The sequence below is a fragment of the Telluria aromaticivorans genome (assembly GCF_013003915.1).
GTDB classification, from domain to species: Bacteria; Pseudomonadota; Gammaproteobacteria; order Burkholderiales; family Burkholderiaceae_D; genus Telluria; species Telluria aromaticivorans.
In genome coordinates, this window is the sequence record NZ_JABAIV010000001.1 from 853650 (window position 1) to 966915 (window position 113266).

The 113266-nt window shown below is 65.0% G+C and carries 106 protein-coding genes, 1 tRNA gene and 1 pseudogene (1 of these 108 running past the window's edge); 27 read left to right on the forward strand and 81 right to left on the reverse strand.

The features are described 5' to 3' along the window. The 6 genes and pseudogenes from HGB41_RS03920 to HGB41_RS03945 all read right to left on the reverse strand — a co-directional run. Nucleotides 1-3035: pseudogene (locus HGB41_RS03920) on the reverse strand (efflux RND transporter permease subunit); it reaches 64 nt to the left of the window's first position. Nucleotides 3036-3192: 157 nt separating this feature from the next. Further along, nucleotides 3193-4557 (reverse strand): efflux RND transporter periplasmic adaptor subunit, encoded by a 1365-nt coding sequence (locus tag HGB41_RS03925; RefSeq protein ID WP_171081242.1) that lies wholly within the window; start codon nucleotides 4555-4557, stop codon nucleotides 3193-3195. A 253-nt stretch (nucleotides 4558-4810) separates the two neighbouring features. After that, on the reverse strand, nucleotides 4811-6667 hold the full coding sequence (sppA, locus tag HGB41_RS03930; RefSeq protein ID WP_171081244.1) for a signal peptide peptidase SppA: 1857 nt from the start codon (nucleotides 6665-6667) through the stop codon (nucleotides 4811-4813). Nucleotides 6668-6699: 32 nt separating this feature from the next. Next, nucleotides 6700-8169 carry a sodium:solute symporter gene (locus HGB41_RS03935; protein WP_171081247.1) on the reverse strand — a complete coding sequence of 490 codons (1470 nt, stop codon included), beginning with the start codon at nucleotides 8167-8169 and terminating at the stop codon, nucleotides 6700-6702. 92 nt (nucleotides 8170-8261) lie between these two features. Next, nucleotides 8262-8696, reverse strand: coding sequence for a hypothetical protein (locus HGB41_RS03940; protein ID WP_171081249.1), 435 nt, complete (start codon nucleotides 8694-8696; stop codon nucleotides 8262-8264). A gap of 376 nt (nucleotides 8697-9072) precedes the next feature. Continuing rightward, nucleotides 9073-10605 carry an NYN domain-containing protein gene (locus HGB41_RS03945; protein WP_171081251.1) on the reverse strand — a complete coding sequence of 511 codons (1533 nt, stop codon included), beginning with the start codon at nucleotides 10603-10605 and terminating at the stop codon, nucleotides 9073-9075. Nucleotides 10606-10809: 204 nt separating this feature from the next. Here HGB41_RS03945 and HGB41_RS03950 point away from each other — a divergent pair, with 204 nt between their 5' ends. Beyond that, nucleotides 10810-12735 (forward strand): PAS domain-containing hybrid sensor histidine kinase/response regulator, encoded by a 1926-nt coding sequence (locus HGB41_RS03950; RefSeq protein WP_171081253.1) that lies wholly within the window; start codon nucleotides 10810-10812, stop codon nucleotides 12733-12735. A 4-nt stretch (nucleotides 12736-12739) separates the two neighbouring features. Here the strand turns inward: HGB41_RS03950 and HGB41_RS03955 are convergent, their stop codons facing one another. Next, nucleotides 12740-13159, reverse strand: a complete 420-nt coding sequence (locus HGB41_RS03955) for a DUF1810 domain-containing protein (RefSeq protein WP_171081255.1) — start codon at nucleotides 13157-13159, stop codon at nucleotides 12740-12742. A gap of 64 nt (nucleotides 13160-13223) precedes the next feature. Here HGB41_RS03955 and HGB41_RS03960 point away from each other — a divergent pair, with 64 nt between their 5' ends. From HGB41_RS03960 to HGB41_RS03990, 7 genes are all read left to right on the forward strand, one after another. Continuing rightward, nucleotides 13224-13439, forward strand: a complete 216-nt coding sequence (locus tag HGB41_RS03960; protein WP_171081257.1) for a DUF3820 family protein — start codon at nucleotides 13224-13226, stop codon at nucleotides 13437-13439. A gap of 128 nt (nucleotides 13440-13567) precedes the next feature. After that, entirely contained in the window at nucleotides 13568-14218 is a 651-nt protein-coding gene (ribA, locus tag HGB41_RS03965; protein WP_212760805.1) for a GTP cyclohydrolase II, read from the forward strand. An 80-nt stretch (nucleotides 14219-14298) separates the two neighbouring features. Then, the gene (locus HGB41_RS03970; protein ID WP_171081259.1) at nucleotides 14299-15762 is read left to right on the forward strand and encodes a S1 family peptidase; all 1464 of its coding nucleotides are present in this window, start codon (nucleotides 14299-14301) and stop codon (nucleotides 15760-15762) included. An 11-nt stretch (nucleotides 15763-15773) separates the two neighbouring features. Next, nucleotides 15774-16745 carry an FHA domain-containing protein gene (locus tag HGB41_RS03975; RefSeq protein WP_171081261.1) on the forward strand — a complete coding sequence of 324 codons (972 nt, stop codon included), beginning with the start codon at nucleotides 15774-15776 and terminating at the stop codon, nucleotides 16743-16745. A gap of 91 nt (nucleotides 16746-16836) precedes the next feature. After that, entirely contained in the window at nucleotides 16837-17889 is a 1053-nt protein-coding gene (locus HGB41_RS03980; RefSeq protein WP_171081263.1) for a sensor histidine kinase, read from the forward strand. Beyond that, nucleotides 17877-18644: a LytR/AlgR family response regulator transcription factor gene (locus tag HGB41_RS03985; protein WP_171081265.1), complete on the forward strand. Its 768-nt coding sequence runs from the start codon at nucleotides 17877-17879 to the stop codon at nucleotides 18642-18644. Before HGB41_RS03980 ends, HGB41_RS03985 begins: the two co-directional genes overlap by 13 nt. Nucleotides 18645-18685: 41 nt before the next feature. Then, nucleotides 18686-19906 carry an acyltransferase family protein gene (locus HGB41_RS03990; protein WP_171081267.1) on the forward strand — a complete coding sequence of 407 codons (1221 nt, stop codon included), beginning with the start codon at nucleotides 18686-18688 and terminating at the stop codon, nucleotides 19904-19906. Between the two features lie 52 nt (nucleotides 19907-19958). Here HGB41_RS03990 and HGB41_RS03995 read toward each other — a convergent pair whose 3' ends face one another. From HGB41_RS03995 to HGB41_RS04165, 35 genes are all read right to left on the reverse strand, one after another. After that, nucleotides 19959-20534: a phasin family protein gene (locus HGB41_RS03995; RefSeq protein WP_171081269.1), complete on the reverse strand. Its 576-nt coding sequence runs from the start codon at nucleotides 20532-20534 to the stop codon at nucleotides 19959-19961. 136 nt (nucleotides 20535-20670) lie between these two features. Further along, the gene (locus HGB41_RS04000) at nucleotides 20671-21567 is read right to left on the reverse strand and encodes an ion transporter (RefSeq protein WP_171081271.1); all 897 of its coding nucleotides are present in this window, start codon (nucleotides 21565-21567) and stop codon (nucleotides 20671-20673) included. A 7-nt stretch (nucleotides 21568-21574) separates the two neighbouring features. Beyond that, the gene (locus HGB41_RS04005; protein ID WP_171081273.1) at nucleotides 21575-21997 is read right to left on the reverse strand and encodes a VOC family protein; all 423 of its coding nucleotides are present in this window, start codon (nucleotides 21995-21997) and stop codon (nucleotides 21575-21577) included. After that, the gene (locus tag HGB41_RS04010) at nucleotides 21987-22541 is read right to left on the reverse strand and encodes an NADPH-dependent FMN reductase (protein WP_171081275.1); all 555 of its coding nucleotides are present in this window, start codon (nucleotides 22539-22541) and stop codon (nucleotides 21987-21989) included. Before HGB41_RS04010 ends, HGB41_RS04005 begins: the two co-directional genes overlap by 11 nt. Before the next feature lie 78 nt (nucleotides 22542-22619). Continuing rightward, the gene (locus HGB41_RS04015; protein ID WP_171081277.1) at nucleotides 22620-22928 is read right to left on the reverse strand and encodes a hypothetical protein; all 309 of its coding nucleotides are present in this window, start codon (nucleotides 22926-22928) and stop codon (nucleotides 22620-22622) included. A gap of 3 nt (nucleotides 22929-22931) precedes the next feature. Beyond that, a complete protein-coding gene (locus HGB41_RS04020) occupies nucleotides 22932-24218 on the reverse strand; it encodes an MFS transporter (protein WP_171081279.1) in 1287 nt (428 codons plus the stop codon). A 184-nt stretch (nucleotides 24219-24402) separates the two neighbouring features. Then, nucleotides 24403-24915: a 2-C-methyl-D-erythritol 2,4-cyclodiphosphate synthase gene (gene ispF, locus HGB41_RS04025; protein WP_171081281.1), complete on the reverse strand. Its 513-nt coding sequence runs from the start codon at nucleotides 24913-24915 to the stop codon at nucleotides 24403-24405. A gap of 16 nt (nucleotides 24916-24931) precedes the next feature. Next, complete coding sequence (ispD, locus tag HGB41_RS04030) at nucleotides 24932-25675, reverse strand: 2-C-methyl-D-erythritol 4-phosphate cytidylyltransferase (protein ID WP_171081283.1); 744 nt, start codon at nucleotides 25673-25675, stop codon at nucleotides 24932-24934. Then, complete coding sequence (locus HGB41_RS04035; RefSeq protein WP_171081285.1) at nucleotides 25672-26379, reverse strand: hypothetical protein; 708 nt, start codon at nucleotides 26377-26379, stop codon at nucleotides 25672-25674. Before HGB41_RS04035 ends, ispD begins: the two co-directional genes overlap by 4 nt. 4 nt (nucleotides 26380-26383) lie before the next feature. Then, the gene (locus HGB41_RS04040) at nucleotides 26384-26941 is read right to left on the reverse strand and encodes an NUDIX domain-containing protein (RefSeq protein ID WP_171081286.1); all 558 of its coding nucleotides are present in this window, start codon (nucleotides 26939-26941) and stop codon (nucleotides 26384-26386) included. Nucleotides 26942-27099: 158 nt separating this feature from the next. Next, a complete protein-coding gene (locus tag HGB41_RS04045) occupies nucleotides 27100-27441 on the reverse strand; it encodes a DUF2818 family protein (RefSeq protein WP_171081288.1) in 342 nt (113 codons plus the stop codon). A gap of 4 nt (nucleotides 27442-27445) precedes the next feature. Further along, entirely contained in the window at nucleotides 27446-28960 is a 1515-nt protein-coding gene (nuoN, locus tag HGB41_RS04050; RefSeq protein WP_229422713.1) for an NADH-quinone oxidoreductase subunit NuoN, read from the reverse strand. Nucleotides 28961-28966: 6 nt separating this feature from the next. Continuing rightward, nucleotides 28967-30466 (reverse strand): NADH-quinone oxidoreductase subunit M, encoded by a 1500-nt coding sequence (locus HGB41_RS04055; RefSeq protein ID WP_171081290.1) that lies wholly within the window; start codon nucleotides 30464-30466, stop codon nucleotides 28967-28969. Between the two features lie 26 nt (nucleotides 30467-30492). Continuing rightward, entirely contained in the window at nucleotides 30493-32586 is a 2094-nt protein-coding gene (gene nuoL / locus HGB41_RS04060; protein WP_171081292.1) for an NADH-quinone oxidoreductase subunit L, read from the reverse strand. A 36-nt stretch (nucleotides 32587-32622) separates the two neighbouring features. Further along, the gene (nuoK, locus tag HGB41_RS04065) at nucleotides 32623-32931 is read right to left on the reverse strand and encodes an NADH-quinone oxidoreductase subunit NuoK (protein ID WP_171081295.1); all 309 of its coding nucleotides are present in this window, start codon (nucleotides 32929-32931) and stop codon (nucleotides 32623-32625) included. Continuing rightward, nucleotides 32928-33617: an NADH-quinone oxidoreductase subunit J gene (locus tag HGB41_RS04070; RefSeq protein ID WP_171081297.1), complete on the reverse strand. Its 690-nt coding sequence runs from the start codon at nucleotides 33615-33617 to the stop codon at nucleotides 32928-32930. The genes nuoK and HGB41_RS04070 overlap by 4 nt, the downstream gene beginning before the upstream one ends. A 20-nt stretch (nucleotides 33618-33637) precedes the next feature. Beyond that, complete coding sequence (gene nuoI / locus HGB41_RS04075; RefSeq protein ID WP_171081299.1) at nucleotides 33638-34126, reverse strand: NADH-quinone oxidoreductase subunit NuoI; 489 nt, start codon at nucleotides 34124-34126, stop codon at nucleotides 33638-33640. A gap of 9 nt (nucleotides 34127-34135) precedes the next feature. Then, nucleotides 34136-35218, reverse strand: coding sequence for an NADH-quinone oxidoreductase subunit NuoH (gene nuoH / locus HGB41_RS04080; protein WP_171081301.1), 1083 nt, complete (start codon nucleotides 35216-35218; stop codon nucleotides 34136-34138). Then, nucleotides 35218-37548 carry an NADH-quinone oxidoreductase subunit NuoG gene (nuoG, locus tag HGB41_RS04085; RefSeq protein WP_171081302.1) on the reverse strand — a complete coding sequence of 777 codons (2331 nt, stop codon included), beginning with the start codon at nucleotides 37546-37548 and terminating at the stop codon, nucleotides 35218-35220. The genes nuoH and nuoG overlap by 1 nt, the downstream gene beginning before the upstream one ends. Nucleotides 37549-37569: 21 nt before the next feature. Continuing rightward, nucleotides 37570-38865, reverse strand: a complete 1296-nt coding sequence (gene nuoF, locus HGB41_RS04090) for an NADH-quinone oxidoreductase subunit NuoF (protein ID WP_171081305.1) — start codon at nucleotides 38863-38865, stop codon at nucleotides 37570-37572. Then, nucleotides 38862-39338 (reverse strand): NADH-quinone oxidoreductase subunit NuoE, encoded by a 477-nt coding sequence (nuoE, locus tag HGB41_RS04095; protein ID WP_171081307.1) that lies wholly within the window; start codon nucleotides 39336-39338, stop codon nucleotides 38862-38864. Before nuoE ends, nuoF begins: the two co-directional genes overlap by 4 nt. A 14-nt stretch (nucleotides 39339-39352) precedes the next feature. Beyond that, nucleotides 39353-40606 carry an NADH-quinone oxidoreductase subunit D gene (locus HGB41_RS04100; protein ID WP_171081309.1) on the reverse strand — a complete coding sequence of 418 codons (1254 nt, stop codon included), beginning with the start codon at nucleotides 40604-40606 and terminating at the stop codon, nucleotides 39353-39355. Beyond that, a complete protein-coding gene (locus tag HGB41_RS04105) occupies nucleotides 40606-41199 on the reverse strand; it encodes an NADH-quinone oxidoreductase subunit C (protein WP_171081312.1) in 594 nt (197 codons plus the stop codon). Before HGB41_RS04105 ends, HGB41_RS04100 begins: the two co-directional genes overlap by 1 nt. A gap of 16 nt (nucleotides 41200-41215) precedes the next feature. Then, the gene (locus tag HGB41_RS04110; RefSeq protein ID WP_020654624.1) at nucleotides 41216-41692 is read right to left on the reverse strand and encodes a NuoB/complex I 20 kDa subunit family protein; all 477 of its coding nucleotides are present in this window, start codon (nucleotides 41690-41692) and stop codon (nucleotides 41216-41218) included. A 3-nt stretch (nucleotides 41693-41695) separates the two neighbouring features. Continuing rightward, entirely contained in the window at nucleotides 41696-42055 is a 360-nt protein-coding gene (locus HGB41_RS04115; protein ID WP_026354735.1) for an NADH-quinone oxidoreductase subunit A, read from the reverse strand. A gap of 166 nt (nucleotides 42056-42221) precedes the next feature. Further along, nucleotides 42222-42306: transfer RNA gene (locus HGB41_RS04120), tRNA-Leu, on the reverse strand. 246 nt (nucleotides 42307-42552) lie between these two features. Beyond that, nucleotides 42553-43044, reverse strand: coding sequence for a preprotein translocase subunit SecG (gene secG, locus HGB41_RS04125; RefSeq protein WP_171081314.1), 492 nt, complete (start codon nucleotides 43042-43044; stop codon nucleotides 42553-42555). Between the two features lie 64 nt (nucleotides 43045-43108). Further along, nucleotides 43109-43858, reverse strand: a complete 750-nt coding sequence (gene tpiA / locus HGB41_RS04130) for a triose-phosphate isomerase (protein ID WP_171081316.1) — start codon at nucleotides 43856-43858, stop codon at nucleotides 43109-43111. A gap of 117 nt (nucleotides 43859-43975) precedes the next feature. After that, nucleotides 43976-44956: an NAD(P)H-quinone oxidoreductase gene (locus HGB41_RS04135; protein ID WP_171081318.1), complete on the reverse strand. Its 981-nt coding sequence runs from the start codon at nucleotides 44954-44956 to the stop codon at nucleotides 43976-43978. 73 nt (nucleotides 44957-45029) lie between these two features. Further along, nucleotides 45030-45485, reverse strand: a complete 456-nt coding sequence (locus HGB41_RS04140; protein WP_171081325.1) for a hypothetical protein — start codon at nucleotides 45483-45485, stop codon at nucleotides 45030-45032. A 329-nt stretch (nucleotides 45486-45814) separates the two neighbouring features. Then, the gene (locus HGB41_RS04145; protein ID WP_171081328.1) at nucleotides 45815-48229 is read right to left on the reverse strand and encodes a catalase; all 2415 of its coding nucleotides are present in this window, start codon (nucleotides 48227-48229) and stop codon (nucleotides 45815-45817) included. Nucleotides 48230-48387: 158 nt separating this feature from the next. Continuing rightward, nucleotides 48388-48588 carry a hypothetical protein gene (locus tag HGB41_RS04150; RefSeq protein ID WP_171081330.1) on the reverse strand — a complete coding sequence of 67 codons (201 nt, stop codon included), beginning with the start codon at nucleotides 48586-48588 and terminating at the stop codon, nucleotides 48388-48390. Nucleotides 48589-48654: 66 nt separating this feature from the next. Next, complete coding sequence (locus HGB41_RS04155) at nucleotides 48655-49650, reverse strand: MYG1 family protein (protein WP_171081332.1); 996 nt, start codon at nucleotides 49648-49650, stop codon at nucleotides 48655-48657. A gap of 35 nt (nucleotides 49651-49685) precedes the next feature. Then, nucleotides 49686-50528 carry a formate dehydrogenase accessory sulfurtransferase FdhD gene (gene fdhD, locus HGB41_RS04160; RefSeq protein WP_171081335.1) on the reverse strand — a complete coding sequence of 281 codons (843 nt, stop codon included), beginning with the start codon at nucleotides 50526-50528 and terminating at the stop codon, nucleotides 49686-49688. Continuing rightward, nucleotides 50525-52828: an FdhF/YdeP family oxidoreductase gene (locus HGB41_RS04165; protein ID WP_171081337.1), complete on the reverse strand. Its 2304-nt coding sequence runs from the start codon at nucleotides 52826-52828 to the stop codon at nucleotides 50525-50527. The genes fdhD and HGB41_RS04165 overlap by 4 nt, the downstream gene beginning before the upstream one ends. A gap of 271 nt (nucleotides 52829-53099) precedes the next feature. Between HGB41_RS04165 and HGB41_RS04170 the strand changes: the two genes are divergently transcribed. Next, complete coding sequence (locus tag HGB41_RS04170) at nucleotides 53100-54446, forward strand: SGNH/GDSL hydrolase family protein (protein ID WP_171081338.1); 1347 nt, start codon at nucleotides 53100-53102, stop codon at nucleotides 54444-54446. Between the two features lie 109 nt (nucleotides 54447-54555). Here HGB41_RS04170 and HGB41_RS04175 read toward each other — a convergent pair whose 3' ends face one another. Both HGB41_RS04175 and HGB41_RS04180 read right to left on the reverse strand, forming a co-directional pair. Next, nucleotides 54556-55167 (reverse strand): tetratricopeptide repeat protein, encoded by a 612-nt coding sequence (locus HGB41_RS04175; RefSeq protein ID WP_171081340.1) that lies wholly within the window; start codon nucleotides 55165-55167, stop codon nucleotides 54556-54558. Between the two features lie 127 nt (nucleotides 55168-55294). Beyond that, nucleotides 55295-56080: a GIN domain-containing protein gene (locus tag HGB41_RS04180; protein ID WP_171081341.1), complete on the reverse strand. Its 786-nt coding sequence runs from the start codon at nucleotides 56078-56080 to the stop codon at nucleotides 55295-55297. 391 nt (nucleotides 56081-56471) lie between these two features. On the opposite strand from HGB41_RS04180, the gene HGB41_RS04185 reads away from it, so the two are divergent. Both HGB41_RS04185 and HGB41_RS04190 read left to right on the forward strand, forming a co-directional pair. Beyond that, a complete protein-coding gene (locus HGB41_RS04185) occupies nucleotides 56472-57875 on the forward strand; it encodes a M16 family metallopeptidase (protein ID WP_229422715.1) in 1404 nt (467 codons plus the stop codon). 11 nt (nucleotides 57876-57886) lie between these two features. Beyond that, nucleotides 57887-59299, forward strand: a complete 1413-nt coding sequence (locus tag HGB41_RS04190) for a M16 family metallopeptidase (RefSeq protein ID WP_171081345.1) — start codon at nucleotides 57887-57889, stop codon at nucleotides 59297-59299. Between the two features lie 221 nt (nucleotides 59300-59520). On the opposite strand, the gene HGB41_RS04195 is transcribed toward HGB41_RS04190, so the two are convergent. The 11 genes from HGB41_RS04195 to HGB41_RS04245 all read right to left on the reverse strand — a co-directional run bounded on the left by HGB41_RS04195 (nucleotide 59521) and on the right by HGB41_RS04245 (nucleotide 72124). Further along, entirely contained in the window at nucleotides 59521-59838 is a 318-nt protein-coding gene (locus HGB41_RS04195) for a DMT family transporter (RefSeq protein ID WP_171081347.1), read from the reverse strand. 87 nt (nucleotides 59839-59925) lie between these two features. After that, on the reverse strand, nucleotides 59926-61827 hold the full coding sequence (locus HGB41_RS04200; protein WP_171081349.1) for a hybrid sensor histidine kinase/response regulator: 1902 nt from the start codon (nucleotides 61825-61827) through the stop codon (nucleotides 59926-59928). Next, nucleotides 61824-63197 carry an ATP-binding protein gene (locus HGB41_RS04205; protein WP_171081350.1) on the reverse strand — a complete coding sequence of 458 codons (1374 nt, stop codon included), beginning with the start codon at nucleotides 63195-63197 and terminating at the stop codon, nucleotides 61824-61826. Before HGB41_RS04205 ends, HGB41_RS04200 begins: the two co-directional genes overlap by 4 nt. Next, nucleotides 63194-64240, reverse strand: coding sequence for an ATP-binding SpoIIE family protein phosphatase (locus HGB41_RS04210; protein ID WP_171081353.1), 1047 nt, complete (start codon nucleotides 64238-64240; stop codon nucleotides 63194-63196). Before HGB41_RS04210 ends, HGB41_RS04205 begins: the two co-directional genes overlap by 4 nt. Next, nucleotides 64228-64695: an anti-sigma regulatory factor gene (locus HGB41_RS04215; RefSeq protein ID WP_171081354.1), complete on the reverse strand. Its 468-nt coding sequence runs from the start codon at nucleotides 64693-64695 to the stop codon at nucleotides 64228-64230. The genes HGB41_RS04210 and HGB41_RS04215 overlap by 13 nt, the downstream gene beginning before the upstream one ends. Beyond that, complete coding sequence (locus HGB41_RS04220) at nucleotides 64695-65051, reverse strand: STAS domain-containing protein (protein ID WP_171081356.1); 357 nt, start codon at nucleotides 65049-65051, stop codon at nucleotides 64695-64697. Before HGB41_RS04220 ends, HGB41_RS04215 begins: the two co-directional genes overlap by 1 nt. Before the next feature lie 9 nt (nucleotides 65052-65060). After that, entirely contained in the window at nucleotides 65061-65924 is an 864-nt protein-coding gene (locus HGB41_RS04225) for an STAS domain-containing protein (RefSeq protein WP_171081358.1), read from the reverse strand. Nucleotides 65925-66132: 208 nt separating this feature from the next. Beyond that, nucleotides 66133-69279: an efflux RND transporter permease subunit gene (locus HGB41_RS04230; RefSeq protein WP_171081360.1), complete on the reverse strand. Its 3147-nt coding sequence runs from the start codon at nucleotides 69277-69279 to the stop codon at nucleotides 66133-66135. A gap of 12 nt (nucleotides 69280-69291) precedes the next feature. Then, nucleotides 69292-70473 (reverse strand): efflux RND transporter periplasmic adaptor subunit, encoded by a 1182-nt coding sequence (locus HGB41_RS04235; protein WP_171081361.1) that lies wholly within the window; start codon nucleotides 70471-70473, stop codon nucleotides 69292-69294. Next, the gene (locus tag HGB41_RS04240) at nucleotides 70470-71705 is read right to left on the reverse strand and encodes a TolC family protein (protein WP_171081363.1); all 1236 of its coding nucleotides are present in this window, start codon (nucleotides 71703-71705) and stop codon (nucleotides 70470-70472) included. The genes HGB41_RS04235 and HGB41_RS04240 overlap by 4 nt, the downstream gene beginning before the upstream one ends. Nucleotides 71706-71794: 89 nt before the next feature. Beyond that, a complete protein-coding gene (locus tag HGB41_RS04245; RefSeq protein ID WP_171081365.1) occupies nucleotides 71795-72124 on the reverse strand; it encodes a hypothetical protein in 330 nt (109 codons plus the stop codon). A gap of 90 nt (nucleotides 72125-72214) precedes the next feature. Here HGB41_RS04245 and cadR point away from each other — a divergent pair, with 90 nt between their 5' ends. Next, nucleotides 72215-72622 (forward strand): Cd(II)/Pb(II)-responsive transcriptional regulator, encoded by a 408-nt coding sequence (gene cadR, locus HGB41_RS04250; protein ID WP_171081367.1) that lies wholly within the window; start codon nucleotides 72215-72217, stop codon nucleotides 72620-72622. Nucleotides 72623-72829: 207 nt separating this feature from the next. Here cadR and pnp read toward each other — a convergent pair whose 3' ends face one another. Both pnp and rpsO read right to left on the reverse strand, forming a co-directional pair. Then, a complete protein-coding gene (gene pnp, locus HGB41_RS04255) occupies nucleotides 72830-74932 on the reverse strand; it encodes a polyribonucleotide nucleotidyltransferase (protein WP_171081369.1) in 2103 nt (700 codons plus the stop codon). Between the two features lie 181 nt (nucleotides 74933-75113). Continuing rightward, complete coding sequence (gene rpsO, locus HGB41_RS04260; RefSeq protein ID WP_171081371.1) at nucleotides 75114-75383, reverse strand: 30S ribosomal protein S15; 270 nt, start codon at nucleotides 75381-75383, stop codon at nucleotides 75114-75116. A 173-nt stretch (nucleotides 75384-75556) separates the two neighbouring features. Between rpsO and HGB41_RS04265 the strand changes: the two genes are divergently transcribed. Continuing rightward, nucleotides 75557-76057 (forward strand): hypothetical protein, encoded by a 501-nt coding sequence (locus HGB41_RS04265; protein ID WP_171081373.1) that lies wholly within the window; start codon nucleotides 75557-75559, stop codon nucleotides 76055-76057. Here the strand turns inward: HGB41_RS04265 and HGB41_RS04270 are convergent, their stop codons facing one another. From HGB41_RS04270 to HGB41_RS04295, 6 genes are all read right to left on the reverse strand, one after another. Further along, on the reverse strand, nucleotides 76058-76963 hold the full coding sequence (locus tag HGB41_RS04270; protein ID WP_171081375.1) for an alpha/beta hydrolase: 906 nt from the start codon (nucleotides 76961-76963) through the stop codon (nucleotides 76058-76060). 106 nt (nucleotides 76964-77069) lie between these two features. After that, nucleotides 77070-77933 carry a CDP-diacylglycerol--serine O-phosphatidyltransferase gene (gene pssA, locus HGB41_RS04275; RefSeq protein ID WP_171081377.1) on the reverse strand — a complete coding sequence of 288 codons (864 nt, stop codon included), beginning with the start codon at nucleotides 77931-77933 and terminating at the stop codon, nucleotides 77070-77072. A 73-nt stretch (nucleotides 77934-78006) separates the two neighbouring features. Continuing rightward, nucleotides 78007-78777, reverse strand: coding sequence for an SIMPL domain-containing protein (locus tag HGB41_RS04280; protein WP_171081380.1), 771 nt, complete (start codon nucleotides 78775-78777; stop codon nucleotides 78007-78009). A gap of 325 nt (nucleotides 78778-79102) precedes the next feature. Further along, the gene (gene ilvC, locus HGB41_RS04285; protein ID WP_171081382.1) at nucleotides 79103-80119 is read right to left on the reverse strand and encodes a ketol-acid reductoisomerase; all 1017 of its coding nucleotides are present in this window, start codon (nucleotides 80117-80119) and stop codon (nucleotides 79103-79105) included. A 97-nt stretch (nucleotides 80120-80216) separates the two neighbouring features. Next, nucleotides 80217-80708, reverse strand: a complete 492-nt coding sequence (ilvN, locus tag HGB41_RS04290; RefSeq protein ID WP_171081384.1) for an acetolactate synthase small subunit — start codon at nucleotides 80706-80708, stop codon at nucleotides 80217-80219. Further along, nucleotides 80708-82435 (reverse strand): acetolactate synthase 3 catalytic subunit, encoded by a 1728-nt coding sequence (locus HGB41_RS04295; RefSeq protein WP_171081386.1) that lies wholly within the window; start codon nucleotides 82433-82435, stop codon nucleotides 80708-80710. Before HGB41_RS04295 ends, ilvN begins: the two co-directional genes overlap by 1 nt. 501 nt (nucleotides 82436-82936) lie before the next feature. Here HGB41_RS04295 and HGB41_RS04300 point away from each other — a divergent pair. The 6 genes from HGB41_RS04300 (at nucleotide 82937) to HGB41_RS04325 (ending at nucleotide 86906) form a co-directional block, all read left to right on the forward strand. Beyond that, a complete protein-coding gene (locus HGB41_RS04300) occupies nucleotides 82937-83557 on the forward strand; it encodes a dienelactone hydrolase family protein (RefSeq protein WP_171081388.1) in 621 nt (206 codons plus the stop codon). 9 nt (nucleotides 83558-83566) lie between these two features. Then, a complete protein-coding gene (locus HGB41_RS04305; RefSeq protein WP_171081389.1) occupies nucleotides 83567-84484 on the forward strand; it encodes a tetratricopeptide repeat protein in 918 nt (305 codons plus the stop codon). Nucleotides 84485-84681: 197 nt separating this feature from the next. Next, nucleotides 84682-85251 carry an RNA polymerase sigma factor gene (locus HGB41_RS04310; RefSeq protein WP_171081391.1) on the forward strand — a complete coding sequence of 190 codons (570 nt, stop codon included), beginning with the start codon at nucleotides 84682-84684 and terminating at the stop codon, nucleotides 85249-85251. After that, nucleotides 85248-85649 carry a DUF3619 family protein gene (locus HGB41_RS04315; protein ID WP_171081393.1) on the forward strand — a complete coding sequence of 134 codons (402 nt, stop codon included), beginning with the start codon at nucleotides 85248-85250 and terminating at the stop codon, nucleotides 85647-85649. Before HGB41_RS04310 ends, HGB41_RS04315 begins: the two co-directional genes overlap by 4 nt. After that, nucleotides 85646-86407, forward strand: coding sequence for a DUF3106 domain-containing protein (locus HGB41_RS04320; protein WP_171081395.1), 762 nt, complete (start codon nucleotides 85646-85648; stop codon nucleotides 86405-86407). Before HGB41_RS04315 ends, HGB41_RS04320 begins: the two co-directional genes overlap by 4 nt. Continuing rightward, complete coding sequence (locus tag HGB41_RS04325; RefSeq protein WP_171081397.1) at nucleotides 86394-86906, forward strand: RDD family protein; 513 nt, start codon at nucleotides 86394-86396, stop codon at nucleotides 86904-86906. Before HGB41_RS04320 ends, HGB41_RS04325 begins: the two co-directional genes overlap by 14 nt. A gap of 266 nt (nucleotides 86907-87172) precedes the next feature. Here HGB41_RS04325 and HGB41_RS04330 read toward each other — a convergent pair whose 3' ends face one another. The 12 genes from HGB41_RS04330 to HGB41_RS04385 form a co-directional block, all read right to left on the reverse strand. Beyond that, nucleotides 87173-87925 (reverse strand): rRNA pseudouridine synthase, encoded by a 753-nt coding sequence (locus HGB41_RS04330; RefSeq protein ID WP_171081398.1) that lies wholly within the window; start codon nucleotides 87923-87925, stop codon nucleotides 87173-87175. Further along, nucleotides 87922-88953, reverse strand: a complete 1032-nt coding sequence (ltaE, locus tag HGB41_RS04335) for a low-specificity L-threonine aldolase (RefSeq protein WP_171081401.1) — start codon at nucleotides 88951-88953, stop codon at nucleotides 87922-87924. Before ltaE ends, HGB41_RS04330 begins: the two co-directional genes overlap by 4 nt. 18 nt (nucleotides 88954-88971) lie before the next feature. Further along, nucleotides 88972-89865, reverse strand: coding sequence for a class I SAM-dependent methyltransferase (locus HGB41_RS04340; RefSeq protein ID WP_171081403.1), 894 nt, complete (start codon nucleotides 89863-89865; stop codon nucleotides 88972-88974). Continuing rightward, a complete protein-coding gene (iscX, locus tag HGB41_RS04345) occupies nucleotides 89852-90046 on the reverse strand; it encodes a Fe-S cluster assembly protein IscX (protein ID WP_171081405.1) in 195 nt (64 codons plus the stop codon). The genes HGB41_RS04340 and iscX overlap by 14 nt, the downstream gene beginning before the upstream one ends. A 25-nt stretch (nucleotides 90047-90071) precedes the next feature. Next, on the reverse strand, nucleotides 90072-90413 hold the full coding sequence (gene fdx, locus HGB41_RS04350; RefSeq protein ID WP_171081407.1) for an ISC system 2Fe-2S type ferredoxin: 342 nt from the start codon (nucleotides 90411-90413) through the stop codon (nucleotides 90072-90074). Nucleotides 90414-90560: 147 nt separating this feature from the next. After that, nucleotides 90561-92465: a Fe-S protein assembly chaperone HscA gene (gene hscA, locus HGB41_RS04355; RefSeq protein WP_171081408.1), complete on the reverse strand. Its 1905-nt coding sequence runs from the start codon at nucleotides 92463-92465 to the stop codon at nucleotides 90561-90563. A gap of 171 nt (nucleotides 92466-92636) precedes the next feature. After that, on the reverse strand, nucleotides 92637-93152 hold the full coding sequence (gene hscB / locus HGB41_RS04360) for a Fe-S protein assembly co-chaperone HscB (protein ID WP_171081975.1): 516 nt from the start codon (nucleotides 93150-93152) through the stop codon (nucleotides 92637-92639). A gap of 4 nt (nucleotides 93153-93156) precedes the next feature. After that, on the reverse strand, nucleotides 93157-93480 hold the full coding sequence (gene iscA / locus HGB41_RS04365) for an iron-sulfur cluster assembly protein IscA (protein ID WP_171081410.1): 324 nt from the start codon (nucleotides 93478-93480) through the stop codon (nucleotides 93157-93159). A gap of 30 nt (nucleotides 93481-93510) precedes the next feature. Next, nucleotides 93511-93900, reverse strand: a complete 390-nt coding sequence (gene iscU / locus HGB41_RS04370; protein ID WP_171081412.1) for a Fe-S cluster assembly scaffold IscU — start codon at nucleotides 93898-93900, stop codon at nucleotides 93511-93513. 31 nt (nucleotides 93901-93931) lie between these two features. Next, entirely contained in the window at nucleotides 93932-95188 is a 1257-nt protein-coding gene (locus HGB41_RS04375; protein ID WP_171081414.1) for an IscS subfamily cysteine desulfurase, read from the reverse strand. After that, nucleotides 95188-95691, reverse strand: a complete 504-nt coding sequence (iscR, locus tag HGB41_RS04380) for a Fe-S cluster assembly transcriptional regulator IscR (protein ID WP_171081416.1) — start codon at nucleotides 95689-95691, stop codon at nucleotides 95188-95190. The genes HGB41_RS04375 and iscR overlap by 1 nt, the downstream gene beginning before the upstream one ends. 199 nt (nucleotides 95692-95890) lie before the next feature. Further along, nucleotides 95891-96661, reverse strand: a complete 771-nt coding sequence (locus tag HGB41_RS04385; protein ID WP_171081418.1) for a uracil-DNA glycosylase family protein — start codon at nucleotides 96659-96661, stop codon at nucleotides 95891-95893. A gap of 161 nt (nucleotides 96662-96822) precedes the next feature. Here HGB41_RS04385 and HGB41_RS04390 point away from each other — a divergent pair, with 161 nt between their 5' ends. Next, a complete protein-coding gene (locus HGB41_RS04390; RefSeq protein ID WP_171081420.1) occupies nucleotides 96823-97257 on the forward strand; it encodes a CBS domain-containing protein in 435 nt (144 codons plus the stop codon). Nucleotides 97258-97500: 243 nt separating this feature from the next. On the opposite strand, the gene maiA is transcribed toward HGB41_RS04390, so the two are convergent. Beyond that, nucleotides 97501-98145 carry a maleylacetoacetate isomerase gene (maiA, locus tag HGB41_RS04395; RefSeq protein WP_171081422.1) on the reverse strand — a complete coding sequence of 215 codons (645 nt, stop codon included), beginning with the start codon at nucleotides 98143-98145 and terminating at the stop codon, nucleotides 97501-97503. Nucleotides 98146-98156: 11 nt separating this feature from the next. Then, nucleotides 98157-99176, reverse strand: coding sequence for a fumarylacetoacetate hydrolase family protein (locus HGB41_RS04400; RefSeq protein ID WP_171081424.1), 1020 nt, complete (start codon nucleotides 99174-99176; stop codon nucleotides 98157-98159). Nucleotides 99177-99285: 109 nt separating this feature from the next. Here HGB41_RS04400 and HGB41_RS04405 point away from each other — a divergent pair, with 109 nt between their 5' ends. Beyond that, nucleotides 99286-100185 carry a LysR family transcriptional regulator gene (locus HGB41_RS04405; RefSeq protein ID WP_171081425.1) on the forward strand — a complete coding sequence of 300 codons (900 nt, stop codon included), beginning with the start codon at nucleotides 99286-99288 and terminating at the stop codon, nucleotides 100183-100185. A gap of 45 nt (nucleotides 100186-100230) precedes the next feature. Continuing rightward, a complete protein-coding gene (locus HGB41_RS04410) occupies nucleotides 100231-100806 on the forward strand; it encodes a gamma-glutamylcyclotransferase (RefSeq protein ID WP_171081427.1) in 576 nt (191 codons plus the stop codon). A gap of 3 nt (nucleotides 100807-100809) precedes the next feature. Here the strand turns inward: HGB41_RS04410 and HGB41_RS04415 are convergent, their stop codons facing one another. After that, nucleotides 100810-102225, reverse strand: coding sequence for a cytochrome P450 (locus tag HGB41_RS04415; protein WP_171081429.1), 1416 nt, complete (start codon nucleotides 102223-102225; stop codon nucleotides 100810-100812). 87 nt (nucleotides 102226-102312) lie between these two features. On the opposite strand from HGB41_RS04415, the gene HGB41_RS04420 reads away from it, so the two are divergent. Both HGB41_RS04420 and HGB41_RS04425 read left to right on the forward strand, forming a co-directional pair. After that, the gene (locus HGB41_RS04420) at nucleotides 102313-103242 is read left to right on the forward strand and encodes a helix-turn-helix transcriptional regulator (protein ID WP_171081431.1); all 930 of its coding nucleotides are present in this window, start codon (nucleotides 102313-102315) and stop codon (nucleotides 103240-103242) included. Nucleotides 103243-103395: 153 nt separating this feature from the next. Further along, entirely contained in the window at nucleotides 103396-103875 is a 480-nt protein-coding gene (locus HGB41_RS04425) for a YciI family protein (protein ID WP_171081433.1), read from the forward strand. A 153-nt stretch (nucleotides 103876-104028) separates the two neighbouring features. Here HGB41_RS04425 and HGB41_RS04430 read toward each other — a convergent pair whose 3' ends face one another. Both HGB41_RS04430 and HGB41_RS04435 read right to left on the reverse strand, forming a co-directional pair. Beyond that, on the reverse strand, nucleotides 104029-105150 hold the full coding sequence (locus tag HGB41_RS04430; RefSeq protein WP_171081977.1) for a PA0069 family radical SAM protein: 1122 nt from the start codon (nucleotides 105148-105150) through the stop codon (nucleotides 104029-104031). 108 nt (nucleotides 105151-105258) lie between these two features. Next, on the reverse strand, nucleotides 105259-105903 hold the full coding sequence (locus tag HGB41_RS04435) for a tRNA-uridine aminocarboxypropyltransferase (protein ID WP_171081435.1): 645 nt from the start codon (nucleotides 105901-105903) through the stop codon (nucleotides 105259-105261). A 225-nt stretch (nucleotides 105904-106128) separates the two neighbouring features. Between HGB41_RS04435 and HGB41_RS04440 the strand changes: the two genes are divergently transcribed. After that, nucleotides 106129-107382 (forward strand): dienelactone hydrolase family protein, encoded by a 1254-nt coding sequence (locus HGB41_RS04440; RefSeq protein ID WP_229422717.1) that lies wholly within the window; start codon nucleotides 106129-106131, stop codon nucleotides 107380-107382. Between the two features lie 201 nt (nucleotides 107383-107583). Next, nucleotides 107584-108768 (forward strand): esterase/lipase family protein, encoded by a 1185-nt coding sequence (locus HGB41_RS04445; protein ID WP_171081437.1) that lies wholly within the window; start codon nucleotides 107584-107586, stop codon nucleotides 108766-108768. Nucleotides 108769-108927: 159 nt separating this feature from the next. Here HGB41_RS04445 and HGB41_RS04450 read toward each other — a convergent pair whose 3' ends face one another. Further along, nucleotides 108928-110838, reverse strand: a complete 1911-nt coding sequence (locus tag HGB41_RS04450) for a hybrid sensor histidine kinase/response regulator (protein ID WP_171081439.1) — start codon at nucleotides 110836-110838, stop codon at nucleotides 108928-108930. Nucleotides 110839-111023: 185 nt separating this feature from the next. Between HGB41_RS04450 and HGB41_RS04455 the strand changes: the two genes are divergently transcribed. After that, entirely contained in the window at nucleotides 111024-113261 is a 2238-nt protein-coding gene (locus HGB41_RS04455; protein WP_171081441.1) for an ATP-binding protein, read from the forward strand. The last annotated feature ends 5 nt before the right edge of the window (nucleotides 113262-113266 follow it).

Below are 113266 nucleotides of genomic sequence, written 5' to 3' on the forward strand. Positions count from 1 at the left end.
AAGGCCAGGTAGATCACCGGCGTGGTGAACAGGGTCAGCAACTGGCTGACGATCAGGCCCCCGAAGATGGCCAGGCCCAGCGGCCGGCGCAGCTCGGCGCCCTCACCCCAGCCCAGCATCAGCGGCACCGCCGCGAACAGCGCGGCCAGGGTCGTCATCAGGATCGGGCGGAAGCGCAGCAGCGCTGCCTGGCGGATCGCGTCCAGCGGGCTTTTTCCCCCGTCGCGCTCGGCCTCGATCGCGAAGTCGATCATCATGATCGCGTTCTTCTTGACGATCCCGATCAACAGGATGATGCCGATGATGCCGATCACGCCCAGCCCCTGCCCGGTCACCCACAGCGCCAGCAGCGCACCGACGCCGGCCGAAGGCAGCGTGGACAGGATGGTCAGCGGGTGCACATAGCTTTCGTACAGCACGCCGAGCACGATATAGACGCAGACCACGGCGGCCAAGATCAGCCACAGCTGGTTCGACAGCGAAGCCTGGTAGGCGCCGGAGGCACCGAGGAAGGTCATGGTCACCGATGCCGGCAGCTTGATCGCTTCGGCAGCCTCGCGGATCGCATCCACCGCGGTTCCGAGCGAGGTGCCGCCGGCCGTGTCGAAGCCGATGGTGGTGGACGGATACTGGGCCACGTGGGTGATCTGCAGCGGCGCTTCGCGCTCGGTCACCTTCGCCACCGCCGCCAGCGGCGTCGGCTGGCCGGAACCGGTGCGCAGCTGCAGCCTGCCGAGGGCGTCGAGCGACATTGCCTCGTCCTGCTGGGCTTCGAGGATGACGCGGTACTGGTTGGTCTCGGTGAAGATGGTCGAGACGATGCGCTGGCCGAAAGCGCTGTAGAGCGCGTCGTCGACCGAAGCCGCCGTGATCGACAGGCGCGAGGCGGTGTCGCGGTCGATGTCGATGAAGGCGGCCGCGCCCACCGCGCCGGCATCGGTGGTCACGTTGCGCAGCTCGTCGCGGGTGGCCATTCCAGCAACCAGCTTCCTGGCCCAGCTGTTGACGGTGGCGCTGTCGGCGCCTTCCAGCGACAGGCGGTACTGGGTCGGGCCGCTTTCGGCATCGATGGTCAGGTCCTGGGTCGGCTGCACATACATGGTCACGCCGGCGACCTTCGCCACGCGCTCGCGCAGGCGCGCCATGATTTCGTCCTGGGCACCAATGCGGTCGCGCTTCAGGTTGATCAGCATGGTCCCGGTATGCAGCATGGTGTTGTTGGCGGCGTCCACGCCCACATAGGAGCTGAGCGATTCCACCGCCGGGTCTTGCAGCACTTCGCGGGCGGCTGCCTGCTGCAGCGTGGCCATGTCGGCGTACGAGATCGACTGGCGCGCCTGCAGGCGTGCCTGCAGCTGGCCGGTATCCTGGGTCGGGAACAGGCCTTTCGGGATCGCGGCCCACAACAGCGCGGTCAGCACCAGCGTGCCCACGGCAACAATCAGGGTCAGGCCCTAGCGCGCCAGCACCCAGCCCAGCGCCACGTCATAGCGCTGGATGATGCGGTCGAAAAAGGCCTGGGTCTTCTGGGCCAGCTTGCCCGGATGTTCGTCTTCATGGCTCTTGAGCCAGCGGCCCGCCATCATCGGCACCAGGGTCAGCGAGACCACGGCCGAGATCAGGATGGTCACCGCCAGCGTCACCGCGAATTCGCGGAACAATCGTCCCACCACGTCGCCCATGAACAGCAGCGGGATCAGCACCGCGATCAGGGACACGGTCAGCGAAATAATGGTGAAGCCGATCTGCTTCGCACCCTTGACGGCAGCTGCCATCGGCTTTTCGCCTTCTTCGATATAACGCGCGATGTTCTCGATCATGACGATCGCATCGTCGACCACGAAGCCGGTGGCGATCGTCAGCGCCATCAGCGACAGGTTGTTCAGGCTGTACCCCATCAGGTACATGATGCCGAAGGTGCCGATCAGCGAGATCGGCACCGCCAGGCTGGCAATGATGGTGGCGCGGATGCTGTGCAAAAAGGCGAAGATCACCAGCACCACCAGCACCACGGCCAGCAGCAACTCCAGCTGCACGTGATGGACCGAGGCGCGGATGCCGGCCGTGCGGTCGCTCAGCACATCCATGCGTACCGAGCTTGGCAAGCCCGCCTGCAGTTCGGGCAGGCGCTCCTTGATGGCGTCCACGGTGGCGATCACGTTGGCGCCCGGCTGGCGCTGCACGTTCAGGATGATCGCTGGTTTCAAATTGGCCCAGGCGCCGATGCGCACGTTCTCGGCGCTGTCGACCACCCGCGCCACGTCCTGCAGGCGTACGGGGGCGCCATTGCGGTAGGAGACGATCAGGTTCTTGTAGTCGGGGACGGTCACCAGCTGGTCGTTGGCATTGATCGCGTACGAGCGCGTGGGGCCGTCGAAATTACCCTTGGCGCTGTTGGCGTTGGCCGCCGTGATGGCGCTGCGCAGGGTGTCCAGTCCCAGGCCGTAGGAGGCCAGCGCCTCGGTATCGGCCTGGATGCGCACCGCGGGACGCTGGCCGCCCGACAGCGAGACCAGGCCCACGCCCGAGACCTGGCTGATCTTCAGCGCCAGGCGCGTGTTGACCAGGTTCTGGACTTCGGTGAGCGGCAGCGAGTCTGAGGTGATCGCCAGGGTCAGCACCGGCGCATCGGCCGGATTCACCTTGGCGTAGACCGGTGGCGCCGGCAAATCGGTCGGCAGCAGCGAGCCGCCGGCGTTGATCGCGGCCTGCACTTCCTGCTCGGCCACGTCCAGGGTCTGGCCGAGGCCGAACTGCAGGGTGATCACGGAGACGCCGGAGGCACTGGTGGAACTCATGCGCGTCAGGCCCGACATCTGGCCAAACTGGCGCTCCAGCGGCGCAGTGACCGTGCGCGCCATGACTTCGGGGCTGGCGCCGGGGTAGAGGGTCTGCACCTGGATGGTCGGGAAATCGACTTGCGGCAGTGCGGACATCGGCAGGAAGCGGTAGCCGACCATGCCGGCCAGGACGATGGCCAGCATCAGCAGGGCCGTGGCGACCGGGCGGCGAATAAACGGGGCAGAAGGATTCATTCACTTCCTCCCGAGACTGTCATGCCCGCCACTGGCGGCCATGACTTCCGGCGCAGGCCGGAACCTGAGTTTGCATGAGCAGTGGCATAGGCCGCGTCAAAGTACATGTAATTTGAACGCGCGGGCGGGAGACCCGCCCACCCTACGGTTTCCGCTATCATTGCTGCGCTCCCTGCCTCTGGCGACGGCTTTCGCCCCGCCCTGCTCCCTCGCCCGCGCCGCGCGCACTAGCCGGCCGATCACCCGGCAAGGTCACCTTGGCGCCATCGCGCAAGCGATCCGCGCCTTCCGTGATCACCTGCTCGCCCACCGTCAAGCCGGTCGCGATCTGGATCTTGTCCACGGTCGCCTGCCCGCGCGTCACCGCGCGCTGCGAGACCGTCTTGTCTTTTGCATTGAGCACGTACACGAAGTCGCCGGTGGCGCCATGGCGCAACGCCGTTACCGGCACCACCACCGCGTCGTCGATGGTGTCCAGCTGCAGGCGCAGGTTGACGAACTGGCTCGGGAACAGCTTGTTGTCCGTGTTGGTGAAGCGGGCCTTGGCGCGCACGGTGCCGGTCTGGACGTCGACCTGGTTGTCGAGCGCGATGAAGCTGCCCGACGCCAGGGTGGTGGTGCGGGTGCGGTCCAGTGCGATGGCCGGCAGCTTCACGTTCTGCGCGATGCGGCCCTGCAGCGCCGGCACGCCGTCCTGCGGCACCGCGAATTCGACGTCGATCGGCGCGAGCTGGGTGATCACGGCGATGCCGTTGGCGTCGCCGCTGCCGACCAGGTTGCCGATATCGACCGTGCGCAGGCCGACGCGCCCGGCGATCGGCGATTTCACCTGGGTATAGCTGAGATTAAGCTGGGCCACGCCTTCGGAGGCGCGGTCGGTCATCACGGTACCCTCCAGCTGCTTGACCAGCGCCGCCTGGGTATCGACTTCCTGGCGCGCGATCGAGTCCTGGTCCAGCAAAGTGCGGTAGCGCGACAGCGTCAGGCGTGCGCTTTCCAGCTGGGCTTCGTCGCGCTGGCGCTGGCCGCGCGCCTGCAGCAGGGCCATCTCGAAGGGACGCGGATCGACCGTGGCCAGCACCTGCCCGGCCCGCACCATCTGGCCTTCGGTAAAGTTGATTCTCTGAAGCACGCCCGACACCTGCGGCCGAACGGTGGCCGTCGCGGCAGCCGCCACCGTACCGAGGGCATCGATATTCACCGGGATGTCGAGCAGCTCGGCCGTCGCCACGCCGACCGTGGTGGCCTGGCCGCCGCGCCCACCGCGTCCGCCTCCGCCCCCACCACCGCCCGGCCCGCCGCCACCGGCCGCGCGCTGCCCCGCTGCACCGGGTGGACCGCCGGCGCCGCCGGCAGCACCGCCGGCCGGCCGGTGGGTCAGGTACCAGGCCAGTGCGGCCAGGCCGATCATCGCCAGCACCGCGATGACGGTGCCCAGCAGGCGCTTCTTGCGCTTTTGCTCCGTGGGTGGAACCGGCGGCGGGCTGGTCAGGGCAGACTTGGGGGAAGGGTTGGACTCCATGCTCATCCTTGTTATTTTGGCCAGAATGCAATTCGTACAATACGGATGAGAAAAGGTTAGCACGCTACCCTGCGTTCAAATGTTTCGTAACGTACATTGCGCGACCCCTCTTGTTACAAGAGTGGGGCAGGCTTCACACGGACTTACACCGATGGCCGGACTTCCGGGGCGTAAACGAAAAACGGGTGCGGAATCGCTTCCGCACCCGTCGTCTTTCCTGTATCAACCAGTTACAAACTGACTACATACTGCATCAAGGCGTACTGCACAGGCAGTGCGTCACGGCGGCAAACGGCTTGCGCCCGTCCGCCACCTCTTTCAGGAAGGCCATGTCCTGCATCACCTGGGCAGCCGGACCGGCCGGCAGCGCTGCATCGATCAGGCCGAGTTTCACCTGGATGTTCACCGCCTGCACGGTCGACGCGCCCATCATGTTCAGGAAGCGCTCGACCTTGCTGATCGGGCGCTCGACATAGGCCACGCGGTAGTCCGCGCCCATCTTGGCGCGCTTGGCCGCCGAGTTCAGGGCATCGCGGTAGTTGCCGAGGCGGTCGACCAGGCCACGCTCCTTGGCCTGGGCGCCGGTCCAGACCCGGCCCTGCCCCACTTCGTCGATCTTCGCGACCGTGGTCTTGCGCGCCGCCGCGGCCTTGGTGGTGAACTCGCTGTATACGTGGTTGATGCTGCTCTGGATCAGCTGGGTAAAGCGGGGGTCGATCGGGCGCAGCGGGTTGTAGGCGTCGGCCAGCCAGGTGGTTGTATAGCCGCCGGTGTGGATGCCCAGCTTGTCGCTCACCTTCTCCGCGGTCGGCAGGATGGTGAACACGCCGATCGAGCCGGTGATGGTGGCCGGGTCGGCGATGACTTCGTCGGCCGCCATGGAGATCCAGTAGCCGCCCGAGGCCGCGACGCTGCCCATCGACACCACCACCGGCTTGCCGGCGGCGCGGGTGAGTTCGAGCTCGCGCCGGATCAGTTCCGAGCCATAGGCGCTGCCGCCGGGCGAATCGACGCGCAGCACGATGGCCTTGACCTGTTCGTCCTCGCGCGCCTGGCGGATCAGGTTGGCGGTGGTGACGCCGCCGACCACGCCCGGGGCGCTGCTGCCTTCGGTGATGTTGCCCGAGGCGACGATCACGCCCACCGCATCGCCGAAGGGCTTCTGCGGGTGGCGTCCGAGGTAGTCGTGGTAGCCGACCTGGCGGAAGGACTTGATGCCCTCGTCATAGACGCCGCGCTTGACCAGCATCTCGCGGACCTCGTCCCGGGTCTTGAGGCCGTCGACCAGTTTCACGTTCTGCGCCACCCTGGCGGCATTCCCGCCCGCCGCTTCCATCTGCTGCGGCAGGGTCTCGATCCATTTGGCGACCGTGCCGGCGGGGAGCTTGCGGTTCTTCTCGACCTGCGCGGTGTAGTCCTGCCACAGCGCGTTGTACAGGAAGCTGTCGGCTTCCTGGGCCGCCTCGGACGGGCCGTTGGCGATATACGGCTCGGCGAAGCTCTTGTAGGTGCCGACCTTGATCAGGTTGACGGTCACGCCCAGCTTGTCGAGCGCGTCGCGGTAGTAGTTGCGGCGCCCGCCGAAGCCTTCGATCATGACCATGCCCATCGGGTGGACATAGACTTCGTCGGCGTGCGAGGCCACCAGGTAGCGCTTCTGGTCGTACATCCCGCCCCAGGCAATGACCTTCTTGCCGGATGCCTTGACGCGGTCGATGCCGGCCCCGATTTCGCGCAGCATCGCCAACCCGCCGCCGTCCATCTGGTCGAGCAGCAGGACCACGGTGGTGATGTTCTTGTCCTTCGCGGCTTCGTCGAGCACGTTCAGCACGTCGCGCAGGCGCACGCTGCGCTTGCTGTCGCCGCCGACGCTGTCGAGCAGCGTGTCCTGGAAGCTCGATTCGTGCTGCTCGACCAGGTCGCCTTTCAGTTCCAGCACCAGGGCGCTCTTGTCGCCGATCGGCTTGACGCCGCCCGAGAAGGCCGCGACCAGGATCACCAGCGCGATCAGCAGGAACAGCAAGTTCATCACTGTGCGACGAGTGAAATCGACCGCGTTCCACACCATGCGCAAGCCGCGTCCCAGCGCACTAAAGGGTTTAAAAGCCATTAACACTCCACAGGTCAGTAAATTTGTTCGACTCAGGCCGCTACCGCGGCACTCCCGGCTTTTTCCTTGTGCGAAATCGCGTACAGGCCGGCAAACACGAGTATGCCATTTACCATAAGCAATTCCAGCCCGAGGCGGTAAGAACCGAGCAGGTGTTCCTGATTGTACTCAAGGAGCGCGCAAAGAATCGGCGCGCCAATCGTAATGAACGGGACAAGGTGGTCGCTCAAGGAGCGGCGCGTCAGCATGCCGAAGGCGAACAGGCCCAGCAGCGGCCCGTAGGTATAGGCCGCCAGCTTCAGGATGACCACGATCATGCTCGGGCTGTCGGCCAGCTTGAAGCCCATCACCAGGAACAGGAAGACGGCGGCAAAGCCCAGGTGCACGCGGCGGCGCAGGGTTTCCTTGGCAGCTTCCGTCATGTCGGTGCGGCGCTTGATGCCGAGGAGGTCGATGCAGAACGAGGAAGTCAGCGCGGTGATGGCGCCGTCGGCGCTCGGGAACAGCGCGGAGATCAGCGCGATCAAGAAGATGATCTGCACGGTGGCAGGCAAGTGGCCCATCACCACGGCCGGGAAGATCTTGTCGCCGGTGGCGGTCACGCCTGCTACCGGCGCATATAAATACAGCAGGCCGCCCAGGAACAGGAAGCTCATCAAGACCACCACCAGCACGGCGGTCAGGGTCAGCAGGTTCTTCTGCGAATCCTTCAGCGTCTTGACCGAGATGGTCTTCTGCATCATTTCCTGGTCCATGCCGGTCATGGTCAGCACGATGAAGATGCCGGCCACGATTTGCTTCAGGAAGAAATTCGGGCTGTCGAAATCCAGCGTGAAGATGGTTGATAAGCCCTGCGACTGCATCTGGTTCAGGCTTTCCGGGATCGACATGCCCAGTTCGCCCAGCAGGAACCAGACACAGGCGAACAGGCCGAACAGCATGCAGGTGGTCTGCAGGGTGTCGGTCCAGACGATGGTCTTGACCCCGCCCTGGTAGGTGTACATCAGGATCATGCCGAGGATGACCAGGGTCGTGCCCCAGAACGGCACGCCCAGGCTGTCGAGGATGATCGCCTGCAGGATGTTTACTACCAGGTAGAGGCGCGCGGTAGCTCCCAGCAGGCGCGAGATGATGAAGAAGCCCGCCCCGCTCTGGTAGGCGCGTCGCCCGAGGCGCACGTCCAGGTAATGGTAGATCGAGGTGAGCTGGAGCCGGTAGTACAGCGGCAGCAAAATATAGGCCACGGCAATGTAGCCGAACACATAGCCGATCAGGATCTGGGCGTAACCGAAGGCGTCGTTGCCTACGGCGCCGGGCACGCTGATGAAGGTGGCGCCGGACAGCGTGGTGCCGACCATGCCGAAGGCGACCAGCATCCAGTTGCTGCTCTTGTTACCGATGAAGAAGCTGTCGTTATTGGCGTTGCGGGAGGTGGCCCAGGCGACGGCGAGCAGGAGCGCGAAATAGCCGATGAGGATGCAGAACAGTAGTACCGGTGACATGGAATTCCAATGCAGTTGTCGTTTCGCCCAGCAATATACACCCAAGCGTTGTCACCGGGAATGCCACCTGGGCCTGACAACAGCCTGCCAGCTCAGGCTTCCTCGCCCTGCACCCGCTGGAAGGGCCCGATGCAGGTCTCCATGGTTTCGTCGGCACACATCAGGAACAGCGCGCCGGACGGGTGGAAGCGGATGAAATTCGTGGCCTTGGTGCCGACTTTCATGACGGCGCCGGAGCAGTCTTTCTTGCCGTTGTCCCTGGTGATCTGGTCGTCCAGGCGGTAGAAGCCCTTGGCGCTGGGCTTGTCGGGGATGCGGTATTGGCTTTCGGAGACTTCTTCGGCGCTGGTGACGAGCGTGGTGCCGTCGGCGCGGAAGCGGTAGGTTTCCGAGCAGCTGAGGTCGGGCAGGCTGAGCTTCCAGATGCCGAGGATGGGATGGTCGGACGGGGGTGCGGCGTGGGTGGGCGCCGGCAGGAGCAAGGGGAAGGCCAGGACTGCAGAAGAAACCGCGGCAAATATGCGCATGGCTGGCTCCAGTGGCTTCACGTCGTGCGGGGCGGATGCCCCGTCAGCCCGGGTGGGTGGGCGATGACATTATCACATTGGGAGCGTGGGGGTGGCGCACGGGGTGCGTCAAAATCCATTGTGAGGTGCGGAGTATGCAGGAAGCAGCATGGGCAAACGGTGCGCTTGCAAAATTGGGTTCCGGCCTTCGCCGGAAGTCGTAGCTGCCAGTGGCAGGTACGACGGTCTTGAAAGTAGCGGCAGAAAAGCGTTAGCTCGTTTCCTCCGTTACCTTTAAAACCGTCTTTCCTGCCACTGGCAGAAATGACTTCCCGCGAAGGCGGGAACAACGCCACTGGCGTTATTCCCCCCAAGTTCGTACCGCAGCCGCGAAAGATTACTCCTTCGCCTTCGCCGGACGACGCCCGCGCGGCGCCGCGCTGCGCGCCGCCGGCTTGCGTGCCGGACGCGCGGACTTCTTGCGCACAGGGGCGCCTTCGGCGACGTTGCCATCGACATCGTCGCTGGTATCGTCGTCGAAATCATCGTCGGCCATCGACGGGACTGCCTCGGCCCGGGCTACCGGCGCAGGTGCAGGCACCGGCTCGGCTGGTGGCGGAGCCGTTTCTGCAACTGCAGCAGCTCCCTTGCGTGCCGCCGGCTTGCGCGGTGCGCGGCGGCGTTCCTTGGCCGCCGACTTGGCGTCGGCCCCGGCCGCGTCCCCGAGCGCTTCTACGGTTTCGAGCGCTGCCGGCGCCACAGGCGCAGGCTCCACCTCGTCCGGCTCCGGCACAGCCACATCCTGCGCCGCGGATGCTGCCGCACCACGGTAACTATTGCGTCCACCACGGCCGCGGCCGCGCGGCTCCGGCCTGGCTTCCACAGGTTCGGCGAGCTCCGCCTCCTGCTCGGCCGGCTCCGGCTCGACCGCGTCAGGCGCTGCCTGTTCCGCTGCCTCGCCACGTCCGGCGCCCTTGCTGCGGCCACCACGGCTGCGGCGGCGCGGTTCCGGCCTGGCCTCGACGGCTGCATCGCCCTCGTCGCCCTGCGCACCCGCCTCGTCGTCGCCATCTGCAACCACGACTAGCTCCGGCGCCGGCATCGCCAACGGCGCATTCGCGCTGCGGAAGACATAGGTGCCGGATTTCTCGTCGCGGCCGAATTCGAACAGGCCACGCGTCTGCGCTTCTTCGAGCAGGTTGCCGAAGGTGCGGAAACCGTAATAGGTTTCGGAGAAGTCCGGACGGCGGCGCTTGAGCGTATCTTTCAGCAGCGAAGCCCAGATCTTGCCGGTGTCGCCGCGCTCCGAGGTCAAGGCGTCGAAGGTCTCGACCACCATCTCGAGCGCCTGCACCTTGCGCGCCTCAAGTTCTTCCTTGCGCTTGTCGTCGGTCGGACGGCGGTTGTTCTGCGGGGCGGCCTTGCGCTCGTCGCGTTTGGCCGCGACGCGGCGCACTTCGCGCACCAGGTCGTCGTAGAAGATGAATTCGTCGCAGTTCGCCACCAGCAGGTCGGAAGTCGACTGCTTGACGCCGACGCCGATCACGCGCTTGGCGTTTTCGCGCAGTTTGGAAACCAGCGGCGAGAAGTCGGAATCGCCCGAGATGATGACGAAGGTGTCGACGTGCGACTTGGTGTAGCACAGGTCGAGGGCATCGACCACCAGGCGGATGTCGGCCGAGTTCTTGCCGGACTGGCGCACATGCGGGATTTCGATCATCTCGAAATTCGCTTCATGCATGGGGGCCTTGAAGGCCTTGTAGCGGTCCCAGTCGCAGTACGCCTTCTTGACGACGATGCTGCCCTTGAGCAGCAGGCGCTCGAGCACCGGGCGGATGTCGAATTTTTCGTAGTTGGCGTCGCGCACGCCGAGCGCGACGTTTTCGAAGTCGCAGAACACCGCCATGCTGATGTTGTCGGAAGAAGCCATGAGTTGTATTTTTCTGGTAATGGATGAACGAACTGACGCTGAATTATACGCAACACGCTTCGGCATGGCGCCAGGTGCGCATGCGGGACGGATCCGGGGCGCCGGCGCCTGCACGTTTGCGGGTTGCACTTACGCCATTTATTAGCATAAGTCTCCTATAATGCCTGCTGACCATTCGCTCACTGGCACGCACGCGACCACACCATGCTCCCACCATCCGTCTTCGAGTCGGCCTTCAACAGTTCGCCCATCGGCAAGTACCTGCTCTCCGCGAACCCCGAGGCCATCATCCTTGCGGTCAACGACGCTTTCCTGGCCGCATCGCGGCGCAGGCGCGATGAGTTGCTGGGAACGAGCCTGTTCGTGGCCTTCCCCTCCAATCCGGACGACCCGGCCAGCCGCACCAATGAAGCCGAGCTGCGTGCCTCGCTGGCGCGGGTGCGCGCTACCGGCCAGCCCGACACCCTGCCGGTGCAGCGCTATCCGATTCCCGTGCACGGCCCCGACGGCAGCATCGTCTTCGAAGAAAAATTCTGGAGCGCCTACAGCGCCGCCGTGTTCGGCCCCGATGGCGACATCATCTGCATCGCCCACACCACCAAGGATGTGACCGAGCAGATCCGCTCGGAGCGGGCCCTGCGCGAAAGCGAAAACCGGTTCCGCGCGCTGACCACGGCCGGCCAGGTGGTGTACCGGATGAATGCCGACTGGACCGAACTGCGCGAGCTCGACGGCCGCGGCTTCCTGAAGGACAGCGCCGGCCCGCACCCGTTCTGGCTCACCGACTACATCCCGTCCGACGAGCAGGCGCGCGTGCATGCGGCGGTGCAGGAAGCGATCCGCACCGGCGGCGTCTACGAACTCGAACACCGGGTGCGGCGCATCGACGGCGCCGAGGGCTGGGCCCTGTCGCGCGCGGTGCCGATCCTCGGCGCCGACGGCCACGCGCGCGAATGGATCGGCGCGGCCAGCGACATCACCGAACGCAAGCTGGCCGAGGAAAAGCTGCGCGAGTCCGACCGCCGCAAGGACGAGTTCCTGGCCATGCTGGCACACGAACTGCGCAACCCGATCGCGCCGATCAGCGCCGCGGCCGAACTGCTGCAGCGGATGAAGCCGGACGAAGCGCTGGTGCGCCGCACCAGCCAGATCATCGCGCGCCAGGTCGGGCACATGACCGGCCTGATCGACGACCTGCTCGACGTCTCGCGCGTCACCCGCGGGCTGGTGCAGCTCGACCTGGCGCCGCTCGACCTGCGCGAGGTGCTGCAGGATGCGGTGGAACAGGCGACCCCGCTGGTGCGGGCGCGCCGCCACGACCTGTCGGTGGCGCTGCCGATCGACGCGGCCCTTGTCATGGGCGACAAGAAGCGGCTGGTGCAGGTAGTCGCCAACCTCCTCAACAACGCCGCCAAATACACCCCGGAAGGCGGCAAGCTCGAGGTGCGCGCCGGGGTGCAGGATGGCCGGACCTGCATCGAGGTGCTCGACAACGGCATCGGGATGGCGCCCGAACTGACGGTGCGCGTATTCGACCTGTTCGCACAGGCCGAGCGCAGCGCCGACCGCTCGCTCGGCGGCCTCGGACTGGGGCTGGCCCTGGTCAAGAGCCTGGTCGAGCTGCACGGCGGCGCGGTCGGCTGCGAGAGCGCGGGCGAAGGAAAAGGCAGCCGCTTCTTCGCCTGCCTGCCCTGCCTGGCCGGCACCGGGCGAGGTGTCGATGCGCCCGCCGGCAAGCCGCCCGCGGCACCGGCCTCCACGGCGCTGCGCATCCTGGTGGTCGACGACAACGTCGATGCGGCCGTAACGCTGGCCATGCTGCTCGAAGCCTCCGGCCACGAGGTGCAGGTCGAGCACGGGGCATTGGCGGCACTGGAGCGCGCGCGCAGCATGGCGCCGCAGGCCTGCCTGCTCGACATCGGCCTGCCCGAGATGGACGGCAAGGAACTCGCGCGCCGCCTGCGCGCGGAGCCTGCGACCGCCGGCGCCACCCTGGTGGCCATCACCGGCTACGGCCAGGACAGCGAACGCGCGCAGGTCATGGCGGCCGGCTTCGACCATCACCTGGTCAAGCCGGTGGACCTCGAACGGCTGGAGGCGATCCTCGCCAGCATGGGCCAGCCGGGCTGAATCTTCAGAGGCGCGCCAGCGTCTCGTCGTCCGGCTCGCCGTCGAAATATTTGTCGATGCAGGCCTGGAACACCGCCTCGTCCGGCGCCACGTCGGCAAACAGCGTCATGGAGGAACGGAATTTCAGCGTGTCGGGGTGGCCGAAGATGTCGTCGGCCGTGGGGCCGTCGAGGGAGGCCACGATGGCTGCGCATTCGCGCAGGCGGGCGCCCAGCACCGGATGCTCGAGATAGGCCGCCGCCTCGTCGCCATTGCGCAGCGCATAGCGGCGCGCCATCTCGCTCTGCCCGAGCCCGGCAATCTGGGGAAAGATGAACCACATCCAGTGCGTGCGCTTGTGGCCGGCGCGCAGTTCGGCGACCGCCGTGCCGTACACCGGCGCCTGCGCCTGCACGAAGCGCTCCAGGTCGAATTCGGTTTCCATGATTTTGTTCCTCCCGGTCGACCAAATGCTACAACGTTCCCGGGTTTTGCTAAAGTGCGGCACGATGAACACCGACCACCTCACCCTTTTGCTCGAACGCGACATGCCCTATGGTAAGTACAAGGGGCGCAAGATTGCCGACCTTCCCGGCCACTATCTCGGCTGGTTCGCCCGCGAAGGCTTCCCGCACGGCGAACTGGGCCAGCTGCTCGCCCTGATGTACGAACTCGACCACAACGACCTGCGCAGCCTGCTCGACCCGCTGCGCCGCCGGCGCTGAGATGGTGTGAAAAATTCATGGTTTTTTCACACCCTCTGAGGAGCCCCGGCCGGGGCCGGCGCACGGCTGGGGCGGATTTCCGGTAAACTACACGGTTACAGCAACACGCTCCAACCACGAGAAACGCCATGCCTGCGATGCCACCCCTGCCCGCCAACGACCAGTTGCTCGATTACGTCACCTCGTGCGCCCTGCCGACACCGTGGGCGCAGTTCACGCTGCATGCCTTCGTCGAGCACTCCACGGGCAAGGAGCATTTGGCGATGGTATTGGGCGACGTCAAGGACGGCGAACCGGTGCTGGCGCGCGTGCATTCCGAATGCCTGACCGGCGACGTGCTGTTCTCGCAGCGCTGCGACTGCGGCGCCCAGCTCGAAGGCGCGCTGCAGCGCATCGCCGAGGAAGGGCGCGGCGTGCTGCTCTACCTGCGCCAGGAGGGCCGCGGCATCGGCCTGCTCAACAAGATCCGCGCCTACCGGCTGCAGGAAGCAGGCGCCGACACGGTCGAGGCCAACCTGCAGCTCGGCTTCCATGCCGACGCCCGCAACTACGAATTGTGCCAGCCGATGCTGGCCCATTTCGGGGTGCGCTCGCTGCGCCTGATGACCAACAACCCGCGCAAGATCGCTGCCCTGACCCGCCTCGGCATCGACGTCGCCGACCGCGTGCCGCTGCTGGTCAACCGCAACGCCTTCAACAACAGCTACCTCGACACCAAGCAGGCCAAGCTCGGTCACATGATGACCCCGGCCACGGTCGCGGAGCCCGGCGCCACCTGAAGGCCCGCGCGCCCCTAACGCGCGCTCGCACTGCCTGCTTGGTGCCACGATAGGGCTTCGTCTTGCCATAAAGGGGATGCATGAAACGGATCACCGTTGCCTTGCTCTTGTCTTGCCTCGCAGCCGGTGCGGTCACGGCGCAAGCGAACCGGCCGGCCCGACCCGCGGCGGGCGCGGGCCCGACCGTCCCGCGGGCGTCCAGCCCGGCCACCCTTCCAGCCGCCACGCCGCCAGTCGCACCTCCCCACCTGCCGCCTTCGGCGCCGCCGGGCGTCACCCCGTCCGCTCCCGCCCCCGGCGAAGTCGATGCCCAGGATGCCCTGCCCCTGCCCTCGTCGGCCGCGCAGGACTTATATGCGTCGGCGCGCGGCGACCTGCTGCAGATCCGCATGCTGCTCAAGAACGGGCGCACCCAGTCCACCGTCGGCTCGGGCTTTTTGGTCGGCACCGGCAACCTGGTCGTGACCAACTACCACGTGGTGTCGCAACTGGCGCTCGACCCCGACGTCTATACCGCCGAATTCGTGGACACCGACGGCAACAGCGGCCCGGTGGAACTGATGGCCGTGGACGTACTGCACGACCTGGCCGTGGTGCGCGTCGGCCGCAAGGGCAGCGGCTTCTTCAAGGTGCGCGAACGCCCGCTGCGGCTGAACCAGGGCCAGCGCCTGTACTCGCTCGGCAATCCGCTCGACCTCGGCTTCGCGATCTCGGAAGGCGCGTATAACGGCGTGGTCACACGCAGCTTCTACGACCAGCTGATCTTCAGCGGCACCATCAATTCCGGCATGAGCGGCGGGCCGAGCGTGACCGGCAGCGGCACCGTGGCCGGCGTCAACGTCTCGAAGCGGCGCGACGGCGAGTCGGTGAGCTTTCTGGTGCCGGTGAAGTATGCGCAGGAATTGCTGCGCAAGGTCGAATCCCAGTTGCGCCCCCCGAAGGACTTCAACCCCGTCATCGCCGGACAGCTGCTGACCCACCAGCGCGCCATGGTCGACCGCCTGCTGGAAGAACCGCTGGCCATCAAGAGCATGGGCCCCTACCTGGTGCCGGTGCGCGAGTCGGGACAGCTGCGCTGCTGGGGAAAGTCGAACGTGAAGGCGGCCACCGCCTATACCTCGGACGCCATGAGCTGCGCGATGGAAGCGGCGGTCTACGTGTCGGCGGCCCAGCAGACCGGGCACGTGTCGATGACCCACCAGTACATCCGCTCCGACAACCTACACCCGCTGCCCTTCGCGGCCCTGGCCAGCCGCCTGTTCAAGACCGACCAGCCGCGCGGCGCCGGCGACGCGCGCCTGACCAAGCCGCATTGCACCGAGCATTTCGTGCACACCCGCACCCTGCCGCTGCGCGCCGTGACCTGCGTGCGCGCCTACCGCAAATTCGAAGGCCTGTACAACTTCACGCTGCTCACCGCCAGCACCGATGCGGCCGAGTCCAGCCTGCAGAGCCGGCTCGACATCTCCGGCGTCTCCTACGACAACGGCATGCGCGTCACGCGCGCCTTCCTCGGCGCCTTCGGGCGCAACCTGCGCCGATGACCGGGCCGGGGATGGAGCCAAATGCCGGGCCGTGGACCATCGAGATGCTGGCCCGGAACGGCGAAGTGCTGCACCGCTACCGGGCCGCGCGCCTGCCGATCCGGGTCGGCCGCGCCTACGACAACGACTTCATCGTCGACGACGATTACGCCGCGGCCCACCACGTGGAAATCGACGCCGACCCAAGCGGCGCCCTGGTGCTGCGCGACCTCGGCAGCCGCAACGGCGTGGTGCATGCCGGCCGGCGGGTGCAGCAGGTGGTCATGCAAGGCGACACGGTGGTGCGCATGGGCCATACCTCGCTGCGGGTGCGCGCGGCCGGGTTCCCGGTGGCGCCCGAGATGTTTGATCGCACCATGCACGGCTGGGAAGGCCTGCTGCCGGGCGCCGCCGGCGTGCTGCTGGCAGCGCTGGTGGCGCTGCTGGTGGCCTGGCTGCTGGATGCCCAGCCCTTCGAGCTGCTGTACTACGTACAGGCGCCGGCCTGGGGCATCGGCGCGGCACTGTTGTGGAGCAGCCTGTGGGCCTTCCTCAACCGCCTGTTCGGGCGCCATGCGCGCCTCGGGCGCCACCTGTTCATCTTCGGCTGCGGGGTGGCCGCGCTGGTCGGGGTGCGGCTGCTGGCCAGCGTGGTGGCCTATGCCGGCTCGTTCGAATGGCTCACCCGCTACGGCTCGCATGCGGCGGTGGCGACCGTCGCCGGCATCATCTACTTCCACCTCGCGACCATCCGCCCGCCGCTGCGGCGGCGCCTGCGCGCACTGTGCGCCGTGGCCGCCCTGGTGGGCTCCAGCCTGGTCCTGATCGCCAACGAGCAGCGCCATGGACGCACCGCCGACGAACTGTACATGCCGGTGCTGCTGCCGCCGCAAGTGCGGGCCAGCCCGGATGCGACGGTGGCCGACTACATGGGGTCGGTGGCGGCAATGCGCGCAGGGATCGATGCCGAACGGGCCGGCCATGCCGACGAGGGCGGCAACTAAGCGCCGGGGTGCCTCCATGCGGGGCGCTTTGACAAGCACCGGCAGATGGCCGATCATCGCTCATCTATTCCAGCCAATACGCCCTGCGCCGATGAACACGAACCGAAGCAAGCGTGCCGCCGCCATGGCCTGGCTGCTGTTCTGGACCCTGATGGTGCTGGTCGCCGTCGAGGACTACCGGCGCGATGGCGGCAGCGACTACTGGCAGCCGGTGCTGTGGGAGCTGTCGTCGGCGCTGGTCGCCACTGGCCTGCTGATGGTCCAGCGCCGCGTGGGCGCGCGCCACGACGCCCTGATCGCCACCCCGGCCCGCTGGTTCGCGCGCCAGGCGCTGCTGCTCCCCTTCTACTGGATCACGTTCGTGCCGCTGGTCTTCGGCATCCGCCACGCAGTCTATGCATTGGCCGGCGCGCATTATGAGCACGAGGCCTGGCCCCAGGTGTTCGTGTACGAATCCCTGAAGGTCACCGTCTTCATCGGGCTGTTCACCGTGATCGGTTTCGGCCTGCTGTCCTACCGCGAGCTGCTCGGTGCACGCCTGCGCGCGGAGCAAGCCAATGCGCTGCTGCGCGAAGCGCAACTGCAATCGCTGGCGCGCCAAATGCAGCCGCATTTCCTGTTCAACGCCCTGAATACGGTGTCCTCGCTGATGCATACTGACGTCGCGCGGGCCGACGCCATGCTGGTGCGCCTTGGAGACATGCTGCGCGCAACCCTGGCGCTGGGCGAACGCACGCAAGCGACCCTGGCCGAGGAGCTGCGCCTGGCCCAGGGCTATGCCGGCGTGATGCAGGAGCGTTTCGACGGCCGCGTGAGCATCGTCTGGCAGGTCGCCGACGAGGTGCTGGAGGTGCCGCTGCCGGCCGTCAGCCTGCAGCCGCTGCTGGAGAACGTCTTCAAGCACACGGTCGAGCGGCGCCGCGAGCCGACCCATATCACGGTGAGCGCGCTGCGCGAGGGGAACAGCATGGTGCTGCGGGTCGAGGACGATGCCGGCACCCTCAGCGGTGGCGAGCCGGGCATCGGGCTGGCCAATTTGCGCGCCCGCCTGGCCGCGCTGCATGGCGATGCGGCCGGCATTGCACTGGCCCAGCTCGCGCCGGCCGGCGTGCGCGCGGAATTGAGGGTCCCATGCGCATCCTGATCGTCGACGACGAACGTCCCGCGCGCGCGCGCCTGCGCCGGATGCTGGCGCTCGAACCCGGCATCGAGGCCATCGGCGAGGCCGGCGATGGGATGGAGGCGATGGCGATGCTGGCCGCCTTCCGGCCCGATGCCCTGCTGCTCGACATCGAGATGCCGGGGCTGTCTGGCATCGACCTGGCGGCCTCGCTGCCCGCGCCGGCGCCGCAGGTGGTGTTCGTGACGGCCTATGACGCCTATGCGCTGCGCGCCTTCGATGCCGGCGCCGTGGACTACCTGCTCAAGCCCTTCGACCAGCTGCGGCTGCGGCGCGCGCTGGAGCGCCTGCGTGAGCGCCAGGCGCGCCCGGACGCCAGCCCGGGCATTGCCGGAATGCCGCCGCGCCAGTTGCTGGTCACGGAGCGCGGCGCCACGCGGATCGTACCGGTGGATGAAATCGAGTGGCTCGAGACTGCCGACAATTACGTCGTGCTGCACACCGCCGGGGACGCCCCGCTGCTGCGCCAGACCCTTGCCGGCCTGCTCGAACGGATCGGTCCCGCCTTCGTGCGCTGCCATCGGCGCGCGGCAGTGCGTTGGGGCTGCATCGAACGCATCGTCCCGCTGGACAAGGGCGACTGCGAGCTGGTGCTGCGCAGCAGCGCGCGCGTACCCTGCAGCCGCCAGTTCCGCCAGGCGGTGATGGACGCGCTGCAGCCATCCGGCCCGCCCCATGGGGCGCCCGCTTCGCCACAAAACCGTCGCGCCCGGGAGTAAAGCGCGGCAGGCTGGCTGCACTTCTTCTTCGAGAGCGCGCCATGACCAGCAACCAGCATCCCGTTTCCCGTCTTTATTTCCTCGACTGGGTACGCATCCTCGCCTTCTTCGTGCTGATCCTGTACCACGTCGGGATGTATTACGTGACCTGGGACTGGCATGTGAAAAGCCCCTTCGCCGGCACCGGGCCGGAGCCCTTCATGCAGCTATCCTCCCCATGGCGGCTCGGCCTACTGTTCTTCATTGCCGGCGCCGGCGCCAGCCTGATGCTGGCGCGCCAGGGGCCAAGCGCCTTCCTGCGCCGGCGCAGCAGCCGCCTGCTGCTGCCGCTGCTGTTCGGCATGCTCGTGATCGTGCCGCCGCAACCTTATCTCGAGGTGGTCGAAAAGCTCGGCTACGGCGACGGCTATGGCACCTTCATGCGCCTCTACCTGGCCGGCTACAACGGCTTCTGCCGCGAAGACTGCCTGGTGCTGCCGACCTGGAACCACCTCTGGTTCGTGGCCTACCTGTGGGTCTATGCGGTGCTGCTGGCCGGATGCGTGGCCTTGTGCGGCTCCCGCTTCGACCGCTTGGCGGCGCGCGCCGGCACCCTGCTGCGGGGCTGGCGCATCATTGCCATCCCGGCGGCCTTGCTGGCGCTGGCGCGCGTGCTGCTGGTCGAGCACTTCCCGACCACGCATGCGCTGGTGGACGACTGGTACAACCATGCGATGTGCCTGGCCCCCTTCCTGCTCGGCGCCCTGGTGGCGCGGGTGCCGGGGTTCTGGGCCAGGCTCGAGCCCGTGCGCTGGCAGGCACTGGGGATCGCGGCGACTGGCTGGGCCTTGCTGCGGATCTGGGATGCGGCGCCCGACGGCGTGCTGGCGCCGCAGGCAGTGGCCCTGCTGCGGCCGGCGATGTATGCGGTGTATGCGCTGCTGGCATGGAGCGCGATGGTGGCTGCCTGCGGATTTGCGCGGCGCCACCTGGACCGCGATGGGCCGGCCAGGTGCTACCTGAACGAAGCCGTGTTCCCGGTGTATATCGTGCACCAGACCCTGATCGTGACCATGGCGCATTCGCTGCAGCCGATGCGGCTGGCGCCGGGTGTCGAAGCGGTGGTACTGGTGGTGCTGACCTTGACGCTGAGCTTCGGGGTGTTCGAGCTCGTGCGCCGCGTCAGGCTGTTGCGGCCGCTATTTGGGCTGGCGCCACGGTGGGCGCGTCCAGTAGTAGCACGGCCGGTAACGGCCGTGCCAGGTGAAGTGGCTATCAGGTGAACGACAGCGGCCGGACTATAGCCGCCGAGCTATAGCCGCTGAATCGCGCCGCTCAGTGCGCAGCGCTGCCGGACGGGCGGCCGCCCTGGCCCTGCTGGGCGCCCTGCCCGGCGACAGGATGGCCGCGCGGCTCCTCGCCGTCGCCGCGCATGGCTGGCTCGGCGGCGTCGTTCGGACGGGCGAACGGATCGGCCGCAGAACGCAGGGCTTCCTGCTGGGTGCGGATGCTGCGTTCGGTTTCCTCGGCGCTCGTACGCGCCACTTCATCGACCAGGGCGCGCGCGGTGCGGCTGGTGTTCTGTACGTGCTGTTCGGTCACGCGGGCCAGTTCGGCCTGGGAATCAGCCGCCAGCTTCGCGAAGTGCTGCTGGTAGGCGCGCAGCTTCTCGGAGGTGGGCTGGGCCCGGATCGATGCGGCGGTGAAGATTTCGGTCTGGCGGTCGGCCTTCAGCACCTGCTGGCCGGCCACCGTGCCTTCTTCGACCAGGGTCTGTACCAGCTGGATGTTCAGGTCGCACATCTGCTGGAAAGAATGGAACACGGTTTTCGACATGTCGTTCAGGAAGGCGGCATGGGCGTCCATATGGTTGCGCACGGCCGGGGTCACGGATTGCGGGAAGGGAAACATGCATAGACCTCACTTGTCTGGAATTGGATGAGAACAGCAAGCCGCAGGCACCCGGCTGAGCTGGGGTCTGCGGCACGAAGGTAGAAGGCTAAAGGCGCAGGCATGCAGCCGTTTGATCTGTATCAAACGTGCGCGGCTAGGCTTCGGGCGCCACCGGCGCAGGCAAAGCGGCGCCACAATCCTTGCAATACTGCGCGCCGGCATCGTGGCCAGTGCTGCCGCACTCGTCGCAGGCGCGTGGTGCACGGGCGCCGCCGTGGCGGCGGTCGACCCGCATGGCCGTCATTTCAGCAGTGACGATCCCGGTCGGCACCGCCAGGATGCCCCAGCCGAGCAGCATCATGAACGAGGCGATGCCCTTGCCCAGCGTGGTCTGCGGCGTGATGTCGCCGTAGCCGACCGTGGTCATGGTCACGATGGCCCAGTACATCGCGGTAGGAATGCTGGTGAAGCCATGCTCCGGCCCCTCGACCACATACATCAGGGTGCCCAGGATCAGCACCGCCATCAGCACCACCGACAGGAAGACCATGATCTTGCGCCGGCTGTTGGCCAGTGCTTCGGCCAGGCGCGTGTATTCCTCGATGTACAGGGTCAGTTTGAAGATGCGGAAAACGCGCAGCAGGCGCAGGATGCGGATGTCGAGCAGGGCCTGGCTGCCGGGCACCAGCAGCGACACATAGGTAGGCAGCACCGACAGCAGGTCGACCATGCCGAAGAAACTGGTGGCGTAGCGCAGCGGCTGCCGCACGCAGGCCAGGCGCGCCAGGTATTCCACCGTGAACAGCAGCGTGAAAGCCCACTCGAGCACGTACATCACGCCGGCATGCTCCCTGCCGATGGCCGGCACGCTCTCAAGCACGACCACCAGGATGCTGGCCAGGATCGCGCCGACCAGCAGGATGTCGAAGCGCCGCCCGGCCGGCGTATCGCTCTGGAAGATCAGGTCGTACAGGCGCGCGCGCCAGCCGCCGTCCGGGCGGCCATAGCGGGCCGGCGTTTTCTTGCCGCCCAGTGCGGGCGCGGCTTTCATAGGCGTTTCATCCGTAGGGCGGACCTTTGAGCTCGACGGTATTGCGCTCCGGGTCGAGCAGGTAGATCGAGGGGCCCTCGCCTTCCGCCCCGTAACGGGTCTCTACCGGGCCAGCCGGCACGCCGTGGGTATCGAGGTGACGCCGGATCGCGGCTTCGTCGAAGGGTTCGACACGCAGGCACAGGTGGTCGAGGTTGCGCCCGCCCACGCCGGGCGCCGCCCCGCCCTCGCGGCCCAGGGGACTAGCGACCGGGACCAGGTCGATCAGCGCATTGCCTGCCCGCAGCTGGATCAGCCCGATCTCGTCCAGGCGGCGCTCGACACGGCAGCCAAGCACGTCGCCGTAGAAGGCAATCATGGCGTCCAGCCTGGCCACGCGCAGCACGATATGGTCGAGCCCGCGCACCGGGATCGGATGCTCACCTCGCATGGCGCTCGACCCAGGCGGCGAAGGCATCGATGAAAGCCTGGAAGAAGGCGCGGCTTCCATCGTCGATGAAGCGGTTGCCGTCGTACTTGGCGGCCACGCCGCCGACATAGGCTTCCGGCGCCGGCATGCACGGCATGTCCAGGAAAGGCAGCATCTGGCGCAGGTGGTGGTTGGCGCCAAAGCCGCCCAATGCACCTGGCGACACGCTCACCACCGCGCAGGGCTTGCCCTGCCAGGCGGCCTTGCCGTAGGGGCGCGAGCCGACGTCGATCGCATTCTTGAGCGCCCCGGGTACCGAGCGGTTGTATTCGGGCGTGCAGAACAGGATGGCGTCGGCCCGGCGGATCCGCTCGCGGAAGGCCGTGAAGGCGGCCGGCGGATGCTCGGTCTCGTCGTCCTGGTTGTACAGCGGCAGGTCGCGGATCTCGACGATTTCCATGTCCAGGCTGCCTGGGGCTAGTTCGATCATGGACTGCGCCACCTTGCGCGTGAACGAGTCCTTGCGCAGGCTGCCGACGATGACGGCGATATTCAGTGTAGCCATGTGGTTTCTCCCAGGTCGCTGTTGAAAACCCGATGGTAACCATTTTAGCAAGGACAGGTTGCGCGCCAGTGGACGGGATCAGATCCGCAAACGCCGCCGCTCTTCCAGGAAGCGCTTGAGCCGGGCGGCGGTCATCACGACAACCGGGTCACCGTGCCAGGCGAACAGGAAGGGCTCTCCGCCCTGGCGGTCGGTCAGCTTGGCGGACAGCAGGAAGCGCGTGCCCGCCGGATAGTGTTCGGGGTCGGCGAGCAGGCGCGAGCACTGCACGCGCAGCGAGGACGAATAGGCCTGGCCCGGAACGGGCCGGATGCAGAGGCGCCCGGTGCGCGGATCCAGCCTTGATTCGACCGCCACCTCGCGGTAGGCCCAGCTCTCGCGCGCCACCGCTCAGCCCTTTGCCGCCGCCAGCGCGGCCGGACGCACCACCGGCTGCTCGCGGATCGGCAGGTTGACCAGGGCCGCGGCAAGGGCCAGCAGGATATCGGCGTACCACATCCAGCTGTAGTCGCCGAAGCGCACAAAGGACAGGCCGCCCAGCCAGGCGCCGAAGAAGCCGCCGATCTGGTGCGACAGCAGGGTCATGCCGAACAGCGTCGCCAGGTAGCGCATGCCGAACAGCTTGCCCACCAGGCCTGCAGTCGGCGGCACCGTGGCGAGCCAGGTGAAGCCGAGCGCACCGGCGAACAGGTAAAAAGTCAGCGCGGTCTTCGGCGCCAGCAGGTAGATCACGATGATCACGGCGCGGCTGGCGTAGATGATGGCCAGCAGCGACTTCATGCGGTAGCGGGTGGACAGCGCGCCGGCCATCAGGCTGCCGGCGATGTTGAACAGGCCGATCAGGGCAAGCGCCGTGGCAGAGACGCCGGCCGGCAGGCCGCACAGGGCTACCTCGCCCGGCAGGTGGGTAACCAGGAAGGCGATGTGGAAGCCGCAGGTGAAAAAGCCCAGGTGAAGGCACAGGTAGCTGCGGTCGCGTGCGGCCTGGCGCAGCTGTTCGGTCAGCGAGATGCCTGGTGGGGCCGGCACCGCAGGGGCGCTGCTGGCTGGGCTTGAGCCTGCGTCGCGGCTGGCAGTCGCCACGGGCGGTGGCGACCGCCTACCGCGCATCCCGAGCGCCAGCGGAATCGTCAGCAGCGTCGACGCCGCCATCGTCAGCATGGCCGCGACCCAGCCGGCGCTGGCGATGATCGCCTGCATCAGCGGGGCGAACACGAACTGGCCGAAGGAGCCGCCGGCATTGATGAAGCCGGAAGCAAAGGCGCGCCGTTCGGCCGGCAGGCGCTGGGCGGTGGCACCGATCAGGATCGAGAAGCTGCCCGCCCCTGCCCCGGCGGCGGACAGCAGGCCCATGGTGACGATCAGGCCCCATTCCGAGTCCACGAAGGGGGTGGCGGCAGTACCGGCTGCGAGCATCAGCCCGCCGACGACGATCACCCGGGCCGGTCCGTACTTGTCGGCGATGGCGCCGAACACGGGTTGCGAGGCGCCCCACATGAGCTGGGCGACCGCCATCGCGAAGCTGATCGAGGCCACGCCGAGGCCGGTCGAGGTATTGATCGGGGACAGGAACAGGCCGGTCGTCAGGCGCGCGCCCATCGTGATCATGAGGATCGCGCTGGCCGCGAGGATGAGCATCCAGGCCGCGCGCGGGGTCATGGCTGAGGGATTATTCATCGGTTCTCCGTAGGGTGGGCGGGGTGATTTCGGGCAATGCCCGGAATTACGAACGCCCGCGCGTTCAAATCACGGCTGGAGACCAAAAAGCGTATTGATCAGCGTACGCCGCTTGAACGCGTGGGCAGCACCGCGGCCCACCCCACGGATTATAGTGCATATGCACGCACGTGTCAGAGTGGCATTATTCTGCCGCCCGGATCAGCATCGCCACCGACTCCGCCGCCATGCCCTCTTCGCGCCCCAGGAAGCCCAGTTTCTCGTTGGTCTTGGCCTTGATGTTCACCTGCTGCGGCGACACGCCCAGGTCTTCGGCGATGCGCGAGATCATGTGCGGGATGTGCGGCGCCATCTTCGGCGCCTGCGCGATGATGGTCGCGTCGATGTTGCCGATGGTGTAGCCGGTAGCCACCACGCGGTGCCCCACTTCGCGCAGCAGCGTGCGCGAATCGGCGCCGGCGAACATCGGGTCGGTGTCCGGGAAATGCTTGCCGATATCGCCTAGCGCTGCGGCGCCCAGCAGCGAATCGATGATCGCGTGCAGCAGCACGTCGGCATCGGAATGGCCCAGCAGGCCCAGGCGGTGCGGGATGGTCACGCCGCCGACGATGAGCTTTCGCCCTTCGACCAGTGCGTGGCAGTCGTAGCCGGTTCCGATGCGGAACGGCGGTGCGGGGTTATAGGAAGCTAGTGCCATAGGTTCAGTTTTTTTTTCAGTTCGGTTGGGTGTGCGATGCGGGTTGGACCTGTGGTGCATACGCGGCCAAATACATCTCGGCAATCAGGATGTCGGCAGGCAGCGTGACTTTCAGGTTGCGTGGGTGCCCTTCCACCAACTTGGGGGCCAGTCCCAGCGCTTCAACCGCACTCGCGTCGTCGGTAATCATGGAAGGATCCGTGGCCGCGTCCAGCGCGCGGTACAGCAGGTGGTAGCGGAACATCTGCGGCGTCTGGGCCAGCCACAGGCCGTCGCGCGCCACGGTCGCCACCTCGTCGGCCACGCAGCGCTTGACGGTATCGACCACTGGCAGGGCCAGCAGGCCGCCGGCCGGGTGCTCACCTGTTTCGACGATCAGGCGCTCGATGAGTTCCGCATCCAGCCCCGGACGGGCCGCATCATGGACCAGCACCCAGTCGTCCTCGTGAAGGATGCCGTGCAGCGCCAGCAAGCCGTTGCGCACCGAGTCCATGCGGCTGGCGCCGCCATGGCGCAGCACGGTCACGCCCTGGGCCGGGATGATCGAATCGATGATGGGATCGTCCGCGCTCACCACCACATACGTATGGGAAATGAGCGGGCTCGACACGAAGGCGTCGAGCGTGTGCCGCAGCATCGGCTTGCCGCCGAGCTGCAGGTATTGCTTGGGGCTGGTCGCCCCCATGCGCGCGCCAACCCCGGCAGCCGGGATCAGGGCGATGTAACGCGCTGGTGGCTTGGAAGCTAGAGAGTTCGTCATGATGGTTTGCGGGTTCGGGTGGGTCGGAGCAAAGACTGTACCTCACCTCCGCAAACCTTGCCCAGCCGGGCATATTCCTGCGGCGAATCGATGGCGGCCTGCAAGGCCTCGACCTTGGCCATTTCGCTTTTGATATACGGCATCCAGCCGCGGTCGATCTCGCGCTGGAGCAAGCCCTGGGCCTGGCCGGTGCGTGCATACAGGGGCTTGTCCTCGAAGCGCTTCTGGAGCGCCATGCGCACCCGCGCTTCGGCATGCGGCAGGTAGCCCAGATAGGTATTCAGGTGGCGCATCTCGTGGGCCAGCACTTCCTGGTAGGCGCAGGAGCTCGGGGCGAACTCGCGGCTCACGTACACCACGATCGGCGGATAGTAGAGCTTGACCTCGATCTGCGGGGCGATGCATTCATAGCCGCTGGCCGGGTCGATCAGCAGGCGCCCGCCGACATTGATGCTGACGTGCGACTCGGTGCGCGTCAGGCCCAGTACGTATTGTCCGGGCCGGGCACGGCCTTTCATGACGGTCAGCGAGCGGTAGCCGACCGTATTGTCGATGCGGAAGCCATTCTGGGTGCCGGTCAGCACCGACAGGGTTTCGCCGATGCTGTCCTCGCAGCGTGCCTGGAACCCGGTGCGTGCCGCCGCCTGCGCGGGTTGCATGGCGGCCGCCCAGCACAGCAGCACGAGCGCGAGCACCGGTTTCATTTTTTCAGGCGGGGTTCCAGCTGCCGGCTAAAATCTTCTCGAGCCAGAAAGTACCGATGATGGTTTTCACGTCGGTGATCTCGCCGCGCTGGACCATGTCGAGCAGCTCGGGTACGGTGGCCGTAAAGGTCTCGAGGAATTCTCCATCGTCGAGCTGTTGCTCGCCCTCGGTCAGGTCTTCGGCCAGGAACAGCTCGAGGTGTTCGTCCGAATAGGCGATGGCGTTGTGGATGGTGCAGACGAAGCGCCATGTGGCGGCCGTGTAGCCGGTTTCTTCTTCAAGTTCGCGCCTGGCGCAATCGAGGTGGTCTTCGCCCGGGTCGATTTTACCGGCCGGGAATTCGATGAAGACCTGGCCATTCGGATAGCGGAACTGGCGTTCGAGCAGCACGCGCCCATCGGGCAGCAACGGCAGGATCACGACCGCGCCGGGGTGGCGGATTAATTCGCGGTGGGAGATCGAGCCGTCGGGCAGGCGCACCTGGTCGCGTTCTACCTTGAGGAAGGGGCCGTCGTAGACGATGCCGCCGTCGATGCGGGTTTCTTTCAATTCCACGGTCATGCGCACTCCGTTTCAAACATTATTGGGGAGATGACGACACGGCGCCCCGTAGGGTGGGCGGCTTCGCCGCCCGCGCGTTCAACGTGCGTGTGCTGATCGAAATGCGTGCCGGGCCATTCATACGCGGTTTGAACGCGCGGGCGGGAGACCCGCCCGCCCTACGGACGGCGTTTACGCAAATATCGAAACACGAACCCAGGAAACGCCAGCACCAGGAACAAACACCCGGTAATCGCATAAAACTCCCAGCCCTGCTTGAACACGCCACCGATACTGGACTCGAGCAGGCGCGCCAGGCCACCGACGATAAAGTATAAGACAATTAATTCGAGCAGGCGCAGCGGGAGGGACTTCGTGCGCGAGGAAGGAGACACTGCACCGTCAGCGGCGGCGCCGGCCTTGAGCGGAACAAGACCGAACACGCGCTCGGTGAGGAAAGGCAGGTTGGCGGCCGCGAGGGAGATCGCGACCACCATCCAGACAGCCAGGGAAGAATCCACTGGCTTATTTTGCGAGGGTTGCCTGCATGGCGCTGTAGCACACCGCCAGCAGCCAGCCCGGGATGATACCCAGCACCACCACGGCCAGGCCGTTGAGCGACATCACCACGCGCATGTCGGTTGCGGTGTGGATGGCGGCCGTATCCGCCGCGTCGTCGAACCAGATGGTCTTGACGATGCGCAGGTAGTAATAGGCGCCGATCAGCGAGAACATCACGGCGACGATCGCCAGCCACACCATGCCGGCGTTGGCGACGGCCTGCAGCACTGCCCACTTGGCCATGAAGCCGACCATCGGCGGCACGCCGGCGAGCGAGAACATCAGGATGGTCATGACGATCGCGAACCATGGGCTGCGCTTGCCGAGACCCTTGAAGTCCGAGATCAGTTCGGCTTCGTGGCCGGCACGCGCCAGCATCATGATCAGGCCGAAGCTGCCGACGGTGGTCAGCACATAGGTGATCATGTAGTACATGGCGGCGCTGTACGAAGAGGCGGCATCGCTGCTGTCGCCGTCGACCACGCCGGTCAACAGGGCCAGCAGCACGAAGCCCATCTGCGCGATGGTGGAATAGGCCAGCATGCGCTTGATGTTGGTCTGGGCAATCGCGGTGATGTTACCGAGTGCCAGCGACAGCACGGCCAGCACCATCAGCATCTGCTGCCAGTCGAAGGCGAAGCCAGGCAGCGCCTCGACCAGGATGCGGAAGGTCATGGCCAGGGTGGCCAGCTTCGGCGCACCGCCCAGCAGCAGCGTGACCGCGGTCGGCGAACCCTGGTAGACGTCCGGCACCCACATGTGGAACGGGACCGCGCCCAGCTTGAAGGCCAGGCCGGCGACGACGAATACGAGGCCGAACACCAGGATGGTCTGGTTGTTGCCCTTGTCGGCGGTCAGCTGGCCGATGGCGGTGATGTCGAGCGAACCGGTGGCGCCGTAGATCATCGAGATGCCGTACAGCAGGAAGCCCGAGGCCAGTGCGCCCAGGATGAAGTATTTCATCGCGGCTTCGGTCGACACGGCGTGGTCGCGGCGCAGCGCCACCAGCGCATATAGCGACAGCGACATCAGTTCCAGGCCCAGGTAGAGCGACAGCATGCTGTTACCCGAGATCATGATCATCTGGCCGAGCATCGAGAACAGCGCGAGCACGTAGAACTCGCCGCCCAGGTTACCGGACATCATGCCCCTGTCGCCCGAGTACTGGCGCGAATACACCAGGGTCATGGCGGTGGCGAGGTAGGTGAACAGCTTGAGCAAATTGCCCATCGGGTCCGACACGTACATGCCGCTGAAGGTGTACACCGTCGCGCCCGAATTGAAATCGGCGAACGAGAGCACGGCGCAGCCGGCGATGGTGAGCAAGGTCAGCGCGTAGGTCAGGTTGCGCTTGCCCTCTTTCAGGAACATGTCGATCAGCAGGATCGCGGAAGCCGCGACCAGCAGGAAGATTTCGGCATAGACCGGCACCAGATTGGTGTCGGCCGCCGTGAGCAGGGTGGAGTTCATTTCGTTCATGGCGTTTTATTGAGGCACTTTGCTGACTGCGACATGCTGGAGCAGATCCGAGACCGACACCTGCAGGGTTTCTGCGATCGGCGCCGGGTACAGGCCCATCCACAGGGTGGCGATGGCCAGCACGCCCAGGATGGCGAACTCGCGGCCATTCAGGTCGGTCAGTTCGGCGACATTCTTGTTGCCGACCGGGCCGAACACCACGCGCTTGACCATCCACAGCGAGTAGGCGGCGCCCAGGATCAGTGCGGTGGCCGCCAGCAGGCCGGTCCAGAAGTTGAACTCGACCGCACCCAGGATGACCATGAACTCACCGATGAAGCCCGAGGTGGCAGGCAGGCCGGCATTGGCCATCGAGAACAGCACGGCGAAGGCAGCGAATTTCGGCATCGTGTTGACGACCCCTCCGTAATCGGCGATTTCACGCGAGTGCACGCGGTCATAGAGCACGCCGATACACAGGAACATCGCGCCCGACACGAAGCCGTGCGAGATCGCCTGCATGATGCCGCCCTGCACGCCCATGTCGTTGAAGATGAAGAAACCCAGGGTCACAAAACCCATGTGGGCGATCGACGAGTAGGCGACCAGTTTCTTCATGTCCTTCTGCACCAGGGCCACGAGGCCGATGTAGATCACGGCAATCAAGGAAAGCACGATGACGACCGGCGCCAGGTAGTGCGAAGCGTCCGGGGTGATCGGCATCGAGAAACGCAAGAAGCCATATGCGCCCAGCTTCAGCATGATCGCAGCCAGCACCACGGAACCGCCAGTCGGCGCTTCCACGTGGGCATCCGGCAGCCAGGTGTGCACCGGCCACATCGGCACCTTCACGGCGAAGGCCATGAAGAAGGCGATGAAGATCAGGATCTGCTCGTTCATCGTGAGCGGCAGCTTGTGCCATTCGAGGATGTCGAAGGATCCCGAGGCGTTGTACAGGTAGACGATCGCGACCAGGGTCAGCAGCGAGCCGAAGAACGTGTACAGGAAGAACTTGAATGCTGCGTAGACCCGGTTCGGGCCGCCGAAGACGCCGATGATGATGTACATCGGGATCAGGGTGGCTTCGAAGAAGAAGTAGAACAGCAGGCCGTCCATCGAGGCGAACACGCCGATCATCAGGCCCGACAGGATCAGGAAGGAACCCATGTACTGGCCAACGCGCTCGTCGATGACTTCCCATGCCGCCAGCACCACGATGATGGTGATGAAGGCGGTCAGCGGGATGAACCACAGCGACAGGCCGTCGACGCCGAGCTTGTAGAACACATTGAAGCGCTCGATCCACGACGCCACTTCATAGAACTGCATGCCGTGGGCGGCATTGTCGAAGTTCATGATCAGCGGCAGCGTCGGCAGGAAGCTGACGACGGCGCCGATGAGGGCCAGCATGCGCGTCAGCCCCTTGTTGGATTCGCGTCCGATCGCCAGGAGACCCAAGCCGAAGACGATCGGGAGCCAGATCGCGAGGCTCAGGTAAGGAGGAAATGTAGAAATTGACTGCATCATTTTTCGCTTTTCTTATCTTGGCCTGATTAACCGCGCCAGAACGGGAAGAAGTACAGCAGGGTCGCCAGCACGCCAGCGATCATGAAGAACGCGTAGTGATAGATGTAACCCGTCTGGAGATTGCGCACGACGGTCGAGAACCAGCCGACCAGGCGTGCGGAACCGTTGACCAACAGGCCATCGATCAGGCCGCGGTCGCCGACCTTCCAGAGGCCACCGCCGACGGCGCGGGCGCCGCCTGCGAAGACTGCCTGGTTGAACTTGTCCATGTAGTACTTGTTGTCCAGCAGGGTGTGCAGGAACTTGAACCTGGCATAGAACCAGGCCGGCACGCGCGGGTTGACCATGTAGCAGTAGTAGGCGGCGACGACGCCAGCCAGCGCCAGCCAGAACGGTGCGGTCTGCAGGCCATGGATCGCCATCGCCGCGGCGCCGTGGAATTCTTCGCTCAGGGTCTTCATGGCAGTGTGGTTCTCGCCGACGAAGATCACGTCCTTGAAGAAGTCGCCGTGCAGCATCGGGCCGATCGCCAGGTAGCCGATGATCACCGAAGGAATCGCCAGCAGGATCAGCGGCAGGGTCACGACCAGCGGCGACTCGTGCGGCTTGTCGCCAGGCTGCAGGCCATGGTGGTGATGGTCGTCATCATGATGATCAGCATGCGTTTCGGAATCGCTGTGCGCTTCCTCTTCGTGGTGCGCGTCCGAATCGTGCCCTTCGCTGTGCTTGACCGGATGGTTCCAGCGCGACTCGCCATGGAAGACCATGAAGTACATGCGGAACGAGTAGAAGGCCGTGATGAACACGCCTGCCAGCACCGCGAAGTTGGCGAAGCCTGCGCCCGGGATGTTCGAGGCGTGCACCGCTTCGATGATCGAGTCCTTCGAGTAGAAGCCCGAGAAGAACGGGGTACCGATCAGGGCCAGCGAGCCGAGCAGCGACGTGATCCAGGTGATCGGCATGTACTTGCGCAGGCCGCCCATGTTGCGCATGTCCTGGTCGTGGTGCATGCCGATAATGACCGAACCGGCGCCAAGGAAGAGCAGCGCCTTGAAGAAGGCGTGGGTCATCAGGTGGAACACGGCCACCGAATAGGCCGAGGCGCCCAGCGCGACGGTCATGTAGCCCAGCTGCGACAGGGTCGAGTAGGCAACCACGCGCTTGATGTCGTTCTGGATGATGCCCAGGAAGCCCATGAAGAGCGCGGTGATCGAACCGATGATGATCACGAAGCTCAGCGCGGTGTCCGACAGCTCGAACAGCGGCGACATGCGCGCCACCATGAAGATGCCGGCGGTGACCATGGTCGCGGCGTGGATCAGTGCCGAGATCGGGGTCGGGCCTTCCATCGAGTCAGGCAGCCAGACGTGCAGCGGGAACTGCGCCGACTTGCCCATCGCGCCGATGAACAGGCAGATACAGGCGGCGGTCAGCAGCGGCCAGCCGGTCCCGGGCACGGTCATGGCAGCCAGCGAGGTGCTCTGTGCGAACACTTCATCGTACTGCATGGAGCCGGCGGCAGCGAGCAGCAGGCCGATGCCCAGGATGAAGCCGAAGTCGCCGACGCGGTTGACCAAAAACGCCTTCATGTTGGCGAAGATCGCGGTCGGGCGGGTGTACCAGAAGCCGATCAGCAGGTAAGAGACCAGGCCCACCGCTTCCCAGCCGAAGAACAGCTGCAGGAAGTTGTTGGACATGACCAGCATCAGCATCGCGAAGGTGAACAGCGAGATGTACGAGAAGAAGCGGTTATAGCCTTCGTCCTCGGCCATGTAGCCGATCGTGTAGATGTGGACCATCAGCGACACCGAGGTCACGACGCACATCATCATTGCCGACAGCGTGTCGATCTGGAAGCCGACCGCCAGCTTGAGGCCGGCGACGTTCATCCAGGTGTAGATATCCTGGTTAAAGACCGGCGCGCCGTCGAGCACCGCCATCAGGGTCTGGACCGAGATGATCAGAGCGATCAGGACACCGAGGATGGTTGCCGTGTGGGAGACCTTGCGGCCGACCACGTTGCCGAAAAATTTCGTACCCAGCAGGCCGGCGATCGCCGAGCCTGCGAGCGGCGCCAGCGGCACCGCGAGCAAGAGTGTGGAATTGAGTTGCCCCGCCATGTTGAACCTTAGTCGTTATTGTTGTACCGAAACCCGTTAGCCCTTGAGGCTGTCGAGGTCTTCCACATTGATCGTGTCCAGGTTGCGGAACAGGACCACCAGGATCGCCAGGCCAATTGCCGATTCGGCAGCCGCGACGGTCAAAATGAAGAACACGAAGATCTGCCCTGCCGCGTCGCCCAGGTAGTGCGAGAACGCGATGAAGTTCAGGTTCACCGCCAGCAGCATCAGTTCGATGGCCATCAGCAGGATGATGATGTTCTTCCGGTTCAGGAAGATGCCCACGATCGAGATCGCGAACAGGATCGCGCCCAGGATCAGGTAGTGTGCGAGCGACAAAGTCATGGGTTCTCCTTCGGTACAGCTGGTGCTGGTGCTGGTGCTGCTGCGGCGGCGGCCTGGGCTGCTGCCTCGACCGATGCCGCATCGAGGGCGCGCTGGTTGACCGCGTCCATCTTCACGATGCGCAGGCGGTCGTTGCGCTTGGCGCGCACGGCCAGGCCCGGGTCGATGGCCTTGGTGTCCTTGCGCTTGCGCAGGGTCAGGGCGACTGCGGCGATAATCGCCACCAGCAGGATCACGGCGGCGATCTCGAAACCGTAGATGTACTTGGTGTAGATCAGCAGGCCCAGCTCCTTGGTGCCGCCGATGTTCAGCGCGGCGGCCTCGGCCGACAGCTCGGTCAGGTTGTAGGCGCGGTACAGGATAGCGCCCATTTCGAGCACGATCAGGGCGCCGATGGCCGAGGCCACTGGCAAATAACCCCAGAAGCCTTCGCGCATGCGGTCGACGTTAATGTCGAGCATCATGACGACGAACAGGAACAGCACCATCACGGCGCCGACATAGACCAGCACCAGCACGATGGCCAGGAACTCGGCTTTCAGCAGCATCCAGATGCCGGCCGCGTTGAAGAACGCGAGCACCAGGAACAGCGCGGCATAGACCGGGTTCTTGGTGGTGATGACTTGCAGCGAGGCCAGCACCATGATGGCCGCGAACACGTAGAACAAACCAGTAGTAAATTCCATGACTTGGAAGCCTCTTCTTATTAACGGTACTTCGCGTCCGCCTCGCGGGCGGCGGCGATGTCGGCTTCGTAGCGGTCGCCCACGGCCAGCAGCATCTCTTTGGTGTAATAGAGATCGCCGCGCTTTTCGCCGTGGTATTCCAGCACGTGGGTTTCGACGATGGAGTCGACCGGGCAGGACTCTTCGCAGAAGCCGCAGAAGATGCACTTGGTCAGGTCGATGTCGTAGCGCGTGGTGCGGCGGGTGCCGTCCTCGCGCTGCGCCGACTCGATCGTGATGGCCATGGCCGGGCAGACTGCCTCGCACAGCTTGCAGGCGATGCAGCGCTCTTCCCCGTTGGGGTAGCGGCGCAGCGCGTGCAGGCCGCGGAAGCGGTTCGACATCGGCGTCTTCTCTTCAGGGTACTGGACCGTGATCTTGCGCGACAGCGCATACTTGCCGGTCAGGGCCAGGCCCTTGAAGAGTTCGGTCAGCATGAGGCTGCCGAGGATTTCTTTCACTCGATTCATTTTTCTCTCTTACTTCCAGATGTTCCACGGCGTCTGCATCCAGCCTGCGACGAGAACGAGCCAGATCAGGGTCAGCGGAATGAATACTTTCCAGCCCAGGCGCATGATCTGGTCATAGCGGTAGCGCGGGAAGGTGCCGCGGACCCAGATCATCAGCGAGACCAGGATGAACATCTTCGCGAACAGCCAGAAGAAGCCACCAATCGCGCCAAACTCCAGGAAGGCGAACGGCGCCGACCAGCCACCCAGGAACATGATCGCGGCCAGCGTGGCGATCAGGATCATGTTGGCGTATTCCGCCAGCATGAACATCGCGTAGGACATGCCCGAATACTCGACCATGTGGCCGGCGACGATTTCCGACTCGCCTTCCACCACGTCGAACGGGTGGCGGTTGCACTCGGCCAGGCCGGAGACGAAATAGATCACGAACAGCGGGAACAGCGGCAGCCAGTTCCACGACAGGAAGTTCAGGCCCATGCCGGCGAAAGTACCGACCTGCTGCCCAAGCACGATGTCCGAGAAGTTCAGGCTGCCCGACACCATCAGCACCACGACCATCACGAAGCCCATCGGGATTTCGTAGGAGATCATCTGGGCCGAGGCGCGCATCGCGCCCATGAACGAGTACTTCGAGTTCGAGGCCCAGCCGGCGATGATGATGCCGTAGACTTCCATCGAGGTAATCGCCAGCAGTAGCAGCAGGCCGGCATTCACGTTGGCCAGGGCCGCGCCCGGACCGAACGGGACCACCGACCAGGCGGCCAGCGCCGGCATGATGGTCATGACCGGGCCGATCACGAACAGGCTGGTGGTGGCCTTGGTCGGGATCACGATCTCTTTGAGCAGCAGCTTGAGCGCATCGGCGATCGGCTGCAGCAGGCCGCCAGGGCCCACGCGGTTCGGGCCGACGCGGATCTGGATCCAGCCGATCAGCTTGCGTTCCCACAGGGTGGCGTAGGCAACCAGGCCCATCAGCGGCAACAGCACGCACAGGATCTTGATCACGGTCCAGATCACTGGCCAGACCGGTGCGATCGGGCTGGCGGCGCCGAACTCGTAAAAACTATCGATATAACCGGGCTGTGCCATTACTTGCCCTCCCCTGCTTTTTCTACATTGATTTCACCAAACATCGCACCGAGGGTGGCGACCGCAGGGTGGCCGGCGGCGACGCGCACTGCGTTCGACGGCAGGCGTGCATCCACGTTGGCGACCAGCACGGCGCTGCCCGAACCCTGCGAGACGCGCACGCGGTCACCCGCGACCACGCCCAGCTGCTCGGCCACCGCCTTCGACAGCGACACCAGCGGCGCATTCGCGTCGGCGGTGCGCTGCAGCGGCTCCGAACGGCGCGACAGCGCGTCGGTGAAATAGATCGGCACGTCGGTGACGCGCTCGAGCTGGCCGGCGGCGGCATAGCTGCCGGTCGACGGCGCCAGCTTGGCCACGTTGTTCAGCTTGCCCGAGTGATCGGTGACGCCCTTGCCCAGCGCTTCGTCGCGGATCGATTCCGAAGTGTCGTAATCGAAGCCGGTGAGGCCCAGCAGGTTGCCGAGCACGCGCAGCACTTTCCAGGCCGGGCGGGTTTCGCCGAGCGGCTTGACGGTGCCGTTGAAGCTTTGTGCACGGCCTTCGCAGTTGACGAAGGTACCGGCGGTTTCGCTGAATGGCGAGACCGGCAGCAGCACGTCGGCGAAGTCCATGCCGTGCTTGAAGGACGACATGGCGACGACCATCTCGGCGCCATCCAGGGCGGCGCGGGCTTGCTGCGGATTGGCCGCATCCAGCTCCGGCTCCGCGTGCAGCAGCACATAGGCTTTCTTCGGCGTGGCAAAGGCAGCTTCGCCCTTGCCGGTGGCGCCCACCAGGTAGCCGCCGACCGTGTTGGCGGCCTCGACCAGCGAGCCGAAGCTGCAGCCGGTCTGCTCGGCGATCCATTGCGCAGCGGCGTGGATCTTCGAAGCCTGCGGGTGGTGCGAGGCGGCGTTGCCGAGGAAGACAGCGCCTGGCGCATCGGTGCCGGTCAGCGAAGCGGCGATGGCCTTGGCGGCATCGCCGGCCTGCACGTTTTCGAAGCCCGATGGTGCAGCAATACCTTTGGCGCCGGCCACAGCCGAAACCACTTCCGACAAGGCAGCGAGCCACTCGCCTGGCGCAGCGATCAGCTTGTTAGCGACCGGCATCAGGAGGTCGTCGTCCGCGCCCTGCAGCAGCGAAAGCTTGGCACCGCCCTTGACGGCGGTGCGCAGGCGGGTCGTGACCAGCGGGTGATCCTTGCGCAGGAAGGAGCCGATGACGAGCACGCGCTTGAGCTGCGAGATGCCGGTGATCGGCATGCCCAGCCATGGCGTGACCTGGCCGTCCAGCGAGAAATCGCTCTGGCGCAGGCGGAATTCGACGTTGTCGGAGCCAAAGCCGCGCATCGCCTTGTTCAGCAGGTAGAGTTCTTCGACGGTCGAGTGCGCGGTGGCGACGGCGGCGACGCTGTCGGCGCCGTGCTCGTGACGGATGTTGCGCAGGCCGTGGGCCACGTATTCGAGCGCGGTCTGCCAGTCGGTTTCCTGCCACACGCCGCCCTGCTTGATCATCGGGTTGACCAGGCGGTCGGCATTGTCCAGCGCCTCGTACGAGAAGCGGTCTTTATCCGAAATCCAGCATTCGTTGATGGCCTCGTTTTCCAGCGGCAGCACGCGCATGACCTTGCCGCCCTTGACCTGGACGATCAGGTTGGTGCCGAGCGAATCGTGCGGCGCGATCGACTTGCGGCGCGACAGCTCCCAAGGCCTGGCCGTGTAGCGGAATGGCTTGCTGGTGAGCGCGCCGACCGGGCACAAATCGATCATGTTGCCCGACACTTCCGAGTCGACGGTCTTGCCGACGAAAGTCGTGATTTCCGAGTGCTCGCCACGGCCGACCATGCCGAATTCCATGACGCCGGCCACTTCCTGGCCGAAACGCACGCAGCGGGTGCACTGGATGCAGCGCGCCATCTCTTCCATCGAGATCAGCGGGCCGGCCTCTTTCGGGGCCACCACGCGCTTTTCTTCGTCGTAGCGCGAATTGCTCTTGCCGTAGCCGACCGCGAGGTCTTGCAGCTGGCATTCGCCGCCCTGGTCGCAGATCGGGCAATCCAGCGGGTGGTTAATCAAGAGGAATTCCATCACCGACTTCTGCGCCTGCACAGCCTTGTCGCTGTGGGTGCGCACGATCATGCCGGGCGACACTGGCGTGGCGCAAGCAGGCATCGGTTTCGGCGCCTTTTCCACTTCGACCAGGCACATGCGGCAGTTCGCTGCGATCGACAATTTCTTGTGATAGCAGAAGTGCGGAATGTAAGTTCCGAGTTTGTTTGCGGCGTCCATCACCATGGAACCTGGTGCGACTTCGACTTTCTTGCCGTCTAATTCAATTTCAACCATTTGATCGTTACCTGACCTGGTTTAAAGGTATGCGGGCACGAGACAGTGCTTGTGCTCGATGTGATATTCGAATTCCTCGCGGAAGTTCTTGATCATCGCTTCTACTGGCATCGCGGCTGCGTCACCCAGGGCGCAAATCGTGCGGCCCTTGATGTTGAAGGCGATGTTGTTCAGCAGGTCCATGTCTTCCGGACGGCCCTTGCCGTTTTCAATGCGGTGCACCATGCGGTACATCCAGCCGGTGCCTTCACGGCAAGGCGTGCACTGGCCGCAGGACTCTTCGTAATAGAAATACGAGAGGCGCAGCAGCGACTTGACCATGCAGCGGGTTTCGTCCATGACGATCACGGCGCCCGAGCCCAGCATCGAGCCGGCTTTCGCGATCGAATCGTAGTCGAGGTCGGTGTCCATCATGACTTCGCCGCGCACGACCGGCGCCGACGAACCGCCAGGAATCACGGCCTTGATCTTCTTGCCGCCGCGCATGCCGCCGGCCAGCTCCATCAGCTTGGCGAACGGGGTGCCCAGCGGGACTTCGTAATTGCCCGGACGCTCGACGTCGCCCGAGATCGAGAAGATCTTGGTGCCGCCGTTGTTCGGCTTGCCCAGCGCCATGTAGTTCTCGGCGCCAATGTTCAGCAGGAACGGGACCGCTGCGAAGGTCTCGGTGTTGTTGATCGTGGTCGGCTTGCCGTACAGGCCGAACGAGGCCGGGAACGGCGGCTTGAAGCGCGGCTGGCCCTTCTTGCCCTCGAGCGACTCGAGCAGCGCGGTTTCTTCGCCGCAGATATAGGCGCCATAGCCGTGGTGCGCGTGCAGCTGGAAGCTGAAGCTTGACCCCATGATGTTATCGCCCAGGAAGCCGGCGGCGCGCGCCTCTTCCAGCGCTTCTTCGAAGCGCAGGTATTCCGCGAAGATCTCGCCGTGGATATAGTTGTAGCCCACGGTGATGCCCATCGCGTAGGCGCCGATGGCCATGCCTTCGATCAGCGCGTGCGGGTTATAGCGGATGATGTCGCGGTCCTTGAAGGTACCCGGCTCGCCTTCGTCGGTATTGCAGACGAGGTATTTCTGGCCAGGGTACTGGCGCGGCATGAAGCTCCACTTCAGGCCGGTCGGGAAACCGGCGCCGCCGCGGCCGCGCAGGCCGGAGGCCTTCAGGTCGGCGATGATCTGTTCCGGCGAGATGCCTTCTTCGATGATGCGGCGCAGCGCCGAATAGCCGCCACGTTTCACGTAGTCGGCCAGGTGCCAGTTCTCGCCGTTGAGGTCCTTGAGGATCAGCGGATTGATGTGACGGTCGTGCAGGCTGGTCATTTGTTCAGTTCCTCAAGCAGGGCGTCGATCTTCTCGTCGCTCATGAACGAGCACATCTGGTGGTTATTCACCAGCATCACCGGCGCGTCGCCGCAGGCGCCCATGCACTCGCCTTCCAGCAGCGTGAACTTGCCGTCAGCGGTGGTGTCGCGGAAGCCAATGCCCAGCGCATCCTTGATGCGGTTGGCGGCGCGTTCGCCGCCCGACAGTGCGCATGGCAGGTTGGTGCACACAGTGATCTTGTGCTGGCCGACCGGCTTGATGTTGTACATGTTGTAGAAGGTCGCGACCTCCTGCACGGCGATCGCCGGCATGCCGATGTAGTCGGCGATTTCCTGCATGGTCTCTGGCGCCAGCCAGCCCAGTTCGACCTGGGCGTGGGCCAGCGAAGCCATCACGGCCGACTGGCGTTGATCGGCCGGATACTTGGCCAGCTCGCGATCGATTTTTTGGTAGCACTGCTGCGATAACATAGTTCTTTGTCCTCTTACCTGTCGATACTGCCGAACACGATGTCCTGGGTGCCGATGATGGTCACGGCGTCGGCGATCATGTGGCCGCGCGCCATTTCGTCCAGGCTCTGCAGGTGGGCGTAGTCAGGGGTACGGATCTTCAGGCGGTACGGCTTGTTGGCGCCGTCCGACACGATATAGATGCCGAATTCGCCCTTCGGGTGCTCGACCGCGGCATACGCCTCGCCTTCCGGCACGTGGAAGCCTTCGGTGAACAGCTTGAAGTGGTGGATCAGCGATTCCATGTTGGACTTCATGTCCATCCGGTTCGGCGGCACGATCTTGTGGTTGTCGATCATCACCGGACCGGCATTGGTGCGCAGCCAGGCCACGCACTGCTTGATGATGCGGTTCGACTGGCGCATCTCTTCCATGCGCACCAGGTAGCGGTCGTAGGAGTCGCCGTTGGTGCCGATCGGGATGTCGAAGTCCATCTTGTCATAGACGGCATACGGCTGCTGCTTGCGCAGGTCCCAGGCCACGCCCGAGCCGCGCAGCATGGCGCCGGTAAAGCCCATGGCCTTCGCATCGTCGGGCGAGACCACGCCGATGCCGACCGTACGCTGCTTCCAGATACGGTTATCGGTCAGCAGGGTTTCGTACTCGTCCACGTAGCCGTCGAAGCGCTTGGTGAAGGCTTCGATGAAGTCGAGCACCGAACCCTGGCGGTCCTGGTTCAGGGCGTCGATGGCCTTGCGCGAACGGATCGGCGATTCCTTGTGCTGCGGCATGCGGTCCGGCAGGTCGCGGTAGACGCCGCCCGGGCGGTAGTAGGCCGCGTGCATGCGCGCGCCCGACACCGCTTCGTACACGTCGAACAGGTCTTCGCGGTCGCGGAAGGCGTACAGGAAAGGACCCATCGCACCGATGTCGAGCGCGTGCGCGCCCAGCCACATCAGGTGGTTCAGGATGCGGGTGATCTCGTCGAACATGACGCGGATGTATTGCGCGCGCACCGGCGCTTCCACGCCCAGCAGCTTTTCCACTGCCAGCACATAGCCGTGCTCGTTGCACATCATCGACACGTAGTCGAGGCGGTCCATGTAGGGCACCGACTGCAGGTAGGTGCGGGTTTCGCACAGCTTCTCGGTGCCGCGGTGCAGCAGGCCGATATGCGGGTCGGCGCGCTGGATCACTTCGCCGTCCAGCTCCAGCACCAGGCGCAGCACGCCGTGCGCTGCCGGGTGCTGCGGACCAAAGTTCAGGGTGTAATTCTTAAGCTCAGCCATTATTTCGTCCCGTAGGTTTCTTCGCGGATCACGCGCGGGATGTTCTCGCGCGGTTCGATCGTTACCGGTTGGTAGATCACGCGTTTCTGTTCAGGGTCGTAGCGCATTTCGACATAGCCCGTAATCGGGAAGTCCTTGCGGAACGGGTGGCCGATGAAGCCGTAGTCGGTCAGGATGCGGCGCAGGTCGCCGTGGCCGTCGAACAGGATGCCGAACAGGTCGAAGGCTTCGCGCTCGTACCAGTTGGCGGCGCGCCAGATGCCGGTGACCGATTCGACGATCGGCATGTCGTCATCAAGGCAGAACACGCGCACGCGCACGCGCCAGTTGTGCTTGATCGACAGCAGGTGCGAGACGACCGCGAAGCGCGCGCCGTCCCAGGTGCCTTCGCCGTACTGCGAGTAGTCCACGCCGCACAGGTCGATCAGCTGTTCGAATGCGAGGGCCGGCGTGTCGCGCAGCGCCTGCATCGATGCAAGGTAGTCGGCGGCCTTGACCACCACAGTTACTTCGCCCAGCGCGGAACTAATGGCAGCGCCCTCGCCCAGAGCATTTTTCAGGGCGAGTTCAAGGGATTCGAGTTTAGTCGTCATGGTGATGGGGCTGTTCTTAGCGCGCGATGGTATTGGTGCGCTTGATCTTGTTCTGCAGCTGCATGATGCCGTACAGCAGGGCTTCCGCAGTCGGCGGGCAGCCCGGCACGTAGACGTCGACGGGGACGATGCGGTCGCAGCCGCGCACCACCGAATACGAGTAGTGGTAGTAGCCGCCGCCGTTGGCGCAGGAACCCATCGAGATCACCCAGCGCGGCTCGGCCATCTGGTCGTACACCTTGCGCAGCGCGGGAGCCATCTTGTTGCACAGCGTGCCGGCGACGATCATGACGTCCGACTGGCGCGGCGATGGGCGGAACACAATGCCAAAACGGTCGAGATCGTAGCGGGCTGCGCCCACATGCATCATCTCGACCGCGCAGCAGGCCAGGCCGAACGTCATCGGGAACATCGACCCGGTGCGCGCCCAGTTGATCAGCTTATCGGCTGTGGTGGTAATGAAACCTTCGTTTAATACGCCTTCAATTGCCATGGCTTATTCCCAATCAAGGGCACCTTTCTTCCAGATGTACCAGAATCCGACCACGAATTCTGCGATGAAGACCATCATCGTGACGAAACCGGTCCAGCCGAGTTCGCGCATCGAGACGCCCCATGGGAAGAAGAATGCCGTTTCCAGATCAAACAAAATAAACAGGATCGCGACCAGGTAGTACCGGACGTCGAACTTCATGCGCGCGTCTTCGAAGGCCTCGAAGCCGCATTCATACGGGGACAGCTTGGCGGCATCCGGACGGTGCGGGCCGAGCAGGCGGCCAAGCACCTGCGGAGCGACGCCAACGCCGACGCCAATCAGAATAAAGAGAAGGACGGGGAAATAATTTTCGAGGTTCACGATGAAGCCTGTATTGAACGATCGGTTAATGAAACACTGCAGGGCTGCAGCGCCGAACCGTACTGCCTGGCCAGAACCTTCCACCAGGACGATACGAATCGTAAAAAAAGCCAGCTCAGGCAGGAGAGCGTTTGCTCGTTGCGCCCTTGCTGGCTTCTTTGTATCTTGGTGCCGACGGCGAGACTCGAACTCGCACAGCTTGCGCCACTACCCCCTCAAGATAGCGTGTCTACCAATTTCACCACGTCGGCTGGAGACCAGTATTTTACCCTGCTTTAGCACTACTTTTCAATGCACAAATTGCGCTATCACAAGGAATTTACGCAATTTCTCAACAATTTAATGTTGACGATTAAGCTTTACAGCCAATCAAAGGCATTCAGTACTAATTCTGGCCGGGCTGCGTATAAATCCGGCCCGCGCTACTGACAGCGAGCCGCATTCTACCGCTAATCGCAAACGGGCGTGCGGCGCCCGTGCGACGAAAGAACGAGGAATTACTTGGTGGCCGGGGCCGGAGCCGGTGCAACCGGGGTCGCAGCGGCTGGGGCAGCCGGTGCAGGAGCAGCCTGGCCAGGTGCGGCCGGGATGGCGACGCCCGGGGTCTGCGGGATGTCGTTGGCCGGCACGACCGTGGTCGCGCCGGCGTTCGGGCCGGCGCCCGGGATGTCGCTCGGGATGCCGGTAGCCGGCGCCTTCGACGACGGCACCGTGACGCGCTCCATCACGCCGCCGTCCGGACCGGCGGTGCGGTTGTTGCTGAAATACGCCAGCGCCAGGGTCGAGGCGAAGAAGATGGCGGCGGCGACGGCGGTCGACTTCGACAGGAAGTTCGACGAGCCCGACGCACCGAACAGGCTGCCCGAGGCGCCCGAACCGAAGGCCGCGCCCATGTCGGCGCCCTTGCCGTGCTGGACCAGCACCAGGCCGATAATGGCCAGGGCCGAAATAACCTGCACGACAATAACCAGATTAAACAGGGTGTTCATTGCAATTCCATTTCCAAGTTAACAACGATTAAATGCGGTAATTCTGTAGTGCGGTAGTGCTGGATTACTTTGCTGCGTGGATGATCGCGAGGAAATCCGCCGCCTTCAGGGCTGCGCCGCCGATCAGGCCGCCATCGATGTCCGGCTGCGCCATCAGGTCCGCCGCATTATCCGGCTTCATGCTGCCGCCGTACAGCACCAATACCTTTTCTGCGCTTGCCGCGTTGCATGCGCGCAGCTTTTCGCGCAGGCCGGCGTGCACTTGCTGGGCCATTTCCGGGGTGGCGGTCTTGCCGGTGCCGATCGCCCACACCGGCTCATAGGCCAGCACGATGCTCGCCAAGGCATCCGGACCGATCTTGTCCAGCACGGCGCCGAGCTGCTCATTGACCACTTCCATGGTCTGCCCTGCTTCGCGCTGCTCGAGCGTTTCGCCGACGCAGACGATCGGGGTCATGCCGGCTTCGATCAGGGCCTTGGTCTTCTTTGCCACCAGTTCGCTCGATTCGCCGTGGTAGGCGCGGCGCTCCGAATGGCCGACGATGACGTAGCGGCAGCCGAAATCCTGCAGCATCGAGGCGCAGACTTCGCCCGTGTAGGCGCCGCTAGGCTGGCAGGACACGTCCTGCGCGCCCCAGGCCAGCTCGCTGCCTTGCAACAGGTCGTGGCACTGGTACAGGTAAGGCGCCGGCACGCATACCGCGGCGGCAGCTTTGGCATTGGCCAGTCCGGCGAGAATGCCGGTCAGCAGCAGCGCATTGGCTTCACGGCTGCCGTTCATCTTCCAGTTACCTACGACGAGTTTGGAACGCATACGAGTCCACAGTTAAATAACCCGCTATTCTAGCGGTCGAATATGTGGCGGTCAAACAATGGCTCAGCTTCTTTTCGCGCCCTGCCGGACCACCACTTCCCTTTTTGATTCAATCGCTTAGATCACTTCCAGCACGATCTTGCCGACGTGGGTGCTGGACTCCATCAGCGTGTGCGCTTCCGCCGCCTGCACCAGCGGGAAGGTCCGGTAAATCACCGGCTTGAGCCTGCCTTGCGCGAACAGTGGCCAGACCTGCTGCCGCAAGTTGCGCGCGATCGCCGCCTTGAAGGCAACCGGGCGCGGACGCAGGGTCGAGCCGCTGATGTGCAGGCGGCGGCGCAGCACCTGGCCCAGGTCGATCTCGGCCTTGGCGCCGCCGAGCAGCGCGATCAGGGCGATGCGGCCGTCGTCGGCCAGGCAGTCGATCTCGCGCGGGAGGTAGTCGCCGGCGACCATGTCGAGGATCACGTCGACCCCCTTCCCGCCCGTCAGCTCCTTCACGACGGCGGTAAAGTCTTCCGTGCGGTAATTGATGCCGCGTTCGGCGCCCAGCGCTTCGCAGGCACGGCATTTTTCATCCGAACCGGCAGTGGCGAACACGCGGTGGCCCAGCGCGGTGGCGAGCTGGATCGCGGTGACGCCGATGCCCGAGGTACCGCCCTGCACCAGCAGGGTCTCGCCCGGCGCCAGTTGCGCGCGGTCGAAAATATTTGTCCAAACGGTAAAAAAAGTCTCGGGCAGCGAGGCGGCTTCGAGCGGGCTCAGGCCGTCCGGGATCGGCAGGCACTGCTCGGCGGGCGCCGTGCAGTATTCGGCGTAACCGCCGCCCTGCACCAGCGCGCAGACCATGTCGCCCTTCTTGAAGCCAGCTGCGGCGTAGTCGCCGTCGACGATTTCGCCGGCCACTTCCAGGCCCGGCAAGTCGGAGGCACCCGGCGGCACCGGGTATTTCCCCAGGCGCTGCAGCACGTCGGGACGGTTGATGCCGGCCGCGTGCACCCTGATCAGCACTTCGCCCGCCTTTGGTACCGGCACCGGACGTTCGCACAGCTGCAGGACTTCGGGCTTGCCCGGCTGGGTGATTTCAATGGCGCGCATGGCTGCTCCCGTGTTGAAAAAACCGCAATTGTACGGGAGGTGGAAAAAAGGTGTTTGCTGCGCGCGTCCCGGCTTACCCGGTATAACGGGTGCTTCGACTACCCCGGAATTCATCCACGCGCATGCATTGGGCAAGCTTCTGCCGTGTCGCCCTGCGGCCGTCGCGGGTCACGACGTGTAAGGTACAGGTGAATGGGTCGCCGACCTGGACCAGGTTCGGGTTCCGGGGAACCGGTGGCAGGCCGAATTCGATCACCATGCTCGCCGACTCCAGCTCCTCCAGTCGCACCCCGAGCTTGGCGATTGCCTGGTGCAGGTAGCGCGCGTAGGTGCGCGCGACGCTGCACGCGGCGGGCGCTTCCGGCTGCGCGGTCGCGGCCAGCAGGTCGAGCTGCATGCGGTTTGCCGAGGCCTGCACTTCGCGGTACAGGACGCCGAAGGCCCAATAGCCTTCGTAGTCGTTGTAGCGGGTGATGAAGGTGTCGAGCAGTCCTGCGCTGAAGTGATTGAGTTTGCGCCTGGAGATCATGGAGGTGGCCCTCGTCGACCGGCGGAAGCCTGGCGTCGTCCGACGTATCGACCAAAGAATTTGGGCCAGGGGGTTAGATTAACAGAAACGCCAGCACGAAGCTGAATCCGGGTCACTTAGTGAGAACCGTAGCGTGGGCGGGGTAATTTCGGGCAATGCCCGGAATTACGAACGCCCACGCGGTGATAGTTGCAATGTAAACAGCCGCACGGGCTGCAGCACTGGAATTTGAACGCGCGGGCGGGAGACCCGCCCACCCTACGAGTAACCGACGGCTCTAAATAGCCAGCGTTAAGCACGAAGCTGGCGTCTCCATCAGACCCTCAGGTTCACACCATCGGCGGATCCGTCTCCCGCGCAAACGCCCGGTGCCCGGCCAGCGCCAGCTTGAATTTATCCAGCGCCGCATCTGCACCGGCGGCATCGCCAATCAGCAGGCCAGGATCGGCCGAGCCATCCGGCAGCACCTTCGGCACCATCGCCTTGTCCAGCAGGCCCTCACCCGCGCCCAGCACCAGGATCGGCTTGCAGTGGCGGTACTGCTCGCGCACGAAGTCGATCGCGTGGGCGTTGCGCGCCAGCGCCTCGACCGCCGCAGCGCCATCCGGCACGATCAAGCCGTCATACAGCACCGACGGCCCGGCCTCGAGCGACACCTCGACATCCAGCGTCGAACCATCCGCTGCCTTGACCTTGCCCAGCATATTGCCCACCAGCCGCGGCACCGCGCCATCGAGCACCAGGCTGGCGTAGACCGACTGCACTTGCGCGCCATCGACGCCCGGCGCCACGAAGATCGCGACGCGGCGGGTGCGCACTCCCGTGATGCCGGCGCGGCTCAGGAGCGACAGCGGCGGCGATGGCGGGTAGGTCGGGATCGGCGCGTCGGTCGCCAGCGGCAGCGGCTCCGGCACTTCCAAGCCCAGGCCCTCAGCCACTTTCGCCACCAGGCCGTCGTCGACATTCGCCAGCAGCGCCAGCATGCGCAGGCGGATCGCCACCGTCTGCACGCGCGTCAGCTCGAAGCGGAAGGCGTTCGCGATGTGGGCCTGCTCGCTAGGCGCCTGGCTCTGGTAGAACAGGCGCGCCTGCGAATAGTGGTCGGCGAAGAGTTCCGGCTTGCCGCGCACCTTGTCTTCGGCCACGCGTTCCGGGAAGCTGGTGAAGCCCTTGCTGCCGGCCTGGAACGGGCAGCCGCCGGCCAGCGAATTCGGCTCGTAGGATACGCGGCCGCGGTGGATGGCCTGGCGGTGCATGCCGTCGCGCTGGTTGTTCTGGACCTGCACGATCGGCGCGTTGATCGGGATTTCGTGGAAGTTCGGGCCGCCCAGGCGCGAGAGCTGGGTGTCGAGATAGGAGTGGATGCGGCCCTGCAGCAGCGGATCGTTCGAAAAATCGATGCCGGGAATGATGTGGGCGGTGCAGAAGGCAACCTGCTCGGTCTCGGCAAAGAAGTTGTCGGGATTACGGTCCAGCACCATGCGCCCGACCTTCTGCACCGGCACCAGTTCTTCCGGAATCAGCTTGGTGGCGTCGAGGATGTCGAAGCCAAAACTCTGCGACTGCTCCTCGCTGAAGATCTGCAGGCCCAGCTCCCATTCCGGGAAGTTGCCGGCCTCGATGGCCTCCCACAGGTCGCGGCGGTGGAAGTCAGGGTCGGCACCGGAAATCTTGACCGCTTCGTCCCAGACCAGCGAGTGGGTGCCGGCCAGCGGCGTCCAGTGGAATTTGCAGAACTGCGATTCGCCCTGCGCATTGATCAGGCGGAAGGTGTGCACGCCGAAGCCCTGCATGGTGCGGTAGCTGCGCGGGATCGCGCGGTCCGACATCACCCACATCAGCATGTGCGCGATCTCGGGCGAGAGCGAGGCGAAGTCCCAGAAGGTGTCGTGGGCGCTGGCCGCCTGCGGCATGCCGTGGTGCGGCTCCGGCTTGACGGCATGCACCAGGTCGGGGAATTTCATCGCGTCCTGGATGAAAAAGACGGGGATGTTGTTGCCCACCAGGTCCCAGTTGCCTTCGTCGGTATAGAACTTGACCGCGAAGCCGCGCACGTCGCGCGCCACGTCGGTCGAACCGCGTTCGCCGGCGACGGTCGAGAAGCGCACGAACACAGGGGTACGCTTGCCCTTGGCCTTGAACGGTGCGGCGCGGGTCACAGCGCTCAGGTCCTCATAGGCCTCGAAGAAGCCGTGCGCGGCCGAGCCGCGTGCATGCACCACGCGCTCGGGAATGCGCTCGTGGTCGAAATGGGTGATCTTTTCGCGCAGGATGAAGTCTTCCAGCGCGGTCGGGCCGCGCAGGCCGATCTTCAGCGAATGCTGGTTGTCGGCGACCGGAACGCCCTGGTTGGTGGTCAGGTGGCGGTCGCTGGCGTCGACGCGCACGCGGTCGAGCGGGTCATTGCCCGGGTTCTCGCCGATCGGCGGCTGGCCGTCGCCGACCTTGTCGGACTGGACGATCTCGGTGCTGGTGCTGCCGGTCGCGCTGGGCGTCGACGGCTTGGCCGTGGCGCCCGGCTCGGGCGTGCGGGCCGCGTCGCCGTATTCGTCCGGCTTGTTCGGGTTGAAGGGCATGTCGGCTGCCAGCTGCTGGCCGGCGACCTGTTTTTCCAGCAGGCGTTGGCTGACGGGATCCTTCGATCCCAGGGTAGTTGGCGGCGTCGGATCCGACGGACCTGCCATGGTGCTCATGATCGAACCGGCGCCCGCTACCGATCCTTTCGCGTTCTTGCTCTTAGCCATCTGTGCCTCGCTATTATTCGTTATGGGGAATGACCAACGAACAACATAGCCCTGTCGGGGCTGTGCACACTGTTGTGCATCTAACAGAGCAAGATAGACGGCACTTGTTTATTTCTATCGGCCCGATAGCGATGGACTATGAGCTCGACCCAAGGCGCTCAGCGATGAATCTCGTGGCAGACGCCAAGCAAGGTATCGCGGCGCAGCCGCAGGCGGGTATGCTGGGTGCGGATGCCGGCCGACATGCCCCAGGCCGCGGCCCAGCGCAGCGCCCGGTCGGTGTCCGGACCGAAGGGCCGCGCCGCCGATGCCCGGTTGAGGGCAGCCGACATGCGTTGCATCGCATACAGCTTTCTCATTGAAACTATCTTTGCCATGAGCCCAAGATAGTCCTTCTGCTGCGCTGCGACAGTGCCTTACCTAACTCAAACTGGCACTGAAGCCCGCATATCTTTCGCGTCGAAGATCGGCGTCAAGCCCGCGTCCACTGCCTGCAGCGCCTGCCTGGCCATGGCGTATGCGCCTTCAAACGATTTCGCAGCCGCAATAAACCGGCCGTTATGACAGAACTTGGCGTCCGGCACGCCGGTCACCGCCGCCAGTTCCGCGTCGCGCAGGCCGGCCCATGGTTCCGGCAAGTCGGCCCGAGCGTCGAAGGTATCGGTCGTGGCCGGGACCGTGTGCAGCATGTAGCGGTCTTCCGACAAACTGTGGCTGAGCACAAACAATACCTTCGGCATTTCCTTGCGCACCACCGAGGTCCAGGGCAGCGCGGCATTTTTCAAGAACAGCAGGCGGCCACCTTCCATCGGCTCGGCCTGGCGCACCTGGGCCAGTGCCAGGGTGGCGCCGACCCGGTATTTGACTGCATTCGTCATCACATCGGCCAGGAAGGCCATCGCCTTGCGGAATTGAAACAGGCGATAGGCCTCCGCCTCGGTCCCGTAGCCCAGCCGCTGCTCGTCCATCCAGTTCGGGTTATAGCCCGAGACCACCGCCGACATGCCGTAGCCGCCAGGCGCATTCTTGGCCGCGCCCACATCCGACAAATCGAGGTACTGGACGATGTCGCTGTCGATGGCATAGGCCAGCTGCTGGGCCGTGTCGGCATCCATCTGGTGGCCGGTGTGGGCGGCAGCCAGCGCGGCGACGCAGCGCCCGCCGAATTCGCGCCAGACCAGGCCCGCGCTGGCATAGGGCACGCCGCTGGCGCGCGCGCCCTCGAAGCCTTTCTGGTGGTGGTCGAAGCGGCCCGTGGCCGGATCCCAGATGCCGCCGACGTCGACCACGAAGTCGGCCGCCTCGATGATCGCGCTGTCGCGGGTCCGGACGATGTCCGCTTCAGGGAACAGGATATGCAGGACGGCGACCGCCCATGCGTCGTCCGCATGGAACTTGCCGTTGTGGGTCACGATGACCATTGATTACTCCAGGTGCTTTTATTTGAAGGACAGGATCATACCGGCATCCGGGCAAGACGTTGTGGATGCGTGTAGAGAACGTGGCGCCCGCCCCGCACGAAGCCGGCCAGCGTGAGCCCGGCCTGCTCCGCCAGTTTCACGGCCAGCGCGGTCGGCGCCGAGATCGCGGCCAGCAGCGGGAAGGCCGCGCGCGCGGCCTTTTGCACCATCTCGAAGCTGGCGCGGCTTGTGACCACCGCGAAACCGGCGGCGCTATCCACCTGGGCGGCCACCAGGGCGCCCACCAGCTTGTCGAGCGCATTGTGGCGGCCCACGTCTTCACGCACGCACAGCAAGCTGCCGTCGCGATCGGCCCAGCCGGCCGCATGCACCGCGCCGGTCGCATGGTGCAGCTGCTGGCGCGCCGCCATCGCTGCCATGGCGCGGTGCAGCGCGGCGTGCTCGAAGACGACCGGCGTGGCGCTCGCCAGCGGCGGATCGAAGGCATCGTCCTCGAACCAGGCCAGGCTCTCGACCCCGCACAGGCCGCAGCCGGTCTTGCCAGTGCGGGCGCGGCGCGACTCCTTCAGGCGCACCAGGGCGCCGGAGGCGATGCGCATCTCGATGGCGATGCCGTTGCAGGTTTCTTCCACGTCGAGGTCATGGATGTCGCGCGCATGGCGCACGATGCGCTCGCCCAGCGAGAAGCCGACCGCAAAATCTTCCAGGTCTTGCGGCGAGGCCAGCATCACCGCGTGGCTGATGCCGTTGTAGACCAAAGCGACCGGCACTTCATCGGCTACCACTTCGGTAGCGGCTTCCAGCCGGCCGTCAACCCAACAGGCGGCCGGCAGCCGGGACGCGCCCTCAGGCGCAAAGAAAACTTCGCCCGCGTTCACGAAGGCCTCCGGTCGCGCTCGAGGATGACGTCGATCGCCTTGGCCGCCGGCACCTTGCTCTCCTTGGCGTGGTGCCACAGCGGGATCAGGCCATTGAGTTCGGGGAAGTAGCCGGCAATGCAGCCCGGCGGTACGTCGTAGGGCACGATGGTGAGTCCGGCGACGCGCCGCTCGACGCCGTCGCTGGCGGCCGTGCGCAGGGCCACCACGTCGCCCTGGGCCAGCGCGTGTTTCGCCATGTCGGCACGCGACATGAACAGCACCATGCGGCTGCCGTAGACGCCGCGGAAGCGGTCGTCATGGCTGTAGATCGTGGTATTGAACTGGCCGTCGCTGCGCACCGTGAACAGGCGCAGCGTGGCCGGGGCGCCCGACAGGTCCGGATTGCCCTTCAACTCTTCCGGCACGGTGAAGACGGCCTTGCTGCTCTCGGTCTTCCAGACCCGGTTGGCCGCGGCCACCGGCTTGCGGAAACCGCCGCGGGTCCACATCCGCTGGTTGAAATCGTGGAAGATCTCGGGATAGGTCTCGGCGATCGCCTCGCGCACGGTGGAGTAATCGGCCACCCAGCGGTCCCAGTCGACACGCGGGTTGGGGGCCAGGGTGGCCTTGGCGATACCGGCCACGATGGCGGGCTCGGACAGCAGCGTGGCCGCTGCCGGCTCGGCCATCCCGCGCGAGCCGTGCATGCAGGCGGTGCTGTCTTCGACGCTCACGTCCTGGGGCCCGCCGGCCTGGCGGTCGATCTCGATCCGGCCCAGGCAAGGCAGGATGTAGGAGGCCTTGCCGTGGATGACGTGGTTGCGATTGAGCTTGGTCGCGATCTGCACCGTGAGCGGCAGCTCGCGCCAGGCAGCTTCCATCAGGCCGCGCTCGGGCACCGCGCGCACGAAATTCCCGCCCAGGCCAATGAAGGCTTGCACCTTGTTCGCGAGGATGCCCTCGCAGGCTTCGACCGTGTTCATGCCGGGCTCACGCGGCGGCTCGAAGCCGAATTGTTCCTTGAGTTTATCGAGCGGCGCCAGTTCCGGCTTTTCGGTGATGCCGACGGTGCGCTGGCCCTGCACGTTCGAGTGGCCGCGCACCGGGCACACGCCGGCGCCCGGCTTGCCGATGTTCCCGCGCAGGAGCAGCAGGTTGACCATCATCGTCACGTTCTGCACGCCGTTGCGGTGCTGGGTCAGGCCCATGCCGTAGATGGCCATCACGGCGCTGGCCTTGCAGTACACGGCGGCCGCGCTTTCGAGGTCGGTGCGCCACAAGCCCGATTCGCGTTCGATGTCGCTCCACTCGCAGGCGCGCACCGCGGCCTCGAACTCTTCGAAGCCCTGGGTGTGCTCGAGCAGGAAGGCGGTGTCGAGCACGCGCTGGGCGCCGCCGTTGCGGGCCGCATCGTCCAGCGCCAGGATCGCCTTGCACAAGCCCATGACAGCGGCCGTGTCGCCGCCCGGTTTCACCTGGTGGTACTGGGTGCTGATGGCGGTCTCGTGCCCGGTCAGCATCTCGAGCGGCGACTGCGGATTGGTGAAGCTGACCAGCCCGCGCTCGCGCAGGGGATTGAAGGTGATGATCGGCACCCCGCGCTTGCGCGCCGCCTGCAGCTGGTGCAGCATGCGCGGGCTGTTCACGCCGACGTTCTGGCCGAAGAAGAAGATGCAGTCGGTCTTCTCGAAGTCGTCCAGCACCACGGTGCCGACCGGGACCCCGATGGTCTTCTGCAGCCCGACCGAGGTGCTTTCGTGGCACATGTTCGAGCTGTCCGGCAGGTTGTTGTTGCCGTACATGCGCGCGAACAGCCCGTACATGTAAGAGGTCTCGAGCGAGGCCCGGCCCGAGCTGTAGAACACGACCTTCTTCGGCTCGTAGCTGCGCAAGGCTGCGCCGATTTCGGCGAAGGCGGTGTCCCAGGCGATCTCGCGGTATTTGTCGGTGTGGGCATCGTAGCGCAGCGGGACCGTCAGCCGGCCCTGGTCTTCCAGGCGGTGGTCGTCCCAGGCTTCCAGCTCGGTGACCGTGTGCTGCTGGAAGAAATCCGCACCGATGGATTTGCTGGTGGTTTCCCAGGCCGTGGCCTTGGCGCCGCTTTCGCAGAATTCGAAGGGATGCGGGTTGGCCGGCTTGGCCCAGGCGCAGCTGACGCAAGCATAGCCGTCCGGCTTGTTCTGCTTGAGCAGCAGGCGGCTGTCCTTCAGCGGCACCCGCTGGTCGAACAGGATGGTGGTCACTTCGCCCAGCGAGCCCCAGCCGCCGGCCGGCATCAATGGGTTTTCGATGCGTACATCTCCAGAACTCTTGCTCATGACTGCTCCTCGCTGGTGGAAGGGCCACCCTAGCCGGGTTCTGGCCACCCCTCGGTGCGTGTGCGAACAGTCGCTGTAGAAATCCGAGTCAAATCCCGGACAAGATTGCTCCAGCCACCAAGAAGAATTCTTGCAGGAATGTCAATCTTCGAGCGCCTCGATTTCGCGCAAAGGAGGCGCGGGCGGTGGTCTTGTCCCGTGCTGCCGAGCTCGTTAGATTGGCTGGAAGAGCTCATGTTTACCGCATGGTTATTACTTCGAGGAACACACGATGAATCGCTTCCTGCCCTTCTTGGCCGATGTCGTCCGGCGCTTCAAGGACGGCCTCGCCTCGTCCACCCACGGACCGTATCCGCCACGACGGCGCCTGCTGCTGGGCAGCGCCATGCTGGCTGCGGCGATCGCCCTGCCCCATCCCGCCGGCGCCCAGGACTGGATCGGCGACCGCTGGGCCACTACCTGGGGCACCGCGCCCGCCGGCCCGCCGCCGGAGGCCAGCCTGCAGACTTTCACCGACCAGACCGTGCGCCTGGTCGTCCATACCAGCATCGGTGGCAACCGCGTGCGCATCCGGGTATCCAACGAAATGGGCAGCGTGCCGCTGACCGTCGGCGCCGCGCGCATCGGCCTGCGCGCGGGCGGATCGGACGTCGCTGCCGGCACCGACCGTGCGCTCACCTTCGGCGGGCGCAGCGCGGTGACGATCCCGCCCGGCGCGCCGGTGCTGTCCGATCCGGTGGAGCTGAACGTGCCGCCGCTGTCCGATCTCGCCATCAGCCTCTACCTGCCCGGCACGGTGCAGGCGACCACCCTTCACGCACTGGCGCTGCAGACCGGCTACGTCTCGCTGCCCGGTAACTTCACGGCAGCGGCAACCCTGCCGGTGCAGCGCACGATCACCATCTGGCCCTTCCTCACCGCGGTCGAAGTCGATGCCGCCGGACTGGCCATCGTCGCGCTGGGCGACTCGATTACCGACGGCACCCGCAGCACGCCGGACACCAACAACCGCTGGCCCGACTGGCTGGCGCGGCGGCTGCAGACCGAGCGCGATTCGATCCTCGGCATCAGTGTGCGCCTGGGCGTGGTCAACCGCGGCATCAGCGGCAACCGCCTGCTCGGCAACTCGCCGAATGCACTGGCCGGGCGCAGCGCGCTGGAACGCTTCGACCGCGACGTGCTGTCCACCGCCGGGGTGCGCTTGCTGGTGGTCCTGGTCGGCATCAACGACATCGGCAACAGCTCGGCCACCAATCCGGTGACGGCGGAAGACCTGATTGCCGGCTACCGCCAGCTGATCGCCCGCGCCCATGCCAAGGGCATCGGCATCGTCGGCGCGACCCTGACGCCCTTCGAAGGCGCCGGCTATTACTCGCCCGAGAAGGAAGTGGTCAGGCAGGCGGTGAACAGCTGGATCCGCAACCACGACGAATTCGACGCGGTGCTCGATTTCGACCGCGCCACGCGCGACCCGTCGCATCCGTCACGGCTGCTGCCGGCGTATGACAGCGGGGATCATTTGCATCCGAATGATCTGGGGTACCAGGCGATGGGGAATGCGGTGCCGTTGACACTGCTCCGGAGGGTGAACAAGGCGGCACCCGTGGCTACGCCGTAACCCGTAGGGTGGGCAGAATCTGCCCACCCTACGAGATTCGACGGATCACATGTCACGGGCCAGCGTGAAGCCTCAAACAAGAACCGCCGGCATCGCCGGCGGTTTTTCATCACGAATTCGTCCCCGTTCGCGACGCCGTCGGCAGCGGCCGGCCCGGCTTCCAGGTGCGCGACAACGCCTGCGCCTCCTCGATCTGCTCCTGCGTCATCTGGCGCGAAATGGCGGCGCGCTTCTCGACTGCGTTGTGGTTGCCGCTGGCGGCGGCCAGGTTCCACAGCATGTAGGCCAGCACCATATCCTGCGGCATGCCGGCCTGGTGGTAGCGGTACATCAGGCCGAGCGCGTGCTGGGCTTCGCCGTGGCCCTGCTCGGCCGCCTTGCGGAACCACGAGACGGCATGGCGCTGGTCCTGCGGTACGGCGTTGCCGGTGTAGTACATGGCGCCGACGACGTACTGGGCGTCGGCCTTGCCCTGCTGGGCGGCCTTGTGGTGCCAGGAAAACGCCTGCTTGTAGTCGCGCGAGACGCCCCGGCCCATGTAATACATCAGGCCCAGCAAATGCTGGGCGTCCGCGTGGCCGGAGCGGGCAAGCGGGACGATCTCTTTCAGTGCTGTCGCGTAGTTGCGCGCGTTGTAGGCGCTGGCACCTTCGGCGAAGCCCGCATGCGCGCTGGCCTGGAGGCCGAGCGCGAATGCGATCGCTACGAATAGTTTTTTCATGTCTCGTACATCGGATCAGGATCTCTGCGTACCCTTGGTGCCCGTGAGGACTCCCATTGTTCTTGTCGGCTCGTGCTCGTTTTTTTGCTTGTTCTTGTTGTCCCTGCAGTCCCGCCCAGCTGCCGCCCTACTTCCAGTTCACCTTGCCCAGGCCGTCGAGGCTCACCTTGCGGTTGGCCGGCTTGCCGTGCACCGTGACCGAGCCCATGCCCGACAGGGTCAGGTTGGCGCTGTCGCGGGCCGTGACGGTGGCATTGCCCAGCCCGGACAGTTCCAGGGTCACGTTCTCGGCCGAGAAGCCGTGGGCGTCCAGGCCGCCCAATCCGCCGAGTTCGGCCTTGAGCCACTTGCTGCGGCCATGCAAGGTCACATAGCCGGCGCCGCTCAGGTTCAGCTCCACGCTATCGCTGTTGATGCCATGGATTTTCATGCTGCCGACGCCACCCAGGCTGGCGCTCAGCACCCTGTAATTACATGATACATTCATTGAGCCGGCCCCATCGAGGTTGAGCTCGAGCTCATCGCCCGAGAAGCCGCTGACCATCGTGCCGCCGACGCTTTCCGAGCTGACTTCGCGCAGGTTCGGCAGGGTCAGCTCGGCATGCAGGCCCATGCTGCGGCCCAGGTTGATGTTCACGCCGCGGGTCTCGGTGCCGATGTTCAGGGTGTCGCCGCTCTGCAGCGTGGTGGTCTTGCCCAGCAGGCGCGGGTCGCCGGTGAGCACCAGCATCGGCGTCATGCCCTGGCGGATCTTGAGGTCCACGACCCCATCGATCTTGACGCGCACCACGCGCGCATCGACCGGACGGGTCTCGGTGACGCGCTCCGGCGCGGCAACGGCGATGCCCATGAAGGTGAACAGCGCGGCGCACAGTGCGGCAAAGACAGCGCCGAGCTTGAAAAGGTAAGTCATTGAAATCTCCACATACATATATGTATTTAATTGTTGGCTGTTGCCGACCGGATAGGCCAGCACTGCCGCGACATACCAGCGACGAGTGAGTTCCAGGTCGCGGTCTACTTATCATGTTGCAACTATATCGGTTCGTGCTGCTGTGTCCTATCGCCCTGCGATGAACTGCATAAATCGCGGCCCAGGGCGGCTTATGGACGGATGGATGCGTCTTGCCGGCGTCGAACATTCCTTGGACATAACGCAAACTTTCCTTCAAAAAAAGATTAATTATTGGCATGTCTTTGCGCTAATATGCAGCGCATGATGGCCGAGGCCGTCAAGAGATTCACCTGTAAATCACAGTAAAACGCTCACCTTCCCGAGTACATTTTCGAGGTCACCAATGCGCATGCGCCAATTACCTGTTTTGCTGGCCGGGCTCACTTTCTCGCTGTCGGCGGTCGCCGCCACCGCGGACCAGTGGACCCTGCCGGTCAATGTCAAGAAGTTAGAGAACGGCCTGACGGTCATCGTCACCGAAGACCACAGTTCGCCGACCGTCGGCGTCTCGGTCGTCTACCACGTCGGCATGCGCCTTGAGCCGAAGAACCGCACCGGCTTCGCCCACCTGTTCGAGCACCTGATGTTCCAGGGCACCCCGAACGCCAAGAAGGGCGTGTTCGACACGACCATCACCGGCGGCGGTGGCCGCAACAACGGTTCGACCCGTCCCGACTTCACCAACTACATCGAGACGGCGCCGGTGTCGGCGCTGGAACCGATCCTGTGGCTGGAAGCGGACCGCATGAAGACCCTCGACTTCAACGCCGCGACGCTGAAAAACCAGCAGGACGTGGTCAAGGAAGAGATCCGCGTCAACGTGAAGAACCAGCCCTACGGCGGCTTCATGTGGATCGACATCAGCCAGCAGGCCTTCCAGAAATGGGAGAACAACCACGACGGCTACGGCAGCTTCGAAGACCTCGAGAACGCCAGCCTGGACGACGTGCGCGCCTTCCACCGCGACTACTACGGCCCGAACAACGCGGTGATCGCGATCGCCGGCGACATCACCCCGGCCCAGGGCTTCGCGCTGGCGCAGAAATACTTCGGCAAGATCCCTGCCCGCCCGACCCCGAAAGCGACCGACTTCAGTGAAGGCCTGAACACCGTCGAGAAGCGCGTCGTGCAGAGCGACGCCCTGGCCCAGGTGCCGGCAGTCGCCGCCGCCTGGAAGATCCCGCCGCGCGGCCACAAGGACCAGGCCGCGGTTGCGGTGCTGGCCGAAGTGCTGGCCGGCGGCGACGCTTCGCTGTTCTACCAGGGCCTGGTCAAGGGCCGCGAGATCGCGCTCAATGTCGACACCCTGTTCGGCCTGACCGGCCCGTTCGAATACGACGGCCCGACCCTGCTGACCGTGTTCGCGCTGTACAAACCGAACAGCAATGCCGACGCGCTGCTCAAGGCGATGGACGAGGAAATCGGCAAGGTCGCGCAAAACGGCGTCGACGCCGCCACCCTCAAGCGCGTCAAGACCCGCATGCTGGCCGACTGGAACAACCAGATGGAAAGCTTCATCAACCGCGCCGACATGATGGCCAAGATGCAGGTGCTGTGGGGCGACGCCAACGTGGTCAACAAGATCCCCGGCTGGATCGAAGGCGTGACTTCGGAAGACATCCAGCGCGCTGTCCGAACCTACCTGGTGCCGACCAACCGTACCGTCATCGACCGCAAGCCGGCTGCGATGCTCGCGGCGCCTGCCGCCGCTGCCGCCACCCCAACGACTGCGCCTGCCGGCGCTGCAAAATAAGGAGCGCATCGATGAAAAAACTGATGCTCGCAGTTGCTGTCTCTTTGGCGTTCGCGCCGGCAGCCTTCGCCGCGCCTGCCGCGGAAAAAGAACTGGCCATGCCGGCCTATGGCAAGGACAAGCCCATCCCGGTCCCGAAGATCGCCAAGAAGACCCTGTCGAACGGCCTGACCGTGTGGGTCGTGCCACGCAAGGGCCTGCCGCGCGTGGACTTCGTGCTGGCCGTGCGTAACGCCGGTTTTGCCGCGGATTCGCCGCAGACCCCTGCCTTCGCCACCATGATGGCCGGCCTGCTCAGCGAAGGCACCGCCAAGCGCGACTCGCGCGCCATCGCCGAAGCCGCGCAAGGCATGGGCGGCGAGATCGGCGCCAGCGCCAACTCGGACGGCATCGTCGTCTCGGGCAATGCGCTGTCCTCGCAAGCCGGCCAGATGGCCCAGCTGCTGGCCGAGGTGGCCCGCACCCCGGCCTTCCCGCAGAACGAAGTGCAGCTGGCGAAAACCAATGCGCTGCAGGCCCTGCGCGTGGCCGAAACCCAGCCGACCTTCCGCGCCGAGCGCGCGATCAGCAAGGCCGTCTACGGCGACCACCCGTACAGCCGCACCACCGCCACGGTCGAAGCGATCAACGCCGTGACCCAGGACATGCTGCGCGCCGAACACGCCCGCCGCGTGCGCCCGGACCGCGCCCTGCTTGTGATCACCGGCCGCATCACCGAAGCCGCGGGCATGAAGCTCGCGCAGCAGGCGTTCGGGGACTGGAAGGCAAGCGGTGCGGCGCCTGTCGACACCGCCGCCGCCCCGGCTTCGGCCAAGCCGGCACGCATCCTGCTGCAGCGTAACGGCAGCGTGCAGTCGACCCTGCGCCTGGGCGCGCCCGGCATCGCCGCCAGCGCCGAGGACCAGATCCCGCTGCGCCTGGCCAGCACCATCCTCGGCGGCGGCTTCTCGAGCCGCGTGAACATCAACCTGCGCGAAGAAAAGGGTTACACCTACGGGGCCTCGGCGGGTGCTCGCATGAACCGTGCGGGCGGCGCGATCATCGGCGGCGCCGACGTGCGCAACGAAGTGACCGGCGCGGCGCTGAACGAATACTTCGGCGAGTACAAGCGCATCGGCCTTGAGCTGGTGCAGCCGAAGGAAATGGAGATGAACAAGCGCTACGTCGCCGGCGGCTACATGATCAACAACCAGCTGCAGCGCTCCGTCGCCGGCACGCTGGCCCAGAACTGGCTGGTCGGCCTGCCGCCGGAATTCCTTGGCGAATACGTGCCGCGCATCCTGAAGGTGACCCCGGAGCAGGTGCGTGACGTGTCGAAGAAGTATTTCTCGCCTGAGAACCAGTCGATCGTGGTGGTCGGCGACCAGGCCGCGGTGGGTGAGCAGCTGAAGGCGTTTGGGGAGTTTACGGTGCAGGAGAAGTAAGCCGGGCCGTTAGCTGATACAGAGAAGCCCCGCGAAGTTTGCGGGGCTTTTTTTATGATCGCGATGTGCGATGAACTTGGATCGCGGCCTGCGCCGGGCGACGATTTTGTAGGGTGGGCGGGTTTCCCGCCCACGCGGTCAACTAGCGGCAAGATCATCGCATGCGGCATTTTGTGCGCTAACCATCACCGCGTGGGCAAGGAACTTGCCCACCCTACGATCTAGTGGTTGGCGAGCTTCATCAACACCAGTCCGCAAACAATCAACACCGCGGCAATCACGCGCGTCAGGTTCACCTGCTCTCCCAGCAGCGTAATCCCCACCACGAACGCCCCCACCGCACCGATCCCGGTCCAGATGGTATACGCCGTCCCCAGTGGAATAGTCCGCATCGCCGCGGCAAGCAAAACGAAGCTGGCCGCCATGGCGACCAGGGTGACGACGGTGGGCCACAGCCTGCTGAAGCCCTCAGACTGCTTCATCGCATACGCCCACACGACTTCGAAGATTCCCGCTACCAGCAACATGATCCAGGCCATATCCCGGCTCTCCTTTCGAAAAGCCGGGCCGTCCCGGTCGTTGGTTCCCGATATGGGGGAGGCCGTTCCTCCAGCGGGTATTCTATCCTAGCCTTTGAGGGCCCGCTCCAGGTCGTCCAGCTCGGCCGGCTTGACCAGGTGGGCGTCGAAGCCGGCCTCCAGGGCGCGCTTGCGGTCTTCCGGCGAACCGTAGCCGGTGTGGGCTACCAGGCGGATGCCGCTAAGGGCCGGGTTCTGCTTGATGCGGCGCGCGACCTCGTAGCCGTCGATACCCGGCAGGCCGATGTCGAGCACGATCACCTGCGGCCTGTGGTGCAGCGCCAGTCCCTCGATCTGCGAGGCGTCCGAGGTGGTGCAGGTCTCGTAGCCCATTTCGGCCAGCAGGAAGCCCATCATCTCCATGGCGTCGATGTTGTCGTCGACCAACAGCACGCGCATGCCGCTGCCACCCGAGTCGGCGGCCGGATGGCATTCCATCGTGGGCGCGATCGATGCGACGCGCAGCAGGGGCAGCTCCACCGTGAAGGTGCTGCCCATCCCGATGCCGGGGCTCTCGGCCATCAGGCGGCCGCCATGCAGCTCCAGCAGGTGCGACACCAGCGACAGGCCGATGCCCAGCCCTTCGGGCGCGCGGTCGGGCGGGACGTCGACCTGGGCGAACATGCCGAAGATGCGCGGCAGGTTGTCCTCGGCGATGCCGATGCCGGTGTCGTGCACCGAGATGCGCACGTGGTGCTCGCCACGCAGGCTGGCGGAGATGGTAATGTCGCCGCCCTGCGGCGTGAACTTGGCGGCGTTGTGCAGCAGGTTGCCGATCGACTGGGCCAGGCGCACCGGGTCGCCGGACACCCACACTTCCTGCTCCGGCAGTTTCACCGCCAGGCGGTGGCGGCGTGCCGTGATCAGTGGCCCGGCGGTCTCGATGGCCTGGTTGACCACCGTGCCCAGGTTCACGTCGTCGCGGCGCAGCACGATCTTGCCTTCCGAGATGCGCGCCACGTCCAGCAGGTCGTCGACCAGGTGCGCCAGGTGGTCGACCTGGCGCGTGATGACTTCGCGCGCGCGCGCCTGGCGTTCGCCGGAGCTGTCGCCCTCGGTGCCCAGCAGCGCGGCCGCATTGCGGATCGGGCTGAGCGGATTGCGCAGTTCGTGGGCCAGCGTGGCCAGGAACTGGTTCTTGTTGCGGTCGGCCGTGCGCAGCAGCGCCTCCATTTCCTTGCGCGCGGTAATGTCGCTGGTCACGCGCGCCACGCGGTAGACGTCGCCGCGCTGGCCACGCACCGGGAACAGGCGGTCGCGCACCCAGCGCGTCTTGCCGTCGGTCCCGGACAGGCGGAATTCCTCGTCGTAGTGCGGCATCAGGGCCAGCTGCTCCCAGCGCTGCCCCATGCGGAGCCGGTCGTCCGGATGGACCGCGTCGAGCCAGGACGCAGGACGCCCGCGCAAGGCCTCGACGCTGCGTCCCCACAGCGCCGGATAGGCAGGGCTGACGTAGACCAGCGCGCCGTCCGGCACGCTGAACATCCAGAACACGTCGTCGATGTTGTCGGTGATCTGGCGGAAGCGTTCTTCGCTGTCGCGCAGCTCGACCTGGGTCTGGCGCATGCGCACCAGCGCATTGACGTTGGCGATCAGCTCGTCGGCCTCGATCGGCGCGGCCAGGTAATTGTCGGCGCCGCCTTCGAGGCCGCGGATCTTGTCGGCGCGCCCGGTCAGCGCGGCGGAGGTCTGCAGCACCAGCACCATGCTGCTATCCGGGTTGGCCTTGATGCGCCGGCACACTTCGATGCCGTTAATGTCGGGCAGCTTGACGTCGAGCAGCACCAGCGTCGGGTGCTGCTCGTGCACGATCTCGAGCGCGTCGGTGCCGTTGGCCGCCTCGATGACCTCGAACCCGGCACTTTGCAGGATCCGGGTCTTGGCGTAGCGCGCCCCGTCGTTGTCGTCGACATTGAGGATCGTGGGGGTCTTGGTCGGGTGGAAAGTCATTCGTTCGTTCCATGGTGGCCATCCCTGGATGGATGGCGGCGCGGCAGTTCCATTGAGAAGGTCGATCCGGCACCCACCGCGCTGGTGACCAGGATCCGCCCGCCGAGCAGGTCGGCCAGTTTGCGGCAAAGCGGTAGCCCCAGGCCGGTCCCCTTGCTGCGCCGTTGCAGGGGGTGCTCGATCTGGCTGAATTCCTCGAAAATCAGGTGCAGGTTGTCCGGGCTGATGCCGATCCCGGTGTCGGTGACGTCGAAGCGGATCGTGTCCGCCACCGGGTCCAGCGCGGCCGAGACGCGCACCGAACCGTTCTCGGTGAACTTGAGTGCGTTCGAGATGAAATTGCGCAGGACCTGGGAGATCATGCCTTCGTCGGACTCGAAGGCGTCCGGGATCTCATCCGGCTCGAACACCAGTTCCACCCGGGTTTCATCCACCAGGGGGCGCAGCATTCCCTTCAGCGCACGGAACAGGTTATCCACCACCACCGGGTCGAAATGCACCTCGACCTTGCCGGCCTCGATCTTGGCCAGGTCGAGCAGGTCGTTCACCAGTTCGGACAAATCGTTGGCGGCAGTGGCGATGAACTGCACCTGGCGCTCCTGCTCGACGGTGAGGTCGCCGTCCATGCGGCTGAGCAGCAATTGGGCCAGTGCCCGGATCGACGACAGCGGCGTGCGCAGTTCGTGGCTGGTATTGGACAGGAAGCGCGACTTCATTTCGTCGGCCTTGCGCAGGCGCTCGGCCTTGTCTTCGATCTCGGCGTACAGCGCGACGATGCCGCGGTTGGTGTCTTCCAGCTCGCGCGTCAGCGACATCAGGTCTTCCTGGCGCTCGCGCAGTTCCGACAGCGTGGCGACCAGTTCCTGGTTCTGCAGCTGCATTTCGTGCAGGGGATTGGCCACCGGCGTCTGGGCGAGGCGCGCGCTGATGTCGAGCAGCATGGCGCGTTCTATCTTTGCACTGCGCGGCAGGATCTTGCGCATCGTGACTTTACCCATGCCGGCGCCGGCAGGCTCGGTTTCGCAATCGTCCATCAGGCGATGCGCCGTGACCAGGGCCAGCTCCGGCACCGACGAGAGGCCGGCCTCGGGCGGCAGCTCCTGGCGCGCTGCCTCGCGCGGCCCGGTGCCGGCGACGATCGTCACCTCCAGTTTCTGGTGGCGCCCTCCGTCGTCGAAAGTGAACGTGACGCGCCCGCCGGAACCCTGGTGGCAGGCGCTGCGCGCCACTTCGGACACCGCCGTGCCGATGCGCACCTGGTCCTGCTGCGAAAAGCCCAGCAGCGCCGACAGCTGGCGCGCGCGCTGGCGCACCTGCACCACGTCCTCGTCATTGTCGAGGGCGACATTCAGGATGCGCTGCGCGCTCACCCGGCCACTCCCGCCGGCACACTGGTCCGGCGCACGACCAGCACCATCGCGTCGTCGCGGCGGCGGATGAAGTCGCGCATCAGCACTGCCGCGATGAGCGCGGTGCTGCGTCCCTGCAAGCCGGGGTACTTGTCCAGGTCCCACTGGGTCTGGATGCCATCCGAATGCAGGATGCAGATCGCGCCGGGCGGGAACGGTACTGAAAATTCCTGCACCTTGCGCATGTTGTGGCCGACGATCCCATTGTGCGACACCAGGGCGCGCCGCGTGTCGTCGTAGACATAGCCGGCGATGTTGCCGATGCCGGCAAAACGCAGCTCCGAGGTCGCATAGTCGATGCGCGCCACTGCCAGCGCAGCGCCGCGCGTGCCGCGCAATGCCTCGTGTGCGGCCTGCATCAGGTCAGTAGCAGTGTTCGGGATGGGCGCAGGCTTGGCCAGCACGCCGATCGCCGCGCTAGAGGCGCGTGCAGCGTTCGGCCCGTGCCCGAGTCCGTCGGACGCCACCAGCGTGGCGCTACTACGCATGCAACGGACACCCCAGCCATCGCCGCACTCGTCTTCGCCCGCCAGGGGGGTCAGCAGCGCGCCCACCTCGACGCCGCAGGGATCGGGAGGCGGCTGGTCGCGCCACAGCCGCATGAAGAAGGCAGCACCCTTGCCCTCCTGCGAATAGACGTCGAATTCGTCGGCCTGGCGCCGCATGGCGCCCAGCCCAGTGCCGGCAGTGCCGGCGGTCGAGACCCCGTCGACCAGGCTGGCCGACAGGTCCAGGATGCCAGGTCCCTCGTCGATTGCCAACACGTCGACGCCGACGCCGGCGGTCGACTGTGCCGGCCCGATGTGGATCACGCCTTTGTCCGCGTGCTTGAGGATGTTGGTGGCTGCCTCGGTGATGATCAGGGCCAGCTTGCCGGCCCGGGTTTCGCTGAAACCCAGGCTGTCCGCCAGCTTCTGCCCTTCCCTGCGCGCCGCCGCGACATCGCTGGCGTGTTCGACCGAACACACCAGCTGCGGCGTCAATGAGCTGATCAGCGTTTCCATTTGACTACCAGCACAGCTGTCCCTTCTCCTGGACGGCTATCGACCTCGAATTCGTCCACCAGGCGTTTCGATCCGCCAAAGCCGAGACCGAGGCCACCACCCGTGGTGAACCCGTCGCGCAGCGCGCTGGCGATATCGGGAATGCCGGGCCCGGCATCGATGAAAATCAGGCAGACACCGTTGCGCACGCCGTCGCTGAGCGCGTCGAGACAGACTTCGCCGCCGCCGCCGTACTTGATCGTATTGCGCGCCAGTTCACTGGCCGCCGTCACCAGCTTGGTCTGGTCCACCAGCGACAGCGCGATTGCGACCGCGCGTTCACGCACCTGTTTGCGCAGTCCCACGACATCCTCGTCCGACCGCAGGGGCAGGATCACCCGCCCGGTGCGTTGCTGGCGGTGGTAGTCCAGCAACCCGGTTTCGAACGGGACTGCATTGGTTTGCGCGTCTCCCATTAGCTGAAGCTCTTTCCTAACAGCGTCATGCCTTTTTCGACATTCAGCGCCGTCTTCACGCCATGCAGGGTCAGGCCGAGTTCGACCAGGGTAATGGCCACCGCCGGCTGCATGCCGACCACCACCGTCTGGGCGTCGAGCACGCGCGCCATGGCAGCGGTATTGCTGATCATGCGGCCGATGAAGGAATCGACCAGGTCGAGCGCCGAAATATCGATCAGCACGCCCTTGGCGGCATCGCGCACGATCCGCTCGGTCAGGTCGTCCTGCAGCGTCATGGCGAGGCGGTCATGCATGTCGACCTGAATCGTTACCAGCAGCAGGTCGCCCATGCGGAGGATAGGAATCCGTTCCATGACCTGTACTTACGCCTTGGTGGTGGTGATGGTGGTGCCGGTGCGCTCGAGCGCGACCATGAAGGCGTCGGCCAGCGTGGCCTTGGTGACCACATCTTCGAGGTTCACGCCCAGGTGCACGATGGTTTGCGCAATCTGCGGACGGATGCCGCTGATGATGCAGTCCGCGCCCATCAGGCGGGCCGCCGCGATGGTCTTCATCAAGTGCTGGGCCACCAGGGTGTCCACGGTCGGCACGCCGGTGATGTCGATGATGGCGATGACGGCGCCGGTGTCGACGATCTTTTGCAGGATGTTTTCCATCACCACCTGGGTGCGCGCCGAGTCCAGGGTACCGATCAGCGGCAGCGCCAGGATGCCGTTCCACAGCTTCACCACCGGGGTCGACAGCTCCAGCAGTTCCTGCTGCTGGCGCACGATGATCTGGTCCTTGGTCTTCTGGAACATCTCGATGGTGAACAGGCCAAGCTGGTCGAGCAGCGTGCTGACCAGCCACGATGCACGGGCCAGGCCTTGCTGGTCGTCGGCGAAACCGTCGCGCAGGCGCGCGAACACCGGCTGCTTGAACGAGAACACGAAGGTCGCGGTGTCGCTCGGCGTCGAGCCCGACTTGGCGCGGGAGGACGAAATGTCCGCCAGCAGGTCGCGTACGTCGTCCCACGAGCGGTGCTCGATATTTTCCAGTTCGCCGCTGCGCGTGGCGGCAATGAAGGCGGCCAGGAACTGCCGGGTGTGCGTGCGCAGCTGCTCGCGCGATGCGCTGGTACCGCGGACCATCAGCGATTCGAGTTGTGCCAGCCATTCGGCGCCAATGGCGGCCTGTTCCTGCTGTAGCAATTGGCTGATGTGGCTCGCGAGATCCGTCGTCGTCATCTTCATTTCCCTTGTCGAATATTGGAGGTAGTACGACACCGGGCCCATGTGTGGGCCGGCGCCATTGGAATTCTGTCAAACGGCCAACTATACCATTCGGACTGTTAGATAGATGGCACTGTTGAATTGATTGCAGGACAAATTTGCTTCCGCGCGAAAAGTCGTGGCACAGGCCTACGAAGATGCACCAAAGCGGTGCATTTCCAGGTCATGGCTGTCGTTTCCCGGGCTCCCCGTCTCGCCGGTGCGCGAACTCATAAAGCAAGGGCAGCAACAGCAGCGTGAGCATGGTGGACGACAAGATGCCGCCGATGACGACCGTCGCCAGTGGCCGCTGGACTTCCGCGCCGGTACCGGTCGCCAGGGCCATCGGCACGAAACCCAGCGAAGCCACCAGCGCCGTCATCAGCACCGGCCGCAGCCGTCCCAAGGCTCCCTCATGGATGGCGGGAACCAGCGGCCGGCCCGCCTCGCGCAGGCTGCGGATGAAGGAAACCAGCACCAGGCCGTTCAGCACCGCCACGCCGGACAGCGCGATGAAGCCCACCGCCGCGGAGATCGACATGGGAATCCCGCGCATCCACAGGGCGAAGATTCCCCCGGTCAGGGCAAACGGTACGCCGGAGAACACCAGCAGGCCGTCGCGCAGGTTGTTGAAGACCAGGTAGAGCAGGACGAAGACCAGCGCCAGCGCCGCCGGCACCACCACCTGCAGGCGTTCGGCGGCCGCCTGCAGGTGCTCGAACTGCCCTCCCCAGGCTATCCAGTAGCCGACCGGGACCGCCACCCCGGCCTGTACCCGTTGCTGCGCATCGCGCACAAACGAGCCGATGTCGCGCCCGCGCACATTGGCTGTGACGACGACGCGGCGCTTGCCCTGTTCGCGGCTGAGCTGGTTGGGGCCGGGAGCCAGGTCGAAGCTTGCGATTTCGCCGAGGGTGACGAAGCGTTGTGTGCTCCCTTGCGTCGGCGGCAGCGGCACCGGCAGGCGCTGCAGTGCGTCGATATCGGCCCGCACCGCCTCCGGCAGGCGCACGACGATGTCGAAGCGGCGGTCGCCATCGAACAGCGTGCCGGCTTCGCGCCCGGCGGTCGCGGTGGCGACCAGCTCTTGCACTTCGCTGATGTTCAGTCCCATGCGCGCCGCGCGATCGCGGTCGACCCGGACCTGCAGCATAGGCAGCCCGGTGGTCTGCTCGACCTGGACTTCGCTGGCGCCCGGCACCTTGCGCAGCACGGCCGCCACCCCCTGCGCGGTGGCGTTCAGCACCTCGAGGTCGTCGCCGAACACCTTGACCGCCACGTCGCTGCGCACGCCGGAAATGAGTTCGTTGACCCGCAGCTGGATCGGCTGGCTGAATTCGTAGCTGTTGCCGGGCAGCTGGCCGAGTGTGCGCTGGATCGCGCCCAGCAGCTCGTCGCGGCTCTTCTTCGGCGCCGGCCATGCTGCTTCCGGCTTGAGCATGATGATCCCGTCCGCCACGTTCGGCGGCATCGGGTCGGACGCGATTTCGGCCGTGCCGATGCGCGCGAAGACGCGCTCGATCTCGGGGAAGCTGCGCATCAGGGTCGTCTCGATCTGCTGCTGCATTTTTACCGACTGGCTCAGGCTGGTGCCGGGCACCCTGACCGTCAGCACCGCCAGGTCGCCTTCGTCGAGTTCGGGCACGAACTCGGTGCCGAGGCGCGTAGCGAGCAGCGCGGACAAGGCCAGCACGATGCCGGCGAAGGCCAGCACCACCGGCCGGTTGGCCATGGCATAACGCAGGCAGGGTTCGTACAGGCGGCGCGCGGCGTGCATCAACCGGCTTTCTTTTTCGGTAACGGTCTTGCCGATGAAGAGCGCCACCGCGGCCGGCACGAAAGTCACCGACAGGATCATGGCGCCGACCAGCGCGGTGACGACCGTGATCGCCATCGGATGGAACATCTTGCCCTCGATACCGGTCAGCACGAAGATCGGCAGGTAGACGATCATGATGATCAGCTGGCCGTAGATGAGCGGCCGGCGTGCCTCGCGCGCAGCCTGGAACACTTCCTCGAAACGCTCGTCCAGCGTGAGCGCTCTGCCAAGGCGCACCTGCGCCGCGGCGATGCGGCGCACGCAGTTCTCGACGATCACGACCGCGCCGTCGACGATGATCCCGAAATCGAGCGCGCCCAGGCTCAGCAGGTTGGCGCTGACATTGGTGGCGACCATGCCGGAAAACGTGAACAGCATCGCCAGCGGAATGACCATCGCCGTCAGCAGCGCGGCGCGCAAATTCCCCAGGAAGACGAACAGCACGGCGACGACCAGCACAGCACCTTCGAGCAGGTTGTTGCGGACGGTCGCGATCGCGCGCTCGACCAGCACCGAGCGGTCGTAGACGGTCACCGCCTTCACGCCCTTGGGCAGCGTGCGGTTGATCTCGACCATCTTGCGGTCGACCGCGCGCGACACCGCGCGGCTGTTCTCGCCGATCAGCATGAACACCGTGCCCAGCACCACTTCCTGGCCATTCTCGGTCGCGGCCCCGGTGCGCAGTTCGCGGCCCACCGCTACCGTAGCCACGTCGCGCACGCGCACCGGCGCACCGCGGATGGTGGACACCACGATGTTGCCGATGTCCGCGATCGACCCGACCTGCCCCGGCGCCCGCACCAGGTATTGCTCGCCCTCGCGCTCGATATAGCCGGCGCCGACGTTCCCGTTGTTCTTCTCGAGCGCCCCGACCACGTCCGCCAGCGCGAGTCCGTAGGAGGACAGCAGCGCCATGTCCGGCGCCACCAGGTATTCCTTGTTGTAGCCGCCGATCGAATTGATCTCGGTGACGCCGGCGACGTTGCGCAGCTGCGGCTTGATGATCCAGTCTTGGATCTCGCGCAGGTCGGTCGGCGTGTAGGGGCTGCCATCCGGCTTCTTCGCGCCGGGCACCGACTCCACCGTCCACAAATAGATTTCGCTCAGGCCCGTGGCGATCGGGCCCATCGCCGGCACCACGCCGGCCGGCAGCTGCTCGCGCGCGTCCTGGATGCGCTGGCTGACCAGCTGGCGCGCGAAATGCAGGTCGGTGCCCTCCTTGAACACCACCGTGATCTGCGACAGGCCGTAGCGCGACAGCGAACGGTATTGCTCGAGATGCGGCAGGCCCGCGAGCAGCGACTCGATCGGGTAGGTGATGCGCTGCTCGGTCTCCAGCGGTGAGTAGCCCGGCGCGGGCGTGTTGATCTGCACCTGGACATTGGTCACGTCCGGCACGGCATCGATCGGCAGGCGCCCGTAGTTATAGATGCCGGCCATCGCCATCGCCAGCACGGCGACCATGACGAGCCAGCGGTGCGCGATCGCGCCCTGGATAAGTCGGTTGAACATGGCAGCTCCGTGTTAGTCGTGGTGTCCGGCTTCGCCCTTGCCCTGCTCCGCCTTGATGGCGAAGCTTCCCTGGGCGGCGTAGCGGTCCCCGGCATTCAGGCCGGAGACGATCTCGACGAAGCGGCCATCGGAACGCCCGGTCTCCACCACACTGGCGACGAAGCCCTGCGGCACACGCTTGTAGACCACCTGCCTGCCCTCGTGGGTCTGGATCGCCGCCCTCGCAACGGTCACCGGCGCCTGCGCGCTGCCGGTGACGATGTCGACGTTGACGGCCAAGCCCGGACGCCATGCACCCTGCGGATTGGCCAGCACCACGCGCGCCCGCGCCGAACGCGATTCTTCGCCGATCAGGGAGCTGACGAAGCTCACCTTGCCGGGCGCGGTGGTGCTGGAGGCGATCGAGCGGATGACGGCGTCGGTGCCGACCCGCACGATGTCGAGGTCCTTGGCGGGCACCACCACGTCGGCCCAGACGGTGGCGAGGTCGGTAACCGTGAAGATGCGGGTGTCGGCGCCGACGACTTCGCCCAGGGCGATGTGCTTTTCCACGACCACGCCATCGAAGGGCGCGCGCACCTGCAGCCGGTTCGACGAGGAGCTGCCTGCGGCGCCGGCGCCGAGCGCCGCCAGCTTCTGGCGCACCTCCTGCACGGCGATGTTCGCCTCAACCAGCTCCTGCCCGGCCTTCTGGTAGTCCTGGCGTGCGGAGATCTTTTCTTCCCACAGCGTTTTTTCCGATGCATGCACGCTGCGCGCATACGCGGCCCGTTTCTCGGCCACCGCCAGGGCGGCACGCTGTTCCGCGATCTCGGCGCTGGCCACCACGGCCAGCACCTCGCCCTTGCGCACCACCTGCCCGAGGGTGGCCGGGACGGCTTCCACTGCGCCCGCCGCACGCGGCGTGACGTGGGCGGTTCGGTCTTCATTGAGCGCCACCTGGCCCGGCATCCGGATGAAGGTATCGAGCCGCATCGGCGCTGCCGTTGCCAGCGTGATGCCGGCGCTGGCGACTTGCTGGTCGGTGAAGCGGACGATGCCGTCTTCGGCATGTCCTTCCGGGGCGTCGTCCGCGTGCTCTTCGGTTTTGGCATGGACGGTGGCTTGCGGGCGGTCCTTGACGAGGACGAAGGCGCCGAATGCGATCGCCACTGCCAGCATGGCGGCGATGATCCTGATTTGCTGCTTGTTCATGGGTTCTCCTGGGTCGAAGGGCCGACGAGCCGTTCGATATCGCTGGCCGCGCGATGGCTTTCCGCGACGGCTTTCAGGTATTGGTGCCTGGACTGGAAAAAGGCGCGCTGGGCATCGAGCACGTCCAGCATCCCGAACTTGCCGAGTTCATAGCCGCGGCCCGCGGCCTGGAATGCGGCCTGCGCGGCAGGGGCGATCTCGGCATCGATCATGGCGGCTTCTTCCAGCGCGGCAGTGAGCCGCGCATGCGCCTGGGCCAGTTCGGCATGCAGGCGCAGGCGTTCGGCCTCGAGCTCGTCGCGCGCCTTGTCCACCCGGCGCAGCGATGCGAGCAGCGCGCCCTCATTACGGTTGAATAGCGGCAGCGGTATGGCCAGGCCGAGCACCGCTTGTCGTCGATCGTCCGGGTATTCGCGACGGGTGCCGACGATCAGGGTCACGTCCGGCGTGCGTTTTGTCCCTTCGACCCGGGCCAGGGCCTGGCGGTGCGCGACCTCGGCATGCACGCGCCCGATCGCCGGCGACTGCGCGAGGCGTGCTTCAAGCTGCGCCAAAGGCGGCGCGTCAGGCAGATCAGCCGACATATGTGCCGGCGAAGTCGCGGCAATGTTGATATCGGCGGCCTTCCCGCCCCACAATGCCGCCAACCGAATGCGGGCGCTGGCCAAATCGCGTGCGGCCTGCAGCGTCTCGATGCGGGCGTTCGCCTGCGCGACCCCGGCACGGGATGCCTCCAGCGGCGCCGCCTTGCCCGCCTCGACCCGCAGCGCCGCCGCACTTGCTGCGCGCTGCGCCAGCGCCGCCAGTTCCTGCGCCAGCCGGTGCTGCTCGCTGGCCGCGACGGCCTCATGGAAGGCAGCAATGGCATCCGCGCGAACCTGCGCACGCAGCGCGTCGAGCGCTGCGATGGCGAGATCCTGCTCGCGCCGGGCCGCGTCAAGCCGCGCGGCGCGCTTGCCGCCCAGCTCAAATGGAATGCCTAGTTGCGCGGTCGTGGTGCGATTGGTCCGATCCTGCCCTTCGCGCAGGATTTCCAGTTCAGGATTGGGCAAGGCCCGCGCCTGCGTGATGGCGCCTCCCTGCGCCGCGACTTCATGCGCGGCGGCGCTCAATGCGGGGTTGGCCTGCAAGGCCAGCTTGATTGCGGCGTCGCGCGTCAGCGCGTCGGCGGCGCTTGCAGGAGCGACGACAATTCCCGCCACCAGGGCGAGTACGACAAGGTGATGCTTCATGGTCCGGCTCCGAATGAGTGGTCTATTCGGCGGGACACGGGCGCACTGCCCCAGGGGCAAGGCGCATGAATGGTTCCGGTCCCGCAGCGTCAGGCGCGGGCTTGCCGGTCGGGCGGGGGAACCAGGTCGGGGATATGGGACAGGTAGTGCGGACTGTCGAAGCGCAGCTCCGGCAACCTGGCGGGGTGCGCGATGTCGGACGCCATCGCACCCAGCGCGCTGCCGGCAAAATGATGGCAGCAGTCGCAGCCTTCGTCATCCAGCTGCACGCCGGCCTCGTCATCGCATTGCTGCTGCCACTGGTGGCAGACATGCTGGGTGGCCGCCTCTTCCTCCGCGCTGCAGCAGGCACCCGTAGCTGCCCAGACGAGCTGGAGCGGCATCAGGACGAGCAGCAGCAAGATGAACAGGCGCTTCATGGATGGCGGACGTGGAAATTCATATATGATCGACATTAGAAACCCTGTAGCCGCTACAGGGTCAAGCAAATCAAGCGAATCGAGGATGACATGCTGAAGATCGGCGAACTGGCGAAGCAATCTGGCTGCCCGGTGGAGACCATTCGCTACTACGAACGCATCGGGCTGCTGATGCCGCCGCAACGGGAGGCGAACAATTATCGCGCTTATAACGAGCGCCATGCAGAGCGCCTGCAGTTCGTTCGCCATTGCCGCGCGCTCGACATGGGCCTGGACGAGATCCGCGTGCTGCTCGACGTGCGCGACCGCCCCGAGCAGGAATGCACCGACGTCAACGAACTGCTGGACCGCCACATCCGCCACGTGACCGGCAGGATCGCCGAGTTGGCTGCTCTCGAAGCCCAGCTGCGGCAGCTGCGCGGCTGCTGCGTGGCGACGCAGGCGGCCAGTTGTTGCGGGATCCTGCATGCGCTGTCCGAGCGCGAGGCGGTGCGATGATACGGTTACTCAAAAGCGCACGCGCTAAACAAGTAGACGACTACGGTAGAGTTGCCGCGAATCGTAGGGTGGGCAGAATCTGCCCACCCTACGGGAATCGACGGATCACACGGTAGCGGGCGATCGCAACGGCCATAAAAAAACCGCCAGGCTCACGCACTGGCGGTTTTTTGATCGAAGCGGCGAACCGCTTCAGCTCAGCGCAAATTACTGCGCCGCGCCTTCGACCGGATCGGCAGCCTTCATCGACAGCTTCAGGCGGCCGCGCTCGTCGGTCTCGAGGACCTTCACGCGCACTTGCTGGCCTTCTTTCAGGTAGTCGGCAACGGCGTTGACGCGCTCGTTGGCGATCTGCGAGATGTGCAGCAGGCCGTCCTTGCCAGGCATGACCTGGACGATGGCGCCGAAGTCGAGCAGCTTGAGCACGGTGCCGTCGTAGGTCTTGCCCACTTCGACCGATGCGGTCAGCTCTTCGATGCGGCGCTTGGCTTCCTGGCCGGCAGCGGCGTCGACCGATGCGATGGTCACGATGCCTTCGTCGGTGATGTCGATCTGGGTGCCGGTTTCTTCGGTCAGCGCGCGGATGACGGCGCCGCCCTTGCCGATCACGTCACGGATCTTTTCCGGGTTGATGCGGATGGTGATCAGGCGCGGTGCGAAGTCCGACAGTTCGGTCTTCACGGTCGGCATGGCCTTCTGCATTTCGCCCAGGATGTGGTGGCGCGCTTCCTTGGCTTGCGCCAGTGCCACCTGCATGATTTCCTTGGTGATGCCCTGGATCTTGATGTCCATCTGCAGCGCGGTGATGCCGGCTGGGGTACCTGCGACCTTGAAGTCCATGTCGCCGAGGTGGTCTTCGTCACCCAGGATGTCGGTCAGGACGGCGAACTTGCCGCCTTCCTTGATCAGGCCCATCGCGATGCCGGCGACGTGCGCCTTCATCGGGACGCCAGCATCCATCAGTGCCAGGCAGCCGCCGCAGACCGAGGCCATCGACGAGGAACCGTTCGACTCGGTGATTTCCGAGACCAGGCGAACCGAGTAGGAGAAATCTTCAGGGTTGGGCAGCGCAGCGACCAGCGCGCGCTTGGCCAGGCGGCCGTGGCCGATTTCGCGGCGCTTCGGGGTGCCTACACGGCCGGTTTCGCCGGTGGCGAACGGAGGCATGTTGTAGTGCATCATGAAGTCGTCGGTGTACTCGCCCATCAGCGCGTCGATCTTCTGGCTGTCACGGGCGGTGCCGAGGGTCGCGATGACCAGCGCCTGGGTTTCGCCGCGGGTGAACAGTGCCGAACCGTGGGTACGCGGCAGCACGCTGGTGCGGATCTCGATCGGACGCACGGTGCGGGTGTCGCGGCCGTCGATGCGTGGCTCGCCGTCCAGGATCTGCGAACGCACGACCTTGGCTTCCATGTCGAACAGGATGTTGCCGACTTCGCCGGCGTCGGCGCTGACGCCCTGCGTTGCCAGGCCAGCCATGACTTCCGACGACAGCGACTTCAGCTTCTGCTGGCGCGCCGATTTTTCGCGGGTCTGGTAGGCGTCGCGGACCTTGGCAGCTGCCAGGTCGGTCACGCGGGCGATCAGTTCCTCGTTCTTTGGCGCCGGGTTCCACTCGACTTCCGGCTTGCCGCCTTCGGCCACCAGGTCGTGGATCGCGTCGATGACGACACGCATCTGGTCGTGGCCGAAGACGACCGCGCCGAGCATGACTTCTTCCGACAATTGCTGGGCTTCCGATTCCACCATCAGGACGGCGGTTTCGGTGCCTGCCACGACCAGGTCCATCTGCGAGGTCTTCAGCTCGGTGGTGGTCGGGTTCAGGATGTACTGGCCGTTCGCGTAGCCGACGCGCGCTGCGCCGATCGGGCCGCTGAACGGGATGCCGGCGATGCACAGCGCAGCCGAGGCGCCGATCATGGCAGGGATGTCCGGGTCGATTTCAGGATTGACCGACAGGACGTGGATGATGACCTGGACTTCGTTCAGGTAGCCTTCCGGGAAAAGCGGGCGGATTGGACGGTCGATCAGGCGCGAGGTCAGCGTTTCCTTTTCGGATGGACGGCCTTCACGCTTGAAGAAACCGCCAGGGATCTTACCGGCAGCATAGGTTTTCTCGATGTAGTCGACGGTCAGCGGGAAGAAATCCTGGCCCGGCTTGGCGTCCTTGCGTGCGACCACGGTTGCCAGCACGACGGTATCTTCGACCGACACGACGACGGCGCCGCTTGCCTGGCGCGCGATTTCACCCGTCTCCAGGGTGACTGTGTGTTGACCGTACTGGAAGGTTTTCGAAACTTTGTTAAACATGGGGTATCCCTTTCATTTTGCCGACAGATTTTCAGGAGCTGTCGTTCACCTCACCACAGGGCGGAGCGCTAGACGCCGCCATTTACTACCAACAACAAAACTGCACACTACTAAAACGAAAAATGCCCGCGACAGCTAGCTGGCGCAGGCATTTCCTGACTAAACCGTCAGACCCAAGCGATTACTTACGCAGGCCGAGTTTGGCGATCAGGTCGCGGTAACGGGTTGCGTCCTTGCTTTTCAGGTAGGACAGCAGGCTCTTACGACGGTTAACCATCATGATCAGGCCACGACGCGAGTGGTGATCCTTCTGGTGTGCCTTGAAGTGGCCGTTCAGTTCGTTGATACGTGCGGTCAGCAGTGCGACCTGGACTTCCGGCGAGCCGGTGTCGTTCTGGCCACGTGCGTTGTCCGCGATGATCGCGGCTTTGTTGATGTGTTCTACGGACATGATGTTACCTTTCACATGCGGTGCATGAGTCGAAACCCAGCGCACCGTGATTATCAAATTCCTGCCCAAAACGGACAGACCCGCCAGTATAGGGGAAAACCCGGCGTGCGGCCACTATTTGCCGCGGCCGGATGGTGCATCATGGGATTACACGCCGTTTGATGGAGGTTTCGATGAAATCATTAGTCAGGATTACAACACTTGCCGCGTTCGTTTTGCTGGGCGGCTGCGCCGGCATGTTGCGGCAGGCGCCGAACCTGGGCGATCCGGTGGCGACCGTGCAGCAGAAGATGGGCGCGCCGACGGCGGTCTACCAGGTGGGGGGCGAGCAGGTCTTCGAGTACGCGACCGGGCCGATGGGCCAGCAGACCTTCATGGCCCGCATCGGGTTTGATGGGCGCCTCAGCGCTTACGAACAGGTGCTCACCAGCGAGAAGTTCGCCACGGTCAAGGTCGATGCGGCGACCAGGGACGATATCCTGCGCACCTTCGGGCGGCCGGCCGAGACCTCGCGCGTGGCGATGCGCGATTACGAGGTCTGGTCTTACCGCTACAAGGAAGCCGGCGTCTGGAACTCGCTGATGCACGTGCACTTCGACCGCCAGGGGGTCGTGCGGCAAATGATGAACGGGCCTGATCCGCTGTATGACCCGCGGGACAGGCAGGGGCCGTGATCAGGGCGGCGTTGTTTGCGTCTTCACGCTGGCCGGCTGGCGCCCGCCATCGCTGCGCACGAAGGCTTCCACCGCATCGAGCGCCGGGGCCAGGCGGCGCAGCGAGGTCGATAGCGACGCGACCAGCGTGACGTGGTTGACGCCGTCGTAGTACACCTCTTGTACCGGGACCTGGGCAGTGCGCAGGCGCGCGGCCAGTCCGCCGGTATTGCGCGCCGGGTTGACCAGGTTGTCGGAGTTGGCGGCGATCAGCAGCGCGGGCGGCGCCGTGCTCGTCACGTGGTCGACCGGCTGCGAATCCGCCGGCGTGTCGGGATACAGGAAGACTGGACGCGTGGTGCGGTTCGTCACCGGCAGGAAGTCATACGGGCCGGCCAGGCCGATCCAGCCGCGCAGCACCTCCGGTTTGCTCCCCTGCTTGCCCAGCCAGCGCGGGTCCAGCGCCAGCATCGCCGCGTTGTAGGCGCCGGCGCTGTGGCCCATCAGGAAAATCTTCGCCGGGTCGCCGCCGCGCGCGGCGATCTCGCGCCGGGTCCATGCAACGGCCTGCGCCGAATCGTCGAGGAAATCTGGATAGCGCACTTCCGGATACAGCCGGTAATCGGGAATCACCACCACGAAGCCACGCGCCGCGAGGGCGCGGCCCACGAACGCATAGTCCTTGCGGTCGCCACTGACCCAGTTGCCACCGTAGAAGAAGACGATGACGGGGGCGTTCGCGGTGCCGGCGGCAGGCTGGTAGATATCCGCCAGGTGCCGGTTGCCGGGGGCGTAGCGCAAGCCGGTGCTGGTGCGGGCTTCGCCTTGTGGCGACACCGCGTTGACGACGGAGAGTGGAGAACAGGCGGAGAGCGCGCCAACGACGAACAGGGCAGCAGCGAAGACGGCGATTGCGGGTTTGGGCATCAGGCGGACCGGTAATGGTGACCGCCCGAGTATATGGCTGGGATCGAGGAAAGACGCGCACGGGACAAAGGAAAGGACGCGCCCTCCCCCTTGCCCCGGAAGCTCCCTAACGGCGCACGCTGTCGTCCGTCTCGTCGTCGTTCGGGATGATGCTCACCGGCTTGCCCTTGGCGAAGCGCCAGATGAACACCGCATAGCCCGACAAGCCATAGATCACGAAGATCGGCCACAGCACTTTCGGCGGGTCGATCGCCACCAGCGCGAAGGCCAGCGCAATTAGGAACACCACGATGAAGGGCACCGACTTGCGGAAGTTGACGTCCTTGAAGCTGTAGAACGGCACGTTCGACACCATGGTCAGGCCGGCGAATACCGCGATGGCCCAGCTCACCCAATCCACCTGGCGCGAGCTGATGTTGATGTCGGGGTCGGTCATCATCATGATGAAGCCAACCACCAGCGCCGCCGCCGCCGGGCTGGGCAAGCCCTGGAAGAAGCGCTTGTCGACCACCTCGATATTGGTGTTGAAGCGGGCCAGGCGCAGGGCCGCGCCCGCGCAATAGATAAAGGCCGCGATCCAGCCGAGTTTACCCAGGCCGCGCAGCGACCATTCGTAAATCACCAGCGCCGGTGCGGCGCCGAAGGACACCATGTCCGACAGCGAGTCGTACTGCGCGCCGAATTCCGACTGGGTGTTGGTCAGTCGCGCAATGCGGCCGTCCAGGCCATCCAGGATCATCGCGATGAACACGGCCCAGCAGGCATGTTCGAAGCGCTGGTTCATCGCCATGACGATCGCGTAGAACCCGCAGAACAGCGCGCCGGTCGTGAATGCGTTCGGCAGCAAATAGATGCCGCGGCCGCGCTCGCCCTGGATGCGGTCTTTCCGGCGTCCGAAGCGTTTCAGTCGGGAAAATCGTGGCGCTTTGGGCGCTGAGCCAGGTGGCCTACGGCGTGGAAAATTTGGCATAAGGTTCCATATTCAAGTAATGCTGTTTCCGCATTATAGAGGCGGAAACAGCATGTTAGCGAATCGCCAAGCTCTACTTGAATCGCACCTTGCCTACCAGACGCATCTGGAGGGTCGTTTCACCAGGTTCAAAACTCGGTTCCGGCATCTGGTCGGCCATTTCGCGCTTGGCGTTCATGCGCATCATCATCGGTGCGTTCGCCGCCTGCGCGTCGCCGGCATAGTTGCCGGAACCCTCGAAATCGACGGTGTCGAGGACGGCTTCGGCCGGGTTGCGCCCCATCGCGGAGGCGATCGAGACGATGCGCGCGTTCAGGTTGCGGTAAGTGGCGGCAATACGCTGGTCATCCAGTTTCTTTTCGGTCTCCGGGCTCAGGCCGAAGTTCACGCCGTTGATTTGCAGAACTTTTTGCGCGGCGGCGGCGGTTTTCGGCAGGTCTGCCAGGTTCTTCGTCGTTACTTCGAGGTATTGCCCCACGCGCCAGGCGATCGGCACCGGCCTGGCCGGCACACGGGTGGCCGGCTGCGGCATCGGCGGCACTTCGGGGTAGACCGGATAGGTGTAATAGCCCATGGTCTTGAGCTCCGCCCGCGGATCGGCGCGGCGCACGATGTCGGTCCCTTCCTTCATCTTGCGGTTGACGCGCGCGGCGGCGGCGTTCTTGTCCTTGTCGTGCTCTTCGACGGCGAAGCTGACGACGGCCTGGTCGTTGGCAGCTTTGACTTCGCCGAAGGCCGGGACCACGACCAGGGTGCCGGTGGTGGATGGCGCGGTGACGTTCTGCGCCTGGGCCTGGAAGGCGAGCATGAGCGCAGCGGCGACGATGGTTTTGGAAAGGTTCATTGTTGTTCTCCAGTGAGTTGCGGTTGTCCGCGTCACTTATACGATACTATCTTCACAACTTCCATCGTGATTTTGTAATGGAAAGTTGCAACTGATTCGCAGGAGAAACAGCTGTCTCGATTTGTATAGAGAGTGTACGAATTGTCGCGACCCGTAGGGTGGGCAAGTTTCTTGCCCACGCGCTCAACCGATCGAGAAATCATCCGGACGTGGCTCGCATACGTGATTTGAACGCGTGGGCAGAATCTGCCCACCCGCCGGTGATACGTCTTACCCGATGTTTCGGCCCCAGTGATACGCAAAACGTATCACCGGACTCACACACTTAATTCTTCGACTGGTCGACGAGCTTGTTCTTCGCAATCCACGGCATCATCGCGCGCAGCTTGGCGCCGACCTCTTCGATCGGATGCTCCGCGGTCAGGCGACGACGCGAGATCAAGGTCGGGGCTCCGGCCTTGTTCTCGAGGATGAAGCTCTTCGCGTACTCGCCGGTCTGGATGTCCTTCAGGCACTGGCGCATCGCATCCTTGGTGGCCGAGGTAACGACTTTCGGGCCGGTCACGTACTCGCCGTATTCCGCGTTGTTCGAAATCGAGTAGTTCATGTTGGCGATGCCGCCTTCGTAGATCAGGTCGACGATCAGCTTGAGCTCGTGCAGGCATTCGAAGTACGCCATCTCCGGCGCGTAGCCCGCTTCGGTCAGGGTCTCGAAGCCGGCCTTGATCAGTTCCACCGCGCCGCCGCACAGCACGGCCTGTTCGCCGAACAAATCGGTCTCGGTCTCTTCGCGGAAGTTGGTCTCGATGATGCCGGCGCGACCGCCGCCATTGGCCATCGCATACGACAGCGCGATGTCGCGCGCCGAACCCGACTTGTCCTGGTAGACGGCGACCAGGTGCGGCACGCCGCCGCCCTGCTTGTAGGTGTTGCGCACGGTGTGGCCCGGGGCCTTCGGTGCGATCATGATCACGTCGAGGTCGGCGCGCGGCACCACCTGGCCGTAGTGGACATTGAAGCCGTGGGCAAAGGCCAGTACCGCGCCCTGCTTCGCGTTCGGCTCGACGTTCTGCTTGTAGACTTCCGCGATGTTCTCGTCCGGCAGCAGGATCATGATGATGTCGGCAGCCTTGACCGCTTCATCGACCTCGGCGACCTTCAGGCCGGCCTGTTCGACCTTGTTCCACGAAGCGCCGCCACGGCGCAGACCGACGGTGACGTTGACGCCCGATTCGCTCAGGTTCTGCGCGTGGGCGTGGCCCTGGGAGCCGTAGCCGATGATGGCAACGTTCTTGCCTTTGATGAGGGAGAGGTCGCAGTCTTTGTCGTAGAAAACGTTCATGGTCATTCCTTAGATTTTTAGATGTGTGGGTAGGCGGGCGCTGGTTGAACGCGTGGGCAGGAAACCTGCCCACCCTACGGGTTTCGAGTTAGCGTCGTTAAACTTTGAGGATGCGTTCGCCGCGGCCGATGCCCGAGCCGCCGGTGCGGACGGTCTCCAGGATCGAGGCGCGGTCGAGGGCGCCGATGAAGGCATCGAGCTTGCTCTTGGCGCCGGTCAGTTCGATCGTGTAGGTCTTCTCGGTCACGTCGATGATCCGGCCGCGGAAGATGTCGGCTGTGCGCTTGACTTCCTCGCGCTCCTTGCCGACCGCCCGCACCTTGATGAGCATGAGCTCGCGCTCGATGTGCTCGCCCTCGGTCAGGTCCACCACTTTCACCACTTCGATCAGGCGGTTCAGGTGCTTGGTGATCTGCTCGATGATGTCGTCCGAGCCGCTGGTGACGATGGTCATGCGCGACAAGGTCGCGTCTTCGGTCGGCGCCACGGTCAGGGTTTCGATGTTGTAGCCGCGTGCCGAGAACAGCCCGACCACGCGGGACAGCGCGCCGGCTTCGTTCTCGAGGAGGACGGAGATGATGTGTCGCATTACAGGTCCTCCGATCCGAGCAGCATCTCACTCAAGCCGGCGCCCGCCTTCACCATCGGCCAGACGTTCTCGCTCTGGTCGGTGAGGAAGTTCATGAATACCAGGCGGTCCTTCATCGCAAAGGCTTCGCGCAGCGATCCCTCGACATCGCCCGGCTTCTCGATGCGCATGCCCACGTGGCCATAGGCCTCGGCCAGCTTTTCGAAATCGGGCAGCGAATCCATATAGGACTCGGAATAACGCGAACCATAGTCGATCTGCTGCCACTGGCGGACCATGCCCAAGAAGCGGTTGTTCAGCAGGATGATCTTCGGCGTCAGGTGGTATTGCTTGCAGGTCGCGAGCTCCTGGATGCACATCTGGATCGAGCCTTCGCCGGTAACGCAGGCCACCGTCGCGCCGGGGTTCGCCATCTGCACGCCCATCGCGTACGGCAGGCCCACGCCCATCGTGCCCAGGCCGCCGGAATTGATCCAGCGGCGCGGCTTGTCGAAGCCGTAGTACTGCGCGGCCCACATCTGGTGCTGGCCGACGTCGGACGTAATGAAGGCGTCGCCGTTGGTCACCCGGTGCAGCTGCTCGATGACCGATTGCGGCTTGATCAGCTCATCCGACGATGCATAGGCCAGGCAATCCTTGCCGCGCCATTCCGCGATCTGCTTCCACCAGCCCTGCAGCGCATTGGTGTTGGCCGAAGGTGCGGCGGCATCGAGCTGCGCCAGCAGTTCCACCAGCACGTCCTTGACGTTGCCGACGATCGGGATGTCGACCTTCACCCGCTTCGAGATCGACGACGGGTCGATGTCGATATGGATGATCTTGCGCGGATGCGAGGCGAAGTGCTTCGGGTTGCCGATGACGCGGTCGTCGAAGCGGGCGCCGATGGCGATCAGGACGTCGCAGTTCTGCATCGCCATGTTCGCCTCATACGTGCCGTGCATGCCCGGCATGCCGACATAGTGCGGGCTGCTCGAGCGCGAGCCGCCCAGGCCCATCAGCGTGTTCGTCACCGGGAAGCCGAGCTTGTCGACCATGCGGTTCAGTTCATTCGAGGCATTCGCCAGGATCACGCCGCCGCCCGCATAGATCATCGGGCGCTCGGCCTGCAGCAGCAGTTGCACGGCCTTGCGGATCTGGCCCGCATGGCCCTTGTCGACCGGCTTGTACGAACGCATCTCGATCTCGCGAGGGTAGTCGTACACGCACTTGTGCATGCTGATGTCCTTCGGGATGTCGACCAGCACGGGGCCGGGACGGCCGGTGCGGGCGATGAAGAAGGCTTTCTTGATGGTGGTGGCCAGGTCCTTGACGTCCTTGACCAGGAAGTTGTGCTTGACCACCGGACGCGTGATGCCGACGGTATCGCATTCCTGGAAGGCGTCCTGGCCGATCGCATGGCTCGGCACCTGGCCGGTGATGACGACCATCGGGATCGAATCCATGTAGGCGGTCGACAGGCCGGTGACGGCATTGGTCACGCCGGGACCCGAGGTGACCAGGGCGACGCCCACGGTGTTCGAGCTGCGCGAATAGGCGTCGGCGGCATGCACCGCGGCCTGTTCGTGGCGGACGAGGACGTGCTGGAATTTGTCCTGCTTGAAGATGGCGTCGTAGATGTAGAGGACGGCCCCGCCGGGATAGCCGAAGACGTGCTTGACGCCCTCTTCCGCGAGACAACGCACCACAATCTCAGCGCCCGTGATGGGGACTGATGCTTCGTTATTCATGTCATTCCTTTCAAGACCCGGAGGGTGTTTTGATCGGATGCCCGTTCCTAACGAAACGCGTCAACGCGCAACAGTGCTCATGCGTCCCTTCTCTCTGCGGTCACGCCGGTGGTTCAGGACGCCGTAGGGTCCTTACGCACGGGCGCTGGGCGCAACTCGTTCGGCTTGAGTGTCTGTGGCGGTCAATCGCATCTCTCGCGCTTTTGGCGCGGGTCGGAGCAAACTGCCTACAAATGAAAGCGCGTCAAACCAAATAAGGCTTTATGTGCCTTACCGGATGACCGGAGAGCTTCGGGGGTGCAAAGCGTTCAATCACATTACTGCGTTGCACCATTTTGGTCAAGACTTCAAGAAAAAAATTTATCGCGGTCCAAAATGGTGCGCAAGCAGACTGGCCGGTGTTCCTGGCTTTCGGGCGAGATCGAGATTACCCAGGCTAGATAGACAAGTCTGTCTAGATCTGTACACTGCAGTTTTCGCCTTCCGGGAATTGATTTGCGCTTGATCCTGACCATTGCCCTGTTTTTGCCGGCATTTCCAGCCATGCGGCATCCCGTTTCGAGTTCCCCCCTGGGGCCGGGTCCCATGCCGGTGGGATTCCAGGCCGTTCACCAATACGATTTTTCCCGCACTTTCCTGAATGACCACGATCCTGTCACCGGGCGGGCAAACACCGGCGAACGGGCCCGGCCGGTCCAGACCCTGGTCTGGTATCCCGCCACCGGGCCGGGCAAGGCGATGCGCTATGGCGACTATCTCCAGCTCACCGGCAGTGAGTTGCACTTCACCCGCAGCGCGGAGCAAGCGCGCGCCGCTGCCGACGCCCTCATCCAAGGCGAATACGTGGCCGAGTCCGGCGCGGAGCAGGCGCGCCAGGAACTCCTTGGGGCCATGCGGGCGCGCCGCGATGCGCCTGCCCTCAAGGGTCGGTTTCCGGTCGTAATCTATGTCCCCAGCATCAGTGCTCCCGCAGCCGAGAACGCCGACCTGTGCGAATACCTGGCCAGTCACGGCTATATTGTGCTGGCCAGCCCCAGCGTCGGCCCGCGCTCGCGCGAGATGCCGAACACCCTGGAAGGCGCGGAAACAGGGGCGGCCGATATCGGCTTCCTGATTGCCTAAGCCCATAGCTTGCCGCATGCGGACAGCAGCCGCATCGGCGTCGCCGGTTACAGTTGGGGTGGACTGTCCAACCTGCTGGCGGCGGCCCGGGACAGCCGCATCAAGGCCCTGGTGAATCTCGATGGCTCGGTGCGCTATTACCCCGAGCTGGTCGCGTCCGCAAAATATGTGACACCGGAAAGCATGACCACGCCGATGCTGTATGTTGCCGCGCGCCCTACGCCCATCGAGGACCTTGCCAAGCGGGGCAAACCCGCAGCCAGCGTCCTGAACGACATGAAATACGCCGATCTCTACAAGCTGACGATGTACCCGATGCAGCATTTCGCGTTTTCGTCGACCTATTTGCGCTTCGCATCGGATACCAGGTTCGACCAGTACTCGCGGGCAGAAGTGAACCGCGCCTACGGCTGGACGGCGGCGTATGCGAAACGCTTCCTCGACGCTTACCTGAAAAAGGACAGCGAGGCGCGCGCCTTCCTGGACGCCGCACCCGCCAAACAGGGCATCGCCGCGCACGCCGCGACCATGGAAGTACGCCTGGCGGCCAAGCTCGCGAGCCGCGAACGCTTCGCGGCACAGCTGGCGCGCCAGGGCTTTCGCAATGCCCACACCGCCTACCTGGCCATGTATGGGCAGGACAAGACGGTCCGCCTCGCGGAGGCCGAGCTCAATGCCTGGGGCTATGCACTGCGGCGCAGCGGCGACAACGGTCCCGCAGTGGCGATATTGCGCCTGGCTACGGAGCTTTATCCCCTCAGTGCCAACGCCTTCGACAGCCTGGCCGAGGCCTGCGAGCGTAGCGGCGACCAGGCCGCGGCGATCCTGCATTACCGCCGCGCCCTGAGTCTCGATCCAGGCAGCGAGAATGCGCGCAAGCGGCTCGAGGCCCTGGAGACGTCCACCGCTTCAGGCAAGGCGTCCTGAAGCCAAGGCCTCAGCGCGGCCAACCGGCTCATGCGCACCACTTGGGCTAACATTTCGGGGAACTTCATGCAGTTTTTCTCATCCTGGCGACCCGGATTGCGCCCCACTGCGCAAATTCGGTGCGCCCGACTTGGTTTTTTGCTAGGATTCGTGAGTTTTCCTCACGGCATCCGCTTCACCCGCCCCTTTCACGACGCATGGCCACAGATAAAGAACTCAACGACTTCCTCGAGAATGTCGAACGGCGCGCGTTCAAGCAGGCGGTCTATGCGGTACGCAAGGACGAGTCGGCGCTCGACATCGTGCAGGACGCGATGATCAAGCTGGCCGAAAAATACGGCGACAAGCCGGCGGCCGAGCTGCCGATGCTGTTCCAGCGTATTTTGCAGACGACCATCCTCGACTACTTCCGCCGCGAAAAGGTGCGTAATACCTGGGTCAGTTTGTTTTCGGGCTTTAGCCGGCCGGATAGTGATGATGAGGAATTTGATATACTTTCCTCCTACGAAGCCGAAGCCGGCACCGCCGCCGCCGAGTCGAGCGCGGACCAGTTTGAGCGTGCGCAAACCCTGCGCATCATCGAACAAGAAGTAGAAAAGCTCCCCACGCGTCAACGGGAAGCCTTCCTCATGCGTTACTGGCAGGATATGGACGTGGCCGAGACGGCCGAAGCGATGGGGTGTTCCGAGGGGAGCGTCAAGACGCACTGCTCCCGCGCTACTCACGCTCTCGCCGCGGCGCTCAAGGCCAAGGGAATCAAGCTATGAACACGGACGACATCAACCTGGCGTACAAGATACGCCATGCCCTGAACGAGAACCTCGACGCGCTGCCGGCGGCGACAAGCGACCGGCTGGCTGCTGCACGCGCACGCGCCTTGTCTCGCAAGAAAGCCGACGCCCGCGGGGCTACCCGCCCGGCGAAGCGCCCGTTCTTCAACATCAACGCCCTGTTTACTGGCCCGGCACTGGCACGCCTGGCCGTGGCGGCGCCGATCCTGGCGCTGGTCATCGGCATGGGCGGGGTCTACCAGTACGAGCAGCAGGAGCGCATGGCCGCGATGGCCGAGATCGACGCTGCCGTGCTGGCCGACGAGCTGCCGCTCACTGCCTACCTCGACCAGGGCTTCAACGTCTACGTGGAGTCGCAACAGCGCCAGCAATGACGAAGTCCGCTCGACAGCCTCGCATCGCCGTTGTTGCAACTGCGGCAGCGGTCTTGATTGCCGGGGCCGCGACCTGGGCGGTATACAACCGGTCCGAATCGACGGCGCCTGCCGCGCGCGGCGCCGGCAACCCCGCCACCACTGCCGCCGGCGCCAAGCCGGCTGCCAAGACCCTCGACAAGCCGCTCTGGCGCGAGCTGTCCCGTACCCAGCAAACTGCCCTCAAGCCGCTGCAGCCCGAATGGGACGGCATGGACGGCATACGCAAGCGCCGCTGGTTGGAGTTGTCGCACCGCTTCGCCTCGATGAACGGGACCGAGCAAAGCCGCGTGCACGAGCGCATGCGCCAGTGGATGCGCCTGACGCCGGCCCAGCGCAACCTCGCGCGCGAAAACTACAGCAAGACCCGCAAGCTGGCGCCGGGCGAAAAGGCCGCGAACTGGGAAAGCTACAAGCAGCTGTCCCCGGAAGAGCGGCGCAAGCTCGCGCGCTCGGGCACGGGCCGTCCACAGGGCGCGCCGGCCATGCCGCAAGCGCCCGTCATCGAGATGCCGACCCCCTGCCCGCCGGGCGCCATGCGCCGCGGCACCGCCTGCATCCTGCCGACGGCGCCCGCGCCGGCTACGGCGCCGGCCACCGTTCCCGCCGTGATCACCTCGGCGCCACCTGCCGCCGCGCCCGCACCAGCGCCTGCACCTTCCGCTCCGGCTTCCGCTCCTACTTCCGCCGCCCCGTCCGTTCCGAATGCAAGCAACTAACCCTGTCATCGTCGCCACGCCGACCATCCGCCGCCGCGTGTTCTCCATGCTGTACGAATTCTTCCTGCTGCTGTCGGTCCAGGTCCTGGCCGTAGCGCTCTACCTGCTGGTGACCCTGAACAGCCAGCATCCGGTGGCCGAGCACGGACGCAACCTGTTCGTGCTGCTGGTGACGGGGGCCTATTTCATCTACTGCTGGACCAATAGCGGGCATACCCTGGCCATGAAGACCTGGCGCATCAAGGTGGTCAAGCTGGGTTATGCACGGTTGCCGTACAAGACGGCGGCCCTGCGTTTCCTGTTCGCCTGGGGCTGGTTCCTGCCAGCGCTGCTGGTGTGCTGGGCGTTTGGATTGCGCGGCAAGCAGGTGGCGTTTGCGGTGATGGCGGGGATTGCGGCCTGGGCGCTGACGGCGTTTCTGGACAAGGACCGCCAGTTCCTGCATGACCGGCTGGCGGGGACGCGGTTGATTGCGTTGCCGAAGGTGGTGCGGAAATAGGCATGTAGCAACGGTAGGCTGCGAACCTGATTCCGGCCTTTGGAGTCGCATCTCAATCGTAGGGTGGGCAAGTTTCTTGCCCACGCGGTGATAGTTGCAATGTAAGCAGCCGCGCGGGCTGCAGCACGGTGGTTTGAACGCGTGGGCAAGGTAATTCAGGCCAATGGCCTGAATTACGAATTGCCCACCCTACCAATAACCGGCGGCTCTTAAGTGACCGGCATCAGCGAAGGCCTGCATCAAATGTTGCCAGCAGCACGAACGTATCAGAACCGCTCGTAATCCAGCAAATACCTCCACTCCCCCACCGCCAGCCCCGCCAGCGGCAGGCGCCCGACGCGAAGCCTGCGCATCTCGACGATCTCCAGCCCGACCTGGCCGCACATGTGGTCGATCAGCCCTGGCTTCACATCCTTCAGCGCGAAACGCAGGCGATGCTCGTTCTGCCAGCTCACCTTCATCGGCGCGATCGGCTTGCCGCTGAACTTCAGGCCGTGATTGAGCAGCGCCAGCCCGCCTTCCTTGATCGTGCCGGCGACTTCGACGATGTATTCCTGCTCCACCTTGGCCGCATCGTCCACGAGTTTACGCACCACGCGGAAATCCTGCGAATAGATCACCAGGCCGCTCGCATCGGTTTCCAGCGGCGTGCACAAGGTCAGCTTGCTCAGGTGGCGCTTGAGGAAGCGCGGCTGGCCGTGGCTTTGCGCGGCGTGCTTCTCGGCCACCAGGCATGCCAGTGAGGGCTCGCCGCGCGCGCCGACGCCGGAATTGAAGCCGGCCGGCTTGTGCAGCAGGATGGTGACCGGCGGCGCTTCTTCGGCCGAAGCGCCGGGCTTGACGCGCACTTCCTGGCTCGGGAGCACGCGGCTGGCAGGGTCTTCGACCATCTCGCCGTCCACGCTGACACCGCCGCCGGCGATATAACGCTCCGCTTCGGCACGCGAACAGCCCAGCTGCGCGGCGATGCGCTTGGCCAGGCGGATGCCGTCATCGACAGGCTTGGTGTGATCGCTCATGCCTGCCATCCGGCGAAGAAAGCCTTGAATACGTCGATGGTGCGCGCCACATCGGCGCTGGACACGTCCAGGTGGGTCACCAGGCGCATGCGCGGGCCGACCGTGGCGCGGACGCGCTCGCGTGCCAGTGCCTGGCGCAGTGGGTCGCAGGCGCTTGCCGGCACGTCCATCCAGAAGATGTTGGTCTGCGGGCTGCCGACCTTCAGGGCCTCGATCTCCGACAGGCCGCGCGCCAGGGCTGCGGCGTTATCGTGGTCTTCGGCCAGGCGCTGCACATTGTGCTCGAGCGCGAACTGTCCGGCCGCGGCGATTACGCCGGCCTGGCGCATGCCGCCGCCCAGCATCTTGCGCCAGCGCTTGCCCTGCTCGATGAATGCCTTGGGGCCCAGCAGCACGGAACCGACCGGTGCGCCCAGGCCTTTCGACAGGCAGACCGAGACGGTATCGAAACCGGCGACGACCGCGCGCAGGCTGATGGCCTGCTCCACCGCCGCATTGCAGATGCGCGCGCCGTCGAGGTGGGTGCCCAAGCCCTTGTCGTGGGCCAGCCTGGTGGCAGCCGCGACATAGTCGCGCGGCAGCACGCGCCCGCCGATGGTGTTTTCCAGGGCCAGCAGGCGGGTGCGCGCGAAGTGGATGTCGTCGGGCTTGATATAGGCCTCGATATCCGAAAGCAGAATGCTGCCGTCAGGCTGGTTGGCGATTGGCTGCGGCTGGATACTGCCCAGCACCGCGGCGCCGCCGCCTTCGTATTTATAGGTATGCGCTTCCTGGCCGACCAGGTATTCGTCACCGCGGCCGCAGTGGGTCATCAACGCGATCAGGTTGGTCTGCGTGCCCGAAGGCGCGAACATGCCGGCCTCGAAGCCGAACAAATCGGCTGCATATTCCTGCAGGCGGTTGACCGCCGGGTCGTCGCCGTAGACGTCGTCGCCGACCTCGGCTTGCGCCATCGCCGCCAGCATCGCTTCGGACGGCTGGGTGACGGTATCGCTGCGCAGGTCGATCCAGTTATTCTTGTCGCTCATCGTGTTCTCAATCCGTAGTCAGTCCGCAATCGCGGCGTCAGCTTGCGAGGTATAGAAACGCGTCTTCATTTCGTCGAGGCCCAGTTCCGCCATGACTTCGTGCAGGCGCTCGGTCGGCCGGCGGCGCGGCAAATTCTTGTAGGTGGCCACGATCAGCTCATTCTTCATCGAGTGCTCCCAGCCCACCAGTTCCGTCACCGTCACCTGGTAGCCGTGCGCTTCCAGTTGCAGGCAGCGCAGCACGTTGGTGATCTGGCTGCCGAATTCGCGCGTATGGATCGGGTGGCGCCAGATCTCGGTCAGCGCGCTGCGGCCCAGGTCCTTGCCCTTGTTCTTGCGCAGCACGGTCGCGATCTCGGCCTGGCAGCACGGCACCAGCACCATGTGCTTCGCCTTCTTCTTGAGCGCGAAGTCGATGGCGTCGTCGGTGGCCGTGTTACAGGCGTGCAGCGCGGTGACGATGTCGATGGTCTCCGGGAGCTTGCTGGAGGTGGTCGACTCGGCGACCGACAGCGGCAGGAAGGACATGCCGCCAAAGCCCAGGCGCGCGGCGAGCTCGGTCGATTTCTGCACCAGCTCTTCGCGCGTCTCGATGCCGTAGATGTGAGAGCCGTCATCCAGTCCCTTGAAGAACAGGTCGTACAGGATGAAACCGAGGTAGGACTTGCCCGCGCCGTGGTCGACCAGCGAGACGCCCGGCTTCTGGCTTTGCACGTCCTTGAGCAGCGGCTCGATGAAGTTGTACAGGTGGTAGACCTGTTTCAGCTTGCGGCGGCTGTCCTGGTTCAGTTTGCCGTCGCGCGTAAGGATGTGCAGTTCCTTCAGCAGCTCGACCGACTGGCCGGGGCGGACTTCCGGCGGCAGCTCTGCGACGGCCGGGGATTTGGTGTGGGGCGGTTTAATGTGCTTCATCGATCCATGCTGCCTGTATGGCTTCCAGTACGCGTTCGCCGCCGCGCGTGCGGTCGTCGTCAAAGCCGTCGAGGGCGACGACCCAGTTGTGAAGGTCGACGAAGCGCACGGTGGCGGGGTCGACCCCGGGATACTTTTCAAGCAGGGATTCGGCGATGGCGCTGACGTCAGTCCACTTCATGTTCGGCTCCCGCCCACTGATAGCGTCAGTGGTTTTTTTCGGCTGCGTGGTTGATGGTGTACTTCGGGATCTCGACGACCAGGTCTTGATCGGCGACGATGGCCTGGCAGGACAGGCGCGAATTCGGCTCCAGGCCCCAGGCCTTGTCCAGCATGTCTTCTTCTTTTTCTTCCTGCTCGTTCAGCGAGGCAAAGCCTTCGCGCACGATGATGTGGCAGGTGGTGCAGGCGCAGACGCGGTCGCAGGCGTGTTCGATCTCGATGTCGTTCTCGAGCAGCACGTCGCAGACCGACTTGCCGGCCGGGGATTCCAGCACGGCGCCTTCCGGGCACAGAACTGGGTGAGGAAGGATGACGATTTGTGGCACTTGATACCTCGTAGATGTGTTTTTCGTAGGGTGGGCGGGTCTCCCGCCCACGCGGTGATAGTTAGCTCATGAACAGCCGTCCGGGCTGCAGCAATGTGATCTGACCGCGTGGACAGGAAACCTGCCCACCCTACATATAGATAATGCTTAGACCTCGTCCAGCGACTTGCCCGCCAGCGCCTTGCGCACGCTCTTGTCCATGCGGCGGGCGGCGAATTCTTCGGTGCCTTTGGCCAGCGCCTGCACGGCTGCATGCAAAGCGTCCTGGCGCACGCCCGGCTCGATCGACGTATCGTTCGAGCCTTGAACCGCGTCGCGCACACCTTGCACCAGCCCTGCCAGCGCTGCCTGCTCGGCAACGCCCAGCAGATCGGCGTCGGACTCCAGCGCCGACTGCGTCGCCAGCAAGATGCGCTCGGCCTCGACCTGCTCTTCGCGCAGCGCGCGCATCTGCATGTCGCCCTGGGCGGAACTGTACGAATCCTGCAGCATGCGCGCCACCTCGTCGTCACCCAAACCATAGGATGGCTTCACGGTAATCGAGGCCTCCACGCCGGAGCGGGTTTCGCGTGCCGCCACCGACAGCAGCCCATCCGCATCGACTTGATAAGTGACGCGGATGCGGGCAGCGCCGGCCGCCATCGGCGGGATGCCGCGCAGCTCGAAGCGGGCCAGCGAACGGCAGTCGGACACCAGCTCGCGCTCGCCCTGCACCACGTGCACAGCCAAAGCCGTCTGGCCATCCTTGAAGGTGGTGAATTCCTGCGCGCGTGCGCACGGGATGGTCGAATTGCGCGGGATGATCTTCTCGACCAGGCCGCCCATGGTCTCGATACCGAGCGACAGCGGGGTCACGTCCAGCAGCAGCCAATCGTCGCCTTCGGCGCGGTTACCGGCCAGCAGGTTGGCCTGGATGGCGGCGCCCAGCGCCACCACCTTGTCCGGGTCGATGTTCGCGTGCGGGATGGTATGGAAGAACTCGGACACCGCGCGGCGCACGTGCGGCATGCGGGTGGCGCCGCCGACCATCACGACACCGTCGACGTCTTCGACCGACACGTCGGCATCGCGCATCGCCTTGCGGATCGCGTTCATGGTCTTGCCGACCAGGTGCCTGGTGATCTCGGCGAAGGTGTGCGCGGTGATCGTCACCTGCACCAACTCGCCCGATTTCAGGATCGCTTCGATGGTCGTTTCGTCGTTGGTCGACAGTTGTTCCTTGGCCTGGCGCGCCTTGACCATCAGGGTTGCGGTGTCCTGGTGGGACAGCGGCGCCAGCTTGGCCTGCTCCATGATCCAGCAGAACAGGCGATGGTCGAAGTCATCGCCGCCCAGGGCCGAATCGCCGCCGGTCGACAGCACTTCGAACACGCCCTTGGACAATTTGAGGATCGAGATGTCGAAGGTGCCGCCGCCAAGATCGTACACGGCGTAGACGCCTTCCTTGGCGTGGTCGAGGCCATAGGCGATGGCAGCGGCGGTCGGTTCGGACAGCAGGCGCAACACGTTGATGCCGGCCAGCTGGGCGGCGTCCTTGGTGGCCTGGCGCTGGGCGTCGTCGAAATAGGCGGGCACGGTGATGACCGCGCCGACCAGCTCGTCGCCAAGCGAATCTTCGGCGCGCTGGCGCAGCGTGGCCAGGATCTGGGCCGAGGTCTCGACCGGGCTCTTGATGCCGGCGACGGTACGGATCTGGACCATGCCGTGACCGCCTTCGCGGTCACCGTCAACGAAATCGTAGGGCAGGTTTTCGGCGTGGGCGATGTCCTTCAGGCCGCGGCCCATGAAGCGCTTGACCGACACGACGGTGTTCTTCGGGTCGGTGGTCTGGTGCGCCTGCGCCTTGTGGCCGATGTTGGCATTGCCGTTGGCCAGGTAACGCACGACCGACGGCAGCAACTGGCGGCCGTCCTCGTCGCTTAGCACTTCCGGAATGCCGCTGCGGACGGTGGCGACCAGCGAGTTGGTGGTGCCCAGGTCGATGCCGACCGCCAGGCGGTGCTGGTGCGGGGCGGTGGACATGCCGGGTTCGGCGATTTGGAGTAGTGCCATTATCTTGTTACCTGATCTTTTTTTTGTATGGGACGAAATCCCGATATGCGGTGTGGTTTGCCGTTGTAGGGTGGGCGGGTTCCCCGCCCACCCGGTCAACCAGCGGCGAGATCATCGTGAACGAACGCCCATCCGCCAAGGATCACCGCGTGGGCGCGAGACCCGCCCACCCTACGCGTCCAGCGCCTCGAACGCATACTGCACTTCATCCCCAAACTTATCGAGGAACATCATCGCGCGCACGCCCTGCGCCGCAGCATGATAATCGCCCGCATCGAGCTGCCTGCCCACCTGCTCCAGCATGCCCTTGCGCTCGCGCCTGACCTGCGCATCGAGCGCATCCAGCGCGCCCGCATCTTTCGACGAGCGCGCATCGTCCAGCTCTTCGCGCCACTCCATCTGCTGCATCAGGAAGGCCGCCGGCATCGAGGTATTCGACTCGGTCTGCAAATCGACGCCATTAAGCTCGCACAGGTACTGTGCGCGCTTTTGCGGGCTGCGCAGGGTTGCATAGGCCTCGTTGGCACGGGTCGCCCACTGCATCGCGACGCGCTTCTCGGCGTCGGTGGCGTTGACGAAGCGGTCCGGGTGGACCCGGCCCTGCACTTCGCGGTAGGCCGCGTCCAGCGCATCGGCATCGACCGCGAAGCGGGCCGGCAGCTGGAACAGCTCGAAGTGATTCTGCATCATCTTAGATGCGGAAGCTTTCGCCGCAGCCGCAGTTGTCCTTGACGTTCGGGTTGTTGAAGCGGAAGCCTTCGTTCAGGCCTTCGCGCGCGAAGTCCAGTTCGGTGCCATCAATGTAAGCCAGGCTTTTCGGGTCGACGAAGACCTTCACGCCGTGCGACTCGAAGACCTGGTCGTCCAGCGTCATCTCATCGACATATTCGAGCTTGTAGGCCAGGCCGGAGCAGCCGGTCGTACGCACACCAAAGCGCAAGCCGATGCCCTTGCCCCGGCGTTCGAGGTAACGGTTGACGTGTTTCGCGGCTTTTTCGGTCAGGGTGATTGCCATCGGGCTTCGCTCCAGTATCTGTAAAACTCGTTACGCCTTCGCGGCGTGCTTGGCTTTGTAGTCGGCCACGGCGGCCTTGATCGCATCTTCCGCCAGGATCGAGCAGTGGATCTTCACCGGCGGCAGCGCCAGCTCTTCGGCGATCTGGGTGTTCTTGATCGACAGCGCCTCGTCCAGCGACTTGCCCTTGACCCATTCGGTCACGAGCGAGCTCGATGCGATGGCCGAACCGCAGCCATAGGTCTTGAACTTCGCGTCTTCGATCATGCCCTGGTCGTTGACCTTGATCTGCAGTTTCATCACGTCGCCGCAGGCCGGCGCGCCAACCATGCCGGTGCCGATCGCGTCGTCACCCTTGTCGAAGGCGCCGACGTTGCGCGGGTTCTCGTAGTGGTCCAGTACTTTGTCCGAATATGCCATGGTGTTACTCCTTGAATTCTCTAACCTGCAATTAGTGGGCTGCCCATTGGATCGTTGAGATGTCGATCCCTTCCTTGTACATGTCCCACAGCGGCGACAGTTCGCGCAACTTGCCGACTTTCGACTTCAGCAGGTTGATAGTGAAGTCGATGTCTTCTTCGGTCGTGAAACGGCCGATGGTAAAGCGGATCGAGCTGTGCGCCAGCTCGTCGCTGCGGCCCAGGGCGCGCAGCACGTACGACGGCTCCAGGCTGGCCGAGGTGCAGGCCGAACCCGACGACACGGCGATGTCCTTGATCGCCATGATCAGCGACTCGCCCTCGACGTAGTTGAACGAGACGTTCAGGTTGTGCGGCACGCGGTGTTCCATGTCGCCGTTGATATAGGCTTCTTCGATCTCCATCAGGCCCTTGGCCAGGCGGTCGCGCAGCGCGGTGATGCGCACGATCTCGGTGTCCATCTCTTCCTTGGCGATGCGGAAGGCTTCGCCCATGCCGGCGATCTGGTGGGTCGGCAAGGTGCCCGAACGCAGGCCGCGCTCGTGGCCGCCGCCGTGCATCTGCGCTTCCAGGCGCACGCGCGGCTTGCGGCGCACGTACAGGGCGCCGATGCCCTTCGGGCCATAGGTCTTGTGCGCGGTGAAGGTCATCAGGTCGCACTTGGTCTTGTTCAGGTCGATCGCAAGCTTGCCGGTCGCCTGCGCGGCGTCGCAGTGGAAGATGATGCCCTTCGAGCGGCACAGCTCGCCGATTTCGTCGATCGGCTGGATCACGCCGATCTCGTTATTGACCAGCATGACCGAGACCAGGATGGTGTCCGGACGCAGGGCCGCGGCCAGCTGTTCGACGGTAATCAGGCCGTTGTCTTGCGGCTCGAGATAGGTCGCTTCGAAGCCGACGCGTTCCAGCTCGCGCACGGTATCGAGCACGGCCTTGTGCTCGGTTTTCACCGTAACGATGTGCTTGCCCTTGCTCTTGTAAAACTGGGCCGCGCCCTTGATCGCCAGGTTGTTCGACTCGGTCGCGCCGGAGGTCCAGATGATCTCGCGCGGATCGGCGCCGACCAGGGCGGCCACGTGGACGCGCGCTTCTTCGACCGCGGCTTCGGCGGTCCAGCCATACATGTGGCTGCGCGAGGCCGGATTGCCGAACTGCTCGCGCAGGAAAGGAATCATCTTGTCGGCCACGCGCGGATCGATTGGCGTCGTTGCCGAATAGTCCATGTAGATCGGGAAATGCGGCGCAGTCGCGAAGCTCTGCTGGGTTTTTTTGTCCAAAGGCGCGTTCATCAGTTCACTCCGGTTTCAATTTTCGAATTTTGTACTGCTGCGGCGGTGGCAGGTCGGTGCAGCACCACGACGTTTTGTTCTTTTTGCTTCTGCTGGTCGACCAGGTCTTGCAGCGAGACCGAATCGAGGTAGTCGACCATCTTGGCGTTGAGCGTGGTCCACAGTTCGTGGGTCATGCAACGGGTGCCGGAAGCAGCGTCGGCGCCATGACAATTTTCCTTGCCGCCACACTGGGTGGCGTCGAGCGGTTCGTCGACCGCGATGATGATGTCGGCCACCGTCACCTTCCCGGCCGAGCGGGCCAGGCTGTAGCCGCCGCCCGGGCCACGGATCGATTCGACGATGGCGTGACGGCGCAGCTTGCCGAACAGCTGCTCCAGGTAGGACAGCGAAATGGCCTGGCGCTGGCTGATGCCCGACAGCGTGACCGGACCATTGCCCTGGCGCAGGGCAAGATCGATCATCGCGGTTACAGCAAAACGGCCTTTGGTGGTCAGACGCATCACAACCCCGGTTAATGTTAAAATATTGCCTCTTTCCAACTCATCGGTGCGCTGCAACAATCAAACTCTTGTTGGTGCTTGCGGAATAACCTGATTAGTTGAACGATTTAGTCAAGTATAGCAAATCCTGCTCCCCTTGTCTTGCAGACCCCCAAAACCGTAGGGTGGGCAAGTCCCTTGCCCACGCGTTCAAGCAGCCCTAGCGCAGCTGCAACAATTCCATCCTGCCAAACAGCTCCTGCATCTCCCGATTTCGGATAAACGAGAGGTTGTACGGATGCTCCGACACAATCTGCGGCAAGCCCGCCGTCTCCGGCAATTTCCTCAACTGCTCCGCGATCTTCCCCCACAACACCAGCGTCGGCGGCTGCGGCCGGCGAGCCAGCGCAGCCAGCACGGTTTGCAAAAACGGCAGCCAGGCGCGCGCGTCGATCGCCGGCGCCACATGCTTGCGAAACACCAGCGCGGCGTTCAGCAATAGAAAGCCTTCGCGCGTCAGGTTGTCCTGCAGCTGGGCCAGGGTCTGGATCGAGCCATTGCTGCGCGCGGCGCTGGCCACCGGGGCCATGGCGCTGCCGCCCGTGTCCTCGACCTGCAGCTGCCCGCTTGCCACCAGCAGCATCTTCATGAAATTCCTCAGCGAGGTGGCGCGGTTGACCGGCTTGGACAGGCCGGTCTCATTCCATAGCTCGTTCACGGCGCCATCCATGAAGCAGACCCCGGTCGCGCTTTCGGCGCGGGGGTAAGGCCCCTCCCCTACCAGCACGTGGCGCACCTTATCGAGCGGCTGGGCGAAGGCGGCGAAGATGCGGCCTCGCGTCGGCAGGTAGTCGTCGACGACCAGCGCCGGCAGGTAGGCGGGATCGGCGGCGGCAACAGCCTGCAAACCGGCTTCGAGGATGGGGCGCCAGGACGGGTCGGCAAGGCCGAGGGCATCGAGGATCGGGGCGGGGATCGGATGGAGTGGCATGGCGAAAGGACAGGTGGCGGGGAGGCGGGATTGTAGCGCAGGGCCATGTGCGCATCAGGTTGTCAATTACGTGGCCAATCTAACATCCCATTTTGGCGATTCAAGGCATGATGGTCCTGCTGCCCGCCAAGGGCATTTCGACCAACCATCCAGGAGACACCATGCAGACTATTCGTGAAGTAATGACCGCCGACGTGCAAACGATCTCGCCCCAGGACACCATCCAGCGCGCCGCGCAGCTGATGGACGAACTCAATGTGGGCGCCATCCCCGTGTGCGACGGAAAGAAGCTCGTGGGGATGATCACCGACCGCGACATCACCGTGCGCTCGACCGCCGTGGGCCAGGCGCCCGGCGAGACCAAGGTGGAAGACTTGATGAGCACCGACGTCCGCACCTGCTTCAGCAACCAGACGGTGGAAGACGTGCTGGCCACCATGGGCGACGTGCAGATCCGCCGCGTGCCGGTGATCGACCAGGACTCGAAGCAGCTGGTCGGGATCGTGTCGCTGGGGGATATCGCGACCAAGTCGCGTGGGGATACAGATGGTGCGCTGGATGAGATTTCGTCGCCGTCGGAGCCGGATCGGTCTTAAGTTCGCTGTTACAAACGCCTGTACGGCGGGTACTGATTGATGCCGGGTTCCTGGCTGCGGTACGAACTGGGATCCCGGCCTTCGCCGGGATGACGGTTTTTAGGCTAACTAGGGGGATGTAATAACGCTATTCATAGCGCCACCCTCAAGACCGTCGAACGCGCCACTGGCGCCTACGATTCCCGGCGAAGGCCGGGACCCAATTTGACGTTGAAGTAAAAACACGAATACCGCGTAAGGCCCCTACTCCGCATCCCCCTGCCTCGACGGATGCGCCGCCTTGAACGCCGGCAGGTCCACGCACATGCTGTTGATGCGCGCGATCGTCGGGTAGGCTGTCAGGTCGACATTGAAGCGCTGCGCATTGAACACCTGCGGCACCAGGTAGCAATCGGCGATGGTCGGGCTGTCGCCGTAGCAGAAGCTGCCGGTGCAGGCATTGCGCGCCAGGTGGGCTTCGAGCGAGCGGAAGCCTTCGATGATCCAGTGCCGGTACCAGTCGGTCTTGGCTTCCTCGGACTGGCCGAGGTGTTTCACGAGGTAGTTCAGCACGCGCAGGTTATTCAGCGGATGGATGTCGCAGGCGACGATCTGCGCCAGCTCGCGCACGCGCGCCCGGCCGATCGCGTCCTTCGGCAGCAGCGGCACCAGCGGATAGGTGTCTTCCAGGTATTCCATGATGGCCATCGATTGCGTCAGCGTGAGCGCGTCGTCCTGGAAGGCCGGCACCAGGCTGCTCGGGTTGACGGCGCGGTATTCGTCCATCAGGTGTTCGCCGCCGCCGCGCACCAGGTGCACGGGAATGGCATCGTAATCCAGCGCCTTCAGGTTCAGCGCAATGCGCACCCGGTACGCGGCCGAGCTGCGAAAATAGGTATAGAGTTTCATGCCCCCTCCTGTCATTTCCGGTGATAGCGAGTCACTTCCTGATCGATGGCGCCGAAGATGCTGGCGCCGCCGGCGTCCACCATCTCGATGCGCACCGTGTCGCCGAAGCTCAGGAACGGCGTCTGCGGCTTGCCGCCCTCGATGGTTTCGTACATGCGCACCTCGGCCAGGCAGCAGTAGCCGACGCCGCCGTTCTCGATGCTGGAACCGTGCAGGCCGCCCTGCTTGTTCGACACCGTGCCCGAGCCGATGATGCTGCCCGCACCCAGTTCGCGGGTCATGGCCGCGTGGGCGACCAGGCGGGCGAAGCTGAAGGTCATGTCTTCGCCGGCGTTCGGGCGGCCGAACGGCTGATCGTTGAGGGTGACCAGGATCGGCAGGTGCAGCTTGGAATCCACCCAGGCCTCGCCCAGCTCGTCCGGGGTGACGGCGACCGGCGAGAAGGCGCTGGCGGGTTTCGACTGGTAGAAGCCGAAGCCTTTCGCCAGTTCGTTCGGGATCAGGTTGCGCAGCGAGACGTCGTTCACCAGCATGACCAGGCGGATCGCGCCGGCGGCTTCTTCGACGCTCGCACCCATCGGCACGTCGCCCGTCACTACCGCCACTTCGGCCTCGAGGTCGACGCCCCAGTCTTCCGACAGCACGGCAATCGGGTCGCAAGGGCCGACGAAACGGTCCGAGCCGCCCTGGTACATCAGCGGGTCGCTGTAGAAGGATGCCGGCACCTCGGCATTGCGCGCCTTGCGCACCAGCTCGACGTGGTTGATGTAGGCCGAACCGTCGCACCACTGATAGGCGCGCGGCAGCGGCGAATGGCATTCTTCCTCGATGAAGGACTCGGCCTTGTCGGCGGTGCCGGCATTCAGGCGCTCGTAGATTTTGCGCAGCTGCGGCTCGGCGTGGTCCCAGTCGTCCAGCGCCGCCTGCAGCGTATGGGCGATCTTGGGCACGGCCTGGCAGGTGACCAGGTCGCGGCTGACGACGACCAGCGTGCCGTCGCGGCCGCCCGTCTTGAGTGTGGCGAGTTTCATTGCGCTTCCTTCAGGGATGATTGCATTTCGCCATTACAATTCAAAACGAACTATCATTCAATCAGTATTTTTCACCTGATTTATCAGACTATCTTATGAATGCCGCATCATGAATCCTACCTTGCGCCAGATGCGCGCCTTCGTCGCCCTGGCCAAGACGGGTAACTTTACGCTTGCCGCGCAAAGCATGCACGTCACGCAGTCCGCGCTGTCGGGTTTGATCAAGGAGCTCGAGCAAACGCTGGAAGCCAAGGTGGTCGACCGCAGCACACGGCGCATTGTGTTGACCGACATTGGCCGCGAGCTCTATCCGCTGTTCAGCCAAATGATCGACGACCTCGACGGCGCACTGGCCAATGTGGCCGACCACACGCGCCTGAAAAAAGGCATCGTGCGCATCGCCGCGCCCCAGCTGCTGTCCTGCACCCTGCTGCCCGGGGTGATCGCCGCCTACCGCAAGGCCAATCCCGACATCGAAGTGCGCCTGGGCGACACCGGGGTGGAAAGCGTGATCGCACGGGTGCTGTCGGGCGAGGCGGACTTTGGCATCGGCCCCGAGCGCGAGCCGGCGCCGCCGCTCGATGCGCAGGAACTCTTCGAAATGCCTTTCGCTCTGGTGTTCCCGAAGGGGCACGAACTCGAAGCCTCGGCGCGCGTGACCTGGAAGGACGTGACGCGTTTCCCCCTGATTTCCCTGCAGGGCCAGTTCACCGAGCGCCTGCTCGACGATGTCCACGCATCCTTGCGCGAGGTCCCGGTCAAGCCTGCCAACGAAGTGACTTTCATGACCACGGCCCTGGCGATGGCCAGCGCCGGCCTGGGCGTGACGGTCTGCCTGCCGTACGCGCAGCCGCTCGCGGCGCTGTACGGGCTGGTGATGCGCCCGCTGGAGGAGCCGGTGCTGAGCCGCCGCTTCTTCGTCTACACGCGGCCGGGGCGCTCGCTCTCGCCCGCCTCTGAAAGCTTCATCGCTTTCCTGCACGGGTTTGTCGGGCAAACGCAGGCTTGAGCCACGCGCTACAATGAACGGCCCCGCTTTCCGCAAACACCAACGATGTCCCTGAACACCATCGAGATCAACCGCCGGATGGACCGCTTCGACAGCCACGACAGCGTCTGGCTGTTCGGCTATGGTTCGCTGATCTTCAAGGCCGACTTTCCCTTCATCGAACGGCGGCCGGCCAGCATCAAGGGCTGGAGCCGGCGTTTCTGGCAGGGCTCGCACGACCACCGCGGCACCGAGGCCGCGCCCGGCCGCGTGGTGACCCTGGTGCCGGACGAGGGAGCTACCTGCCACGGCATGGCCTACCTCGTCACACCCGAGGAATTCGCCCACCTCGACCACCGCGAAAAGAATGGCTACCTGCGCCTGGCCACCGAGATCAGCTTCGACGATGGCGGCGCGCTTGAGGGCATCGTCTACATCGCCACCATTGACAACGCGGCCTTCCTCGGCCCGTCGAGCGAGCGCGAGATCGCGCGCCAGATCGCGACGGCGCACGGCCCCAGCGGGCCGAACGTCGACTACCTCTTGGCGCTCGCGCACGCCCTGCGCGCACTCGGCAAGCACGACGCGCACGTGTTCGACATCGAGCGCCACCTCGGCGAGTTCCACGACCCGCAGCGCTGATCCTTACGCCGCGCTGGACGCGAGCGCGAGGCACAAGGGCGTGCCCGGCCGCATTGAGATGTTCAGCACCGGTTGCGGCGCCGCCTGCCCAGCGGGAACCGACAGCACGAAACGCTGCAGCAGCATGGCCGCGACCACAGTCATCTCCATCAGCGCCAGGTGCTGGCCCAGGCAGACGCGCGGGCCGGTCCCGAAGGGCATGAAGGCGCCGCGTGGAATCGCGGGTGCGTCCGCGGCGAAACGCCCGGGGCGGAAGGCCTGCGGCTCCGGGAACCAGCGCGGGTCCTGGTGCATCAGGAAAACCGGGATCATGAACATCGTGCCCGTCGGGACGGTCCAGCCGCCAAGCGTAATCTCGCGCGTCGAGCGCCGGCTCATCAGCACCGGCGCGGCCGGATACAGGCGCATGGTCTCGTCCAGGGTTTGGGCCAGATAGCCCAGCGCGGGCAGGTCCTCGTCGCCGGGTGTCCTTCCCTGCAGCACCGACGCCACTTCCTGGCGCGCCTCCTCCTGCGCCGCCGGGTTAGAAGCCATGCACCAGGCCCACCAGGTGAGGCTGGCCGCGGTGGTCTCGTGGCCAGCCAGGAAAGCGGTCATGCATTCGTCGCGCACCGCATCCAGCGGCCAGGCCTGGCCGTCTGCACGGTGCAGCTCCAGCAGGCGGCTCAGCAGGTCTGCGGGCCAGGCGTCAAGCGGCAAGGCCAGGCGCGACTGCACCTGTCGCTCGACCAAGCCTGTGAGCTGGGCGCGCACCTTGCGCTTGCGGCGCTTCCACGGCATCCAGTCGGGCCAGCTGGCCGGCCAGAACATCTCGGCATTGCCCTCGACCAGGGCCGCGTGCACGGCGGCCTCCATGCTGCGCGCCTCATCGCCGATCTCGCTCGAGAACATCATGCGCATGATGACGTCCATCGTCAGCGCAGTCAGGTGGCTCTCGATCGGTACGGCTGCGGCGGCTTGCCAGGCTTCCATCGCCTTCCCGGCCGCGGCCGCGATCGTCGGCACGAAGGCCTTGACTGCTTTCGGCGCAAACGCCGGCTGCAGGGCGTGGCGTTTTGCGGCCCACTGCGGCGCTTCCGCGATCAGGACGCTGTTGCCCTGCAGGTAGGAGAAGATGCCGATGCCCCGTTCCCAACGAATCAAGGCTTCATGGTGGGTCACCAGCAGCTCGCGCACCAGCTGCGGATCGGCCACGACGAGCTGGTGTTCCGGCCACATGCGCAGGTGCACCAGGTCGCCATAGTCCTGGCGCCAGCGAGCGAGGGCGGCGGGCAGGTCGCGCGCCATGCGGGCCAGCAGGCTCCAGCCGGTCAGCCCGGATGGCGGCCCGGGCGGCCAGGCGCCGACAGGGTGACGGACGGGCGCCGGCGGCTGGCCACCGGCACGGAAAGGACATTGGGCAGGAGATGGCGTGTTCATGGCATCCATTTTTCACCGCTTCGCCCGTTGCGTCTTGAATGCAAACGACATCGACAGGCTTCGTGGGCATGCCTATACTTCCAGGCCATGGCCCCCGACTGCGACGCTAGATTGCTGCCCTGCCCCCACCCGCTGGCGCGCGCGCCGCGCCTATGCACCGAGGGTCGGCCCGCGCACGACCGGCTCTACCTCGCACCGCCTGCATTGCAGGGCGCGATGCTGGTACTGGTCAGCCGCGACACGGCGCATCTCACCTTGACCGATGCCCAGCGGCTGTCGCATTTTCCTGCCTCGCCCCTGGTGACGCTGTCCTGGTACCAGGGCCTCGATGCCGGCCTGGTCGACCCGCAGTGCGGCTGGCGCCCATTCGGCGCGCGCGTGATGATTTCGGGCAGCCAATCGCGCCCGCTGACCACCTGGACGCCGGCGAGCGGCCGCGGCTACATGGCCTGCTTCCTGCCGGACGTGGCCAAGGCGCTGTTCGGGATCGACCTCGCTGCCGTGCAGGACCGCTTCGTGCCGGCGATGGATGTCGTGGATGCGCACTGGCTGCCCTGCTTCGATGCCCTGCTGGATGCCGCTGGCGATGCCGCGGCCATGCGCGTGCTGGAACAACACCTTGGCGACCGCTGGCGCAGCGTGCAGGGCCGAAGCTCCAGCCGGCCGACGCTGCGCCAGATCGGGCGGCATTGGGTCGAACACCTGGCCTGGCAAGCCCACGAGTGGCGCAACATCTACAGCACGCGCCAGGTCGAGCGGCGCATCAAGTCCTTCAGCGGACGCTCGCTGCGCCAGTGGCAGGCGCTGACGCGCACCGAAGGCGCCTTCTTCGCCGCCCGCGAACGCTATGAAAGCGGCCAGCCCTTCGAATGGGCGACGCTGGCGCTGGACGAGGGCTTTTCCGACCAGGCCCATTTCAGCCGCGTGACCCGGGAGATCTGCGGCTTTTCGCCGACCGAGTTCGCCGACCGTTTTATCGAGGACGAATCGTTCTGGATTTACCGGCTGTGGGTGTGAAGGCTGCGTTGTGACGGTTGCGGTTTGACCAGTGATTCCGTCGGGGTGGCGCAGCGAAGTCCGCTAGAATCGTGGACGCGACAGGTTGCCCACCCGCAGCCTGTTCCGATAACACGCGCGTGCCAGCCACGCGCCATAACAGGAGAACAGGGAATGTCGAAGAAAATGCTGATGGTGTTGTGTGGATTGATGCTGGCTGCGATGCAGCCGGTGGCCGCACAGAGCAAGCCTGCCGAAGCGGCGGTGCAGTCGCAATACGATGCCGAGCTGGCCAAGTCGCTTGGCGGCGATGACCAGGGCATGCGCAGCTATGTGCTCGTGATCCTCAAGACCGGACCGAACAAGGTCACCGACAAGGCCGAGCGCGCGAAGATGTTCGAAGGTCACTTCGCGAACATCAACAAGCTCGCGGCAGAGAAGAAGCTTGCCGTCGCCGGCCCCCTGGACGGCAAGGAAGGCCGCCGCGGCATCTTCATCCTGGCAACCTCCGACATCCCACAGGCCAAGACCTATGTGGATGCCGATCCGGTCATCGTCAGCGGCGAAATGGTGGCCGAATACCACCAGTTCTATAGCTCGGCTGCGTTGATGGGCGTGAACGACACCCACAACAAGATCCAGAAGAAGAAATAAGAGACCAGCCGGACTACGCTGTTCAGTTTGCATGAAATCCAGGGTGGCCGGCTTCGCCGGCCGCGCGTTCAAATCACCGATGCACAGTGACAGATCCCACCGGAGTTGGACGCGGGGCCGTTCGTAGTTCAGCCCACTGGCCCGAACTATCCCCTAGAACAAATCCAGCTGCCCCGCCCCGTTCGCGTTCTGCTTTCGCAGCGCCGCCGGCACCACCAGCGGCTTGCGGAACTGCGAGCCATCCAGCCTGCCGAACCGCCCGCGAAACTCCCCCATCCCCAGCCGCTCTACCGCCTTGGTAAAGCGCTGGCGGATCAGGTCGGCCCAAATGCCCTCGCCATGCATCCGCTTGCCGAAATCGCTGTCGTAGTCCTTCCCGCCGCGCAGGTCGCGCACGCGGTTCATCACGCGCTGGGCCCGGTCGGGGAAATGGGCTTGCAGCCATTCCTGGAACAGCGGGTTCACTTCGTTTGGCAGCCGTAGCACCACATAATGCGCGCCGACCGCACCTGCATCGCGCGCCGCCTCCAGGATCTTTTCGATTTCCGGCTCGGTGACGAAAGGGATGATCGGCGCCACACTCACGCTGACAGGAATGCCCGCCTCGGTGAGGGTGCGGATGGCGCGCAGGCGCCGTGCCGGCGCCGCCGCGCGCGGCTCCAGCGTGCGGGCGATCTGCGGGTCGAGCGTGGTGAGGGTAATGGCGGCACAGGCCTGCCCGCGCGCGGCCATCGGCGCGATCAGGTCGATGTCGCGCTCGATCAGCGCGGACTTGGTGATGAGCCCGACCGGATGCTGGCACTCGCTCAGCACTTCGAGCACCTGGCGCGTCAGGCGCAGCTCGCGCTCGCAGGGCTGGTAGGCGTCGGTGTTGACGCCGAGGGCAATGTGCTCTGGCACATAGCCCGGCTTGGCCAGCTCGCGCCGCAGCAACTCGGCCGCGTTCACCTTGGCGAACAGGCGGGTTTCGAAATCGAGCCCGGGCGACAGGCCGAGGTAGCTGTGCGTCGGACGGGCAAAGCAATAGATGCAACCGTGCTCGCAGCCCCGGTAGGGATTGAGCGAGACCTTGAACGGGATGTCCGGCGAGGCATTGCGCGACAGAATGGTCTTGGCGTGTTCGTCGGTGACGACGGTGCGGAAGACGGTGGGACCGTCTTCGTCGCGCTCCCAGCCGTCGTCGAATTCTTCACGGCCATTGACCTCGTACCGGCCCTGCATGTTCGACACGGCGCCCCGCCCCTTGTGCGCCGCGAGCGGACGCGGGCCGAGCATGGGCTGCTCGTCCACGGGCTGGCGGTCGATTGGTGGCGGTGGGCGCTTGGGCACGTCGGCTCCATACTGTATATTTATACAGTATGTTACGCCTGACCCGCACGAAATTCAAGCAGAGCGTGCGCCGTGATGTGGATCCGGCACATACGCCGCCTGCTGCTCCACGAAGCCCGCGAAGGCATCGAGCAGCGGCTGGACCGGGCCGTCGTCGCCTTCCAGCTGCGCCAGCGCCAGGGCAGCCGCTTCCAGCGACGACAACTGGTGCGGCGCATGCGCCTTGCGAATACGGTAATTCGACGGCGCCACGTCCACCAGCGAAAGCCGCGGCAAACGCTGCAAGGCCTGGTTCAGGTAGAGCATCTTGCGGCTCTTGCGCCAGGTCGCATCCAGCACCACCAGCCGCATCCGGTCCGCATCGCTTGGGGCGAACGGCGGCGCTGCCGGCAGGTTGGCGTCGTCCGGCGTCTCCGGATACAGCAGCACCGGCACCCGTCCATCCGCATGCAGCAGCGCCTCCAGTTCCGCCTGGTCGAAAGCCTCGCCCACCGCCAGCACGCTTCCCGTCACGCTCAGGTGCAGCAGGCGCGCGCTGTTCTTCGCGTTCGCCACTTCCAGCGGATGTTGCAGCACCAGCAGCGCCGCCCGCGCCACGACCGGCGTGATCCAGCGGCAGATGCAGGCCGATTGCGCCCGCAGGCAGGTGGCGCAGCGCTGGCGCCTGGTGCCGGCTTCAGGCGGCGCGTGCTTGCTCATCCGATCATGTCCCCTCTTCTTGACAGGTTCGCATCATAACCGTTCCCGGAAAGCCACACCGGCCCTTGCCGGGCGTGGTCATCTTTGCACGCCACAAAAATTTAGCTCAAGAGTTGGCTAAACGGATATTGCTCTGCTCTCTCTGCCTACCTAGAATCAACTTATGCCTTGTGGAAATTATTCCGGATCGCATGTTCATTCGCACGCAGTCGAGACAGAGTCACCATGCACCCACGCCTCACGCTTCGCAACTTCACCGCCGCCGCGCTGCTCGCGCTGGCCATGCTTCCCGGTATCGCCGTGCAGCAGGAGTTGCAACTTGACCACAGGATGAACGAGCACATCGTCCAGGTGCCGGCCGGCGCGCAACATCGCGCCATGCTCGAGACCACGGTGTTCCAGCCCAATGGTCCGGGCCCCTTCCCGCTCATTATCATCAACCACGGCAAGGATCCCGGCCGCCCGGGCATGCAGCCGCGCGACCGCTTCTATCACATGGCCACGGCCTTCGTGAAACGCGGCTATGCGGTGATGGTGCCGATGCGCCAGGGCTTCGCCAATTCCACCGGCCGCTACCGCGACCACGGCTGCAACATGACCGCCAACGGCTATGCCCAGGCCGACGACATCGCCGCCACCCTGGCCTACGCGCGCCAGCAGCCCTGGGTCGACGTGGAGCGCATCGTGGTCGCCGGCCAGTCCTACGGCGGCCTGGCGACGATCGCCCTCGGCACCCGCGAGCTGCAGGGCGTGCGCGGCCTGATCAACTTTGCCGGCGGCCTGCGCGACGACAGCGACCGGTGCGCCTGGCGTTCCGCGCTGGTGGCGGCTTTTGCCGACTACGGGTCCAAGGCGACCGTGCCGACCCTGTGGATGTATGGCCAGAACGATTCGCTGTTCGGCCCCGAGCTGGCCCAGCGCATGCACGAAGCCTTCGAAGGGGCCGGCGGACGCGGGCGCCTGGTCGAGTTCCCGGCCTTCAAGCGCGACTCGCACGGCATGCTGGCCAGCCGCGACGGCGAGAAGATCTGGTTGGCCGATACGATGAACTTCCTGCAGCAGGTCGGCATGCCGACCAAGGTGCTGCACGAGGTGCCGCCGCCCCCTACCCCGGCCCGTACCGGGTTCGCCAAGGTCGACGACGTCGACGCCGTGCCCTTCCTGTCCGAGAACGGCCGCCGCGCCTACCAGGAATACCTGGGCAAGATGACGCCGCGCGCCTTTGCGGTGTCGCCGAGCGGCGCCTGGACCTGGGCCGAAGAAGGCGAAGACCCGGACGGCCGCGCACTGGCCACCTGCAGCGCCAAGAGCACCGAACCATGCCGCCTGTATTCGATCGACGACTACGTTGTGTGGAATGGGGATCTCGACCAGGCTGCGGAAGCAGCGGTGACGGCATCGGCTACGCCGGCGCCGAAGCTGGATGCGGCGACTTCGGCTCCGAGCACCTCGATCGGTAGCAACAAGGCGACCAATTAGGTGCTGTAGGGTGGGCGGGTCTTCCCGCCCGCGCGTTCAGATCACCTAGCCTAATACGCGCCGTGATTTGTTGACATGCGTTGAACGCGCGGGCGGCGAAGCCGCCCACCCTACGAAGGGCAGCAGCGTTAACGATCAAGCGCAAACCGCTACCTGCCCCCAGACCGGACAATGGACATTACGCCAACTCCGGAGATTCGCATGCCCCGTATCGTTCACGCCCTGCTCGCACTGGCCGCGCTCGGCGCCAGCGTGCCGGCGGCGGCAACGAACAACTACCCCGTCATCCTGGTCCACGGCTTCCTCGGCTTCGGCCCCGACACCTTCGAGCACAGCGGCTTCAACTACTGGGGCGGCTATGGCGACATCGCCTCGCACATGCAGGTCTACCGAGGTCCGCGCACGGTGTTCGCGGCGGTGGTCGGCCCAGTGAGTTCGAACTGGGACCGCGCGGCCGACCTGTACGCCCAGATCAAGGGCGGCTGCGTCGACTATGGCGCAGCCCACGTGCGCAGGTACGGCACTCCCGGCCAGCAGCAGACCCCGGCCGGAAAATGCTGGGCCGCAGACCCGAAGAACAACCCGCAGGACTACCCGCTCGCGCTCTACCCGGCCTGGGACGCCCGCCACCCGATCCACCTGGTCGGCCACAGCCAGGGTGGTACCACGATCCGCGCGCTGGTCGAATTGCTGGAACATGGCTCGCCCGAGGACGAAGGCGGCCACACCTTGTTCGCGGGAGGGAAAACGGGTTGGGTGCGCAGCGTGACGACGATCTCGGCGCCGCACAACGGCACCACCTATGCCGATGCGGTGATGAGCATCGCACCGCCGCTGCGCACGCCGCTGCACGAGGCCTTGCAGCACCGCTGGGCGCAGTGGGAACTGTCGCCCGACGGTGCGCGCGGCTTCAACCTGTGGGCGCGCACTTCGCCGCATGTCTTTTACTACTCGGTGGGCACGGTGGCGACCGAAGCGGGCAGCTGGTGCTGCAATGGCACCGACCGCGTGGTGGCGCCGGTGCAGGCGGTCTCGAACCAGTATCCGCGCCGGGACATGATCCCCGTCTTCAAGGCCACGGCCGGCGAATGGATCGTGCCATCAAGCTTCCAGCAGGGCCTGGGCGGCTATACCCAGGCGGCGCCGAGGCGGGTGCGGGTCGACAGCGAGTGGTTCGCGAACGACGGCGTGGTGAATACGGTGAGCATGCGGGCGCCCGCGGGGCATCCGGTGCGCGATTACGACGGGCGGTCAGTGAAGGGGAGCTGGAATTTTTTGGGGAATTACAAGGGGTACGACCACTTCGATATCCTCAACTGGCCGAATCAAGGGCCGTCGGCGAATCCGCTGTATGAGCGGGTGAGCGATATCATTTTTGGACTATAACGTGGCAGATCGGGCGATAGTTGAACGCGCGGGCGTCCGTAATTTCGGGCACTGCCCAAAATTACGGACGCCCGCCCTACGAACAGCCGCACCGCGTAGGGTGGGCAGATTCTGCCCACGCGGTCAGGCGCCGGACGCGTCGCAACAGTGCAACCCTGGTCAGTGCACGCTCCGCAAACTCCGCGCCAGGTCCGACAGCCGATACGGCTTGCTCACAAACATAAAATCCCCCAGCTTGTGCTGGTCCAGCTTGAGCGCCGGCTGTGGATAGCCAGAGGCCAGCATCACCTTGACCTCCGGGTAGTTCTCGCGGGTGTACTCGGCCAGCTCGATGCCGTTCGGGCCGCCCGGCATGACGATGTCGGTGAACAGGATATCCACGTCGCGGCTGGCCAGCAGGTTGATCGCATCCTGGCCGTTGGACGCGGTCATCACCTCGTAGCCCATGCTCATGAACAGCGCCGAGGCGACGTCCAGCAAATCCGTTTCGTCCTCGACGATCAGGACGGTCTCGGAATCGCCGTGGGCCGCCGGCTCGCGCTCCGCCGAGGTGACAGCCGGCAGGTAGATCGAAATCGAGGTGCCGCGGCCTTCGAGGCTGTCGATGACCACCTCGCCGCCCGACTGCTTGATGAAGCCGTACACCTGCGACAGCCCGAGGCCGGTGCCCTTGCCCATTCCCTTGGTCGTGTAGAAGGGCTCGAAGGCGCGCTGCACGGTTTCGGGCGACATCCCGGTGCCGGTGTCGGTCACCGATACGCACACATACTGCCCCGGAGCCAGTCCCGGCACCTCGCCTTCGCACAGGGTGACCGGCGCGGTGTCCATGCTCAGCAGGCCGCCCTCGGGCATGGCGTCGCGCGCATTCACCACCAGGTTGAGCAGCGCCGATTCGAAGCGGGCGGCATCCACCACCGCGCTGCCGGCCTGCGGATCGAGGTTCAGTTCGAACTCCATGCCCGAACGCCCGGCGCGGCGCAGCACCGATTCGAAACCGGTGATGATGCGGTTGATGCTGCGCGTTTCCGGCTGCAGCGGCTGCTGGCGCGCGAAGGCCAGCAGCTGCTGGGTCAGGGTGGCGCCGCGGTCGATCGCGCGCCGCATGCTGTCGAGGGTCTTGGTGTCGGCGCCGTTCTGGCGGCTCATGCCCAACACTTCCAGGCCGCTGGCCAGCACCGACAGCAGGTTGTTGAAGTCGTGCGCGATGCCGCCGGTGAGCTGGCCGATCGACTCCATCTTCTGCGACTGGAACAGCGCGAGCTGCGCCTGTTCCAGCGCCTCCGCCGCCAGCTTCTTCTCGGTCAGGTCGCGCGTGATCTTGGCGAAGCCAACCAGCTGGCCGTCGTCGCCGTGGATGGCGTCGATGATGACGTGGGCCCAGAAGCGGGTGCCGTCCTTGCGCACGCGCCAGCCTTCCGATTCGTAGCGCCCTTCCCTGCCTGCCGTCGCCAGCGCCCGCACCGGCATGCCGGCCTCGCGGTCTTCGTCCGTATAGAAGCGCGAGAAATGGCTGCCCACGGCTTCGTCGTAGCTGTAGCCCTTGATGCGCTCGGCCCCGACGTTCCAGTTCGAGACTATGCCTTCGGGCGAGAGCATATAGATCGCATAGTCGGTGACCCCCTGCACCAGCAGGCGGAAGCGCTGTTCGCTCTCGCGCAGTGCATCCTCGGCCAGCTTGCGCTGGGTGACGTCGCGCGTGATCTTGGCGTAGCCCAGCAGGTCCTGGTGCTCGTCGTAAATCGGGTCGATGACCACGTGGGCCCAGAAGCGGGTACCGTCCTTGCGCACGCGCCAGCCCTCGGCTTCGTACTTGCCCTGCTGGAGGGCCTGCGCCAGTGCGCGCGCCGGCAGGCCGCTGGCGCGGTCTTCCGGCGTATAGAAGCGCGAGAAATGCTCGTTGAGGATCTCGTGCGGCTTGTAGCCCTTGAAGCGCTGGGCGCCGGCATTCCAGCTGTTGACGTGGCCGGCCGGGTCGAGCATGTAGATGGCGTAATCGCTGATGCCGGCGATCAGGTATTGGAACCGTTGCTCGTCGGTTAGGGTGGGCTTGGCGGGATGATGCGTGTTCATGTGCCTGGGCGCTTCCGTAGTCTAGTTCGGCAAAAAACGTATCATATCGTTGCTCAGCGATATCAGGCTGCACGCATAGCTCGCATCGCCCGTTTAAATGTGACAAAACGCTATAACACCGCTAGATTTGCCGGATTTGACGTTACAATTCCGGGTTGTAGCTTACTGCCACTTTCTGTTGACACATGACCCAGGCTTCCCCCGACACCCTCGACATCATCGAATGCGCGGACGAACCGATCCGCATCCCGGGCAGCATCCAGCCGCATGGCTTCCTGCTGACGCTGTCGCACGGCCTGCACGTGCTGCAGGCCAGCGCCAACCTCGGCGACTGGACCGGCATGCCGGCGCAAGAGGCGCCCGGCCGGCCGCTGGCGGATGTCGTGGGGGAGGTCGCCGCGGCGCGCCTCGCGGCCGAGATCGGTGCGGGCGAGCTGGCCTCGCGCCCGGCTTACCTGGGCATCGTCAGCGCCGCCAACGGCGCGCACTTCGACGTCCTCGCCCATGCCTGGGACAGCCTTGTCATCCTCGAATTCGAACGCGTGGACCGCCCGCACGCGGCCGACTTCCGCCAGCTGTATCCGCTGGTCGGCGATTTCCTGCTGAAGGTGAACCAGTCGCTGTCGATCAGCGCGCTGTCCGAACTCGCGGCGCACCATATTCGTGCAGTCACCGGCTACGGCCGCGTGATGGTCTACCAGTTCGATCCCGACGGACATGGGCACGTCCTGGCCGAGTCGAAAGAGGCTGGTTACGACTCCTACCTGGGGCAGCACTTCCCCGCCACCGACATTCCGGCGCAGGCGCGCGCCCTCTACACGTTGTCGCCTATTCGCGTGATCCAGGACGCGAACTACTCCCCGGCGCCCCTGGTTCCCGGCCTGAATCCCCTGACCGGCGCTCCGAACGACCTGTCGTTCGCGGCGCTGCGCAGCGTCTCCCCGGTACACCTGCAGTACATGCGCAACATGGGGACACTGGCTTCGATGTCGGTGTCGCTGATCGTCAAGGGCCGGTTATGGGGCATGGTTTCCTGTCATAACGGAACGCCGCGCCCGGTGTCCGTCGAGAAGCGCACGACCTGCGAACAACTGGGACAAATCCTGGCCCTGTGCATTGAATCGCGCGAGGACGCCACCGAACTGCAGTTCCGCCTTGAAGTGCGCCGCATCATGGTGGAGATGCTCGGGCGACTCACCAAGGGCGGGGATTTTCTGGAAAACATGAGCGGCGTGTTTCCCGAGCTGCTACGCTTCGGCCGGGCCGGCGGCGTAGCGATCGTCATGGACGAGCGCGTGCTGGCCTACGGCGACACACCGGATGAGCAGGCGATCCGCGCGCTGGCCGGCTGGCTCGCGGTGCAGGGCCATTGCGAACTGTTCCACACCGACCACCTGATGGACGTGTATCCGCCTGCGGCGGCCATGGTGCGCAATGCCAGCGGCCTGCTGGCCCTGCCCATCTCCCGCATCCACCGGCACTACCTGCTGTGGTTCCGTCCGGAGGTCGTCAAGACCCTCGAATGGGCCGGCAACCCTTATGAAAAGCACGTCGCCGCCGATGCGCCGGCGCAGCTGGCTCCGCGCCTGAGCTTCGACGCCTGGCGCGAAACCATCCACGGGCGCAGCCTGCCGTGGCATGCCGCCGAAATCGAGCTGACTGTCGAGTTCCGCACCGCGCTGCTCGGCATCGCGCTGGAGCGTGCCGAACAGATGGCCGAACTGGCCGAGGAACTCGGCCGCGCCAACAAGGAACTCGAGGCCTTTTCGTACTCGGTGTCGCACGACCTGCGCGCGCCACTGCGCCACATCGTGGGATTTTCCGACCTCCTGATCGAATCGGCTGGCGCAGACGACCCGGAGCGCCGCCAACGCTTCCTGAGGAATATCAAGGAATCGGCGCGCCTCGCCGGCAAGCTGGTCGACGACCTGCTGTCGTTCTCGCAGATGGGCCGCGCGGCGCTGCGCCCGACGGCGGTGGATATGAATGACCTGGTATCGGCCTGCATCGACAAGCTCGGCACCGACATGGGCGAGCGCAACGTGGAGTGGCACATCGAACGGCTGCCCACCGTACGGGCCGACCCGACCTTCCTGCACCTCGCCGTGCTCAACCTGCTGTCGAACGCGGTGAAGTTTACCAGCCAGCGCGATCCTGCGATCATTACCATCTCGTCGGAAGATAGCGCAGGCGAGCGCGTCTTCCACATTGCCGACAATGGCGCCGGATTCAACATGGATTACGTGCACAAGCTGTTCGGCGTATTCCAGCGCCTGCACCGGATGGAGGACTTCGAGGGCACCGGCATCGGCCTGGCCAACGTACGCCGCATCGTGGAACGCCACAACGGCCGCGTCTGGGCCACCTCGGCGCAGGGAGAAGGAGCAACCTTCTCGTTCAGTATCCCGAAACATCCTATCTGAGGCAA

Coding starts and splice junctions, on each gene's coding strand:
- HGB41_RS03925 (WP_171081242.1), bottom strand. CDS start 4,557: ATGGAGTCCAACCCTTCCCCCAAGTCTGCCCTGACCAGCCCGCCGCCG.
- sppA (WP_171081244.1), bottom strand. CDS start 6,667: ATGGCTTTTAAACCCTTTAGTGCGCTGGGACGCGGCTTGCGCATGGTG.
- HGB41_RS03935 (WP_171081247.1), bottom strand. CDS start 8,169: ATGTCACCGGTACTACTGTTCTGCATCCTCATCGGCTATTTCGCGCTC.
- HGB41_RS03940 (WP_171081249.1), bottom strand. CDS start 8,696: ATGCGCATATTTGCCGCGGTTTCTTCTGCAGTCCTGGCCTTCCCCTTG.
- HGB41_RS03945 (WP_171081251.1), bottom strand. CDS start 10,605: ATGGCTTCTTCCGACAACATCAGCATGGCGGTGTTCTGCGACTTCGAA.
- HGB41_RS03950 (WP_171081253.1), top strand. CDS start 10,810: ATGCTCCCACCATCCGTCTTCGAGTCGGCCTTCAACAGTTCGCCCATC.
- HGB41_RS03955 (WP_171081255.1), bottom strand. CDS start 13,159: ATGGAAACCGAATTCGACCTGGAGCGCTTCGTGCAGGCGCAGGCGCCG.
- HGB41_RS03960 (WP_171081257.1), top strand. CDS start 13,224: ATGAACACCGACCACCTCACCCTTTTGCTCGAACGCGACATGCCCTAT.
- ribA (WP_212760805.1), top strand. CDS start 13,568: ATGCCTGCGATGCCACCCCTGCCCGCCAACGACCAGTTGCTCGATTAC.
- HGB41_RS03970 (WP_171081259.1), top strand. CDS start 14,299: ATGAAACGGATCACCGTTGCCTTGCTCTTGTCTTGCCTCGCAGCCGGT.
- HGB41_RS03975 (WP_171081261.1), top strand. CDS start 15,774: ATGGAGCCAAATGCCGGGCCGTGGACCATCGAGATGCTGGCCCGGAAC.
- HGB41_RS03980 (WP_171081263.1), top strand. CDS start 16,837: ATGAACACGAACCGAAGCAAGCGTGCCGCCGCCATGGCCTGGCTGCTG.
- HGB41_RS03985 (WP_171081265.1), top strand. CDS start 17,877: ATGCGCATCCTGATCGTCGACGACGAACGTCCCGCGCGCGCGCGCCTG.
- HGB41_RS03990 (WP_171081267.1), top strand. CDS start 18,686: ATGACCAGCAACCAGCATCCCGTTTCCCGTCTTTATTTCCTCGACTGG.
- HGB41_RS03995 (WP_171081269.1), bottom strand. CDS start 20,534: ATGTTTCCCTTCCCGCAATCCGTGACCCCGGCCGTGCGCAACCATATG.
- HGB41_RS04000 (WP_171081271.1), bottom strand. CDS start 21,567: ATGAAAGCCGCGCCCGCACTGGGCGGCAAGAAAACGCCGGCCCGCTAT.
- HGB41_RS04005 (WP_171081273.1), bottom strand. CDS start 21,997: ATGCGAGGTGAGCATCCGATCCCGGTGCGCGGGCTCGACCATATCGTG.
- HGB41_RS04010 (WP_171081275.1), bottom strand. CDS start 22,541: ATGGCTACACTGAATATCGCCGTCATCGTCGGCAGCCTGCGCAAGGAC.
- HGB41_RS04020 (WP_171081279.1), bottom strand. CDS start 24,218: ATGAATAATCCCTCAGCCATGACCCCGCGCGCGGCCTGGATGCTCATC.
- ispF (WP_171081281.1), bottom strand. CDS start 24,915: ATGGCACTAGCTTCCTATAACCCCGCACCGCCGTTCCGCATCGGAACC.
- ispD (WP_171081283.1), bottom strand. CDS start 25,675: ATGACGAACTCTCTAGCTTCCAAGCCACCAGCGCGTTACATCGCCCTG.
- HGB41_RS04035 (WP_171081285.1), bottom strand. CDS start 26,379: ATGAAACCGGTGCTCGCGCTCGTGCTGCTGTGCTGGGCGGCCGCCATG.
- HGB41_RS04040 (WP_171081286.1), bottom strand. CDS start 26,941: ATGACCGTGGAATTGAAAGAAACCCGCATCGACGGCGGCATCGTCTAC.
- nuoN (WP_229422713.1), bottom strand. CDS start 28,960: ATGAACGAAATGAACTCCACCCTGCTCACGGCGGCCGACACCAATCTG.
- HGB41_RS04055 (WP_171081290.1), bottom strand. CDS start 30,466: ATGATGCAGTCAATTTCTACATTTCCTCCTTACCTGAGCCTCGCGATC.
- nuoL (WP_171081292.1), bottom strand. CDS start 32,586: ATGGCGGGGCAACTCAATTCCACACTCTTGCTCGCGGTGCCGCTGGCG.
- nuoK (WP_171081295.1), bottom strand. CDS start 32,931: ATGACTTTGTCGCTCGCACACTACCTGATCCTGGGCGCGATCCTGTTC.
- HGB41_RS04070 (WP_171081297.1), bottom strand. CDS start 33,617: ATGGAATTTACTACTGGTTTGTTCTACGTGTTCGCGGCCATCATGGTG.
- nuoI (WP_171081299.1), bottom strand. CDS start 34,126: ATGAATCGAGTGAAAGAAATCCTCGGCAGCCTCATGCTGACCGAACTC.
- nuoH (WP_171081301.1), bottom strand. CDS start 35,218: ATGGCACAGCCCGGTTATATCGATAGTTTTTACGAGTTCGGCGCCGCC.
- nuoG (WP_171081302.1), bottom strand. CDS start 37,548: ATGGTTGAAATTGAATTAGACGGCAAGAAAGTCGAAGTCGCACCAGGT.
- nuoF (WP_171081305.1), bottom strand. CDS start 38,865: ATGACCAGCCTGCACGACCGTCACATCAATCCGCTGATCCTCAAGGAC.
- nuoE (WP_171081307.1), bottom strand. CDS start 39,338: ATGTTATCGCAGCAGTGCTACCAAAAAATCGATCGCGAGCTGGCCAAG.
- HGB41_RS04100 (WP_171081309.1), bottom strand. CDS start 40,606: ATGGCTGAGCTTAAGAATTACACCCTGAACTTTGGTCCGCAGCACCCG.
- HGB41_RS04105 (WP_171081312.1), bottom strand. CDS start 41,199: ATGACGACTAAACTCGAATCCCTTGAACTCGCCCTGAAAAATGCTCTG.
- HGB41_RS04110 (WP_020654624.1), bottom strand. CDS start 41,692: ATGGCAATTGAAGGCGTATTAAACGAAGGTTTCATTACCACCACAGCC.
- secG (WP_171081314.1), bottom strand. CDS start 43,044: ATGAACACCCTGTTTAATCTGGTTATTGTCGTGCAGGTTATTTCGGCC.
- tpiA (WP_171081316.1), bottom strand. CDS start 43,858: ATGCGTTCCAAACTCGTCGTAGGTAACTGGAAGATGAACGGCAGCCGT.
- HGB41_RS04135 (WP_171081318.1), bottom strand. CDS start 44,956: ATGCGCGCCATTGAAATCACCCAGCCGGGCAAGCCCGAAGTCCTGCAG.
- HGB41_RS04140 (WP_171081325.1), bottom strand. CDS start 45,485: ATGATCTCCAGGCGCAAACTCAATCACTTCAGCGCAGGACTGCTCGAC.
- HGB41_RS04145 (WP_171081328.1), bottom strand. CDS start 48,229: ATGGCTAAGAGCAAGAACGCGAAAGGATCGGTAGCGGGCGCCGGTTCG.
- HGB41_RS04150 (WP_171081330.1), bottom strand. CDS start 48,588: ATGAGAAAGCTGTATGCGATGCAACGCATGTCGGCTGCCCTCAACCGG.
- HGB41_RS04155 (WP_171081332.1), bottom strand. CDS start 49,650: ATGGTCATCGTGACCCACAACGGCAAGTTCCATGCGGACGACGCATGG.
- HGB41_RS04165 (WP_171081337.1), bottom strand. CDS start 52,828: ATGAGCAAGAGTTCTGGAGATGTACGCATCGAAAACCCATTGATGCCG.
- HGB41_RS04170 (WP_171081338.1), top strand. CDS start 53,100: ATGAATCGCTTCCTGCCCTTCTTGGCCGATGTCGTCCGGCGCTTCAAG.
- HGB41_RS04175 (WP_171081340.1), bottom strand. CDS start 55,167: ATGAAAAAACTATTCGTAGCGATCGCATTCGCGCTCGGCCTCCAGGCC.
- HGB41_RS04180 (WP_171081341.1), bottom strand. CDS start 56,080: ATGACTTACCTTTTCAAGCTCGGCGCTGTCTTTGCCGCACTGTGCGCC.
- HGB41_RS04185 (WP_229422715.1), top strand. CDS start 56,472: ATGCGCCAATTACCTGTTTTGCTGGCCGGGCTCACTTTCTCGCTGTCG.
- HGB41_RS04190 (WP_171081345.1), top strand. CDS start 57,887: ATGAAAAAACTGATGCTCGCAGTTGCTGTCTCTTTGGCGTTCGCGCCG.
- HGB41_RS04195 (WP_171081347.1), bottom strand. CDS start 59,838: ATGGCCTGGATCATGTTGCTGGTAGCGGGAATCTTCGAAGTCGTGTGG.
- HGB41_RS04200 (WP_171081349.1), bottom strand. CDS start 61,827: ATGACTTTCCACCCGACCAAGACCCCCACGATCCTCAATGTCGACGAC.
- HGB41_RS04210 (WP_171081353.1), bottom strand. CDS start 64,240: ATGGAAACGCTGATCAGCTCATTGACGCCGCAGCTGGTGTGTTCGGTC.
- HGB41_RS04215 (WP_171081354.1), bottom strand. CDS start 64,695: ATGGGAGACGCGCAAACCAATGCAGTCCCGTTCGAAACCGGGTTGCTG.
- HGB41_RS04220 (WP_171081356.1), bottom strand. CDS start 65,051: ATGGAACGGATTCCTATCCTCCGCATGGGCGACCTGCTGCTGGTAACG.
- HGB41_RS04225 (WP_171081358.1), bottom strand. CDS start 65,924: ATGACGACGACGGATCTCGCGAGCCACATCAGCCAATTGCTACAGCAG.
- HGB41_RS04230 (WP_171081360.1), bottom strand. CDS start 69,279: ATGTTCAACCGACTTATCCAGGGCGCGATCGCGCACCGCTGGCTCGTC.
- HGB41_RS04235 (WP_171081361.1), bottom strand. CDS start 70,473: ATGAACAAGCAGCAAATCAGGATCATCGCCGCCATGCTGGCAGTGGCG.
- HGB41_RS04240 (WP_171081363.1), bottom strand. CDS start 71,705: ATGAAGCATCACCTTGTCGTACTCGCCCTGGTGGCGGGAATTGTCGTC.
- HGB41_RS04245 (WP_171081365.1), bottom strand. CDS start 72,124: ATGAAGCGCCTGTTCATCTTGCTGCTGCTCGTCCTGATGCCGCTCCAG.
- cadR (WP_171081367.1), top strand. CDS start 72,215: ATGCTGAAGATCGGCGAACTGGCGAAGCAATCTGGCTGCCCGGTGGAG.
- pnp (WP_171081369.1), bottom strand. CDS start 74,932: ATGTTTAACAAAGTTTCGAAAACCTTCCAGTACGGTCAACACACAGTC.
- rpsO (WP_171081371.1), bottom strand. CDS start 75,383: ATGTCCGTAGAACACATCAACAAAGCCGCGATCATCGCGGACAACGCA.
- HGB41_RS04265 (WP_171081373.1), top strand. CDS start 75,557: ATGAAATCATTAGTCAGGATTACAACACTTGCCGCGTTCGTTTTGCTG.
- HGB41_RS04270 (WP_171081375.1), bottom strand. CDS start 76,963: ATGCCCAAACCCGCAATCGCCGTCTTCGCTGCTGCCCTGTTCGTCGTT.
- pssA (WP_171081377.1), bottom strand. CDS start 77,933: ATGCCAAATTTTCCACGCCGTAGGCCACCTGGCTCAGCGCCCAAAGCG.
- HGB41_RS04280 (WP_171081380.1), bottom strand. CDS start 78,777: ATGAACCTTTCCAAAACCATCGTCGCCGCTGCGCTCATGCTCGCCTTC.
- ilvC (WP_171081382.1), bottom strand. CDS start 80,119: ATGAACGTTTTCTACGACAAAGACTGCGACCTCTCCCTCATCAAAGGC.
- ilvN (WP_171081384.1), bottom strand. CDS start 80,708: ATGCGACACATCATCTCCGTCCTCCTCGAGAACGAAGCCGGCGCGCTG.
- HGB41_RS04295 (WP_171081386.1), bottom strand. CDS start 82,435: ATGAATAACGAAGCATCAGTCCCCATCACGGGCGCTGAGATTGTGGTG.
- HGB41_RS04310 (WP_171081391.1), top strand. CDS start 84,682: ATGGCCACAGATAAAGAACTCAACGACTTCCTCGAGAATGTCGAACGG.
- HGB41_RS04315 (WP_171081393.1), top strand. CDS start 85,248: ATGAACACGGACGACATCAACCTGGCGTACAAGATACGCCATGCCCTG.
- HGB41_RS04320 (WP_171081395.1), top strand. CDS start 85,646: ATGACGAAGTCCGCTCGACAGCCTCGCATCGCCGTTGTTGCAACTGCG.
- HGB41_RS04325 (WP_171081397.1), top strand. CDS start 86,394: ATGCAAGCAACTAACCCTGTCATCGTCGCCACGCCGACCATCCGCCGC.
- HGB41_RS04330 (WP_171081398.1), bottom strand. CDS start 87,925: ATGAGCGATCACACCAAGCCTGTCGATGACGGCATCCGCCTGGCCAAG.
- ltaE (WP_171081401.1), bottom strand. CDS start 88,953: ATGAGCGACAAGAATAACTGGATCGACCTGCGCAGCGATACCGTCACC.
- HGB41_RS04340 (WP_171081403.1), bottom strand. CDS start 89,865: ATGAAGCACATTAAACCGCCCCACACCAAATCCCCGGCCGTCGCAGAG.
- iscX (WP_171081405.1), bottom strand. CDS start 90,046: ATGAAGTGGACTGACGTCAGCGCCATCGCCGAATCCCTGCTTGAAAAG.
- hscA (WP_171081408.1), bottom strand. CDS start 92,465: ATGGCACTACTCCAAATCGCCGAACCCGGCATGTCCACCGCCCCGCAC.
- hscB (WP_171081975.1), bottom strand. CDS start 93,152: ATGCAGAATCACTTCGAGCTGTTCCAGCTGCCGGCCCGCTTCGCGGTC.
- iscA (WP_171081410.1), bottom strand. CDS start 93,480: ATGGCAATCACCCTGACCGAAAAAGCCGCGAAACACGTCAACCGTTAC.
- iscU (WP_171081412.1), bottom strand. CDS start 93,900: ATGGCATATTCGGACAAAGTACTGGACCACTACGAGAACCCGCGCAAC.
- HGB41_RS04375 (WP_171081414.1), bottom strand. CDS start 95,188: ATGAACGCGCCTTTGGACAAAAAAACCCAGCAGAGCTTCGCGACTGCG.
- iscR (WP_171081416.1), bottom strand. CDS start 95,691: ATGCGTCTGACCACCAAAGGCCGTTTTGCTGTAACCGCGATGATCGAT.
- HGB41_RS04385 (WP_171081418.1), bottom strand. CDS start 96,661: ATGCCACTCCATCCGATCCCCGCCCCGATCCTCGATGCCCTCGGCCTT.
- HGB41_RS04390 (WP_171081420.1), top strand. CDS start 96,823: ATGCAGACTATTCGTGAAGTAATGACCGCCGACGTGCAAACGATCTCG.
- maiA (WP_171081422.1), bottom strand. CDS start 98,145: ATGAAACTCTATACCTATTTTCGCAGCTCGGCCGCGTACCGGGTGCGC.
- HGB41_RS04400 (WP_171081424.1), bottom strand. CDS start 99,176: ATGAAACTCGCCACACTCAAGACGGGCGGCCGCGACGGCACGCTGGTC.
- HGB41_RS04405 (WP_171081425.1), top strand. CDS start 99,286: ATGAATCCTACCTTGCGCCAGATGCGCGCCTTCGTCGCCCTGGCCAAG.
- HGB41_RS04410 (WP_171081427.1), top strand. CDS start 100,231: ATGTCCCTGAACACCATCGAGATCAACCGCCGGATGGACCGCTTCGAC.
- HGB41_RS04415 (WP_171081429.1), bottom strand. CDS start 102,225: ATGAACACGCCATCTCCTGCCCAATGTCCTTTCCGTGCCGGTGGCCAG.
- HGB41_RS04420 (WP_171081431.1), top strand. CDS start 102,313: ATGGCCCCCGACTGCGACGCTAGATTGCTGCCCTGCCCCCACCCGCTG.
- HGB41_RS04425 (WP_171081433.1), top strand. CDS start 103,396: ATGTCGAAGAAAATGCTGATGGTGTTGTGTGGATTGATGCTGGCTGCG.
- HGB41_RS04430 (WP_171081977.1), bottom strand. CDS start 105,150: ATGCTCGGCCCGCGTCCGCTCGCGGCGCACAAGGGGCGGGGCGCCGTG.
- HGB41_RS04435 (WP_171081435.1), bottom strand. CDS start 105,903: ATGAGCAAGCACGCGCCGCCTGAAGCCGGCACCAGGCGCCAGCGCTGC.
- HGB41_RS04440 (WP_229422717.1), top strand. CDS start 106,129: ATGCACCCACGCCTCACGCTTCGCAACTTCACCGCCGCCGCGCTGCTC.
- HGB41_RS04445 (WP_171081437.1), top strand. CDS start 107,584: ATGCCCCGTATCGTTCACGCCCTGCTCGCACTGGCCGCGCTCGGCGCC.
- HGB41_RS04450 (WP_171081439.1), bottom strand. CDS start 110,838: ATGAACACGCATCATCCCGCCAAGCCCACCCTAACCGACGAGCAACGG.
- HGB41_RS04455 (WP_171081441.1), top strand. CDS start 111,024: ATGACCCAGGCTTCCCCCGACACCCTCGACATCATCGAATGCGCGGAC.